This is a genomic window from Paraglaciecola sp. T6c (genome assembly GCF_000014225.1).
Classification (GTDB): Bacteria; Pseudomonadota; Gammaproteobacteria; order Enterobacterales; family Alteromonadaceae; genus Paraglaciecola; species Paraglaciecola atlantica_A.
Genome location: NC_008228.1, coordinates 4,671,035 through 4,786,377, shown reverse-complemented (window position 1 = coordinate 4,786,377; position 115,343 = coordinate 4,671,035). Strand labels below are relative to the sequence as shown.

The following is a 115,343-nucleotide window of genomic DNA, read 5'->3' as shown; positions in this document are numbered from 1 at the left end:
GAGCGCGTCATAACCGCTTTCATTCCGGGTTCGGCATCGATCAGTTTGGCTAAGCGCTGGGCGACATTCAGGGTGATATTTTTTTCAAATGTGCCGCCGCGGCCAATAGACCCAGGGTCTTCACCGCCATGGCCAGCATCTAACACGATCACAATGTCGCGTGATTGTTGAGAATTATTGTGTTTGACAACAGTAGGGGCAGTTTGAGGGGCGTTTTTATCATCTAAATCTATTACTAAACGATTTCGATAGGGCTCGGTCGGTGGCAAGGCAAATAGCGTGCTTTCGAGCTTTTTCTTTAACTCAATGACAACCCGTATGCTGCCTTTTTCTTTGGCTGAGCTATAGCGAACTTTTTTGACTAAAGGGCTCTTATTCGCGAGTTTAGCAAAGTCGAAATTTTTCTCAGTGTCCGCCAAATCAATGACTAAGCGCTCAGGGTTACCTAAGGTGAAATAGCTATATTCAGGTGTGTCTTCAAGATCAAATACGATCCGAGTGCTGCCGGGGGAGGGCCAAATTCGGACACTATCAATGGCATTTTTGGCGAAACTGGCAGGAACGACCAAGAGCAGCATAATGCTGAAAATTCCCGCTGTTATTTTTTGCCAAAGATACTTCATTTTTGGGCCAATTCGCTCAGTAGTGTTTGTCCATATTCGTTATTTGCTTGCACAGTTAACGAGCGACTATTTTCAATAAATTCAATACTAATGTGTAAATCTGCCGCTGCCAAGAGGCCTTCGCCTTTATCTGCCCATTCGATTAAGCATATGCAGTCGTCGTCAAAATAATCACGGATCCCGATAAACTCTAGCTCTTCAGGATCAGATAGACGATATAAGTCAAAGTGAAATATGCGCCAGTCATTTATTTCGTATGGCTCCACCAGTGTATAGGTGGGGCTTTTAACTCGCCCTTTGTAGCCTAAAGCGTGAATAAAACCGCGGCAAAAAGAGGTCTTCCCTGCACCGAGATCTCCTTCCAGATAAATGACCGTAGCGCGGCTGCAGAGATTGGCAAGCTGCCCAGCTAATTCAGTTGTGGCCTGCTCATCCGCTAAATAAAAAGAATGCTTCATGTGGGATTAACTAATACTCGTAAAGGTTCAAAAAGATCGCTGGCAAGCATACCACGTTGACCATATTGGTGGGCAACGTTATCCGCAGCGTTTGCGTGCAAACATACCCCATATAAAGCCGCTTGCGTGGCCGTCATCTTTTGGGCAAGAAGCCCAGCAATTATCCCCGTGAGTGTATCGCCCATCCCGGCGGTTGCCATACCAGGATTGCCGTCAGTGCAAATCCAGCTTTGTTCACCATTGCTAATGATGCTGCCAGCTCCTTTAAGTACCGCTATGGTATTATATTTGTTCGCCAGTGCCTGGGCTGCTTTTATACGGTCTTGCTCGATTTCGGCAACGCTGCTACCCAGCAAACGCGCTGCTTCTCCTGGGTGAGGAGTGATCACACTGCGCTCTTTTGACAACGCGCTTTGGTGTGAAGCACTACCGTCTGCCAGCAAATTGAGTCCATCGGCGTCAATAACGCAGGGCTTTTGCGTCGAATGTAAATGGTTCATTACCTCATTAAATAAGGACACAGCCCATTCGTCAGTGCCTAAACCTGGTCCCATAGCGATGCAGGAACACCAATTAAGTTGTGATGAAAGTTGGTCGCTGGCTAACATTAACTCTGGGCGACCCATGGAGATAGGCAATCGGCTGTCACCATGGCAATAAGCTCGCACTAGCGCTGCGCCTGTGCGAAGTGCGGCTTCACTCGTCAAACGTAACGAGCCTGGCATGCCTGTATTGGCACCCAGTGTCAGTAAACGGCCAAAGTGGCCTTTGTGGGCATTGGTTTCACGTTTATTCAGTGTGGGTAAGTGGGCATAATTGACCAAGTAAGCATGAGGCGTGGCAATCGCATTGAAAGCGTCTGCTATATCTAAATCATCATAGATGAGCTTGCCGCAATATGATTTGCCTTGTCCTGTCAGCAAGCCCGCTTTTAGGGCAACTACCGTGACGGTACAATCGGCTTGTACGCAGGCACCAAGTGGAACGCCCGTATCAGAATTTAGCCCTGAAGGTACATCAATGCTTAATATTGGCAGGTTCGACGCGTTAACAGCATTGATGAGATCAAGAGCGTCATCTCTAACTTGGCCATTTAATCCTGTGCCGAGAATGCCATCGACGACAACGTCATAAATTGAAAAATCTGCATCTCGCCATGGAATAATCTCTCCGCCTTCTGATAACCAAGTCTGCTGCGCAGTATAGGCATCACCGTGCAGTGGTTTATCCGGAACAAGGGCGGCTACTGTCACTTGCCAGCCAAAAAATTTAGCCAAGGTGGCAACCACATAGCCGTCACCCGCATTGTTGCCGGCACCTACTACTACTAGTAAATTATGCACATAGGGAAAGATGACTTTGAGATGGCGGAATACACCTTGCCCCGCACGCTGCATTAACGCGTACATCTGATAGCCGCTGGCTGCCGCGGCGGCTTTTTCCTGTTGACGTACCTGCTGCGCGAGAAAAACTTTCTGTGATAAACTGCTCGGCGCCCAATTTTCCGTCAAGGTTGTTAATGTCTTTTGCACAATATGATCTCCATCAATTAGCCCAAAATATCAAGGCTTGGGGCGAAGCGCTAGGCTTTCAACAAGTTGGTATTGCTGATATTGATTTATCTACTCATGAAGACAAGCTGCAATCGTGGTTGGACAGTGGCTATCATGGGCAAATGAACTTTATGGCTGAGCATGGCATGAAGCGCGCGAGGCCAGCTGAGTTGTTGCCCGGTACCCTGCGCGTTATTAGCGTGCGTATGGATTACTTACCCCCAGATGCCAAATTTGCTCACACGTTAAAAAATAAAGAGTCAGCTTATATAAGCCGTTACGCATTGGGCCGTGACTACCACAAATTATTGCGTAATAGATTGAAAAAACTGGGCGAAAAAATTCGCACAGAATGTACAACCGCTAATTTTAGGCCGTTCGTAGACTCCGCCCCTGTGCTAGAACATGCGCTGGCGGAAAAAGCCGGTATCGGCTGGACGGGTAAGCACTCGCTTACGTTGAATCAACAAGGCGGGTCATGGTTTTTCTTAGGGGAGTTGTTTATCGATATTCCGCTACCGGTTGATGCGCCAGTTGAAGAACAATGCGGCAGCTGCAATGCGTGTATTACCATTTGCCCTACCCAGGCGATCGTCGCACCTTATGTAGTAGATGCTAAACGCTGTATTTCCTACTTAACCATAGAATTAAAAGGGGCTATCCCAGAAGCGTTTCGCCGTGCCTTGGGCAATCGCATTTATGGTTGCGATGATTGCCAACTGATTTGCCCGTGGAATCGCTACGCGAAAATTACCAATGAAACTGATTTTCACCCCAGAGACGTTTTACAAGGTAGAACATTAGCCGAGTTGGCGATGTGGGACGAGAGCACGTTTTTAAAAAATACCGAAGGGTCTGCTATTCGTCGCATAGGGCATGAACGTTGGCAACGCAATATCTCGATTGCCTTAGGCAATGCACCTTATTCAACGCATACCTATGAGGCAATCACAGCGTTAGCTGCTCACGGTACAGATTTGGTGAAAGAGCATGCTCGCTGGGCGCTAAATGAGCAGGACCTAAAAAAAGCACAAAGCATCTCAGTCGTGGCCGTTGACGATATTACGCCTCGAGACGATTCGTTATTGGCCCCGCAAGAAAAACGCTTAAATCAGCGGTTAATTCGCAGCATCGAGAAAGGCTTGGCACGAGACGCTTAACACGTTCGCAGACACGATGATCTCGCATATGAAATGCCATATCTATTCCGAATAACCGTTCGTTAGTCACCCATCATCAGATGAAATACTGCACAATCCTAGGAACACTTTCGTGATCCATGGGCAGAGTGAACTCATACCCTTCACTGTCGGTGGGAAATCCATACAAACCAAAGCGATTTCCTCTGGCCACACTGACAATGGCCACGAAGTTAGCGTGGTCTTGTAAGTCGTCTTCAAGTGGATCCAGAATAGGCAAGGTGTAGCGGCCAAATTCCATGATGGCAATTTGCCTGTGATGACGTTGTACGAAGCAGGTGAAAGTCGGGTTGGGCACACAAGCATACAAGGCAAATTTAGGAATTTGCAGACCGACGCCATGCCAATGAAACTCCAACACGTGTAAGCGGTCAGTCAAAGATGAAACGGAGTTTGGTAGCGGTACAGCACGCATAGTAACCTCCTGAAGATAAGCAAACGGACTCTTTTTCGTTCGCTTATCTTCACATTAGGTAATTTTCACTCAACTATCTAGCGTTTTTTGTCGCATTTATGCGCAAGCTCTAACTAAAAATTTAAGTAATAGTCTTTGCAAAGTGCTTTGTATTGGTCTGAATATTGGTGACTTTGTGTATAAATAGTCAAGGTGTCACGGGTCGGTGGCTCAGGGCTAGTAAGGGCACGGCTAATGGTGTCGCGTATACAGGAAGGGTCATTAAAGCGAAAGGCAAGTAGTTCTCGAAGGGCATTTGTATCGGGTTTAGAAAACACCGTTAACTGCTTTATTAAACTTAACCCTAACGGGTCTGCCAATTCAATAAATGCTTGGCTAACATCGCTGGGTAAAACACAGTAAAACACACCTGAGGGGGCAAGCAATCGCACCACATTATTGAGTAGCGTGTGATGTGTTAGCTCACTGGTTTGCCTCGCGGCCACGCGTTTCTGGGCCTGTTTTTCATGCGTTAGAATCGGGCTGTTAAAATACGGTGGATTACTGATGATAAGGGCAAATTTGGGGTTATCACAGTTTTGTGTGAATGATTGCACACTGGCTTGCTGCGCATCGAGTCTATGCGACCAAGGGCTGTTGGCCATATTACGTGTGGCCTGACCAATAGCATCCTTATCGATATCAATTCCGCTAATATGGGTTTGTTCACTGCTTTTTTGGGCCAGCATAATAGCTAACAAGCCGCTACCCGTTCCTATGTCTAGGAATCTTTGTGTCTCTGAGGCATTTATTAAATCACCCCCGGTCACCCAACTGCCGAGCATGATGCTGTCGGTGCCGACTTTCATGGCGCAATCTTGATGCTCAATAAAGAACTGTTTAAATTGAAACCCTTGGCGCTTCATTGAACGTCCTTTTTAGCGCTGTTTTCAAAACGTGTTTTAGCGCTCATTCAGCCCTCCCTTTAGGGAAGAAGTCTTGCAGGGTTATCATATGCGCGGCCACTTGCCTTGCGCTCACAGGCTTATATTTCGCCCAACGACCAAACAACAATGGAGAAATAAGTTTGGCAAATACAATTCCTATGCGCTCGGCGAAGCGTGTTTCTGAGCGTTCCCCAAGTAATAGTGATGGGCGCACTGCACTGGGTTGCTGTAAACCTGACAGGTTCAATATGGCGTTTTCTAATTCACCCTTCACGCGTAAATAAAAGCTCTTACTTTTGGCGTTAGCACCCACCGAAGATATCCACACAAAGCTTTGTGCTTTTTGTGCCCGGGCAAGCTGCGCTGCAATGTGCACGTACTCAAAATCGACTTTACGAAAGGCCACTTTGCTTTTCGCTTGCTTAATAGTGGTTCCTAAGCACACGTAAATATGGTCAGCGTTAAAATACCCTTGGTAGTCTTGCAGTTCATCGAAGTTGATAACGATGGGCTCTAATATGCCTTTTGGGTCGGGATAGTCACTGTGTTTCAGCGGCTTTCGTACCAGACACGTTACTTTGCCATAACGCGAGTCTACGAGTAGTTGTGTCACTAAAGCTTTACCTACTAAACCTGTTGCGCCTAAAACGAGTGCCGTATTTCTGTTCTTCATGTTTTACCTATGCGGATCAAGTCATTACAATACGCAGCTTATGGTTAAAGGATACTGATAATAATGAAAAATCTCATTTGGATCTTGTTATGTTCACTGGTGGTACCGGCAATGGCAACTGAAAATCTAACGATAGAACGCATTTTTGACTCTCCCGCCTTAGAAGGCAGCTCACCGAATAGCGTTAAAGTCTCCCCAGACGGCAAGCGCGTGACCTTTTTACAGGGGAAAACCACAGATTACGAGCGTTATGACCTGTGGGAATACAACATTGCAACGGGGAAAACCCAAATGTTGTTCAACTCAGACGACTTACATAGCGGCCCTGAAAGCTTATCTGATGAGGAAAAAGCTCGCCGTGAGCGCATGCGTCTTAGTGGCTCAGGCATAGTGAATTACTTTTGGTCAGACGATGGCAAGGCTTTGTTGTTTCCGTTAGCGGGAGATGCTTACTATTTCCGTTTAGGGGATGACAAAGCGCAAAAGATTTTGGACACAGACGCATTTGAAACTGATATTCGTTTTTCACCCAAAGCGAACTTTATCTCTTATGTACGTGAGCAAAATCTGTTCATCAAAGATATCAAGACTCAAGTAGAAACCCAGCTAACGTTTGATGGCAAAGGTCCAATCAAAAATGCCATGGCGGAGTTTGTCGCTCAAGAAGAAATGGGCCGCATGACCGGCTACTGGTGGTCACCAGATGAAAGCAAAATCGCTTTTACTCAAGTGGATGAGTCGCCGGTTGACGAAATTACTCGTAGCGAAATTTACTCGGACTCTATCAAAATGATCAATCAGCGTTACCCAAGTGCGGGTACGCCGAATGTTACGGTAAAGCTTGCGGTAAAAGACCTTGCTAGCGGCGACACCCAATGGGTTGACTTAGGTAAAGAGCAAGACATTTACCTTGCTCGGGTAAATTGGATGAAAGACAGCCAAACGTTAACCTACCAATGGCAAAGCCGTAACCAACAAACACTTGAGCTACGCGCGTTTGACAGCAAAACAGCCAAGCAAAGCGTATTGCTGACTGAGTCGAGTAACACTTGGGTTAATTTAAATGACGACCTGCACTTTTTAAATGACCAAAAGCATTTTATTTGGGCATCAGAGAAAAGCGGATATAAACACCTTTACCTATATAAAACTGACGGCACCTTGGTACGTCAGTTGACGAAAGGCGACTGGGTGGTGGATGAAATTGAAGCCATTAATGAAAAGCAAGGCCTAGTGTATTTTACTGGCCGCGCTGACACGCCTCTTGAGCAACACATTTACGCAGTCGCTATTGCTGGTGGCGATATCAAAAAAATAAGCCAACGCAGTGGTACCCACGCGCCTAGCTTCAGCGACGACGCTTCTGTTTATGTGGATAAATTCTCGACAGCTAATACGCCGTGGCAGGTCAGCTTGCATCAGGCCGATGGTACGCACTTAGCTTGGTTAAGTGAAAATGCGATTAAAGCAGGTCACCCATTAGCGGCATTGCAAAGGGATTGGGTTGAGCCAACGCTCGATAGCTTTGTTACTGAAGATGGCGCAGAGCTTTATTATCGTTTGTACACACCGAAAAAAATTCAAGGTAAACACCCTGTTATTGTTTACGTATACGGTGGCCCTCATGCACAAGTGGTGACAAATAGCTGGGGTGGCAATCGTGGCTTGCTAATGCAGTATTGGGCAAATAAAGGCTATGTGGTGTTTTCAGTGGACAATCGCGGCTCGAACTACCGCGGTAAAGGCTTTGAAGATCCCCTCTATAAGAAAATGGGCAGCACAGAAGTGGATGACCAAATAGCGGGGGTAAAATTCTTGCGTAAATTGCCTTATGTCGACCCAGAACGTATTGGTATTTATGGGCACAGTTACGGCGGTTATATGTCACTGATGAGCATGTTTAAAGCCGGTGAATACTTTAAAGCCGGTGTTGCTGGTGCGCCCGTCACAGACTGGGGGTTATACGATACCCATTACACCGAGCGTTACATGGGTAACCCAAAAGAAGATGAAGATGCTTACATCGCTTCTTCTGTTTTCCCTTATGCAAAGAATCTGACCGGTGATTTGATGATTTACCATGGCATGGCAGACGATAACGTATTGTTTACTAACAGCACCAAGCTATATAAACATTTACAAGATTTGGCTATCCCGTTTGAAAGCATGGATTACCCAGGCAAGAAACACAGTATACGTGGCAAGCAAACAGGTATTCATTTGTTTCACACTATTACTAACTTCTTTAATCGTCATTTCGATATGAAGTAATAGCATTAATATTCAAGTGTAAATGAATATTGAAACGAAAAAGGCGACTGTTCAGTCGCCTTTTTCGTACTTGCTCAAATGAGGCGTCCGTTAAGCAAACATGTGTGTCGCCAGGGTTTGCTGAATGCCAACCACTGTGTCTTTCTTAAGTTCTTTTTCAATCGGCTGGTCTAGCCCCGACACCCAAATTTTCAGCTCGGCGTCTAAATCAAAATGCCCGGCGGTTTCAATTTTAAATTGGGTGATGGCTCGATAAGGAATGGAATGATAATCCACCTTGCGGCCGGTCAAGCCTTGTTTGTCAATCAGCAACAAGCGCTTATTGGTGAATACGTACATATCGCGTACCACTTTAAACACTTGCTGAACCTCTTCTGTGGCACCGATAATCGGTGCTAGTTCTTCGCTCACATCACTGACATCGATTTCAGATGCGTTGCCCATGATGGCGTCAAGTAATCCCATGTTGTTCTCCTTTTTAGATTTTGCTTAGTAAAACCGATTTTGTGCAAAAAGAGAACTAATAACGGGTGTTTGCTCATGCTAAAGTGTTTATCGGCTTTATTTATCAAGGAGTTGTTATTACATGCCTAGTGTGAACTTTGCTGATATCAGTGCGGCTAGATTACGTATCTCGCGTTATGTGCGTACGAGTGAACTGATGACATCTGCATTACTCAATCGTTGGCTGGGGCACGAGATTTTGTTCAAAACTGAATGCTTACAGCGCACTGGTGCTTTTAAGTTGCGCGGCGCATTGAATACCCTGCTGCATGCGAAAGAGAAAGGTGTTCCCATTAAACGAGTGGTAGCTAGCAGTTCGGGCAATCACGCCCAAGCGGTGGCTTATGCTGCATCTTTGTTTGATATTCCTGCGACTATTTTTAGCGCACAAAACATCTCAAAAATTAAAGCCGCTGCCACTCGCGCTTATGGGGCTGAGTTGCGCTTATTCCCCTTACGAGATGAAGCGGACAATGCCGTGGCGCAAGCCGCAAATGAGCCCGGCACGTTGTGGATCCCGCCTTTTAACCACCCAGATGTCATTGCGGGGCAGGGTACAGTAACGGCTGAAATTCTAGAGCAAACCGCTGACGTGAATGGCATATTCATGCCTTGTGGCGGAGGTGGTTTAGCCTCAGGTAGCATGCTAGCCGCACGCGCGTTAAGCCCACAAACTAAAGTCATCGCGAGTGAGCCACTGGCGGGTAACGATGCAGCGCAATCTTTGCGCTTGGGCAGTATTCAGCGCTTAATAACACCGGCTAAAACACTCGCGGATGGCGCCGCAACGCCAGTGGTAGGCGAACATACCTATCCACTAATACAACAGCTAGACGGTTTTTACGAGGTGGATGAAACGCAAATCGCCTACTGGACGCAGTGGCTACAGCATTTATTAAAGTTGCATGTTGAGCCCACAAGCGCCATGAGTATGCATGGTGTGGTCAACTATTTGGCCAAGCAAAGCGCACCGCAAAAAGTGGTGGTGATTTTGTCTGGGGGAAATATCGATGCACAAAAAATGCAGCAGATTTGGCAACAAGACCATTTAATCAATCAACCAAGTTTACCCAGTGTGCCGCTGGCCTCAGTAATGTAGCTCCTCTTGGTTCCGTCTACGTTCTTTTTGAACTTGCTCATTAAAAAAGCCCTAATGACCTAGTCAGTGGGGCTTTATTTTATGCACTATGCTAATTAGCTGTTATCTAGTGAGTACTAGGGTCTTTAGTCGCGCCAGCGCTTAGTTATATCTTCGTAGGCGTCGATACGACGATCGCGGAAGTATGGCCAAATGCGCTTCACTTGTTCCGTACGGGCTAAATCTAATTCAACCATCAAGTTTTGTTCGCTGTCAGCATCTGCTTGGGCGAGGATCTCTCCTTGCGGGCCTGCAATAAAACTTTGCCCCCAAAACTGAATGCCATTGTCACCTTCTACTGGCGATGCTTCAAAGCCTGTGCGGTTTGCCACTACCACAGGCACTGAATTCGCCACTGCGTGAGAGCGCTGAATGGTTTGCCAGGCACCGAATTGTCTTTGTTGCTCGTCTACTGTGTCAGCTGGATCCCAACCAATTGCAGTGGGATAGAACAACATATCTGCGCCGCGCATGGCCATCAAACGAGCTGCTTCTGGATACCATTGATCCCAACATACTAGTACGCCCAATTTACCCACACTGGTTTGGATTGGCTCAAAGCCCATGTCGCCAGGGGTGAAGTAAAACTTTTCGTAAAAACCTGGGTCATCAGGAATGTGCATCTTGCGATATTTGCCGACCATGCCTAATTGGCGATCGAACACCACTGCGGTGTTGTGGTACAAGCCTGAGCCACGTTTTTCAAACAAAGACGTAATTAACACAATATCTAACTTGGCGGCTAGCTCGGAAAAGTAGTCCGTTGCGGGACCTGGAATGGGTTCCGCTAAATCAAAAAAGTCTGTATTTTCCTGCTGACAGAAATACAAGGTGCTGTGCAATTCTTGTAGCATAACTAATTCGCAACCTTGTTCGGCGAGTTTTGTGACTTGTTCAGCGCTACGCTGCCAGCTGAGTTGCTTGTCATTATTGGCAACCGCTTGTTGAACGACTCCTACCTTTAGGGTTTTGGCGGTTTGTGGGGTGCGGCTCATAACTGACTGACTCCTGTTGCTAGTTTCTTGCTAATGTCGAACGTTAATGTACTCACCGGAACTTGCATACTAATACAATGCAAGCTGCCGAATTGCTGAACCAAAGGTAAGCAATTTATTGGCACGATTGTATGTTCAGGATAAGCCTTTGCCATTATATCCATGGCAAGTTGATCTTGTGGCTGCTGATATACAGGACATAAGATCTGTTTATTATTTATCAAGTAGTTGGCATAAGAAGCAGGCAAGCGTTCGCCTTGCTGGTTAAACACTTGGGGCAAGGGAAGTTCGAAGATTTGATGTTTGGGCATAGCAGCTTTGCACTCGTCGACCAGGGCTGCTAAGCCGGCATAGTGAGTGTCATCGGGTACATTAAATGCTGACTGCACGACTAGGCCATCGTGAGGGGTAAACCGAACTAGGGTGTCAATGTGGCCGTCTGTGTCATCACCTTCTAAATGCCCTTGTTGGAATATATGCACACTCTTAGCGCCTAAAGCGACTTTGAATGCCCCGCGATATTGAGACATCGTCATGTCACCATTACGCTCAGGGTTCGATAAACAAAACTCAGTAGAGAGCAACACACCTGCATCGTCTATTTCTAGCGCACCGCCTTCAGCGACAATATCGAAACTCTGCAACGGTAAACGGCATAAGCCTGCTAATACTTGCTGGTTTATCTGATTGTCTTTGTTAGCGTCGAATTTATTGCCCCAGCCGTTAAAGTTAAACTCGATAGGCTGCATGCCACCTGAACTATGGCAGGTTAAAAAGCCATAATCTCGTACCCAAGTGTCGTTATAATCGGCGTGTACTAATAGCACGCGATCAATGGGCTGTTTAAAATCTTGGCTCAAGGTTTTAAAGGCAGGGATTTCTTGGTCGCGAATAAGCAGTATGACACCAGTACCAGCTTGGTTAAGGTTAGCCATAATCGTCAAATAGACTTGGCGAACGTCTACAAGCCAAGGTTGCCAGTCTGTTTCTTGGTCAGGCCACGCAAGAATAATGGCTTCTTGAGGCGCCCATTCAGGGAGTAATCGCATAAAATTTACCGTCACACATTAAAGTTGCTCAATATTCGCGGAGTATAATGATAACCATCAGGCGGGTCTTGTGAATTTTGCCTGTTTAGCGCTAAATTTGTTATCAATGTAATGCGCTTGTCTCAATCCACATAAAAATTACCCGATAAAATTCTGTAATAAAACCTACATATTTTGTAATTTAACAACGTTTTAACGTACCATTAAGGCTGAAAATCTAAAAAATGGTTAAATTTTGCGCTTTTTCTGTTTTTTAGCTGACGTGACTTTCAGTTTTAAACAGATGTTTTTGGAATAAATAGGAATATTCATTTCAATTATGAGTATATATAAATAAAAAATATTGTTTAAATTCAATCATTTACAAATGTTATTTTTGTGTAACCCCCTGTTTTACATGCTTTTTACTACTTTCGTACAATAAAACCACAGACATGATCATCAAATTCATGGATATTTCAGTGGCAGGCAGAACCTGCTGAACACTTAAATAGCTAACCAATATTTGGAGCACACAATGAAAAAAGTACTTATATCTCTCGTCGCGTTGACAGCCTTTAATGCAAGCGCTGGTATGGAATCTAGTAGTAAAGTGCGTTTCGCAGGTGACAGCGAATACTCAAGCTTCTGTAAAGCAGTAGTAAATGATGATCTTGGTATGCTCAAGCGCAGCCTACGTAGCAAAGTGGGTCAAGTAGCGGCAAGCTCTAACGATGTTCTTCGCAAGCTTGTATCGGCTGAAGGCATGAAGTGTAACGGTGTTGATTTGATTCAATTCTCAGAACAGCGTGAAGCATCACAAGTTAGTGCTTACCTAAAGACCAAAAACAATGCGTAAGAGGTCGCTCGATACCTCATTCAGCATAGGCAAATAGCCTGCCCAGCAGGCTATTTTAGCTTCTTTTTCTCCTAAAGAGCTACACGCTGTACTATATTTCTTCTAAGGTTCTACCCTTCTTGCATTAAACTTCCCTGAATGTGTCTTAGTCTGTCTAATTGACTGTTTTGTCACCCTAGATGGTGTTCTGTACTGCTTGTTTTGTGATGCCCTTTTGACGGCTTTCGCTGGCTTAGAAACGTAACGGTTTTTACTGTTGTTTCTGTCGACACTTTGACGCTGAATGCGCTGACTTTTTATCGCACGCTGAGGCTTTGTTCTTACCTGCTCTACCTTTTGCCTACCTTGTTCACTTTTGTAAGACTGCCCGTTTGCTTGAGATAAACGTTTTGAAACCGTCTTGCCGTTACTTTGTTTGCTTTGCTCAAAATGCGTGTTCTGTTTGCGATGAGCATTCTGCTCTCGCTTATACTGCCCATGATTGCGGGCGCTTGGTTGGCGCTTCAAGCGCGAGACGACCTTATCCCTATGTATACGACTTTTCTGCATTTCAACGTTACGGCTGGTAACGGCGCGCTTATGGGTACCGTTATACCCACGATGGTATTTTACTGTGCGTCTGTGGTGATTATTATGTTGCCATCTTGGGTAGTTGCGCACTTTACTATAGGTATATCTGTGATTCGAACGGCGGTAACGATAGTCGTTATTGATCACCACGTAATTATTACGCCAGTGAAAACCACCGAAGAAGAACCCAGCGCTGATATGAAATCGCGGACTCCAATGAAATCCTGAGTGATAGGTGTAATGACGAGGCGAGCGCCAAAAAATGGGCTGGTGGACGGTCCACCACCAATCACCATATACCACGCGAGTGTCATAGTAAGGCACGTAAACGGTTTCACGTTCAACACTGTGGATCACTATTTTATCTTGCTCACGTTCAACATTTTGGTATTGGTTGTCTTGTAAATTCCCTTTGGCATACGCCCGGCTTCGCAGTGTTTGCACGCTTTCTAACACTTGCGCTTCATTCGCTAAAAATGCATCACCTAAATCTTGCAGCCAGTTAAGGTCTTTGCTCATACGTTCAAGCAATTCAGTAAAGGGAGTCAAGGCAATGACGCTAGGATCCCAATCCTGTTGTTCGGCAAGATCCAGTGCTTGTTGTTCTGACAGGTTAGCGTGCTCTTCACGCCAGCGAGCGGCTTGCACTACTTCGAGGGGATACGTTGCTCCAATCAAGATATGGGATAACAAAGAATCTGGGTACAAGGCGATAGGAGCCAACATTTGGTCTAATTTTGCTTGATGTAGCTCGACAGTTGGTTCAGCTTGGGTTTCTGCATGGGCCAATTGCAGCGCAACGCTAATCAACAGGCTTATGGCAGCTACATAAATGATGATGTACTTAGTGTTTCTGCCCATAGGACACCTCAGTTGTTTTATCTTTACACGATAGGTAAAGGGTATACGGTGACTGTAGTGTGGGCGATTAAGGCTTAATCTAAACTGAATCGAGGCTTAAGTGAGTGAATTATATCTTGCCGGGAAAGCGGGAAAGTTAAGGCCGCGTAAACGGCCTAACAATAATGATTACTTGAGTAGGTGCGGGTCAAACACATGACCCAATTTTTCCGTTTTAGTGCGAATATAATGGCGGTTGTCATCTGTAATGCCGTGGTCAATTGGCGTGCGGCTGACCACTTCAATGCCCATCGCTTCTAGCGCTTTACGCTTTTTAGGATTATTGGTCATCAAATTCACCCGTTGCACATTGAGGGTATCAAGCATTAACTTGCACATATCGTATTCTCGCAAGTCAGCGTCAAAGCCTAAATGCTCGTTTGCTTCAACCGTATCTAAGCCTTGGTCTTGCAAATTATACGCTCGAATTTTGTTTAACAAGCCAATGCCACGCCCTTCTTGACGTAAATAAAGCAGCACTCCTTTGCCTTGCTCTACAATATTTTGTAGCGCCTTTTCTAACTGTGCGCCGCAGTCACAACGGGTACTGAATAATGCGTCTCCGGTTAAGCATTCAGAATGAATTCTCATGGGTACCACATCACCAGATTGCCATTGTCCGAAAGTTAAGGCGACATGTTCTTGTTCGGTAGCGGTTTCAACGAACCCGTGTATGGTGAACTGGCCCCAGCGCGTGGGAAGGGAGGCTGAGCTCACGAATTCGTACTTCTGATGTTGTTTCATAATTTTGCTTGCTGACTTGTAAAAGTTATTTAATGGGCTGTCACACTGGATGAAAATATGGGTGCGGAATATTTAAATACAAGTGCCTCTACAGCCCCGATTCTGAATTAAAGACACTGTTCTGGTCTGTCATCGTGCTTAGCGAAATGGGTTTGTTCACGCCAAATCCTTGAACAAAATCAACGCCAATTTTACCTAATTCCACCATGATCTCTTTTGATTCTACATATTCCGCTACGGTTTGTATTTTCATCGCGCTGGCGATGTCTTTGATGGAATTGACCATTGCCATATCCACGGGAGCAATAAGAATATTTTTGACGAATTCGCCGTCAATTTTGACTTGGTCCACAGGGAGATTTTTTAGGTAATTGTATGATGAAAAGCCGCTGCCAAAGTCATCTAGAGCGAATGTACAGCCAAGCGCTTTGAATGTATCAATAAACTCAATGGTTTCGTCGAGTTTTAAGATAGCCATGCTTTCCGTTATCTCGAAACAAATCTTATTGTGAGGTACTTGGTATTTCTCAAACGCGCTCAAAATAAACAGTTTAAGATCCTGTTCACCCAGGGAATGGCCACTTAAGTTGATATTACAACGCATTAGATCTGCTTTGTGCTGGGGGTTTTGTGCTAACCAAGCAAAATAGGTGTCGATAACCCAACGGTCAATTTTGGCACTGAGGTTATAGCGCTCAGCTGCGGGTAAGAACTCACTGGGCAGTATGCGCTGGTCGTGTTCATCCACTAAGCGCAACAATATTTCGTAGTGGTGCCCCTTAGCAATAGAGGTCATTGGCATATACGGTTGGCAATGAAGTTCAAAACCGTTGTGGCTCAGTGCGTGTTGTATACGGGGTAGCCAACTCAATTGAGATTCGTATTTGGCAATTTGCTTGTCTGTTGAGGAGTAAGTGTGAAGTCGGTTCCGGCCGTGCTTTTTCGCCATATAACAGGCCGAATCGGCCATACTGAGCAGCTGCTCTGAGCTTGATATTGTGTCATTCCATGGTACTTGGCCAATGCTGACCCCAAGGGTCAAGGGGCGTTCTTCCCATGTAAACTCATGTACTTGTACGGCATTCAATAGTTTATTGGCGAGCATAAAACTGTTCTGGGCATTATTGCCAACCAGTAAAATACCAAATTCATCTCCGCCTAAGCGACCTATCATGCCATCATCGCTGACAATCTTTTTCATTAACTGCGAAAGCTGCCTAAGTACCGCATCGCCGGCTTTATGGCCATGTGTATCGTTGATCGCTTTAAATTGATCAATGTTTACGTGCAATAAGGTCAATTCTTCTTGCTGCTGTTTAGCGAAGAGTATCGCTTCATGTAGGCTTTTCTCGAATGCTTGGCGCTGATAAAAGCCGGTTAACGTATCGTGGCTGGCCATGTACTCAATGCTTTGGTGGTCAGACTTTCGCGCGCTAATGTCTACTACTGAGCCACAAATTAGTTTTTCATCAGTGTCGCCATTTTTGCTTAATTGAGCAGACACAGATAGCCAAAGATCCTGATTTTGCCGTGTTCTACCGCGTAATTCTTTACTTAACGTGGATTGGTTTTTATGGAGTTCACCTAGCAGCAGCTCTCGTTCATTTGGCTCTGCATACAAGGCGGACATTGTGGGCAAGTGGGCTTTCATTTGCGCTACGTCTTCATAGCCAAATATCTTCGCCATGGCTAGATTAGCGCGTAACAATTGACCATCGAGGCTGGAGATAAAGCGCCCTTCTGGGGCTTCTTCAAACATATCGACGAACTGTTGTAAGGCGCGAATCGAAGTTTGTTGCTCGTTGTAATGCCTAAATGCGATGACTTTTTCGTGGGCGGCGATGGCAACGGCAATCAATACAATACCGATAACGATTAACGTGCTAAGCGTGAGTGACAGTTGTTCGGGAAAAGCCACCCAGTTCAGATAAAGTCCAATGTGTGCCACCGTCGTCAGGCTAATAAGCGTTAAACCCAAAGCAAACACGCGATTACTGATGGTGTGTCCTTTGTAACGATAAAATATCGCTAACACGGCGATAACCACAATGGATGATATAGAAGCGCCAGACACCAATAAAATCTGTTGGTAGCTATTAAGTACAAACGCCGATGCAGCACTTAACCAACCCATGGCATATAGGAAATAGCGGTAGTAGGTAGGCAGTGGGCGAAATATAGTGAAGGTTATTTTCGCTAATGAAAACAGCAACAGGGCACACAGAATAGTGCTTAGGTTGTCTATGTATTGATTGAAACCAGTGACATGACTCACCACACCTTGGCTATTTAAAAACAGCAGTAAATAAGCCGTACTGGCTACCGAAAACCAAAAGCGCACCGGGCTGCGCAATAACGTATAGGTGATCAAAAAGTACAGCACCATCATGGTCAATGCGCCGCTGAACAAGGAGAAAATCGTGCTGTTTCGTTGTTCTTTTTGAATCAGTGCTGTCTCTGATTTTACATCAAAAGCGAACACCAGCGGGCCTTCATCGCGGATCTTAATATAGATGTTTCGCGGCTGAGCATAAGGAATATCTACCGGAACCACGAATAACCTATGCTCAAAAGGGCGGTTATCATGAGGTCGTGTTGTACCTAGGCGATATGAGTTAATGATCCTGTCTCTCTCATCTAACACGTAGATATCCAACGCGTCGATACGTGGATTATCAATACTGATAAAAAAAGGTCGATGATTACTATCAGTGCTCAGGGTAACTCTGCCCCATAGGCTTTGATTATCATTTAGAGGTTGCGGAGAGAAGGTATCACGCCACGTTTTCAGTTCCTGCACGTCAGACAGCTGCACTTTATTATCGGCTACAAGCCAATGGCTAGAGGTGATTAAATTAACGGAAGGCGTTGAGTCATTAATATTAACGCTGGTTTGCGTGGTTTGCGCCTTAAGCACCAGCCCAAGTTGCATGATAAGCAGCAACATAAGGCACAGCGAGGAAGTAAAGTAAGATGAGCGGCGCATTTTCACAGTTTAAGAAACCAGAGCAAAGTTGGCTGCAGGCACGGTGTGCAACCTCGAGTTGTAATATGAAGCGTAGCCTAACATCGGATATTCCCTTTCAACAAAGAGTTTATTCTTATACATAAGGATTAACTGCTGCATGATATTTCCATGTGTTTACCCCAGTTAGGGGGTGGTTTAGCAAATTCGGCATATTCTGGTTTGCTTTCAAATGGGTGTTGCAGCACATGTAATAACTTTCTAAAACGTGAAAAATCTCCGTTTTGTGCTGCATCAATTGCCAGTTGTGCTTGGTAGTTCCGCAGTACATATTCGGGGTTAATATTGCGCATGTTTGCTTGGCGTTCTTGCCTCTTTACACCTTGAGTAATCAGTGCGTTTTGATAATGTTCTAACCAAGTTTTAGCCGTGTCGCGTTGTATGAAGTGATCAACAAGTGGCTGATTTTCACCGTGTTCATCAACTTCGCACAATAATCGAAAGCTAATGTGGTAATCACGCTTGTCTTGATAAATTAGGTCGAGCCAACGATTCACTAGTTCGGCGGTGTTTTGGGTATTTTCGTACAGCCCAAGCTTTTGGCGCATAAGTTGTGAAAATTCAGCCATTAAGCTTGCTTCATATTGACTTAGCGCCCCCTTGATTTGTTCGACACTCAAGTAGGGGGTGAATGCGTGCGCAAGGGCATTTAGGTTCCACAAACCCACGCTAGGCTGTTGCTCAAATGCATATCGCCCTCGATGATCAGAATGGTTACAGACAAATTTAGGATTAAAATCATCTAAAAAAGCATAAGGGCCAAAATCGAAGGTAATCCCGTGAATCGACATATTGTCAGTATTCATAACGCCATGGTTAAAACCGTATGCTTGCCATTTTGCAATTAGGGTAGCGGTATCCGTGACTATTTTTTCTAGCATGGCTAAATGGGGAGATTCACTGTGCAAACATGCAGAAAAATGATGTTCAAAGCAGTAGTCAAATAACCGCTTGAGTTTGTCCAGTTCACCATTGTGATAAAAGTATTCAAAATGGCCGAAACGAATATGACTCTGGCTGACTCGGATCATCATAGCGGCTTTTTCTTGTTTTTCTCGGTACACGGGTTCGTCACTGGTAATTAAGCAAAGTGCCCTTGAGGTAGGAATACCCATATGGTGCAATGCTTCACTTGCGAGGTATTCGCGCAGGGTTGAGCGCAATACAGCTCGCCCGTCCGCGAAGCGTGAATAGGGCGTAGGACCAGCGCCTTTAAGATGCAAATCCCATGATTTTCCGAATTTGTCTTTCGCTTCTCCAAGCAATACACCACGTCCATCACCTAAGTCTGGATTCCATCCACCAAACTGATGACCACCGTACTTTTGTGCAAAAGAATGTGTCGTAAATGAACTTGTATTGCCAAAAAGCATCGACATTATGCTAGATTGCGTAAACCATGATGCTGGTAGTTGCAGTGCGTCGCGTAAGGTGTGGTTAACCTCAACAAGTTGAGGGTTTGCCACACGCAAAGGCTTAGTTAAGGCGCCTAAATCACCTAAATGCGTTGCATATGAATGATCTAAATTCATTGTCTGCCTCTATTTTATTACTCGTAGAATGGTTTACGTAAACCGACGTTATCTTAAGGACCAATTATGAATCTAATCTCAAAAGCATGTGTTGTGGCGAGTATTTCAACAATCGCCATGTTATCAACTAACGTTTTCGCTGGCGACATTGCGGCGGGTAAATCTAAATCAGCGACCTGCATGGCATGTCATGGCGCGAATGGAATTTCGCAAATTCCCATGTATCCAAACTTGGCTGGCCAGAAAGAACAATACTTGGCAATCCAGTTAAAGGCGTTTCGCGCAGGTGAGCGTAAAAATATGGTGATGGCACCTATGGTTGCAGGTTTGAGTGATGCTGACATAGAAAATTTAGCCGCATATTACGCGAGTTTAGATCCGTCAGGGAAATAACCGCTACCCTGCACATCAATGCGTAAATAGCTTAAAGGCTGAAGATAACTTCAGCCTTTTTGCATTAATAGAGATATATTAATATTTTTGATGAGCCAGTTTGCGACTTTGCGCGTAAGTTACTTTCAATCAAATATATTAAAATAAGGTACCTCATGCTCACACTTCATCATCTTAATAACTCTCGCTCTCAACGCATTTTATGGATGTTGGAAGAGTTGGGTGTGGAATATGATATTCAGCGTTATCAAAGAGATAGCCAAACGAATTTGGCGCCTGAGTCATTAAAGAAGGTGCACCAGTTAGGTAAGTCACCCGTTATCACAGATGATGAAGTGACTGTGGCGGAGTCTGGGGCGATTATCGACTATTTAGCGCGTAAATACCTTGATAAGGCCTTAATGCCCGAGCCAGGTACAGAAGCGTACCGCCAATATACCTATTGGCTACATTTCGCCGAAGGAACCCTGATGCCTCCCATGGTTGCCAAGTTGGTATTTGATAAAGTCAGACAAAACGCTAAACCATTTTTTGTCAAAATCATCGCCAATAAAATTGCCGATAAAGTCATGGACGGGTACTACGGGTTGAATTTGGTCGCTAACCTTAAGTTTGTTGAACAATATTTAGCGGATAATGAGTGGTTCGCTGGTGATGCGTTATCTGGGGCAGATATACAGATGAGTTTTCCGCTAGAAGCGTTGGCCTCACGCAATGTGCCGGGAGAATACCCAAATATTGCTGCCTTCGTAAAACGTATTCATGCGCGGCCGGCTTATCAACAAGGTTTGTCCCGCGGGGGCCAGTACGACTACGCTTAAATGCTGACTTTCTTTAACAAGTCGGCTTGAGCGGGCTATTTAGGGTGTTTTGATGGCGAGGTCTAAGTGATTAGACCTAGTTGAGTAGCCCAACAGACTAGGGCTATTCTTCTGAATCGATATCGATGCCCATTTCTTGCATGATGCGCAATGCATCGCTGGGGATACGATTGTCATTATCTTTTTGTAAGTCATTGTCATTCGGCAATGGCTGCCCAGTGAAGGCATGTAAAAATGCTTCACACAACAACTCTGAGTTCGTTGCATGACGCAGGTTATTCACCTGGCGACGTGTACGTTCATCTGTTAACACCTTGAGCACTTTTAAAGGAATAGAGACGGTGACTTTTTTCACTTGCTCGCTCTTTTTCCCATGCTCGGCGTAGGGATGAATGTATTTCCCATTCCATTTTGTCGTTTTAGCCATCGTTTACTCGCTTTTTTCTTTCTTATAAGGGGAAATTCTAACCATAAACGAATAAAGGTCAACGATAGACTGCTAAACATCTTGACGGCTTTACGTACAAAGTTTAGTTTAGACGTCTAAACGTCCAGATAATCACGGAGCTTTTCATGGTCTCTTATGCACAAGGTATCGATGCCCTCAACCAGTCACTGTCAGAAGTGAAAGGGATCAATGTATCATTTGAATTTTTTCCACCTAAAACTGAAACGATGGAAAAGACACTATGGAAATCGGTGGAGCGCTTAGCGCCGCTAAAGCCCAAATATATGTCTGTGACTTACGGTGCAAATAGCGGTGAGCGTGATCGTACCCACGAAATCGTAAAACGTATTCAGAGCGAAACAGGGATTGCCGCTGCGCCGCACTTAACATGCGTAGATGCTAGCCGTGACGAATTAAAGCAAATCGCCAAAGATTATTGGGCCAGTGGTATTCGGAAAATTGTAGCTTTGCGTGGTGATTTACCCGAAGGCTATACCGAGCATGTATCTTACGCGTCTGATTTAGTGGCATTACTGCGTGATGTGGCTGATTTTGACATCGCCGTTGCAGCATACCCAGAGAAACACCCTGAAGCGCCGAACAGTCAATTTGACTTGTTAAACCTAAAACGCAAAGCCGATGCAGGCGCGAACCAAGCAATTAGCCAGTTCTTTTTCGATGCTGAAGTGTTTTTACGTTTCAGGGACAGGGCAGCAGCAGCGGGTATTGAGATGGATATCGTACCGGGTATTTTGCCTGTGACGAACTATCAAACCCTGCAGCGTTTTGCAGGCTTTACCAACGTACACGTACCGAACTGGCTGCACAAAATGTATGACGGCCTAGATAAGGACGACCAAACTACTCGTAACTTAATGGGCGCTAGCATTGCCATGGACATGGTCAAAGTCTTAGCAAAAGAAGGCATTCGTGATTTTCATTTCTATACTCTGAATCGCTGTGAATTGAGTTATGCTATTTGCCATATGTTGGGCGTTAGAGCAGACTAAGAGGATTGAATTCTCAGCCTGGAGTAAAGGAAAAGTATGGAGTCCAAGGTTATTTGGTCGGATGTATTAAGGAGCTGGTTACCTAAAGCGAATATTTTTGTTCGTATGTTTGTAAACCATTGCCAACGAGATGGGATCACGGTGTCAGCAGGGCATTTAGCCTATGTATCCTTATTATCTCTAGTGCCATTTATCATGGTGTTCTTCACCATATTGTCGGCCTTTCCTGCTTTTTCTGAGGTGCGAGGTGATATCGAAGCCCTGATCTTCGGTAATTTTATTCCGACTTCTGGGGACCAAATTCAAGGCTACGTCGCCGAGTTCGTGGGTAACGCATCAAAAATGGGTGCGATCGGGATTTTATCCTTGGTGGTGGTGGCCTTATTGCTCATCTCGAATATAGACAAAACCTTGAACCGCATCTGGCAGGCAAAAAGCGAGCGCCCGATCATTTTTACGTTTGCGATTTATTGGATGATCCTCACGCTAGGCCCCTTGTTAATTGGCCTAAGCGTCATCATGAGTTCTTATTTGGTTGCTTTTGCTAATTCGGCTGAAGCCTACACCATGGGCGCAACAACCGCCATGCTCAAAATTGTGCCTTTTATCGCGTCCGTCTGCGCTTTCTTTATTCTGTATATGATTGTCCCTAATAAGCGGATTAATCCTCGCCATGCCCTCGTTGGTGCGTTCATGGGGGCGCTACTGTTTGAGTTATCGAAGAAAGGATTCTCGTTTTACATAACGCATTTCCCGTCTTATCAAATGATTTACGGCGCTATGGCCGTTATTCCTATTTTATTCGTTTGGGTGTACTTGTCGTGGATAGTGGTGTTGCTTGGGGCGGAACTAACCCATGTGATTGAAGTGTTTTTTCACGAAGAATCTAAAGAGAATTTTACGCAGGTCGATGAGGATGACCCCCAATCGCCTGCGTAGGGTTTAATGCTAGTTAATCTCGCATACTGGAGATAAACGCATTTGATTCTTTGATGGCGTTATTCATTTCAGCAATAAGCTGATTGATGTCATTTTTAACGCCGTTAAACTCACTTTGTAGGGCGCCGATCGCAGTCGCATTCAAGTTATGTTTTAGATACAGCACGTTGTCTTGTAGTGCAGATAAAACAGGATCCATTTTTGCTTCTGCTTTGCGCATGCTTTTAACCAAGCTGGCATAGCGGCGCTGGGTATCTTTAAGCTTGCTCGCACTTTCACGGCGTAAACCGTCATTAGTATACTTATCTAATTCAGTTTCCCACTCGTCAAATAACGCATCAGCTACGCTTTCTACTTTATTAATGCGCTTAGTCACTTCTGCTGCCGCTTGGTTACTTTCTTCGTACTGGTCTTTTAACTCTTCGTATACGTCTTGCAGTTCACCACCGTCGTAATTCATTAAATGGGTAAATTGTTCTAGTGCATCGCTAAATTGTTGTTGGGCGTCTTCCTGCGATTCTTTTGCATCTTCGACGCGATCAACCATGATATCGCGCTTTTCAACGCCGACTTTTTCCCATGCTGCATAATAGGCGCTTTGGCAACCTGTTAGCAGGGTGAATAAAAAGACTGCTGGTATTATTTTCTTCATCAAAACCTCTTTAGTGTTAATTAACCACGGTATTTAGCGGCATCAATAATCGACCATACTTGGAAGATGAAGCCGAACACTGCCATAAAAAACAGAATACCTGTGGCTGCTAGGGCATAGTTAGTCCATACCAGAACAAAAAATATGATTGCTGCTAGTATCCGTCCTTGAACTAATTGCCCCAATCCTGGAAAAAACAAGTTACATATTGCTGCAATTACATTTCCACCTGAACCTTGTCCTGCCATTTGTTGCCCCTAAGTTATTAATTCATTATTGTTGATACACTTTAACAAACTACTGTAATCGGTTGGAAGAAATAATGTCAAAGTGGCTGCCTATATGAGTGAACTCTATCCTGCAATTAAACCGTTTTTCAGCGAAATGCTAGCGGTTAGCGACGATCATTCGTTATATCTGGAACAAAGTGGTAACCCAAAAGGAATACCTGTGCTGTTTCTACACGGGGGGCCAGGGGCAGGACTGTTTGCTAATTATCGTCGCTTCTTTGATCCCGATAAGTACTGGATTATTGGCTTTGACCAAAGGGGAAGCGGGCAATCCACTCCATTCGGTAGCATAAAGAACAATACTACCCAAGATTTACTAAGTGATATTACCCAGATCAGAAAGCACCTGGGTGTCCAGCAGTGGATCTTATTTGGTGGTTCTTGGGGTGCAACGTTGGCATTACTTGCTGCCATTGAGCATCCTGAAACGGTGAAAGGGCTGATCTTAAGAGGCAGTTTCCTGGCGCGAGAAGAAGATTTCGATTGGTACCTGGATAAAAAAGGCGGAGCTGCGCAGCTGTTCCCAGACTACTATCAAGATTTCATCCTCCCTGTGGCAGATAAGTCCCTTACGACGTCGTTAGTTGACGCGTACTATGAACTGTTTACTGGCAGCGATGAAGTGCACAAAATGGCAGCCATTAAAGCATGGTGTTTGTGGGAAGCCAGAATCAGTAAGTTGCACTGTAAATTACATGAAGATGAGTTGGTCCCGGATGTACACAGGGGCATTAGTTTGGCTATTTTAGAGTGCCATTACATAAAGCATCTTTGTTTCATTGAGTCAAATTACATATTAAAAAATATACACAAAATCAGTCATATATCGGCAACACTCATTCATGGTCGCTATGACTGTGTGTGCAAAATACAAGGTGCCTATTTACTTAACGAAGCTTGGCCTGCAAGTCAGCTTACCATAGTGCCCGAGTCTGGTCACAGCGCCAATGAACCCAAAATTACTGCCGCTCTCTGTTTGGCTTCGACCGCGATGGCTGATTTTATTAAGGAGCAGGAATGATTGGTTTGATTCAACGAGTCAGCGAAGCCAGTGTCTGTGTTGGTAATGAGGTCATTGGAGAGATTAATCAAGGGATTTTGCTGTTGCTTGGAGTGGAAAAAAATGACAACGAGGAAAAGGCCAAAAAGCTGTTTCAGCGCGTGCTGAATTACCGCATTTTTAGCGATCAAGACAGTAAAATGAACCTGAATCTTCAGCAAGTCGGCGGCGGATTACTTGTGGTCTCTCAGTTCACTTTGGTGGCGCAGACAAACAAAGGAAATCGGCCTGGGTTTTCTCAAGGTGCATCGCCAGAATTGGGCAAAACTTTGTATAATTACTTTGTTGAACTAGGGAGAAGCAGTGAAATACTCTGCGAGTCAGGTAAATTCGGTGCAGATATGCAAGTTAGATTAATAAATGATGGCCCCGTGACGTTCTCCTTAAACGTCTGATTTGCTACCAAGCAGTGAATAATATCTAATGGTGGACTGGCTGATATAATTTGGCCTCAGGTTATCGATATCTCCATAAGGATAAATGCATAATAATGTATAAGATTGAAACCCCAGAAACAGATGCGGAGTTTGCAGCATATTTTGAATTTCGCTGGTTAATGCTGCGAAAGCCTTGGAATTATCCTCAAGGCTCTGAAAAAGACGAATACGAGCAAGTCAGTGAACATCGCATGATCCGTAATAATAAAGGTGAAGTGATCGCCATTGGCCGGATACATATGAACAGCGCTGAGGAAGCTCAGGTCCGCCATATAGCTGTCGCCAATGATGCACAGGGGCGTGGCTTAGCCAAAATGATCATGTCTTCACTTGAAGCGGTAGCGCGGCAAGAAGGCGCAGTTCGCATCGTCACTAATAGCCGAGAGCTTTCTACTCCGTTTTTCGAGAGTTGTGGCTTTGAAGTAGAAAAAGAAGCCTCGACTGAGCTAGGGAAGTTAAAACGCCAACAAATGGTCAAGCGTCTGTTGGCCCACAACACGATTTTGTTGCACCCAAAATGGTGTAAAGAGTTACAAGATACATGGCACGATACTATCCCCATTAGCGAGCAGATGGGGATCAAGCTGTACCAGTATTCTGGTAAAACATTAGAGAATCGAGCTTCGCTAAATAAAAATATCAATTTGCACGGGACTATGTTCGCCGGCAGTATTTTTTCCTTAGCCACTTTGACAGGTTGGGGCATGATTTTTTTGCAATTAAAGGAGAAGAATCTTGCAGGGGAGATAGTGTTAGGAGATGGTAATATTCACTATCACAAACCCATCACTATGCAGCCAAGAGCCTTATGTCACATCGAAAGTCTGAGCGGCAAGTTCGAGCCATTAGCGAAAGATAAGAAATGCCAAATTAAATTACAAGTCGATATTCTCGATGGGGACACTGCCGTTGCCGAGTTTAAGGGAGTTTATTGGATTTTACCCCCTGAGACTGAAGAACGAGACGCCGAAAGCGCGTAATTTGCAATAAATTAGCAGTGATTATTTTTTAGGCAATAAAAAAGCGCGTTTATAACGCGCTTTTTTTGTGTCTGAATTACTGAGTTATGCCATAGCGCTCTGTAATTTTTTCATAGCGTTCTTTTCGATTTGACGAACACGCTCGGCAGATACTTGGTATTTATCTGCTAAATCTTGTAGCGTTGTTTTGTCGTCACTTAACCAGCGCGTCTGAATGATATGCTGGCTACGCTCATCGAGGGTTTTAATCGCTGAATATAGCTTCTGTGAAGCCGTTGCGTCCCAATCTGCGTTAACAACGTCAGTTTCAACATCTGCGCTTTTGTCTTCTAAAAACTGTACCGGCGCGAAGCTTCCGCTTTCATCATCATCTGCAGATAAATCAAAAGCTTGGTCATGGCTGCTCATACGAGCTTCCATTTGTAATACTTCTTTTTCGCTTACTCCCAGGTCACTTGCCACCTTCTGCACTTCTGCATGAGTAAACCAACCTAAACGCTTTTTATTTTTACGTAGATTAAAGAAAAGCTTACGTTGTGCCTTTGTGGTGGCAACTTTCACTATGCGCCAGTTACGCAACACAAATTCGTGAATTTCAGCTTTAATCCAATGTACAGCGAACGACACCAATCTGACCCCTACAGTAGGGTCAAAGCGTCTAACCGCTTTCATTAAACCGATGTTGCCTTCTTGAATCAAATCGGCTTGAGGAAGTCCGTAACCAGAATAAGATTTTGCAATATGCACAACGAAACGTAGGTGTGACATGATTAGCTTTCTTGCCGCTAATAAGTCGTCTTCCTGTTGTAAACGTTCTGCTAGACCACGTTCTTCTTCGGCTGTGAGCATATTAATGCTGCTAACAGCTTGCACGTAAGTTTCGATGCTACCGGTCTGTGGAACGGTTAATGTTAGTGCACGCATATCTGTTGTCATAATCACCTCGTGTAACATTGTGTCCTTGGAACCATGCAATGACTTTGCCAACCAAGAACCGCATTGAGTTTTACATTTGTTGTAATAGACCACTCAAACGCGAAAAAATTTCATGTAGCGGCTGATCTATCAGTAAGATATTATACAAATATAAGCTCTAGTTGATCGAGATCAATTGAAAAGTTATTAAAGCGCTACTTTTGGGGGTTGCTCGAATATCATGAACAACGAATGATGCCACCATAATAACAGTTACCATTGTACGCAAGCACTATCTTTGCAATATTAATATTCTATTACATATGCTGGAAGTTCTTCACGTATCACGAGCAAAATTGATCTTATTTGTTTTATGGATGTAAAAACAACGATTTGTCTTATTTACAAGGTTTAATTTTGTCTGTTAGTCTGACTTTGTTCAACAAAAAAGACGAAAGTACATCTACGTACTAAAAATTTATTTGCAGCGCTTCCCGTGCGTTGCGTCTTTAAGCTTAATGACCTTACTCAAACGATTTCATAGGGATGTAAATGTTCGCCTTTATTGCTCGCCAGCCTATCTTAGATCGCCAACGTGATGTGTTTGCCTACGAGTTACTCTTTCGTGACGGTAAGAACAATTGCTATCCAGATACGGCAAGAGACGAACGTACCGAAAAGCTGATTGCTAAGCATTATCTTACCCTCGGATTAGACGAGATCTCTTGCAATAAAAAATCATTTATTAACTTTCAAAAAGAAACCTTAATCAATGGTTTACCCTCTGTTCTAGATCCCTCCAACGTCGTAGTTGAATTATCCGATGCTGTATTGCCACACGGCACCTTGCTAGAAGTCTGCCAGCAAGTGAAGAGCTCAGGTTTTACTATCGCTTTGGACGATCATAACTTGGATCCCAAATGGAATGATTTTCTGCCATTTGTTGACATCGTTAAAGTGAATGTGATGCAAAGCGATTACGATGGTGTGGCGAAGAGTATGCCCAGGTTATTAGATGCCAATGTAAAGTTGGTGGCTGAACAGATTGATAGCCAGCAAGATTTCGAAATATATCGAGATATGGGGTTTGATTACTTCCAAGGTTACTTTTTTGCTAAGCCTGAGGCGATTAAGCAACAAAATTTACCCACCTCTAAGTTAACGTTAGTGGAACTTATGGGTGTCAGCTCTAGCGAAACCTTTGACATCGAGCGTGTGAATTCTGTTATTGAGCATGATGTTGGCTTGTCTTATATGTTGTTGCGCTTTGTCAACAACCCTATGGTGAATAAGCGCTACAGGATCACGTCATTGCGCCACGCAATAACTTATATGGGTGAAGTCGAGCTTAAGAAGTTCGTGGCCCTGTTAGCGTTGGCCAATCTAAATGATGATAAGCCGATTGAGTTGCTGCACTTGTCGCTTGTAAGGGCGAAATTTTGCGACTTAGTTGCCCGAGAAGCCAAAAAAGGGGATAACCCACCAGTGGGCTTTTTGGTTGGCTTGTTCTCTTTGCTTGATGCAATACTAGACCAAGATATGGGCACACTGCTGAATCAGTTACCCATTGATGATGAAGTGAAATTTGCTCTAAGCGGTGGCCAGAACGACTTGTCTATTTATTTAGTTCTGGCGAGGGCGTTTGAAAGTGCGAATTGGTTGAAAGTGATACGTATCGCTGGGTTATTGAAAATTGACCAGAAACGTCTGCACAGTATGTTTAATGAAGCCATTATGTGGGGGAACGGTCTACGTCAGTCTGTTTCACCACACTTTCCAGAATCAAGAGCGTAAACGCTGGCCGATAGAAGGTATTCGTACTAAACGCAGTGGGTGAGACCTCTCTAGTACGCCTAAGACAGCTTCACTTTGGCTCGATAGCACTCACATGTCGTTTTACTGAAATCATCGAGCCAACTAGCCCTAGCAGCACAGAAGTTGACAGCATAATAAGCAAGGTGCTGAAGTCGACACCGGTAATATTGAATTGCTTTTGATAGAGGGCGCTCACTGCCTCAACGCTGGCGCTCATCCACCACAATAAGCCAACTACCGTAAACCACGCTAATAGGCCGCCTAATAAACCATACCAGAAGCCAGTGTACATAAAGGGGCGTTGTATAAAGGCATCGGTTGCACCCACTAATTTCATCACTAGTATTTCATCTTTTTTGCTTAGGATGTTGAGCCTGATGGTATTACCAATAATCAAAATAACTGCCAAAAATAGCAGTAGCGCAATGATCGTCACTAACTCTTTGGCTACTGTTAAGAGTGCATCTAAGCGCTGTAACCACTCCAGATCCAGTTTTCCTATGTCGACTTCGCGCTCTTTGCGCAGCTTATCAAGCAACAGACGCGCCGCTACAGGGCCAGCATGTTTCTCGCTAGGCGCCACAAGCACAACTGGTGGTAATGGGTTTTTATCTAAATACGCGATAGCATCGCCGAATCCTGACAACGCTTTAAACTCATTTAGCGCGTCATCCGCAGGGATGTAAGTCACCTTACTCACTTCAGGCCAAGAATTTATACGGGTCAGAAGTTGGTCTATGTGTTGTTTTGATGTTTCAGCTTTTAGAAATAAGGATATTTCAGAGGCTTGATCCCATCCCGAACTCACTTGTTCAATATTTTTCACTAGGATATATAAGGTGCTAGGCAGTGTGATGCTCAACCCCAACACGCCTATGGTCATCAGTGAAGCCGCGCCAGAGCGCCACAATTCCCCCAAACTGCCTAATGCTTGGCGAACATGACTGAGAAAAAACATTTGAATGCGTTGAATGATAGAAACCTGACTTAGCTGGGCGCCCTGGGCTCGCCCTTTAAATAATAAACTCATTCTTCAAACTCACTTATGCATGTGTCGCTAGGCATTACAGAACCAGACTGTTGTTGTTTCTGCGTTTTTGTTAAAAATCTTGGGATAGACCGTCGGTGATCATTTGCCCATTTTTGAGGGTCAGAGTTCGATATTTCATGCGCGCGATCAAGCCCAAGTCGTGGGTTGCGATAAACACGGATACGCCCGCCTGGTTGAAGTCTTCGAACAATCGAATAATTTCCATGGACAACTTCGGATCTAAATTACCCGTGGGCTCATCAGCCAACAATAGTGGCGGCTTATTCACAACTGCGCGAGCAATGCCTACGCGTTGTTGCTCACCGCCTGATAGCATAATGGGAAGATTTTTTGCTTTGTCTCTAAGGCCAACCATTTCAAGCGCCGCATGCACTCGTTTGGTGGTTTCTTTGTGTGAATAACCCTCAATAATGAGTGGCAGTGCGACATTGTCGAATACGCTTTTGTCCATCAATAGCTGATGGCTTTGAAAAATCATGCCTATGTCACGACGAATATAGGCGATTTGGCGACGACTAATACTATTTAAGTCATGCCCATTAATTAATACCTGACCCACAGTGGGGCGTTCCATCAAACTGATTAATTTCAGCAAGGTACTTTTACCGGCACCTGAATGACCCGTTAAAAACGCCATTTCTCCGGGCTCTACATGAAAATCTACCTTGCGCAGCGCTTGTTGCCCGCCAGGGTAGGTTTTACTTACTTGCTGAAATTTGATCATTGAATCACTCTTCGCTTAATCAGGCTGTTAGCGGCATCGTTTGTTTTTGCAAACTCTGCTTAAGTCTCGTTTTAGGTCGTGCTTTCAGCGCTATTTTCAACGCCGTTTTCAGCGAAGAGTGCCTCAACAAATTCATCACTGGCAAATGGGCGTAAATCGTCGATGCCTTCACCTACACCGATATAACGAATAGGGATTTTAAATTGATCCGCTAAAGCAAAAATCACCCCACCTTTTGCGGTGCCATCTAGCTTGGTTAATGTGATTCCAGTTAGTCCAACCGCTTGGTTGAATAACTTGGTTTGGCTGACGGCATTCTGGCCTGTGGCCGCATCGAGTGTCAGCATAACTTCATGAGGCGCATTTGGGTTAATTTTGCGCATCACCCGTACCACTTTTTTCAGCTCTTCCATTAAGTGATCTTTATTTTGCAATCGCCCCGCGGTATCGGCGATTAGCACATCCACATTACGCGCTTTGGCAGACTCTAATGCATCGTAAATAACAGATGCGCTGTCTGAACCGGTTTTCTGCGCTATCACAGGAATGTTATTACGCTCACCCCATACTTGCAGTTGTTCAACTGCTGCGGCTCTGAATGTATCACCGGCAGCCAACATGACTTTTTTGCCTTGAGATTGGAACTGTTTCGCCATTTTACCGATGGTGGTTGTTTTACCTACGCCGTTTACTCCCACCATTAAGATAACAAACGGGCCATCTTCGCTTTTCGGTTCAAGAGGCTGGCTGACTTCTTGTAATATGTTGCTCATTTGCTGTTTCAGCAATTGATACAACGCCTCACCGTCTTTTAGCTGATTGCGTTTAGCGCTGTCTGTTAGCCTAGAGATAATTTTGCTGGTGGTATCGATTCCTACATCGGCGACCAACAATTGAGTTTCTAATTCTTCGAATAAATCATCATCGATGGCTTTACCGCGAAACAGGCTAATAAAGCCGCTGCCGAGGTTCTCTTTCGTGCGTGAGAGGCTTTGTCTTAACTTGGCAAACAGCCCCATTTTGACTGGTTTTTCAGGTTCTTCTTCAGGCTTCGCCTTTGACTCTGGCACCAGCTCAGGCTGGGATTCTAGCTCATGTTCAACAACAGGTTGAAGATCTGCCTCAGACATTTCTGTCGTGGCCTCAAATACTTCGGACGGTTCAGTTGATGCAGCAACTGACACAGGCTCCACGTTGCTGGTGATAGCGTCTTCACTGGCGTCAATAACCGAGGCTGGGGTTTCAACTTGAATAATGTTTTGGTCGTGCTCAGTATCAGCACGCTCTTCCAAGGTATGTTCAACTTCCACTGCAGGTTGCCCGTGAGAAGGGCTTTCTACTTCGGTGGCAGCATGATCATCAATTTTTTGCAGTTTTGCTTGCTCATTCGCTTGCTCAAGAAGGCGCTCATCGCTGTTATCGTCGATTTGTGATTGTGCCTCTTGGGCTTCTTCTGGTGTGCTCTTTGGGGGATTTTGTGGCTCTGACTTAGGCTTGTCTTTTTTGAGCCAACCGAAAAACTTGGACATATTAGATAGAAATCCTTGGAAAATCGTTGAATTAATTGAGTACACTTACGTATCTTTGCAGCAATGATAACATTCCTACTATAAATGAAGCGAGACGTAAAAAAGACTCAAGCCACCAATGGTGCAATTCGTATTATCAGCGGACAATGGCGCGGGCGAAAATTGCCTGTTATGGACGTTCAAGGGCTGCGCCCCACAACAGACAGAAACAAAGAAACATTGTTCAACTGGTTAATGGCGCATACCCAAGATAGTCATTGCTTAGATGCATTTGCAGGCAGCGGTGGCCTAGGTTTCGAAGCGCTTTCTCGGTATGCCAAGCGTGTGACGTTTATTGAGTTAGACAAAAAAGTCGCTAGAAGTTTGCAGCAAAATCTCGACACGCTCAAAGCATCTAGGGAGAGTGCACAGGTGCTCTGCGGCGATTCCCTAGGTTACCTGAGTCAGCTAAACGACAAATTTGATTTGATTTTTTTAGACCCACCTTTTAACAAAAATCTAATTCCTAAAGCGATCGATGGTATCGAGCAGAACAGTTTGTTGGCCAATGAGGGCTTGGTTTATATCGAATGCGAAACGCAAAATGCTCAGTACAAAGTGCCGCCTAGTTGGCGCTTATTGAAAGAAAATCAGACTAGCCAAGTTACTGCGAAACTGTATCAAGGCTAGTACTTTAGATAATTTTTTTGGGACATTTACAACCTTAAAGAACCTACTATGGGGTAATATCAATGCCGATATTACTCATGCCTTCACCAATAGCGATGTCTTTAAGGGCTTTACAGGTATCGCCATTTTTTGGGCTGTTGGCCAAAAATGTAAGTAATTCTTGTTGGATTTCAATTTCCCATTGCATCAGAGGGTGTTGCTTTATCTCTTCGACACTTATTTCTGCTTCAGAAGTTGCTTCAACAAAAGCTTCTACCGTGCCTTGAGCAAGTTTGCTGACCACAACGGCGCCTTGCAGGTCTTCTTCCATTAATAGCAGAATAAGCGCTGACATTGACATAGCGGTATCAATGGCAGGATATACCCCAATACTGTCGTAATCGTTTGGGTCAGGCACGCTTGCTTCAACTTTTTCAAGTTGTGCGGCAAAATTGATTTTGGTTTTGGGGTGAGCGAGCCATTCCCAAATCACGTTCAAACTGTTGCGGTATGGACTTGGGTCGGCAAATTCAGTGGCTTCGCAAAAAAGCTGGTAGTTGGGTAGCATGCGTTCTAGTAATGCTGCTGAGAAAGCAACAGATTGCCACGTTTCTAAATCTCTAACTTGTTGGAAAATAGTTAGTTTATTGTCTTTCATTTTTACCTCTTTGATTCGCCGATTACACCAGCGAATAGAATTTTCCGATGCCATCTAGCAGCATTTGAATTGAAATCATAATTAAGATCATGCCCATCAAACGCTCAATAGCGATAAGTCCGCGCTCGCCCAATACGCGATGGAATACACTCGAAAACATCAATATCACCGCACTGACGGACCAAGCAGCTAAAAGTGCTAAAGACCAATCCAGCATGCGGCTGTGATCTTGATTGGCCAACAAAATTAAGGCTGCGAGAATGGACGGTCCAGCGACCATAGGAATGGCTAAAGGGACAATAAAAGGCTCTTCACCTGCCGGCAGTCCTGTTACCCCACCTGGTTGAGGGAATATCATTTTCAAGGCAATCAAAAATAAAATAATACCACCAGCGATGCTCACCGTTTCTTGTTTGACGCTTAGAAAATCTAATACAGCCTGACCGCTGAATAAAAATCCCAACATGATCAACAGCGAAAAAATCAATTCGCGGATCAAAACGATACGGCGTCGCTTGGGCTCAATCGTTTTTAGCACAGACATGAACACAGGAAGGTTACCTAGTGGGTCCATAATCAAAAATAATGTAATGGCCGCAGACCAAGTATCCATAATGCTACTCTATTGGTAGGTAATTTCACAAAGGGGTGATAGCGCAAGTGTATAACAACTATGCTGCTCAGCCCATCTGATTGAAAGATTTATCTATTTTTATTATTTTAAGTTGCCAAAGATCAACAGCTCAAGGGTAAATTCTTTGCTATGGTTGACTAACAGAACTTTGCTAACGAAAAGTACCCATGCCAGTATTTGGCGTTTTAATTGAAAGAAGGATCAAAAAATGAGTGTGATGACAGTGGATGAAGTAGCGAATTTTTTGGGCGTCGAAGTGATACGTGTTGAGCGGCTAGAGCGTGAAAGTTTGTTGATTGCCGTTGATAAAGACGAACAGGGAAAACCGCTGTTTAATTCTGCCGACGTAGAGAAATACAAAGTGTTGGCTGAGCGCTTAGGTGGGCTGTGAACGTCTTGATATCTAAAGTGCTATTTCAGTAACCTTAGGTACGACCAGCGTACCTAAGTCTGTTTTGCATCTGCTGATAAAGTCTAAAAATAAGGGCGATTATTCAGACAATAGTGCTTTGGCTATGGTTCTAATACCCAAGCCAGACGCGCCAGCGGGTGTGTAAGCATCAGCGCTGTCATTAAATGCGGCGGCTAAATCCATATGTAACCAACCTTGTCCCTTATTACCCACAAACCGAGACAAAAATCCCGCCGCGTTTGATGCGCCGCCCGCGCCCCCCCCTTTTTGAGCACGGCTATTGGCAGTATCTGCATAATTTGATGGACACTTTTCTTGATGCCATAGCTCAAGAGGCAAAGGCCAAGCGGGTTCATTTTCCTCACTGGCGTAACCTAGCACGCGTTGCATCAAGTTTTTATCCAAGGCAAATAGCGCATTGTAATCACGACCTAACGCAGCACTTGCAGCACCAGTTAAGGTTGCAGCATCAATAATCAAGGGGGCCTGAGTTTCACTGGCCGCCATCAGACCGTCAGCTAGCACTAATCGACCTTCTGCATCGGTATTGACGATTTCTACTGTGGTACCATTTTTATAGGTGATGATGTCGCCTAATTTATAAGCGTGACCGCTTATAAGGTTCTCAGCACAGCACAAATATAGTTTCACTCGTTTGTTTAGACCTTGCATAATCGCTAAGCCTAAGCCGCCTGTTACCATAGCCGCCCCGCCCATATCACATTTCATGTGCAGCATACCTTCACTGCTTTTAATGCTATAACCGCCGCTGTCAAAGGTGATGCCTTTGCCAACCAACGCAGCACTAACAGGCGCAAGAGGATCGTCAGTAGGGTTGAAATCTACTTCAAGCATGACCGGCGGACGCTGGCTACCTCGGCCAACATTGTACAAACCATACCATTGTTGCTCGACAAGTTCTTCGCCCACCCATTGTTTTGCAGTGACGTGACTTGGACTTAGGCTGGTTAGCCACTCAACACTGGTGCTCGCTAGCTTTTCAGGGGAGAGGTCTTCAGGGGTGGCATTTGTTTGATTACGGGTAAAAACCAAGGCTTGGTAGCGCTGCGTTAGCGTGTCGCTATTCTCGTCATCAACCCATTGAATATGGTGTTGTTTTTTGGTGTTCGTGAAACTGTAAGCAAACGCCCATTGCTGTTCGATATGCCACTTACCGCATAAAGTCACGAAATCTAAATTTAAACCGTCTAAAATGCGCGCTGCCCGGCGAATGGTTCGGTTTTGAGGATCATCTGATAATAAATGGATTGTAGCGCTTTCATTGTCGAACGAGAGTACAGCGTTTTTACCCCAGTGGGCAGGTGCTGGCGCGTTAGACAGTTGGATAGAAAGTCGAGACATAAAACACTCCTAAGAAAAGTAAGCCGATATCATAACAACTTTGTAACGATAAACAGTATGGTGATGAATGCAATTTTATAACAGTTTGATTGAAGGGATATTGGTTAAACGTTACAAACGATTTTTAACCGACGTTACGTTGTTAAACGGTGAAGAGGTCGTTGCGCACTGTCCTAACACCGGAGCAATGATCGGATGTGCTGAACCCGGGATGCAGGTTTGGCTCTCCCCAAGTAATAACCCTAAGCGCAAACTGGGCTATACTTGGGAGTTAGGAGTAACGCATCAAGGCCATTGGATTGGCATCAATACCAATAACGCAAACAAAATAGTTGCAGAGGCATTGGCAACACACGCTATTCAAGAGTTGCAGGGATATGAAACCGTTCGTCCTGAAGTGCGTTTTGGGCATGAAAACAGCAGAATTGATTTTCTTCTAAGTAGTAGCGATAAGAAAGATTGCTATGTTGAAGTCAAATCGGTGACCTTATTGGAAGAGGGGCAGGGGTACTTTCCGGACGCGAAAACGGTACGCGGTCAAAAGCATTTGCGTGAGCTTGCCGCTATGGTCGAACAGGGGTATCGCGCTGTTTTACTCTTTTGTGTGCAGCACAGTGGCATTCAAAGCGTTAAAATTGCAGAACATATTGATCCAAAATATGCGCAAATGTTTAAGCATGCTGTTGACGTTGGGGTAGAAGTGTTAGCTTACTCGTGTGCGATTAACGAACAAAATATTACGCTAAATCAACGACTACCCATGATTGTATGAAAATATAAGTTGCTTTTTTCGCCGACATCGCCATATTGCCCGTCGGAATTTGGTTTTTAGCATGAATAGCAGGTCAGTGCGTGGAATTGCCAGCGGTATTTCTTTCTGTTATACATACCCGCTTGCACAAAACCGTCCTGTGCTCGTAGTTAAGGAGAATTGGCTGATGCCAACAGGAAATACGAATAAAACACTCGGATTATTAGCCCTAGCTGGTCTTACTCCCTATCAGGAGAAAGCAGGCGAGGAATACATGAATGAAAAACAAATGGAGCATTTCCGTTTGTTGCTAAAAGCATGGCGCGACCAATTACGCCAAGAAGTAGATCGTACCGTGCATCATATGCAAGACGAAGCGGCTAACTTCCCTGACCCAGTCGATCGGGCAGCACAGGAAGAAGAGTTCAGTATTGAACTTAGAACCCGTGACCGTGAGCGCAAATTGATCAAAAAAATCGAGAAAACCCTTAAGCGTATCGAAGAAGACGATTTTGGCTTCTGTGATACCTGTGGTATCGAAATTGGTGTTAGGCGTTTAGAAGCCCGTCCTACCGCTGATATGTGTATCGATTGTAAGACCCTAGCTGAAATTAAAGAAAAGCAGCTACAAGGTTAATACTGATAAATAAAGAAAAGCTGCTCAATGCAGCTTTTTTTATGTTTACACGTTACTTAGGTTAATGAATTTACCTTTCGTTGCACAGCGCCTTAATCAAGATACCTCTTATGTAGGTCGGTTTGCGCCATCCCCCTCTGGACCATTGCATTTAGGTTCCCTCGTGGCTGCTTTAGGCAGTTATATACGTGCGCGGCAAATGGACGGGAAATGGTTGTTACGCATAGAAGATATTGATCCCCCACGAGCGCTCGCTGGTGCAGATGATCTTATAAAAGAGTCACTCGTTCGTCACGGGTTGTTATGGGACGACGAAGTGACTTATCAACATGACAGTCACGAACGATATGAGCAAGCACTGAATTGGCTGCAGGCAAATGGTCATAGTTATTGTTGCCAATGTAATAGAAAGCAACGACTTGCCAACCCTAAAGGGCAATCTTGCCCCTGCGCGCAGTTAGCCTTGGCAAAAGATGAATGTGCCACTGTCCTGAGGAATACCTTGGGGGGGCAGCATATTCAAGATTTAGCATTAGGGGCGGTTTCGTTTGCAAAAGGTGCCTGTGATGATTTTATCTTGCGCCGTAAAGATGGGTTATATGCCTATCAACTAGCTGTGGTCGTGGATGATATATACGCTGGTGTGACCGAAGTAGTGCGAGGTGCAGATATTCTGCCCTCTACCGCATATCAGCTAGCTTTATATCAACTGTTTGACCAACCACCCCCCGTATACCTGCATTTACCACTTGTGATGGGAGATAACGGTCAAAAACTGAGTAAGCAAAACCATGCCCCAGGGTTAAATGATGCTGTTGCCAATAGCAATTTATGCAGGGCTCTTGAGGTCTTAGGTTTGCCGGTTCCTAGGGCGCTGAATAATGCCACGGTGAACGATATTTTAGAATTCGCACTGAACAACTGGCACATAGCACTTATCGCAAACGATGCGAGTGCGTTTGACAATAGAATTGACGCGTAAGACAGGTTATGATCCCACGCGTTAAAAAACCTGTTTTGGGTAATCCTTTATATTGGAGCTGAACTTATTATTTCTCGCGTAATCAACAAGGTTAAAGAGGCGTTTAAAAGTACGCCGAGCACAGCTAAAACCACTCTTGTTGCCAACATTATTCCCCGTGCTGAACATCCGGTATCCCGCAGTGACATTAGCGATAACGCGCTAAAGGTGCTGTACCGTCTGCATAATAACGGTTATCAAGCTTTTTTAGTTGGCGGCTGTGTGCGCGATATTCTATTGGGTAAAAAACCCAAAGATTTTGACGTCACTACAGACGCGACCCCTGAACAGGTCAAAGAATTGTTCAGAAACTGCCGCCTAATTGGCCGTCGGTTTCGTTTAGCGCACGTGGTGTTTGGTCGAGAAGTTATCGAAGTTGCCACTTTTCGTGGTCATCACCCTGTTGAAGACGAAAATGCCAAAGAGCAGAATTTGAGCAAGCAAAGCGATCATGGACAGTTACTTCGTGACAACGTGTTTGGCAGCATAGAAGAAGACGCAGAGCGTCGTGACTTCACCGTTAATGCGATGTATTACAACATCGCTGATTACAGTATTCATGATTTTGCCAACGGCATGGAAGCGGTTAAAAAGCGTCAAATCACTATGATTGGCGACCCTGCTACTCGTTACCGTGAAGATCCGGTGCGTATGTTACGTGCGGTGCGTTTTGCTGTGAAATTGGGTATGAAAATAAGCCCTGAAACCGCCAAGCCGATGTACGAACTCGCTCCATTAATGGCGAATATTCCTCCAGCGCGTTTGTTTGAAGAAGTACTAAAGCTACTGTTATCGGGCCAAGGACTAGAAACCTACAAGTTACTCAATGAATTCGGTTTATTTGAACAGTTGTTTCCTCAGCTCACCCCTTTGCTAAAATCGCAAAATAGTCGTGAACTTGCGTTTATTGAGCAAGTGCTGATGAATACGGATAACCGTATTAACTCGGATATGAAAGTGACCCCAGCGTTCATTTTTGCAGCCTTGTTATGGTACCCATTAGAAGAGCGTTGTCAGCAACATATGGTGGAAGGTGGCCTAAACCACTTTGACGCGTTTAATTTAGCCTTGAGTGATGTTCTGCACCGTCAAATTCAACGCATTATGATCCCCAAACGTTTTACCATCACAGTGCGCGAGATTTGGCAGTTGCAACAACGTCTTCCTAAGCGATACGGACGCAGAGCGTTTCAAATGCTTGAACACCCTAAATTTAGGGCTGCCTATGATTTCTTGCTTATTCGTGGGCAGATCGAAGGCGGTGAGCTACTCACGTTAGCTCAGTGGTGGACAGATTTTCAAAACGTTAACCCTGAGCAGCGCCAAGGGATGTTAAAAACGCTACGCGAGAAAGAAGGCGGCGGTGCACCTAAGCGCAGAAGCCGCTACAGAGGCAAGAAGAAAGCCGCCCAATGAGCCAAGTTTATGTTGGGCTAGGGAGCAATTTGGCCCAGCCTCAACAACAAATAAGCCAAGCATTACGGGCAATTGAGTTATTGCCTGCTTCACATATATCGGCCACCTCGAGCTTGTATATCAGTCGCCCTATGGGACCACAAGACCAACCTAGCTATGTTAATGCGGTGGTTGAAGTGCAAACAAAAATGCAAGCTGTCGAATTTCTCCATTGCTTACAAAAAATTGAGCTTGAGCATGGTCGGGTGCGTAAAGCAGAGCGTTGGGGGCCGCGTACTTTAGATTTAGATATTCTTATTTTTGGTACTCAAATTATTGATTCAGTTGAACTTACTGTGCCACATTACGGTATGAAAGAGCGAGAGTTCGTTTTGTATCCTTTGCATGAAATTGCCCCCGAATTACAACTACCAAACGGCACTAAATTGACCGAATTGCTCATTAACTGCCCCCTCAATGGGTTGGAAAAATTACCCTATAAATGAGTGTGATAGAAATCCGCTAAAAAATCCGTATAGTGCCTGATTTACTCAAGCTCTATTTAGTGTTCATCGTACTGGAGTGATTCAAAATGAAAAAAGTCACAACTTCCACGTTGTTGAAAATGAAGCAACAAAGCGAAAAAATTAGTGCGCTTACCGCATATGATGCGAGCTTCTCAAAATTGTTTGATGAGCAAGGGATAGACGTACTGCTGATTGGTGACTCGTTGGGCATGGTTTTGCAAGGCTGTGACGATACATTAGGCGTCAGCATTGATGATGTGGCCTATCACACTCGGGCTGTGCGTAAAGGCGTTGAGCGCGCATTTGTTATCGCAGATATGCCGTTTATGTCTTATTCCACCCCAGAGCAAACCTACTTGAACGCGGCAAAGCTAATGGCTGCTGGTGCAAGTATGGTCAAACTTGAAGGCGGTCGCTGGTTACTTGAGAGCATTCAAGGTTTAAATGAGCGTGGTGTCCCTGTTTGCGGTCATTTAGGCTTAACACCTCAGTCAGTACACGTTTTCGGGGGCTTTAAGGTACAAGGCCGCGATGATCTGCAAGCAGAGCAAATGCTCGAACAGGCCAAAGAAATGGCAGCGGCGGGTATACAGTTGTTGGTACTTGAGTGCGTACCGACAGAACTGGCAGGTGCGATATCTCAGGCAGTTGATATTCCGGTTATAGGAATTGGCGCGGGTCCAGAAACCGACGGACAAATTTTAGTGATGCACGACATGTTTGGTATCAGCGCCAATTACATGCCAAAATTTTCAAAAAACTACCTTCAAGAGACTGGCGATATGCGCACAGCGGTGAGTCAGTATATAGAAGAAGTGAAAGACGGTTCTTTCCCGTCTGAAGCCCATAGTTTCAGTAAGTGAGTCAAGTATGCGAGTGATCAGTAATATTGCTAGCTTGCGCGATGTGCGCCGCAGCTGGCAGGCAGATTCCAAAGTGATAGCTTTTGTTCCCACCATGGGCAACTTACATCAAGGTCACCTTAATTTGGTTAAAGAAGCTAAATTAAAGGCTGATATTGTGGTGGTATCGATCTTTGTTAACCCATTGCAATTCGGACCAGATGAAGATTTAGAAGCGTACCCGCGCACATTAGAGAACGATCGTAATGTGCTTAGCGAGATGGGGGTAGATGTACTCTTTACTCCGCAAGTGAAGGATATTTACTCTCGTGGCTTGGAGCAGCAAACGTTCGTAGAAGTGCCGGGTATTTCCTATATGATTTGCGGTGCGAGTCGTCCTGGGCATTTCCGCGGTGTGGCAACGATAGTGTGTAAGCTGTTCAACATGGTTCAGCCGAATATGGCGTTCTTTGGTGAAAAAGACTTTCAGCAACTACAAGTCATTAAAGCCATGGTCACCGACCTGTCGATGAACTTAACCGTGCATGGTGTAAAGACTACTCGTGAAACTGATGGTTTGGCCATGAGCTCGCGTAACCAGTATTTAAATGTTGAGCAGCGTGCGCTTGCCCCCACTTTGTATACGCGCTTACAAGAGATGCAGCAAAAGATTGAATCGGGTCGTCGTGATTTTTCACGTATTACCAGTGAGTGCTGTGAGCAGCTTGCCGAAGCGGGCTTTAGTATCGATTACATTGAAATTCGTTCAGCCGATACGCTTTTACAGCCTGGGCATGAAGAAACTAACGTCGTTATCTTGGCAGCCGCTTTTTTAGGCCGTACCCGCTTAATCGACAATTTGCAGGTTTCGTTGGCCTAACAGCCATTACTGTCACCTTCATTAGCAAAAAGGCCGTTAGTGTGAACTAACGGCCTTTTTAGTGGGGTCCGACAAAGCCAACTAGATTACCTTTTCGGTTAACTCAGCCCAGTTTTGGCTTTTGCTGGCAATCGCGATTTGCTCATCCAGGATGTTTTGTAAATCATTTTCAGTGGTTAACGGATTTGCTAATACCACGCGAAACACTGTCATGGTTTGATCGCCGTAAGTTTGAGTTTGTAAGCGGGTACGCGACACAAAAGACTTACCCGCCTCACGTTGCTGCTTTTGTACATATACGGTGAGTTTATCGAGTTTTTCATTAAATTTTACGTTTAACGAAAAGTCGGCTTTGACCTGTTGCTGCACCTCTTGGGGATTCACTCGATAAGTAAGTAACGACAAAGTAGGGTGCGTAATCAACTCGAAATCTGGGTGAGACTGGATCATTCGAGCGAAAACTTTCGCTTTCTCGATACTTTGATCAATCAACAATTCGTAACCTTGGCGACCAAATATATGCAAAGACGCATATACCATCATGGCCATACCGTTACGCGAGCCTTCTAATGTCGTGGCTCCCAAGTCTTTTGAGCCAGCTCGTAGTATGTAGTTTGCATGGTGACGTACTGCATTGCTGTCGTTAGGATCTTTAAACAACACCATACCCGCGCCCATAGGCACATACATTTGCTTGTGCGCATCTATGGTAACTGAATCTGCGCGTTCAATTCCCTTTAGGATCTTTCTATGGGTGCTTGAGAATAACGTAGCACCGCCCCAGGCCGCGTCCACATGAAAGTGGCAACCTAACTCTTGGGCAACGTCAGCCAGTTCATCTAATGGATCTACATGGCCTGTTTCTGTGGTGCCAGCAACGCCAACTATGCTAAGAATTTTATTGCCTTGTTCTGCGTATTCTTTACCGAAGGCAAGTGCCTTTTCAGGCGACAAACGCTGTGTAGGGCAGTCTAGCGTGATGAGTTGTTCACGGCCTAACCCGAGTATATCTACAGATTTTGACAGAGAGTAATGACCGCGGCGAGATGACAAAATTGCCATTTTCTTATAGCCATAATGAGCTAAACCTGCCGCTAAGCCTTCACGGGCCACCCCTTTAAATACGCCATCGGCGGCTAAAGCTTTGTTGCGTGCAACCCACAAGGCGGTTACGTTCGCTATCGTGCCGCCAGAGCAAAATGCCCCAAGCGCGTGATTAGCGTTATGTAGATAGGTGTTATAAAAGTCACTTTTCTGGGCATACACCAGTTCATGCATCATGCCCAATACTTGACGCTCCAAAGGCGTAAAGGCTTTAGAGGTTTCAATTTTGACCAAATTTTGATTTAAGCCAACTAATAATTTAGCTAACGATAAATGAAAATAAGGTAAGGCAGAGGTCATGTGCCCGATAAACGTTGGCGAATAGGTGTTAACAGAATTAGCGACTAACTTCTCGAGTAAATTAGCGGCGTGCTCCGAGACAAACTCTGGGTGTTCAGGCACATTAAATTCAGCGAAACTTTGTTCAATTTGCTCAAGTGACGTGACCTTGGTCACCACGTGTTGAGACAAAAAATCAGCCAAGTTATCTGACAGATGCTGCTCAATTTGAGCCAATTTAGAATCTTTACCTTCGGGCATGGTAAACACTCTAAACAAATGCTCTAAACTGACTTCAGCTACGGCCACTCTTGACACCTCATATGAAAACTTTCAGGTCGCGAACTTTACATTAATTTTTCACCTAGACCAACATAAACACCGCGTTTATAAGAAGGGAAAGTCGCTTTTTAAGGACTCTTTTTACGTAACAGAGTATGTGGCAAACAGAAATAAGTAAAAATGTGTATAAAAGTTGCTCAATCCACCCTAGCCTTAGGGCGCTAACTTGCTATAGTATAAAGAAAAAATGCTGTCTATTATGAAAGTATCTCAAGTCACAGAAAGCTTTAACCTCGACAATGTCGTGCCCTTCTTCCAACCGATTATGGATTTATCCACTAATCAGGTTTGGCGCTACGAATGCTTAGCCCGTTTAATTACCTTAGGGGAGCACCCGTTTATTCCTACCGAGTTCCTGTACTTGGTTGACCGTCAGGAGAGTCGCTCTCAATTGACCGAAACGATTTTTAATCGCAGTGCGCAATATTTTCGTGAGCGTGACATCCCGTGGAATATCAATATTAGCCTAGCCGATATGCAAGACGAAGGCATTCACCGGTTTTTAAGCAATCAAGCTCAGAGCTACCCCAATCCTCAGCGGGTGGCATTAGAAGTGACAGCGCAAAACGTGTTGGCAGACACAGATACCTTTGAAACATTTTCCTTTTTATGCAAAAAGCTGGGCTTGAGCTTGTTTGTTGATAACCTAGAGCCAGATGTAGGTCAGGTAGAGCATTTACTCGCTTTACCTATCAGTGGGGTGAAAATTTCAGGCCCAGTGTTGGCAGACCTAGCCAAAAATGAAAAAGCACAAACCGTGATCAAGGCACTGTGCGAACAGGGGCGACGTAAAAATATTGACTTAGTCGCTCAACACCTTGAAAGTGAAGAACAATTAAACCTGCTTAAACATCTTAATGTGCGTTACGCCCAAGGCTTTTATTTCAGCCAACCGAAGGCGCAAGCACACTAAAGAGCGTTAGATAAATTGCAATGACAACTGTGCATCAAACCGCGATTACAACTGGCTAATCACTTGCCAACTGTGTTGGCCGCTAGCCCAATATTTGCGTTCAAATGGGGTGATAGCTTGCGCATGGTGATATTGCTTCATGTCTGCGCTAAACCCTGCTAGTTCAAGGGCCAAAGCAAATTCCTGAATGTAAATTTGCCAGTTGCTACGCACTTCAAGTTGCCCGCCCAATTTAACGATTTCTGCAAATGCTGGGCTGCCGTGCCAACGTCTTTGCACATGCGCTGCTTTAGGATAAGGATTAGGGTAGAGCAAAAAGTGTTTACTCAAACGCCATTCGGCTTTCACCGCCAAACGCCAGAAGTCATTTAGATCCGCTCTGAGTATCAAGGCATTGTCCTGTTTTAGACTGTAATACTCATGTTTGCCCACGCGCAGCGCTGACTTGTCGACCCCTATGACTTTGGCCTCTGGGTGCTGATTGGCAATGTGTGCGGTGCTTTCGCCTACACCACAGCATGCATCTAAAATCAGCGGCCCTTGCCAATCACCTAGCCAGTCTTGCGCTTGGGAAAATGCTTGTAAGGTATGTTCCGTCAATGGGCGCTGGCTGGCGTGTTGCAAGTGACGAGCAACCAAATCTGGGAGCTTTTCATGCACCCCAGTTTGATTGCTATCGATATGCCGAGAATTGCCTTCGGGCGCAGAATAGTTATGACTCACGTTTGTTATTTCACCTAGCTTCTAATGCCAACGCCGCGATTAATCAGTGAATACGCAAAACCTAGCAACACCACATTAAATACCACTAACAAACCCAATGAGTACATGTAATCCACGTCAGACACCCCTAAAAACCCATAGCGGAAGCCATTCACCATGTACACGATAGGGTTGATTTTACTGACCCATTGCCAGAATTCAGGCAACAATGTTAACGAATAAAACACCCCGCCTAAGTAGGTCAATGGCGTCAACACGAAGGTAGGTACCACGCTGATATCATCGAACGACTTAGCAAATATGGCGTTAATTAAGCCTGCGGTAGCAAACAAAATCGACGTTAATAGCAAGGTAATGATAATAATGGGAATACTGTGCAGGCTTATATCGACAAACAACATGGATACACATGTCACGATAATACCAATGAGTATCGCCCGTGCGACCCCGCCGCCCACAAAACCCGCTATGATCACCCAGTTTGGAATGGGTGCCACTAACAATTCTTCAATGTTGTGCTGAAACTTAGCACTGTAAAAAGAGGAGGATACATTTGAATATGAATTGGTGATCACTGCCATCATAATCAGCCCAGGTACAATAAACTCCATGTAGCTAAAGCCGCCCATTTGGCCGATGCGACTGCCAATTAAGTTACCGAATATCACAAAGTACAAGGACATCGTAATCGCTGGTGGCACAAGCGTTTGTATCCAAATACGCAAGAAGCGAGTGCACTCTTTTATCCATAGTGTTTGCAGCGCAATCATGGTGCGATTACCCATTCGCTAACTCCTTCTTATTTTGTTCATTATTCGCTAGCTCCGCACGGCCCGATTCAACCAAGCGTACAAACAATTCTTCCAAGCGATTCGACTTATTGCGCATGCTCAATACTTGTATTTGCTGGCTTGATAGCTGCTCAAAAACGTTGTTTAAACTTTCTTCTTTGGCCACATCCACTTCTAACGTGTGGGCATCTAATAAACGATATTCAAAGCCCGATAGTGCAATATTCTGATGCTCTCCTGCTAAATCAAAAATGAATGTTTCAATATTTAAGGTGGCAAGCAATGATTTCATACTGGTGTTTTGTACAATCACGCCCTTATCGATAATCGCGATGTTGCGGCACAACATTTCGGCTTCTTCAAGGTAGTGAGTGGTGAGTATGATGGTGATCCCTTGCTCGTTAATCTCTTTTAGGAAAGTCCACATTGAGCGGCGTATTTCGATGTCCACCCCTGCGGTAGGCTCATCTAAAATTAACATTCTAGGTTCGTGCATCAGAGCCCGTGCAATCATCAAGCGGCGCTTCATGCCACCAGATAAATTACGTGCGGGTTGATTACGTTTTTCCCATAAATCCAATTGTTTTAGGTATTTTTCGGCACGCTCTTTGGCAACGTTACGGGGTACACCATAGTAGCCGGCTTGGTTCACCACGATTTGGGTTAAGGTCTCAAATTGATTGAAGTTAAACTCTTGAGGCACCAAGCCTATGCATGATTTCGCTTCAACGGGTTGAGCGTCTAACGAGTATTCGAAAATATCTGCACTGCCACCAGTCTTGTTCACTAATGAACTGATGATACCAATGGTAGTTGATTTGCCGGCGCCGTTTGGGCCAAGTAGGGCGAAGAAGTCCCCCTGCTTTACTTCTAAATTAATCCCATTAAGGGCTCGGGTTCCACCTTTGTATACTTTGGTTAGCCCTTTGATATTCAATGCATTCATGCTTTGTTCCGCGTGGTTTACAGGATGTTGGATACTCTGTTTTTACGATGACTGCCAACTTAAAGAGACACAATGAAAAAAGCACAACGTTGTTGGCTGGATGTACTCACACCGAAAAGGATGCATTATACCATGGCGATGACTGAATAGAACATGATGGGCACTGAATAAAATGTAAGGTTTTTAGTTTGTTAGTCCCAAAAGAAGTTCGGTGTATATAAGCAGCAATGCGCACATCGAAATTAATATACCAACAATAACAAGAGAGGAAAATCCATGGCCCATATGCAGCCTTTACCCAAAGAAACCACACCTGAATTAGCAGAAGACTTCGCAATCTTTGAACAAATTTTAGGTTTTGTACCCAATAGTTTGCTAACGATGCAGCGCCGACCAGACATCGTACGCGGTTTTGGGGTGTTAACCAAAGCGGTGATGGCAAAAGACGGCACGGTTGATTTAGGTTTCAAACGTCTATTGGCACACTTTTCAAGCCGAGCTGCAGGTTGCCAATATTGTGAAGCGCACTCCTTAATAGCCGCTAAAATTCACGGTATTTCTGATGAAAAGGTCGCCGCAGTGTGGGAATACCAAACCAGCCCACTTTATTCAGATGCAGAGCGCGTGGCCCTTGATTATGCCCTTGCCGCAGGTTCAGTGCCGAACGCGGTGGATGAGCCACTTATGGCACGCATGCGAGCCTACTGGGAAGAAGATGAAATCGTCGAAATTCTAGGCGCTATTTGTTTATATGGTTTTCTAAACCGCTGGAATGATTCCATGGCCACAGATTTAGAAGCTACGCCCAAAGCGCTAGGTGAAGACGTGCTCGCCCAAGGCGGCTGGACAGGCGGCAAACACGTGTAGAAGTGCTAAATAATCGCGCTTAATTGAGGGCTAAAACTCATGCTTGCCGTATATCCAGTCGAGCCCTTGTATGGACGTGGTTGGAAATGCGGTAGCGTGTGTGGCCCCATCAATAATCTTAAAATTGAGTTTTACATTCTCTGATGCGCCAGCCGTTATTTTTTCAGCGAGCAATTGAGCGCCCTTCACCATGTCTTTACGCTCACCGAATTCTGGCGACTCTAGGTTACCGACACTAAGATACACCTTGGTTTTATGTTCCGGGCTTTGCATCGCCAGCGACAGTAAGTAGTCATTATTGAACCATACGGAAGGGCTGCCTAGCACATACGCTGAGAATGTTTCTGGGGTCGTAGATAACACATAGGCGCCAAATAGTCCGCCAAGGGAGTTGCCTACATATGTTCTGTTTTCAGCATGGGCGCGGTAATTTGACTCGATATATGGGAACACTATGTCTTGAATAAAGGTCAAGTGGGCTTTTGCGCCGCCTGTTTCTAGTTTCCAATCGCTGGCTTTCGCAGGGGTAAAATCTCTGATTCTGCTTGATGCGCCTTTCGACCCTTTAGCGTATGAAATGCCTACAATGATTGCTTCTTCCATTGTGCCACTGTTCATGGGGAATCGAGTAGCGCCAGAGACCAGTGGAAAACTGTAGGGTGCGTCAGTGAGATAGATCACTGGATAATGCTTACGTTCATTGGTGCGGTAAGAGCGAGGAAGCTTGATGAAAAGCGGATAAACTCTTTTTGATATAGGCTCTTCCAGTTCAACTACCTCACTTCTGGGGACGCTATAAGCCGCTTTTTCGGGTGCTTTGTTTAACCATTTTTTAAGTGGTTCAACCCACGCGTTATGTGGCCGGTAGAAAGCGCCATGTTCTAGCCCTGTAGAAATTGAAACTTCTTCAAATGACGTCACCTTATGACCACTGCGCTGTATGACGTTTTTACAGGAGCCAACGGTATCTGAAGTCTCATAAATTGAGAGGATATTACCCTGTAAAGTCACATCATTATGAGTGGCAAGGCTGCTGGTGCAAGCAGCTAAAATCACATAATTAATATCACTATTAGCTAGGTAGCTTGAGGTGATAGCGGTGATAAAACCGCCGCGAGAAAACCCCACTAGCGTTATATTACTGGGGGATACGCCCTCTTTCATTAAGTACTGAACTTGATGTTGGAGTTTCTTGGCATGCTCAAAAGGGTCAGTATTTTTCGCCCTGTGCTCAGCTATAATGAAGGCGTCTAGCGTTGAAAAGGTCTTAAGTATTGCAGGGAAATCATAAGGGCCCCAAGACGGATGTTCTGGCGTTGTGTCAACGCCTTCGACAATCAAACCGTGAGAATAAAAAACATAACGCGCATTTGAATCGATAGATGCGGGGACTTCGCTGTAAATACCGCTCGCCACAGCATTGGCGCAATGAAGAATAAAAATAAATAAGATAGCGAGCTTCATGCTTTTCCTTGCTTAACCCCATAATGGTAGTGAGTAAATTGTGTTGGTAAGTGATATACAGCGGCGCAAATTACCCTAAACCCACTTCAAATTCCATATTACGGTTTAGAGAAGAGGCCATATGGTGGTACTCAAGCTTCTCTATTTTGGCTGCTATTGCCTGACAAGTCTTGTATCGTTTGCAACATTTCAAGCACGCTCGCTCTTAGTTTTGCGTCTTTGCTATGGATTGTGCCTAGGGACTGATCAAACGCCGCTGACTGCTTGGCTAGGGCGATGGTGTCGTATTTCTCATCGGGGGCAAAATTTCGACTAGGGGGAGCCATTAAGGTTAAGCTCTCTCGGGATGTTATTAATCCATTTTCGAGCAGCTCTGTACCCATGCTGACCAGTTCATTATAAGACATATTGTTTGGATTATACTTGGCGGCGATCTCCTGTAATTTACTCTCGGCATTTAACCCTGCGTCACTGAGCGTTACCTTATCTGTTGTTTGATTTTTATTGGCCGCATTCAAATCTGTAGCGACCGAAGTCGCGGTATCGCTCATTTGGTAAATACGACTGACTTGATTAGGGCTATTTATATACATAACATCCTCTGCTGAAAATAAAGTGCAACCGGGCGCTTCGACCACGAGTCTGGCCGAGGGTTAAATTTGACTACGCAATCAATCTCAGATTGCAATAAATAAGCCAAAAAAATCAGACCAATATACAAGCCAAGGGCTACTTTTGCCTTCAGTGATAGGGCGTTCTTAGGAAGGCTTTTGCCGCCTAAAACAACCGAACGGCAATCGCTGGTTATCGCACGCGTTCAGCACTGACCACATAGCGTATCGTCGGGTTGGGTGTCATTGCGTTAAACGGGTAGCAGGTGATTAATGTGAGTTGATCTGCGCCTTGTGACTCGATGATGTGAGTTTGGCTTTGATGCACAATGAAGGTCGATGTGACACGGTACTGCCCTTGCGCTTCGAGAGTTTGCACGTCTATGGAATCTCCCTTGTTCAGGTATTGCAGGGCGGCGAAGTGAGTATCTCTGTGACCCGTGATGACACTATTGCCGCCTTCAAATGGGAGTGGAGTCGCACTCATATGCCCAGGCCCAAATGCCATTGTACGCCCTGATGCCCCTGCTAAAACGTATAAGGGCTCTCCCGATAACGAGCCTAATGACTTACTCGGTAACGTTAGTTTGGCCACAGGGTAGGTATCAGCCCATGGCCAAGGTTTGGTTTTTATGGCTTGCGCTTCGAGTGTTTGATTAGCGCTATGGGAAGGGATGTTAACTTCGGCTGCATGCATGCTGCGTTGCCAAGCGCTGGCGATAAGCACTTGCGCAAATTGTGCCTTCGCCCACATGTACGCACCGTTTGAAACCAATAGCCCGCCGCCAACTAAGCATGTGAGCCAGATCGCGCCTAACAGAGCACTTTTTAGACTATCTCGGCTAAACCACACAGCCCACTTTGCCTCGTTATCGCGCACGTTGGTGCCTAGTTCAGCGCCTGAAATCATGACAAACGTTTTTGGCGCGCGAACAGTGCAATTCCCAAAAGTAGCAGCCCTAAGGTGATATGCAGCGGTGCATTGGTGGCCGTTTGCGGCAATTGGCCAACCCTTTGTAACCCAGTCATGTGTGACCTCGCCATAGCAAACCCAACAGGCGCGTTGTGGTTAATGGGTGTGTTTTTGCTGTTCTCGTGCTCTGGTTTAACGTCCTGGGGGGTAGGCGGCTTTTCATCCACGGCAATAAGGCTAGTGAACTGGCTTACAATATGATGCTCAAGGGCAATATTTGTAATGCCGTCTTGCCATTTTTTACGCATCATTGGGCGCATTTCGCTGTCGCGTTCTCGGCGCAAGGTATGACTGAGTTGTGTGATTTTCTCTCTCGCCCAAGCAACGCCTAAGCCGGCGCGTTTGGTTGTGGGGCTCAGGGGCATGCGGATTGACCAAGGTTTGCTTGATACTGCTCGTGCTGACTGCCAACCCGTCACCTTGAGTGCATTGTCGGGTTGTTGCAGTTGCATGCCATTTTCAAGGTGTGTCACCGGCACTCGGTAATGAATAACCAAAGGTTGGGCGGCATATAAGTCAGGAATAACACTGGGGTAAAACTCGGTCTCTCGGGCAAATTCAATATGTATATCTTGCATCACAGGGCGAGTCAGTTTGTTAAACAATGCCGTCATCTTGTGTTGTACCTGTTGAATGTCGCCAATGTAGGTAAAGGTGCCCCGGCCAGCTTGTGCGGCCTGGGTCATAAAATAACTGTTGGGCGCCGAACCAATGCCGATAGTAAACAAACGGTTGTCCGCCAACTTACTTTCAATCAGGCTCATTAAGGCATCTTCATTGCTCACACTGCCATCGGTGATAAAGACCACTTGGCGAAGCTTGTGGGAGCCAAGTAAATCGCTATCATCCCTATGGAGTGAGGGTTTGTTTAACGCTAATGTTAGCGCGGGGGCCATTTCAGTGCCGCCATCTGCGTGTAAGCTGGCCACCCAATTTCGTGCGCGCTGAATATGTTTGGCTGTAGCGGGCATGGCACGTTTCCATAACGCTTGGGGGGCGTCATTAAATTGAATAATATTGACGTTATCTTCTGGGCGCAGCTGCGTTAAGGCAAAGTCTACAGCACGCTTAGCTTGCACAATCGATTCCCCCGCCATAGAGCCTGAGGTGTCGAGTAAGAACACCACTTCTCTTGAGGGCATCTGTTGGGCGACGGCTCCGCCAGTGGAATGATATGCATCTTGCACAGGTGGAGTAAGCATCACTAGCCCATAACGATACTTGCCTTGGGTTTCGCTAAAGTGTGCTGCACTGGGAGCATCGCTTAAGGCGGGTTGCCACGTTAGAGCGAAGTCTTGGTTGGCGATATGCTCTTGAGCCAATTCAATGTGATAGCCACTGTTTTTCTCTCCTTGTTGGCTGATGTTGATAGGGTGATGTTCGCTAGTAATGTCGTCAGCGGTCAGTGCAAAGCCACTGTCTAGCTCAACGCTTAAGCGAATCGGGTTGGCGGGCTCATCAGCTGTTTTTATTTGCTGGCTTATTGCTGTCACGCTTTGCCCCCATCCCTGAGTATTGACCGTGGTGACTGTACTCTTGTCAGTCGCATTATTGGGTGAATATCGCGGTGTTATTGTCATGGGAAAGCGCAAACTGAATGTTTGTTCGTCAAACCCAACCACCTGTTGATATTCAATCGTGATGCTGACGGATTCATTTGGGCCAATGTTGGCAATAGTATTAGTGAAAAGGTTGGGGCGATGTTGTTCAATTAAGCTGGCTTTTCTACCTTGAGTTTTAGCTTGCTCGAAATGCGCCTTGGCTTGTGCATTGGGCATGATTTTGCCTTTGATTCTCCGCTCACCTATGTGCATATCGAGATGATCGACGGCGGCATTTTCAGGTAAAGGAAAGGCGTAAATCCCATTTACCCAATCTTGACTAGGGTTATGAAAACGCTGAGTAACCTTGGTTCTGGCTATCATGCCTGTGATATCGATTTTTACATCGGTACTTAACAGAGGACTAAGCTGATAACGGCGTTTTTGATGAAGTTGACTGGGATCATCATTGTTGTTTTCACTAGGGGGAACGCCCATTTTGCTTCCATTTACGTTCGCGCGCGAGCGTGCTTCTGAAGCGTCACGTAAGTAAAATAGACTGCCTTGGGCGACGTCATTAATAGAGTCGACATACACGATGGGAGCACTGTCGTCCCGGGTTTGTGGGCGACTAATACGGCCATTAAAACTGGCCCTATGTTGTTCGTTTTGCATTTTGCTTTCCTCAACGTCGGGCTGAATAAGGTATTGAGAAGCGGCGCTGTGCAACACGCCTATGGTGCTAACAATCAACAGCAGCCCGCTGAATTTAAGTAATAGGGACATTCCTGTTCTCCGGTTTAGGTCTATTTACGTGGCGAAGCAGCCATAAGCGATGAATGAGACGCGGGCTGGATAGATAACGTGACCTTACGGGCGAAAAACCAACTCTCTGGCTCGCTTTTATCACTCGACACGGCGGACTCGCCAAAAGACTCAGTGTGCAATTGCGCGCCAGGCACGTGCTGCTTTGTTAAGTAACGTTTAACGCTGATAGCCCTTTGCTGAGAAAGCGCTTGGTTATAATGAGAACTGCCGCGCTCGTCGGCGTAGCCCGCTAAGGTTATTTGTAGATCAGGGGACTGACGCACAAGCGCAGCAATTAAATCTAACTGCCTGTGATAATGGGATTCAACAGCATGAGAGCCGGTGCGAAATTGAATATTCGTTTCAATTGGCGTTATAGAGTGCGACTCAGTTGTTTGTTCTGTGCTTTGCTGCTCTGTGCCGTGATGCGCTGTAACGTTATGGCTCTCTAAGCTCGCGGTGAGTGCGGTGTGATTGTCGGGATTTTCTTGCTGATACATACGCTGCTGAGCGAGGCGTAAGGCAACCAATTGCTGCTCTTTTTGCCTCAGTCCAGACTGAGCTTGGGCTAATGCATTGTCGTTGTTCATATCATTTGAAATAAACAGGCCCATTATACCGCCAATCACGCCGCCTACTGGCCCACCGACTGCAGTGCCTAATAATGCGCCTGAGGCAAAGCCAACGAGATCATTCTGGGTGTTTGACTGGGCAGATTTCTCCTTCGTGGTTTGGGCATGTGGCGTTGTTTGCGCGTAAGTCAGTGGGGCAACAGCGTGGTTGATGAGCAGTGCGAGGGTAAGTGCAATTGCGCTATATTTCATGATAGTTCCTTTACTTTTTTTGAAGGTTGGCGTTTTTGATTGCACTATTACACAGCGAATTTGCGGCGATTTAATGCGTGAAAAATGGCAATCTTTGGGGCAATTGTGGCGAAAAAATGGAAATTTACTGATGTCAGCAAAATGTCTGATTTTTAGGATATAGTGACGTCACCAAATAAAGCGGCGACCTATTAAAGTGCAGTCGCCGAGTAAAGTGCGTCACTGAATAATATGAGTGTGGTTATGTCTCAACGTATTGCGCTAGTGGAAGACGATCTCGCTATTCGAGAAAACTATGCCGCAGCCCTCAAAAAACAAGGATACGAGGTTATCTGTTATGCCAATCGCCGGCAGGCTGAGCAAGGTTTTGCTCAGCGCCTGCCTGACTTGGCGATCATTGATATTGGATTACAGGACGAGATCGATGGCGGCTTTATGGTTTGCCAGCAATTACGCAGTTTATCCAAAACCTTGCCGATCATTTTCTTCACTGCCAGAGATAACGACTACGACACCATTTGCGGTTTACGCATGGGGGCAGACGACTACCTAACAAAAGACATTAGTTTGCCTCATTTGTTGGCGCGCATCGCTGCCTTGTTTCGCCGTGTGGCGCTGTTGAATCAACCCCAATTGTCAGAGGACGTAATACAGACAGGTGAATTAAGTATCGACAGCAAGCGCATGACCGTCAGTTGGCAAACACAAGGCATTGAGCTAACAGTGACTGAATTTTGGATGCTACACGCCATTGCCAAGTATGCAGGGCATGTTAAAAGCCGCCAACAGTTGATGGATGAGTCAAAAATGGTGGTAGATGACAGTACTATTACGTCGCACATCAAACGTATTCGCAAGAAATTCCAGCAAGTCGACAGTCAGTTTGATCGTATTGAAACGGTTTATGGCATGGGTTATCGCTGGAAAAATGGCATGAGCCATTAACCTTGATGAGTCGCTCTACCAGTCTAGCTAAAAGTCGCAAAGTGAATCATGTTTACAACAAGGGACGGTTTCGATTTCGCTTTGGTATACGCTTAAAATTACTCGCTTTGTCGATATTTCTGTTTGCCATTCCTTGGCTTGGGTATCAATACGTGTGGGAGCTAGAAAGCTATCTACGTATTGGGCAAGAGCAAACCATGGTTGGCACTGCGCGTGCAGTTGCGACCGCCTTGCATGAGCGGCCCGCTTTATTTGATACCCAAAGCGCTTACCTGACCGATGTAAAACCTGGGACCGACTTATACGCCCATAAAATTCACGACCCAATCCGCTTAGATGGCAAGCTAGATGATTGGTTGGATTATCAGCATTTAAGCCTTGAGTATGGGCGAGCGCATCTACTTGATTACCTTAATGACAGCGACGATTACCAGCCCAGCAGCTTGCATTTTCGGCATATGGTGGGGCAATTTGGTGAGTACCTATACGCCATGTTCGAAGTCACCGATGAGAGGGTATTGCTAAGGGCTAAAAACAGTCTGCGGGTCGACCGGAATGACTATCTGCAAATAGCCATGACTGGCCCTGACGGTAGCTTTAAACGCTATGTTGTGGCTCCGCAAGAGGCAGGCTGGGTTAACGCGTATTTGCTATCTGAATCTGTGGACTCTATGCGCCCTGTTTCACTTGAAACGCAAATTCAAGGCCGATGGTTAAACACTGCTAAGGGCTACAACGTAGAACTGCGATTCCCTTTGGCCATGATGAGTAGCAAAATCGCCTTTGCCATTACGGATGTTGACGACCCACAAACTCGGGAAATACGCTATCGCATAGGTACCGCCAACCCGAACAAGAGCGATACCCTTGGCACGGTTTTGGTGCCATCACCGGAGATAGAGAACATTCTCAAAGGGTTAAAATACTCAAACGCAAGGGTATGGGTCATTGATAAACACAAACGGGTACTGGCTCGCTCTGGCAATATTCATAAATCGGTTGGTTTAAGCAGCAGCGCTTATTCATCAAACAAGGATCAGCAAGCTAGCTGGTGGCAAAGCATAGAGCAGAAATGGTTATTACCCCTGTACTATCAAATTCTGACCAAGCCCCCAGCGGATTTTATTGATGACTTACAAGATGCGTATGCGTTGCAAGGACAAGATATTAATCAAGCGCTAATGGGGACACCGGCCTCTTTATGGCGCCTAAGCCCAGATAATAAAGCGGTTATTCTGTCGGCGGCGCACCCCATTTTTATAGATGAGAATGTGATGGGGGCTGTGGTCGTTGAGCAAACCACCAACGGTATTCGCACGCTAAGAAACCTCGCCCTCGAAAAACTATTTCATGTGATATTAGCCGTGATGGGGTTAGGGACCTTGGCGCTTTTTTTATTCGCCTCTAGGATGTCGTTTCGCATCCGTAAGCTTAGAAATCAAACAGAGGCGGCGATTGACCAGCACGGTAAAATCATTGGCACAATTCCCAGTGCCACCGCGGGAGATGAAATTGGTGATTTAGCGAACACGTTTAATATCGTGCTGAGTAAACTTGGGCAGTACAACACTTATTTGCAAAATATGTCAGCCCGTTTATCCCATGAGTTGCGCACCCCTGTGGCAATAGTGAAATCGTCCTTAGAAAATCTGCAATTAAGTCAGCAGACAGATGAAGATGCCCAGTACATTGAACGAGCGCAACTTGGGATTAAACGCCTCAGCACGATTTTAAATAATATGAGTGAAGCGACCAGATTGGAGCAGGCAGTACAAAGCAACGAGCGAGAGGACTTTGATATGAACGCCTTGCTCAGCGGCTATGTCGAAGGTTATCGAATGACCTACGCTAGTCATAAGTTTGCTTACGTAAACGAGGCAGGGGATGTGCTGCTGCTCGGCTCAGGTGATTTATTTGGCCAAATGCTGGATAAGATCATTGCCAACGCCCTTGAGTTTAGTCCTGAGCATACCCTTATTTTTATCCGACTTAGCCTGAAAGAAAGTAAGTATTTACTTACCATTGAAAATGATGGCCCACCGTTACCGAATGATATGGAGGATAAGCTATTTGATTCCATGGTATCGGTACGCCCTGAGCATGCTACTTCACAGCCACACCTTGGGTTGGGGCTATTTATTGCTAAGGCAATTGCACAATTTCACGGTGGTGATATTCAGATAGAAAACCGTTATTCAGAAGCGGATGAGCATCTTGGTGTGCGCGTATCGTTAGTTTTTTCAAAACAGCGGTTCTAGCTGCTCGCGCAATCGCTCGCAAATTAGGAATAAATTGCCTGTGCTTTTTTACTGCTTAACAGGATACAGTTCAGGGTGTAAAAATGGTGCCATTGCCAACACCATTGCATGAGTGTAATTGCCTTCTCGGGTGGCATTTCCATTGGTCAGCAACCCTATTGCCCCACCTTTTTGTTTCACGTTTTGGGTGTTAAATAGCTCATCCATCAATGGGCCTAGCTCTTCGCCACTGGCTAAGGCTTGATAGACAGATTCAGGAATAGGCATAATTGCGCCCCGGCCAATCGACTCGCGCTGGTGGTTAGCGATAACGACATAAGCAAACGTAGCTGGGCCGTATTCGAATTTATCGACGCCGCCTTCCATCGCCACATAAAAATCTGCTTTTGTATTCGCTTGACAATAACTCACCCGATTAATAGCACCTATGCGTGTTTCTTCACTGGTCATGGGCTGCTCAGCCACGCCAGAGGGGGCATGCATGCCTTCGCACGTTATTTCATGATCAGGGTAAAGCATACTGATAGCATTTTTTGCGGCGTTTACTTTCACTGGATTTTTAGAGCCGACGACTACGTGCAGCGTTGTAGGTCTTTGAGATTGATGCAAGGTAGCTTCCTTAAAACAAACGAGGATAAACGTCATGATAAACGTACATATCGTACAAAGAGAAGAAGGGTAGCACAGTAAAATGGTTGAAGATTCTACACTGGGGATGAAATATTCTCTGATATGCGCGTTTGAAAGTGGGTCGAATACTCTATGCAGCCCTAGTGAAACTGAGTTTATATCTTTTTATTTGACTTAACTATTTACAACAAAAAGTTCGATTTTACTGGCATGACCAGTATGCTAGTAGCCGCGCAATACAAAGCTAAAAGAGCAGTTAGAGTTATGAAGTTACATCATTTACAGGGTTATATTCAGTCAATATATTTAGTCGAATACCCAGACCGACTTATGTTGCTGGACGGCTGTACCCGTGCCGACGTCGACACCCTACGAGATTTTATTACTCAAGAATTGAACCGTCCTTTTAGTGATTTAAAAGCGGTATTGGTTACTCATATGCATCCGGATCACGCTGGTGCAGCGCACGCGTTAAGAAAACTGGTTGGTTGCACAATCATCTCTAGTGACGTTGAGCACTCTTGGTACAAAGGCATAACAGGTTGGCTTATGTTCGTCACCGATTTAATGCTTGCACGTTGGGTTGCCAACCGAATGGGGCGTGAACGCAGAAGTATGTGGTACGCCAAAACGCTTAAACCAGACATCAAACTTATTGATAAGCAGACGATACCGGGCTTTGATGAATGGTGTGTGTACGAAACACCAGGGCATACAGACCGTGATTTATCAGTTATGCATATGCCAAGTCAGCGCATGTACGTGGCTGATTTGGTGGTTAAAGTGAAGAGTCGTTTTATTCCGCCTTTTCCAGTGTTTTTCCCCGAAGTGTACGGCAACTCAATTGATCGGCTCATGGCAATGCGCCCAAAATCTATTTTGCTCGCTCACGGCGGTGAAGTGCAATTGAACGATGCTGATTACCAGCATTTACAGGCCAGTCTACCCAGAGGGCCGCAAACACCTTGGCGAGTGATTAAAGCAAAAGGCAAGAGGGCGTTAGGTTTGAAAAAATCAGCACGAACGTAAAGGTTATTCTAGTCATGAGTATTGGCTTTAGGTATCTAACATTTGTTCACCAAAGTTAGACCGGATCAAGTAAAATTAGTGGTATATTTTTAGTATTAGATGAATTTTACTCATAGGTTTTACCCTTATGCTAGAGCGCCATCATTTAGCCATTATCCACGCTGTTGACAAACATGGCACATTAACCGAAGCCGCCAATGCCCTGCATTTGACGCAATCTGCTTTGAGTCACGGTATTAAAAAGCTAGAAGGCCACTTAGGTGCGCCTGTGTGGCAAAAAGACGGTCGTCGCTTGCGCTTAACCCAAGCAGGGCAGGGGTTGCTCAATTTGGCCAACCGAGTGTTACCGCAATTTGAACACAGTGAACAAGTGATCCAGCAGATAGCTCAAGGTCAACGCGGCGCACTGCGCATCGGTATGGAATGCCACCCTTGTTATCAATGGTTATTGAAAGTCGTCTCCCCATTTTTGCAGCAATATCCTGACGTGGACGTTGATGTACGCCAAGCGTTTCAATTCGGTGGGTTGGGGGCGTTGCTGGGTTACGATATTGATATGCTGGTCACCCCAGACCCATTATTTCAAAAAGGTTTAGAGTACTTACCGGTATTTGAATACGAGCACGTATTAGTTGTGCCTGAATCGCACCCTGTTGCGGGGCAGTCGTGGGTGCAGCCACAGGATCTTAGTGATGACGTGCTAATTACCTATCCAGTAGAGGCAAGTCGTTTGGATATATTTAGCCAATTTCTGACCCCAGCAGGCGCGAGCGTTAAGAGACATAGAACCATTGAAACAACAGAAATTATGTTGCAAATGGTCAGTGCAGGGCGAGGGGTTTCGGCACTACCCAAATGGCTGGTGGAACAGCATCAAAAAGATTTACCCATTGTGCCTGTTAGATTGGGGAAAAAAGGAATTTTTAAAAATATTCACTTAGGGTTTAGGGCCGGTGAAACTCGTCCTGAATACCAGAACACCTTTATTGACATTGCTAAAAAAACCGACCATTTAATCTAGTACGGATCCACGTTAATAAGTGCTCACTTATTAGCGTGGATTAGAATAATACTCGATTCAATAAATTAACTATGCTTTTTGAGTAAGACGCAAAATACACTGAACAATTTGGTCTCGGTCGTAAGGCTTACCTAGATGTTCGTTCATTCCAGCATGTATGTACTGTTGTTTATCTTGCTCGAATATATTGGCCGTAAGAGCAACAATCGGTAAATCGGCCATGCCTAATTCCCCGCGGATCACTTTTAACGCAGCAAGGCCGTTCATGACGGGCATGTTGATATCCATCAATACAATATCCACTTTTTCTGCGCGTTTGAGCTCATCTATGCAGTGTTGACCATCGTTCGAAAGAAGCACTTCAGCCCCTTCCTGTTGCAGAAGTTCACTAATGATCTCTTGGTTAATCATATTGTCTTCGGCGACTAGCACGGTTAATCCATCTAATGGGCTCTCGTCTTCATCGCTCGCTATCATTTCCGTCTTTTCAATGATGTGAAACAGCTCTTCATTACGACAGGGTTTACTCAAAATACGCTCAACTGCAAATTGCTGTGTCATGCGCGAAATACTTTTTGCATCGTAGGCGGTTAAGACCAGTATTCGGCTGGTGATCTGTACTTTTGATTGTTGTAGTCGAGATAGAAATGCTAAGCCGCCTATTTGTGGCATCACCCAATCAAGTAAAATAATGTCAGGTTGCTCATTCTCTATTAAGGCCTCAAGCGCATCACTGGCAAATTGAAAGGTCGCTACTTCGGCGCCCATCGTAGTGAGTGCATGTTCTAACATGGTTAAAGAAATAGGGTTGTCATCGATGACGACGATGCGTTGCGGCGTCGATAGCTGCATGACTTCTTCTGGTGAGGTAATGATCAGGTTATTGAGCTTCAACTTAACGCTGGCAGTAAAACAGCTGCCGATGCCAAGCTGACTCGATACAACAATTTCACCGCCCATCAACTGGCACAATCGTTGGCTTATGGTTAAGCCTAGTCTGCCACCAGCATTGTGATTCTGCTTTAACGGTTGACCCTGGCTAAAGAGTTGGTTGATATCTTCTTGACTAATGCCAGCCCCTGTATCAGTAACCATGATGTTTAACGTATAGTCACTCTCATGTGTGAGTGAGTCTTGGTCTGTTTGTTGGTTGTCTGTGCTGATGACTAAATGAATATGGCCACTGCTAGTTTGCTCAATAGCATTAGCGCATAGATTCAGCATAATTTCGCTTAATCGTCTGCGATCTCCAATGAGATCGCAGTGCACGGTGTGGGGCAACGTAATATTAAACACTAACCCTTTATCTTGTGCCTCTTTAGACAACATGGCGTACAAACTATCTACAATTTCATGCAATGAGAACGGCTGTTCAGCAAGTTGTAGTTCGCCAGATTCCAACAACGCGAAATCAGATAAATCCCCCAATACTGAATTAAGATGTTCAGCCGAAGCAGTAATTTTACGTAGGTAGTCTTGTTGCTTTAGGCTTAACTCAGTTTGCATGCACAAATCGGTCATACCTAAAATACCATTTACAGGAGTGCGGATTTGATGGCTCAATGTGTTCATGAATTGCGTTCGACCGCTGACTGCCCAGGCTGCCGTTTTTTCACTGGCTGCTAACGCTATTTCAGTGTCTTTTAGGGAATGAGTAACGCGTTTTACTTCCCGTGATTGTCGCAGGAGATGTAGGTAAAGTCCCCTGTGTTGTTGTAATGCATAGCGCAATAAAAAACCGGCCATAAAGCTACCGACGATAGATAAAGTCAAATACACGTAATAAATAAAATCAATCGGTTTAACATGTTGTGTTGGCGGATATACCCAGAGCTGCCACTGATTGCCAAGTATATTAAGCGGTACATTTAAGTCTGGAATGTCAGTACGTTTTGCATCAATACTAGGCGTACTGTCGAACATTTTGTTATCAGGGAACACATAGTAGTTTTGCTCGTGATCGGCCAAAATATAGGCGAAGTTTTCACGACCCGCTTCTTTAGGCAGCGCACCTGTCAGGGATGCCACTTGGTGAACGGTGATCAAAAAAGTTGCTGCTGTTTGAGCTGTCTCTTCTTCAGCGATAGGATTTACCACAACAATAATTGGTGCTTTAACCGCTGAATTATGTGCGTTGATGATAGGCGAAATTTGGGTTGTCCCCAGTTTACCTGCGGCCTTAAGGTAAGGTTGAATATAGGGAGCTAATTCGTCAACGAGCTGACTGAGTCCGGTATCGGGAGAATAGTGAAAGCGCGGCAGGGCAGCATTATTGCTAAACAGGTAAATTTCCGCGACATCATTGGCTTTGGGATAAACCAAATGAATAAATTGACTTAGTTGGGCTGTTTTTAAGGGGCTATTGAGATGTACCGCATCAGCCAATTTATTACTGCGTTCAACGGTTTGTTGCAGGGCCACATCATATCGGGCGACAAATTGCTGTAAGTGCTGTTGAGCATGGTTCAGCTCTTGGGTACGGTAAGACGATACCCCTTGATTGAACAGCAATAGTCCGATGGCACTACCCACCACGAAGGTTAACCAAAAAACGACATTAGCCATTTTACCACTAGCAAGATACTTCATTCCATGTCATCCGTTTAAGTGCTTCTTGAGGCAGGTATGGGCAATTCATTTGCCACTAAATACCACACTCTGCACCGTACTCCTCGGATGACTAAATTTCAATATTTGCAGCTCAAATATTTGTAATTAGTGCCCTATTGACACTTTTTAGAAAGGAGATAAGAGAAAATGGCAGATATTTCATTTTGAAATATCTGCCACAAATGTGACACCAAGCCAGGACCAGTGAAACTCAGTATCAAACAGGCAGGATTAATTTAATCTAAATGAGAATCATTTTCAAGTGTGTTTTAAGGTTTTATTTAAAAAGATGTGAGGATGTAAAAACGTTGAACGAAACGAGTCAATTCTTACCCGTTTGGCTAAAAAGCACTCGCTTATTTAGACTAATGGCTAGCCCGTGGGCCAGTGTTTTTCACTATAATAGCTCATATTTTAAATTTATTTACTGAGACACGTGGACCATTGAGTAATTAAGGGGCGTTATCAGCGTAGTTTTATTGAGGGAACGACGAACATGTATGTAATGCAATTCTGTCGAGTTTTACGTCTTGTTCTATGGAGTTGGTTTTTTGGTTCAGCTTGTTATGGTCAAGAACAAGAAATGAACGTGTTAGTTATTCATTCTTACGATGAGCAGCATGAATGGACCAAAGCCTTAACCGAAGGTCTCGAAACGGGTGTTTTAAATGCTCCTGGAGTACGGATATTACACGAACACCTTGATGCAAAGCGCTTTCCGACACTGTTTTTTAAGGACGTGTTTTTAGATTACCTAGCAAATAAATATCAGACTACCCAATTTAGCGCAATCGTCACTACAGACGACGACGCGCTGCAGTTTATACTCGCAACACACGATTTACATTTTCACGATGTGCCGGTTGTTTTTGTTGGCGTGAATAAACATCTAGAAAAAAACACCTATACATCATGGTTAACTGGGGTGTACGAATATCGTGATATTGAAGGGTTACTGCGATTAATCCGTCTTCAAAGTAAAAGCGATGAGTTAATTGTTCTTACCGATAGTACTCGTTCAGGTACAGCGAACTTAAGTAAAGTAAAAAGGTATTCCGAGTTTACGAAGTTACATGTTTTAACGGATGTACACGCCGAAAGTGTCAAAGAGGCCTTCGAGCCGTTTGCTACCGACACGCCTATCTTGGTTGTTGGTCAGTTGTTTTATCCACACTTGCAAGCGTATGCAGGTTGGATTGAAAGCGCTGATTTACTCACGGAAAACAGCGCTAACCCCTATTATTCCATCGCATCTATTACGATTGATCATGGAATATTAGGGGTTCGTTATTTAGATGGATTTGTTCACGCTCAGCAGGCAGCAAAAATGGTTGCTCGTATTTTATCTGGTACCCCGGTGTCTGATATCCCCAAAATTGTAAAAGCGGAGAACCTTTGGATATTCGATGCTCAACTACTAGAGCGTTATCAATTTGCGCGCTCTGAATTACCACAAGGCAGTATTTTGCGTAATGAGCAACTGTCTTTTTATGAGCAATACAAGTTAATTGTGTGGGGCGTGGTGAGTGCGTTTTTTGTCGCCCTAGTGATCATTTTACTACTCGTGGCTGTTATCAGGCGAAACGCTCTGGTGAAGAGGGAAACAGAGTTAAATGCCTCTAGATACAGAGATCTTGCCGACGCGGGCGCAAGCATATTCTGGGAGTGTGATTCTGACCTTAATTATACTCACCTCAGTGGCGATGTTGCCTCTTTGTTTGATTACAAACCTGAAGAATTAATTGGGCTCCCTCATTTAGAAATCCTTAAAAACATTGATATTACTGATTTCCCCACCGTGCGTTATAAACAGAGGATCAGTCGAAAAGAGTCATTGAGTAACTTCATTCTTAAAGCGAAAAAGCATACAGGTGAGCAACTTGTTTTGCTCATTAATGCCAAGCCCATAATGGAATTTGAAAACAAGTTCCTAGGTTATCGGGGTATTTTAAAAGACATCACCAAGGAACATGATTTATCACAAATGGTGAGCTATCAAGCTAATTACGACGCACTTACTGGCTTAGTGAATCGCCGTCATTTCGTAAGTTTGCTTAAGCGATATTTCGCAGAAAAAAACAACAATGTAGCGCCTTCTTATTTATGTTGTATTGATGTTGATAACTTTAAATTAGTGAATGATAGTTTAGGACACCAAATTGGCGATGGCGTATTAACAGAGGTTGCCGAGGTGTTGAGTCACCTAGTTAATTCTAACGACACGTTAGGGCGTTTGGGGGGAGACGAATTTGCACTGCTATTAGTGGATAGGTCGTTGGAAGAATCTACAAGTTTGTGCAAAAACCTGATTCAAAGTGTGTCTGAGCACGCCTTTTATTGGGGGGGGCGGCAAATTAATATCGGAATTAGTATCGGTATGGTCACTTTAGAGCGGGACTTAAGTGATGTCGAGCTATTGAGCAAGGCGGGGTTATCTCGCGATAAAGCAAAAGAATTAGGCCGTGGTCGTTTGTTTTTTGCCGAGGCAGGGTGCACTGATATGCTAAGAGATCAAGCGCATATAGGGTATATAGCAAATATATCTCATGATCTTAAGCTGGGCCGCTTTAGCTTGGTGAAACAGCCCATTGTTGGCCTGAAAAATACAAATCAACACATATTGCACTATGAAATTCTTATTCGATATCATAATGAAAATGGGCAGTTTGTATCTCCCGGAGTATTCATTCCGGTTGCTGAAAAGCACGGCGTTATCAGCTTAATCGATAGCTGGGTCGTTAAAACGACTTTGGCGAATTATGCGACCTATTTCCCTGAAGGTAACGTGACGGTGTCGATCAATTTATCGGGCGTGAGTGTGAGTAACGATGACTTTAGCCGTCAGGTTATCAACTTAATCAAGACATCGAGAATAGCGCCACAAAATATTTGTTTTGAGATTACAGAGACTGCCGTTATTTCGCGGATCGGCCAAGCTTTGGACTTTATCCATGAGCTTAAAGCCATAGGGGTTAAATTTGCCTTAGATGATTTTGGAAGTGGCACTTCATCTTTCGGTTATTTGAAGCAGATACCGGTCGACTATTTGAAAATTGACGGAAGCTTAGTGAAGGATATCCATAATCAACCAACAGATCGCGCTATTGTGGAATCAGTGCATAACATTGCTAAAATGATGGGAATGAAAACCGTTGCAGAATTTGTTGAGAATGATGAGATATGTCGGGTTCTGCAGGATATAGGTATTGATTATGGCCAAGGCTACGGTTTAGGAAAGCCGCAAAGCTGTTAGGTTCTCTGTTTGCGGCCTTGGAAAACCGAGTTAGGCGTTATGAAGCGACTAAAATCGTTACTAAACCGATAAGGCCACCAAAAACACCACCCCATACAACCAACCAACCTAAATGTTTCTTGATCATGGCTTGAATAATATTTTTGACCATTTTAGGGGTAAGTTCATCTAAGCGCTGCTCAACAATCGATTCAATTTTCTGTTGCACGTCATGCATCACATTTGGCTGTTCAAACTGATTGCTTAACGTTTCCAGAAAGCGCTCATCTTGGCTTATTTCAATCAGGGAGGTTTTCATTTTCTCCACAAAGGGTTGTTTCAGCGGAGTAAGGGCTTCTGCGCCACCGAACATACCTAGCATACTGCCAAATGAAGACGCATTAATAACTTCGACCAATGAGTCAAACGTAGGCTCTAAATCGACCTTTTCTAACACTGGGGCTAAATCAATCTTAAGTTGCTGATTATCACTGTTTAGGAAGCGCGCAATGTTTTGCTCAGTGAAAAACTGCGTCATCATCAGTTCTCGTATTCCTGCTTTAAACTCTTCAAAACGTGACGGAATAACACCTGAGCCGTATAAAAGCGGCACTTTTTCAAACAACATGTGTATCGCCAGCCAATTGGTGATTGCACCAGACAAAGCAAAGATACCGACAGTAGTAATAATCAGATTTTCTAACACCAAACCCAGAATAAGTAACAACAGGGCAACTACATTGGTTAGGATACTTTTGTTCAAAATCGCTCCTTAATGAATGGGTGTAAACAACGTGCGGACAAGCGCTGTTGTCACAAATTGGCGCTATGCTAGCAGGGTAGCGGGTAGGGTGACAACAGGATTTGCTAACGAATGAACTTCGTTGGTTGGCAAAGATAAGTTACAACAAACGTAGTTAGGAAATGAGCGGACGGCGTTTGCCCTCACAGCAACTTTCAACTGGGGAAAGTGACCTCGTCGTGCTGAAAACCGCCGCCATTTCTCGGTATGTGGTCGTCAAATATAACCGTTTAATTTTCGAGAATGCCCCGCTGTATGATTTCATCAAAAGGCACGCTAGCGGGAAGCGTACCGAATGCTAGTCCCTGCTGTTTGTCCAATCGCGCTGAGCAAAATGCCTCAGCCATGTCTTTGTCATTCGCAGTTAAAAGCAAGGCACCTTGCAGTGCAAGTGCCATTTGTTCCACCACCAAACGACTGCGTATTTCAAGGGTGTCTTGATCATCGAAGGCTGCTTTAAGGGTTTTGAGATGGCAATCATAAGCGTTATTTTTGCCCGCGGCCCTTTGCAACTCTGCAAACAGCGCATTAATGGCCTCAGGCTCTTTGCGTAGCGCCCGAAGCACATCGAGACATTGTACATTGGCGCTGCCCTCCCATATCGAGTTCAACGGCGCTTGGCGATATAAACGCGGCAGAATGTTTTCTTCCACATAGCCAATACCGCCTAAACATTCTTGCGCTTCATTTACAAAGGCGGGAGTACGTTTGCAGATCCAATATTTTCCAATGGCAGTGGCAATGCGTGAAAGGTGCGCCTCGTGCTGATTGGTGTTAGCCAAATCAACGGCGCGAGCAACGCGCATGGTTAAGGCTAAACTGGCGGCGACTTCTAAGGTCAAATCCGCCAGTACGTTTTTCATCAATGGTTGGTCTATAAGTTTTGCGCCAAAGGCCTCTCGGTGCTGAGTATGATGCAGCGCTTGCACTAATGCTTGGCGCATTAAAGACGTTGAGCCAATCATGCAGTCGAGGCGAGTAAGGGATACCATATCAATAATAACGGGCACGCCTCGGCCTTCTTCCCCTACTAGATAGGCAGTGGCACCTTGAAACTCGACCTCTGAGGAAGCATTACTCCAATCCCCTAATTTGTCCTTTAAACGCTGAATTCTGACGTGATTTAGCGAGCCGTCTTCTAAAATGCGAGGTAGCAGAAAGCAACTTAAGCCTTTTGTACTCTGCGCTAAAATTAGGTGGGCATCGCACATGGGCGCCGAAAAGAAAAACTTATGCCCAGTGATTCGGTAGCTTCCGTCAGCTTGAATGTCTGCGCGAGTGGTATTACGCCGTACATCAGAGCCGCCTTGTTTTTCTGTCATACCCATGCCCAAGGTGATACCACGCTTTTGACTTGCTGGTATTGAGCGAGGGTCATATTCGCCACTGATGACTTTATCTGTCCAGTAGCGTGGCAAATCCGGCGCATTTTTAAGGGCAGCCACACCTGCATGTGTCATGGTCAGTGGGCAAGTAGTCCCCGCATCCGCTTGGCTGTGCATAAATAGCAAAGCAGCCCTAATCACATGTGAACCTGATGTAGATTCGTTTTTCCATGAATAAGCATGTACTTGGGCAGCCATCGCCTCGCCCATTAATTCGTGATAAGCCGGGTGAAACTCAACGTTGTCAATTCTGCGCCCATAGCCATCGAATGGCTGAAATTGTGGTTTGTTTTTATTGGCTAACTCGCCAGCATTCATGAGCTGGTCACCGGCAATATTGCCAAAATCCGATAATGTACTTGTAGGTAAGTCACTGTGGTTCTGCTGCACCGCATGCATCAACATTCGATCAGCAGACCAAAGATTATAAGGTGAAAGTACCTGAGGCTGGTTTTCAACCGTGTGAGTCGCATAGAGATCAAAATCTGACATAGCGCTTTCCAGTGTATGAGAATAATACAAAATTACATATATTGTTTTAATGTGTCAATAATTGTAATGTTTGTTTGATCTCGTTTATGGTGGGCTAAATACATATGTTTTTCCGAATGTTAATGGGCATTTATGACTGTATCTTAGAATCACTCACAAGCGATTCATTTCGAAGAGTAAAATTGTTTTCGAGCCGATTGCGTATTAACCTGTGCGCTCACTCGTCGGCGTTTAGTCATCCGTTTTGATCGGCTTTTACATAGAAGTGAAAGCTTAAATTATTAACTAAACCTTGAATTTACTTGTATCCAGAATAATCAGAGTGCTGTGCATTTATGTTGCCTCAATCGAAACCCACAAAGCCAATAAAAACCAGGCCTAGATCACTTTTACTGAATTTAATTGGCTCTAGGGGCAACGTAAAAATGAATGCCGCTAATGCAGTTCGGGTGGGAGCGTTGTTTGGTATTTCTGAAAACAATATTCGCGTCACTCTCACTAGGTTAGTGTCTAATCATTTACTAAAAATCGTCGAGCGAGGCGATTATCAGCTTGGTTTGAAAGGTCAGCAGTTAGCCGCACACGTCAACGCGTGGCGAGAAGCAGAATCCAGCTTATGTGATTGGCAAGGTGATTGGGTTGTAGCCACAACCAACGGTTTAGGAAAAACCAATCGCAGTGCTTTGCGAATACGCCAGCGAGCATTGCACATGATGGGCATGCAGCAGCTTATAAACGATCTGTATGTACGGCCAAGTAATTTTGCGCAAGGGCCTGATTCTGTGCGTTCGAGGCTACTGGATCTCGGATTAGAGCCCACTGCTCCTGTATTTCGCGCCAGCGACTTTGTATCAGACTTGCAACAAAAAGCGAAAACCCTGTGGGATGCGAACGCCCTTGAAGCCGGCTATCGTCAAGGCTTACAGGAGCTAGAGGATTCTTTGAATCGTCTGACCACACTAGCATTAGATGAGGCAGCTAAAGAGTCTTATTTAGTGGGTGACAACGCACTGCAGCAACTTGTATTTGATCCGCTGCTTCCTGCACCGCTCATTGATGTGACACTTCGTCGGCGATTTAGAAACAAAGTGCGTGAGTATGATGAAGTGGGTGAACGTATTTGGTTTCGGTTTTTGGGCCAGTAAACATTATTTACAGTAGCAAAGCTCATGAGACTGTACAGGCACAAACAAATTGTTCTAAATCAAATGGGAAGAGATATTTTTAACTAAGCTCTATGGGTGCGTTCATCTCATAAGAGTATTTATGGGCTGTCAGTCTATTGTCCGGTCACGCTATTTACCGGTTACACCATTATCCGGTCACGCCACAATCCGGTCACGACGCTTCGCGAACATGATATTAAGCTTTGGCTCATAGTAAAAGGAAATCACATGACGACATTAATCAAGTTTATCCCTACCTTTATCCTTGCGTTGCCGATTTGCCTCAGTGCGTTCACTGTTAACGCAAGCACCGTTAACGCTGAGGCATCGGATCGAGAGAGTGAGGTAAAAGAAGCGCGTTTACTGATTAAAGAATTCAGTGAAACGCTCAAAAGCACGCTGTCTGCCGCCATTGAACAGGGCGGATTAATTAATGCGCTGGATGCGTGTCATATTGAAGCCCCTGCTATCTCATCTCGGCTTGCAGCGCAGTCAGGCTGGAAGGTTCAACGTACCTCGTTAAAACCCCGCAATGTACTCAATAGTCCTGACAACTGGGAGTTAGCCAATCTACAACGCTTTGAGCAACGTAAAGAAGCTGGCGAGCCGGTAGCCAATATCGATACCTTTTCAACGATACAGGAAAAAGGGAAAACGGTTTTTCGCTATATGAAAGCCATTCCAACCAGTGGGCTGTGTTTAAATTGTCATGGCAACAGCGTAGCGCCCAGTGTGAAAGAGAAAATTGATGCGTTGTACCCTTATGATGAAGCACTGGGTTTCACTGTGGGGGATATTCGTGGCGCATTCACGTTGAAAAAGGTGGAGTGAGATCATCATGACTACCTTTTTCGGCGCAATATCGATAGCTTTGATTTTTGAACGTTAGTTAATCATTACATGTGAATACTCATATGTGTTTAAGCTAATTTAAGGTGAAACTGAAAACGCCTAAATCTCACGATATTGTGAAGGTGAGTTTTTAATCTTCACACAGTTTAAAGCTCATTAGCGCTATGCATGACTTATCCATGAACGTAATGAGGCTACGTTAGATAATCGGGTGAAAATGATTAAGTAGGTGATTTAAATTATGCGGCCCTCAGCTTTATTTGGCCCAGGGAAAAGATAAATAAATTGGGAATAAGTATTCACCAAATTATGCAGATTGAAATTACATAAGTAAGAAAGTAGCCAGTTATATAACTGGCTTGTATTCAGCAGCTCAGCGTAAATATGTTACTGATAATAAAGACGCTCGCTGATTAGGACGATAGTCTCCCTCAACAATCAGACTCTTAAAAATAATTTGCTACTAAAATAGAGCCATGAAAACGCTTATCTGAGGCTTATTTTTGTACTTCTGCAGCGACTTTATCACCGTAGCGAATAGATATTTTTTTCATGTTTTGTGTGTAATGTGTTCCAGACCATCCTTTAGGGATAAACAAGAACTCCCCCGGTCCAGCTTCCGTTACGTTGCCATCAGTATCAATGATTTTCATTCCGCCTTCGATAAAATACATGGTTTCGTCTATTGGGTAATCATCAAACTTTATGACAGCGGTTTTGGCAGATTTTACTGTCCAACTAAATGCACCGAAAGCGAGCTTGCCATCTGCTGTTCTAAATACTTGCTGCATCTGAGCTTGATTTCCATAGAACTCTTTTGTTGGAAGTCCTTCGAAGATATTCCCCGATAATTGATCTTCTGTCAGCACTTGTGCTCTAGGACTATCTGCAAGGCTGTGATGACTGAAAATGGCTAGTGTCGTAAACATAAGTAAAATGGTTTTTTTCATTAAATTATCCTTAAATTTTAATTTTTAATTCCGAAGAATTGTGTGGAAAAGATACTTTTGATTAATTTAGGCTAGAAAAGTAAGCGGCTAGGTTATTGATATCTTCATTTGAAAGTGGTTTAGCCATGCCTGACATCACCGGGTCGCTACGTTTACCGGTTTTAAAATCATGTAGTTGCTTGACGAGGTAGTCTTTATTTTGCCCAGCTAGGTGAGGCCATAAAGAGTTGGTGCTAACACCGCGTGCTCCGTGACATGCAGCGCAGGCTGCTGATTTAGCTTTGCCTTTTGTAATATCTGGACTTTTTTGTGCTGCGCTACTAACACCTATTAATGCGTATAGTAAGGCTAAATTTAGTACAGAAAACTTAACTATTTTATTCATGAATCAGTCCTTAAAGTGTCAAATTTATTGAGTTATTTTAATATGCTAAGTACGTATGGAAGCGTTTATTAGGGTCGTACTTATTACGTAACATCGATATGTACTCCCACTTCTCTGAAGTGAAACTATTTTTAACTCGTTCAGGGAACTCATGATTAACTTCATTTATATAATGGCTATTAGCATAGGGCTGCATTAGTGCATTGAAACGAGCAAACCATTTTGTTGCTACAGGATCATCTGCTGCGTTTTTCCAATGCATAATTGCCGAAATTTTGTGTTTGCCTAAAGCTGAGTAGCTGGCATCTTTGAGTCGCTCATGATTAAAACTGTTGTAGGACAAATCTAAAATCAAAAAACCAGGGGTAGGTCGATCTTTAAACAGTTTTGCAATAGCGACGAATGCGTGGGCATTGTCGGTCGTGAAATTGTCTTGGTTTGAGCGGTCAGCGGGATTGGTGCTAAATTTCATCTTTTCAATCTGAACATGTACGTTTTCAGATTTATCAAACGCATCCCCTGCAAATGTACTTTTAGCATAAGGGGCAAGTAATGCCTTAGCGGTTGCTGTAGGATCTTGTGCATTGTCAATGAAGGCTGTTACGCCTAATTTGACTATCATTTCTCCCGCAATACTAGGGTGATTGTGCACAGATATCCCCACTGAGACGCGCTCGTCTTGAGTGTGCTGTTTTGAGAATCTATCTAATGATTTAATTACTTTGGGTAATTGATCAATCGGATATGAGTAAGTGTTTTTAAGTATGGCTTTAATGCTTGGAAATACCTGAAGCTTAAAGCGCGTGACTATGCCAAAAAAACCCGGACCAATTCCTCTAATCGCCCAATAAATATCCTCATTTTGCTCTTTACTCGCGGTGATCTTCTTACCATCGGCTAAAATGACATCTGCACTTATTATGGAATAGCATGCAGGGCCTTTAGCCCAGTATCTGGTATTTGCACCTATCCCTCCGCCAAGAAGGTAACCCCCCAATGACACTGTTTGGCAGCTAGCAGTGGGGAAGTCTAATCCATGCTTTCTCAGTTCTTCATTTAAGTGGATCATTTTAACGCTAGGCTGTACGTAAGCGAATTTATGTTGGGCATCTACTGTTAGTTCATTTAAAGCGGATATGTCTAATAACATTCCCCCATTACGTAATACAGAGGAAGAAGCATTATGACCACTTGTACGGCATACAACTTGTAAATCGTTCTTTTGAGCAAACTTCAGTGCTTGAGTAATTTCCTGCTCGGATTTAGCTTGGATAATGACGTCAGGATATCGATCTGGAGCGTTTGACTTCCATAACATGGAGCGCCGCCAATCATCATAATCTGGGTCGTCACGGTATATTATTCTACTTTCAGAGTTAGCTAAGCTACGTGAATATGCTAATGGCGAAACGGCAAGGGAAGTCACGCCTAACGCTACTAGCTTTTTCAACAAATCACGACGGGATGGATTAACGTATATTGATTCAAATATGGGCATATTCTTCATTCATGTTATTAAAATCTATTCTCATAATTACTCTGGAAATCAGCCCGAGTAATGAACTTGAAGTAGCTACTTGGTAATTGCCTCAAAGCGTAAATATGGTGCTTACAACACTATTTAACTGAGCAATGAAAAAATAAATATATGTAAAGTTGACTCTCGTGTCAACTTTTTAGAAAGGTAACTCCAAATACTTACCTGGGTAAATTTTTTCAAGGCAAAACCAATTACAGATATTACGTTTGTTCTAAATTATTCAGGCAATGCTCGATTTAATTGCATTACACACTCAGTAGAACGGCAAGGTGTAAGGGATAATAAACATCTCGCGAGTCTTTCATTAGTGATAAATAGGCATCTGTCTTGCGAAAGATTTGCTCTGGAGGAAGGGCACAAGCAAGCCGTTTAATACCCATTCCATTAAATAATTAGTCGCCCAAAGGGAATGCTTCAGCGAATTTAGCATTGCGTTTTTGTTATTTGAAAGTGAACAACCATTACTTTACAACGACGCTGTGTTCTAAACCCGCTGGACGTATTCTGAGTGGTCAATTGTTAAATGGATTTGGTAAAAATTTTTTGCTGTTCTAGCAGCATTGAGCGTTGGCTGAAAGTATCACTTTAGGTTTTCTAATTCGCGACAGGTATTCGGGGGGCACGCTGAACTTTGTTGAATACAACCAAAGAACTGAAACCGATTTATTTAATTGTTATCTCTTCGATACGGCTTCGAAATCGAGGGGGGTTGCCATCATATCTCATCTCCGTTTTAGTCGATTTGAAAACATGACAACCCATTACTGATGTTTTTTAGGAAGAAGAAGGTAATCTTGCCATACCTAATAGATATCTCTATCGTTTGCGATGATGACTTCGCCAGTAAAAGATGAGCGCACCTCATTTGCGATGTTCTCGGCATCATCTCCCATGAATAATATATGATAAAGAACTAACTTTTTGACGTTGGATTCTTGAGCTATTTTGCCAAGTTCAATACCTGAAGTATGGTTGTTGCTATGATAATTTTGCCAAAATTTGGATAAGCTCTTCTTTCCCTCATCTGAGTAAACTTCATGGATTAAAATATCTGCATTTTTACTGTATTTTATGCTGTTACCATCCGGAGCTTTATCACCTGAAACAACAATGACCCTGTCGGGTGTTGTAAACCTATACCCAAAGGCATCGGGCCACGAGCCATGTTTGACTGGAAAGGCTTCAACGGTGACGTTTTCGTCTTTATACACGACACCCTCTTTAACTGCGTGCGCATTGACTCGCCATCCTTGATTATTTGCAGGCTGCAAACCATAAAGGCGATATTTGATATCCTGGTCATAGGCTTTCAAAAGGTTTTTAGACATGTCTACAACTCCCTCAGGACCATAGATCTCTAAGGGAGACTTTCTTCCCATAGCCCAAGGGGTCAATACCAAATCTGCAAGCCCAGCGGTGTGATCTGAGTGCATGTGGGTTAAAAATGCACGATTCAGTTTAGTTATCTTTAGCCCGTCTATAGGTCCACCATATACTGGCGACATAGATGCGGCCCGACGAACAACCCCTGGGCCAAAATCCACGAGGTAAGGCGTATCATTGACCACAATTGCTACGCTAGGCCCTGAGCGTTGAGGGGATGGGTGTGGCGTCCCAGTACCTAACATAACAACTTTAGTTATATCTGATTTTTCTAATGTTGCTGCGACAATTTGTTGTGAACCTAATAAACCCAACAATAAGAATGAAATGGTCACGGCTATTTTTTTCATCTTTATCTCCCATTAAAAGTTATAAAATTTATCTGAAGTGCTAATTCAAGAAGTTTTTTTCAGGTTCGATGCATACAAGTTTTGACGTGTAATGACCCATACCGGATAAATTGGTGCAAATTTGTTATCGAAAATCATGCGTAAGTAATGTGCAGCGAAGGCGATTTATTTACGACGGAACAGCATGAATATAATTGTATATTTGCTTAAAACGTAAAGCTGCTTAAGTCAGTGCTCTAAAAGCCTTTTCTAGGCTGTTATAAGCTAGCGATATGAACAAAGGTGGTTAACGATAACGAGCGAATTTGAATTTACTTTTTTCTGTCACTAGTGTCAACTTTTTGGTCCGATTAACTTTCAACCTGCAGCAGATGGGCATACAAGATAAGGGAGAAAGATACTTCGATGGTGTAATTTGGGTTTATTTAACTGCGCAGGAAATTTTTAATCTTACGTTACCACTAGGCTTGGCAATATTAGATTACTTATATCCATGCTGATAAGTTCTATATCTGACTCTTGAAATTTAGTGCGATTTTCAAAGTAAAGAGCCTGCTCTTTGTTAACCGAATACCAAGACGTCATCGACCAGATAGCAAACAATAGCCGTATAGGATTCGTGTCACGTATTAACCCTTTTTCGATCCAATGTTCGATGGCCGAAACGAGTGAGTCGATCTGCTCTTTGGCTTCCTTATTGTGACTAAAAAATGCGTTGGATTTATTCGTGATGTTATCTAATACCGCAATTTTAGAGAATTCAGGGCAATGAAATGCCAATCTCACTTGTTGATGTATATATTTTTGTAGTGTGTTGAAAGGGTCTGCGTCGAAGTTTATTACTGTGGTGGCATCAGCCCACTTTTCGGATATATATTGCAATGTTGATTGGTAAACTTCTTCTTTATCATTGAAATAGTAATGAACTTTAGGGCGCGTCATTCCTGCAGATTTTGCGATAGACTTCATGCTTGTCCCGTCGTATCCCTTGTTACTGAACTCATTGGCTGCAGCTTTAATGATTTGCTCTATATTATCTCTGCGGATTTGCCCCTTTTTGTAAGTGTTATCGGTTGCCGATTTCATAATTACCTTTGTTCTTCATTAGACGTTGAATTATATACGCTTTGGTATAAATCTCATCAGTATCATTGACGTTCATAGCACTATTCGTAATTCACAGGATTAACTTATAAGTCAATACTCAAGTTTACATGAAAACGTCATCGTTTCGCATAATAGCCATTTAGCGTAGACACAGACCGCTGGCTTGTAAGCGCTTTGCGCATATGGAGGAATATATACGAATCGTCATGACAACTCTAATATCGTACGAAAAAAGTAAATACGGGTGGTCAAGCTCTCGTGATCAGGTCTGATCTCAGAAAGTCATTACGACTTAGTTTTGAGGGAGCTGCGGAGTATTTCGCAACTTAGTTTTCAAGTTATTACCGCCATGGTCTCAAAAGTAGCGACGTCAGGCAGTAATAATCTGTCGCGTTCTGTAACTACTATCCTTGAATTTAAATCACAAGTATTTTTGAACGTAAAAAGTCTGAGCAGAAAATATCTTGACACTAGTGTTAGCTTTTTATATAACAAACCTGACTTTTGTGACAGGTTTTCATTGATTCTCATAGTAGCTGTAATCAATTGATAGTATATCTACATCATTTTTTTGAAACTTTTTTTGGGGATACCCCTAGCAAATAGTTTCAATAATTTAATACAAATCTTTTCAATGCAGTACACCATTAATAGAAGAAGAACGTGTATTCAAGTCACAAAATACCGTTGGAAGCTACTCTGATTTAGTCAACGTGTTCGAATAATATTTAAACCACTTTAAGCAACGATTAACCAAATTTATATAATAATTCAATAAGGGAAAGTCATGACACACACTCGAACATCATTCTTAGCGCAGTCAATAAACATGGTACTTTTCGCTAGTGCATTGGGGGCGTCAACACATCTCGTCGCCGCTGAAGAGGAGCAAGAAAGAAAAGGTATTGAAGTCATTAATATCACTGCCCAGAAGCGAGTCGAAAACTTACAGGAAGTTCCAATGTCAATGACCGCTTTCTCAGCAGAAGCGATCGAAAAAAATCAGTTAACCGATATAGGTGATATTGCTGCGGTAACGCCGAATTTTAGCTTTTCTACTACGGGAAGTGGCCGCCCAGAATTTACCATTCGCGGAATTGGTACATCAGGTGTCGTGCGAGCTGGTTTGGATAACGCGGTCAATACCTTTGTTGATGATGTATACATTTCGCGTTCAAGTTCTTCTATTTTTGAATTATTTGATTTGGAGTCAATCTCTGTTTTACGAGGCCCGCAAGGCACGCTTTTTGGTAAAAATGTAGTTGGTGGAGCTATCAGCATTAACACCAAGAAGCCGACAGAAGACTTAGAAATGAAAATAAAGGGGGGAGTTGGTAGCGAGGGCCTAAGAACAGTACAAGCCTATATAAATGGCGGATTAACAGATGAGTTAGCCGGTAAATTAACGGTTTCAACTAATCAACGCGATGGTCTTGGATATGATACTGCATCAGGACAAGAATTAGCTGACCGTGATTCTAAAAGTGTTCGGGGACAACTCTATTTTGATAATGGTGATTTCACGACATTATTTACCGCTGATTATTCTAGGGATAAAAACAACGGCCAAATTATCAGCGAGAGAGGGTTAGGTAGCCTAGCAGCGACCGATAATGACAGGTTTACTTCGTCCCATGGTATTCCTCAAAGCGTAGATTCGAAGATATATGGCTTTTCACTAAAAGCGGAAACTGAAATAGACAGCGGCCTAATCACGTCTGTTAGTGCTATTCGAAAAAACTCGCTGGCAACAGTTGAGTCATTTACTGCAGAGCAATTAAATGTCGACAATGGTAATCGCACTGGCACGCAAAAAATACCTGGCCTTGCGGACATATTTGATAACAGCGAAAGTTCCACTCAAATCACACAAGAGTTTCGCTTTACCTCTAACACCGATACTGATTTAGCTTGGGTGTCAGGAGTCTTTTTCATTAAAGAGGAAATTAATCGTATTGAGTGTGAAGAAGTTTATGTCAACGGCACACAACCCGTTTTCATAGGAGGCGGGGCTGCTGGCAAATCTCGTCCTTGTTGGGATAACACAAATGATACCACTGGTTTAGCTTTTTTCTGGGATGGTAGTTACGATCTAACAGATAGTGTAAAGATTCGAGTGGGTGCACGATATACGCAAGAAGAGAAAGAAAATTATATTGAGGCGACATACAACGAAACATTACTTGATCAATATGTCCCTGGTGCGGAGAACTTGCCTGACGCACAGTTAACCTTTCCTTTATCTGAGGCTTATACTGCTAAAGCCAATAAATCATTTAGTGGTTTCACGCCACGCTTCGTCATTGAATGGACCCCATCTGATGATTTATTGACATACTTTAACGTTTCTAAAGGATTCAAATCTGGCGGATTTGACGGAAAAGTAAACAGTAATAACCTAACTGCAGAAGGTATTGGTAAAGCAGAAAGGCCTTTTGATGAAGAGACCGCTATTAACTATGAACTCGGTCTTAAATCTCAATGGTTTGATGACAGGTTGAGAGTCAATACCGCATTGTTTCAAAGTAATTTTGACGATATGCAGCGCTTGATCATTGTTCCTGCAGGTGGTCTAGCAGTCGTGAATGCTGCCAGTGCGACCTCAAAGGGGCTTGAACTAGATGGGGTGGCGTTACTGACAGATGATTGGGAGTTGAATTTTGGATATGGGTTTTTAAGAGCAACTTTTGATGAATTCGTTATCAATGCTAATGACGATCGTAGCGGGCAAGTATTACCCAATGCTCCTAAACATAAGTTTAATTTAGGTTCTACCTATACTCATACCCTTGAAAATGATGGGACTGTTACTTTCTATGCGTCTTACGGTTTTACGGCTAGCCAGCATTTTAATCGCGCCCCCATCGCTAACTTAGAAACTCAAGGTGCGTACAACGTTTACAACGCCAATATTTCGTATACCACACCAGATGAAAATTGGAAATTTACTCTGTGGGGCAAGAACATTACTGATACGGAGTACAGTAATAAGTTGGGGCAATTTATTGAGAGTACTAAAGAAAACCCAGCAGACCCTGCAACATATGGTATTTCAGTGACATACAATTACTTTTAGGCATTATAATTTAGAAAATATCTTTATGGCATTGTATGTGCTAGTTGCAATGCCATAAACTGTAATTGATAAGCAACGTAAGGTCATGATTTTGTTTAAGTATATTTTTATCTCAGTGTTATTTTTCTTGGCAACTCAGGTGCAAGCTGCACAAGAAAAGAGCAAGCCAAATATCATCGTAATTATGACCGATGACCAAGGGCAATGGACCTTGGGAGCTTATGAAAAACATATGAAAACGCCGAACATTGATTATTTGGCCGATCAAGGCGTCTTGTTTAACAATGCAATGACATCCGCGCCAGTTTGTTCCGCGGCAAGAGCGAGTTTCCATACGGGAAAAATGCCCTCTCAACACGGAGTATATGATTTTTTATCTGAAGGAAACGGTTTTGATGACAAATGGTTGCAGGGAGAGACTTTCTTAGGTGAACGTATGCAACAAAGTGGTTATCGAACCGGGCTTTTTGGAAAATGGCATGTAAAGGAGCCGAGCCTCGAACCAGCAGGTGGTTTTGATAGATGGATAAGCCATGATGCGTTCAAGGCGGGTTGGAGAAATCAGTATCAGCATCGCGGTAAAGTTGCTTTTTCTAAAGATGGTGAAGCCTTCGAGCATACGGGAGTCCAAGCTAGATTTTTAACCGAAAAAGCGATTGAGTTTATTGACGAAAGTACAGACAAACCGTTTTTTATAAATATTAATTATGTGGAGCCACACTTCCCTTTTGAAGGACTACCAGAACGTTTAGTTAGTCAGTATCGTCCTGTGGCACGAAAACTACTGCGGGATGGGGGGAACTCGTCTTTAGCATTGGCAAGTAAAGATACCGCGGTGCCTAAAGATCATGAAGAAAAACTATCTCAGTATTTGGCGGCCATTAGCCTGATTGATGACCAAGTAGGACAAATCATGGATGCGTTAGAAGGCCGTGGGCTGCTTGACAATACGATCATCGCTTTTGTGTCGGATCATGGAATGCTGATGGGGCAATATGGTTTGTATGGAAAAACCAATGCATCGTTTCCGTATAATTTTTATGAAGAAACAGTCCGAATACCATTCATTATTTATGGACCAAAATCTCTTGTTCAAGGCAGACAATCCAGAGATGAATTCGTAGATTTACTTGATTTACACAATACCATTTTAGATTTCGCTGGCGACAAAACATTTACTGAACAGGACGGGCCTGGACGCACTATTCGACCTCTTTTGAATGCGGAACGTGTTCAAGATTGGAAACGTTACCAAATTGCAGAACGTGGCAATGGTCGAATGATTACCGATGGAAAATGGAAGTTAGTGCGGTATTACAAAAAGGATGGGCAGCCAATAGATTATTGGTACGACTTGACTCATCCAATGAAAGAGCGTTACCTCGCTGAGCCCCCACGCTCAGCAGTAAAAACGAAAATGGTTGCAGCTTTAGATGAGTTTTTCGCGATATACGAAACTCCAGAACACTCAGGTAAAGATATTTGGCACCAACCTCGGCCAAACTTCAATAGTGAAAAATTACTGAATAAACCTTTGTGGCAATAACCGATAAGAAGAATTTTAAGGATAGAAACTAAAGTAACTTAGGGCCCTCAGATAATGCTAACGGATTGTGCCAGCAGAGTTGAGCCAGCAGAGTCGTGCCAGTGTAGTTCTTGAACGTCTTGATCGTAAACGGAATGCCAGCCAGTTATTAAACTGGCTATGCTTTGAGATACATTATTGCAAAGCGGGAAATCCACTAATTACCGTACTGTGTTACTCATATTATTTCTAGCCATAAATAACATACTTCGCCAGTGTCGATATCAACACAGTGTGTTTCGATTAGGCTCATCTCAACCTCGTGTTGTCCAAGCTGGATATGCTCAGCTGCTGTTCACCGGCCAGCTCTTAGGCTTCGTATGCTAGGGCGTATTGAACTGCAGAACTGTCAGGTTCTCGGTAAAGCATTTCTTGCTGGTGTTACTACATTTAATATCGTGCTTTGATTCTGAGTGTTTAAGCGGTGGATCAATCAGATGCCGCTTTTCCTTAAGTTTGAGGAATAGTCGTGTCACGTACCTTCGAATCTAAGACTGCCAGAGTGGTTGGGGGGAATACGTGTTTTAGACATGTTTCCGCATTCGCTAATCCTTTGTTTTCGTTGAGTTAATGAAGACGATCTTACTGCTTTGGAGTTGTAGCTCAGACCTGAGTAAACCATTCCCTTCATTATTCGCGTAGCGGTGACCGCGACGTTGTTGAATTTACAAAGCATGAATACTCAATGTTGCAAGATATCCTTAGTCCCTTGTTTTTTAAGCTTCAGTTTGGCCTTGTTCGAAAATAGATACTGCCTGCTTTTCTAAATAATTTGGTAATGTAGTGGGGGAGGGCTTATATCGAGTTGTCAGATACTCTAGATAACCGCATGATGATTTTATCTTGCGATTATCTAGGACTTTTTCGTGACTATATTATTAATATACGTCCAGATCGTTTGCTAAAACGACTTCGCCATTAAACGACGAACGCACTTCATCTACTATCTCACTGCCTTTTTCTCGCATAAAAAGAATGTGATAAAGAACTAACTTTTTAACATTTGCTTCTTGAGCAATTTTACCCAATTCTACGCCCGAAGTATGATTATTACTGTGGTAATTTTGCCAAAACAAGGGAAGTTTGCTTTTGCCTTCATCTGAATAAACTTCATGGATCAGAATATCTGCGTTTTTACTGTACTTTACGCTATTGCCATCAGGTGCTTTATCACCCGATATAACAATGATTCTGTCAGGTGTAGTGAATCTATAACCAAAAGCATCGGGCCAAGAACCATGTTTTACTGGAAATGCTTCCACGGTTACATTTTCATCTTTGTAGATTACGCCTTCTTTAACCGCATGAGCATTGATACGCCATCCATTGTTGTTCGCAGGTTGCAAACCATATAGTCGGTACTTTATGTCTTCGTCGTAAGCTTTTAATAAATATTTAGACATATCGACAATCCCCTCTGGGCCGTATACCTCCAAGGGCGTATCTCGACCTTGTACCCATGGAGTGAGCATTAAATCAGGCAGCCCTGCGGTATGATCTGAATGCATGTGAGTTAAAAATGCCCTATTAAGTTTGGTAACCGCTAACCCTTTTAAGGGGCCTCCAAATTTAGGAGACATAGACGCGGCTCTGCGAACCACTCCGGGCCCAAAATCTACTAAATATGGTGTGTCGTTTACTATTATCGCTACACTCGGGCCTGATCGCTCTGGAGATGGGTGGGGCGTACCCGTTCCCAACATGACCACTTTGGTTATTTCTGATTCTGCCAGCTCGGCGGCATTTGCGGACTGCAAACTCAAAGAGCTTAATAGCAAAAGTAGTACTACAGTCATTTTCGATTTCATGTTAATCATCTCTGAGTCACTCACTTAAAAGGTTAAACCGAAAGACAAGCCAAAAGTTCGTGTGCTCGCACGCGTTACAACACATCTCACGTTATATCCTAGGGAGCCCGGAGAAATACCATCTGCATATATTTTGTTTCCGTCTGACGTGCCTAGGCTTGCACAGAAGTGCTCATCAGTTAGATTATTGCCGTAAAGAGACACTGCATATTGCAAGTCATCGCCAAAACTGTATTTCACATTCATGTTCACCAACGTAAATGCTTCTTGGGTGATCAAGTCCTTGAGTTCACTGCTGCCGCGGGTAATTGAGCCTTTGGTCTCATCGTCCGTGTAATTCACATTTCCCATCAGCGTGAGTAGTGTTCCGTTCTGAAATTCGATTTCTTGTTTAGCGACCATCGAAAGTGAATATTTCGGGGTGTTCCCCAACTCGGTTCCTTCAATAAATAGCTCGTCTTCGCCAGCGTCAGTTATTTCAGAATCAATTAGTGCTAAACCAAAATCTAGAAAAAGGCCGTAGTCGTTTGCGTATTTTACGTTGGCATCTAAACCTTTAATTTCAGATTGAGGAGCGTTTGCTAACGTAGGTATACCGCCGGCCGTCACAAACTGTTGTTTGTTAAAGTAGGTGTAGTAAAAAACAGCGGCATCGAGTTGAATGCTATTTTTTAGGAACGAACTCTTGTAACCAACCTCCCATGCTTTAAGTGATTCAGGTTCAAGGCGAGCATCTTCTAAGCCGGTCAATATATTGGCTGGCGGCACTAATGCATATGCTGTGCGAATATCAGCCGCGCCGCCTTTGAATCCCTTTGATAAACTGGCGTAGAGTAATGCGTCTTCAGTGGCTTTCCAATCGAGCTTAACCGTGTATCCAATGTCTTCGTTTGATAGATTCTGACGAACTTGACGCCGTATATCATAACCATCTACATCAAGGTTAGGGTTTTCAACATTGTTTTGTAAGCGGACCAACTCATCGATATCGTTTGAAAATAAAGGTATTTTATTGTCAAAAGTTTGAGCGTTAGGTGATGAAGGTAAATAGTCTGCGACTATTTTTTCGTCTGACCAGCGAAGGCCTGAGGTGATGGTTATATCGTCGGTTAAGTCGTACTCGGCTTGGGTATAGATCCCCAAGTTTTCTTTGCTATGAGCCAGCTGTACATTTGGTATTATATTACCACCTCCGATCCCAGGAGAGCGAATTCCAGTAAATGACTCTGCATCCTGATCAAGATAGTAAATACCTGCTATCCATCTGAACGCATCTAAACCGTCAGAGACGAAGCGAAGCTCATGTTGATAAGTATCGCGGTCATCCTCTTGCGTTAAATGGGCACCTAAAGTTGCACTGCCATCGACATCTGTGGCCACTTTAAAATCTAAGTTATCAAATGAACTTATCAAACTGAGGGTGCCGATATCAAAATCGTAGTCAAAGGCGAGATAGTACCCTTTCGTTTTGATATCTTCTAATCCGAAGTTAGTGGATATGGTATCCCAACTGCCAGTTGATGGATCCGTCGGTTGTTCCCCTGTGGCACCACCGTCGCGCCCTACACAGTCGGTATTGCGCTCAAAGTCTAAATTGCCACGGTTGAATTCGGCGCACACGTCACCAGAGCCATCTGGTGCTCTGCTACCTAACAATTCAGATGCAGTAGAGTTGTTCTCACTCTGCATCGTGTTTACGTTAAATAGTAGGCTTGCGTCATCAACTGGTGCCCAAAGCACGCCAAGGCGGACAGCTTTCATGTCATCGTCACCATAATCGCGACCATCGCTTAGTGATGTAAATGGGCCATCATTTTTGTTCGTCATCACGGCCAGCCGCGCAGCTACCGAATCGCTAATATCAAAACCAATTGCTGACTCAGTATTAATCAATGAGTCACTGCCGATCTTTACTTTAACGCTCCCATTTGTACCACCATCAATTTCAGGCTTGTTAGTAATATAGTTTATGGCCCCACCGGTCGTATTGAGACCAAACAAGGTGTTTTGTGGGCCTTTTAGAACTTCTACGCGCTGCATATCAAATAACGCCGCACGTGCTTGGAACCCACTTGTTAAGGTAATGCCATCATAATATTGGCCGACGGCAGGAGAGGCCGTAAGATGAAAATCACCGGTGCCGATACCGCGTAAAAAATAATTTCTATTTGAACCACCCTGTGCTGATGAGGTTAACCCTGGCGTCACAGCCACTAAATCACTGGCATCGGTAATGCCTAACGCTTCCATCGTTGCGCCAGTAAAAGCAGTTATGGCAACCGGCACATCTTGCAATGGTTCACTGCGCTTTTGTGCAGTAACAACAATTTTCTCTACTTCTGCCAAACCTGTAATAGGTAAGGCCAGCATAATTGCTGCGGATAATGTGGTTTTAATAAATTTTTTATGGTGCTTCATGTTGCCGCCTTCTATCTAATTTTATTTGTGATTGGCTTTGGGCAAAAATTTAAAAAACACTTCATATTGCCCAAATGTTACATTGCTACACTGTGTTAACAACAAGTGTGCCAGAGGTTTTTTCAGCCAATAATAAAATCCTAAATCATTGTTTGTTATGAGTATTTTCTTCGACTTGCACTTTATTTCAGACAAGGGAGTAGTCTTTCTTATAACTTTTTATTAACAAAATTGAGGTGGAAAATAGCTTCAAAACTTCACTTGTAACAATTTTGTGAAGTTCAAGGTGCGTGAAGACGTTCGAGATGTATTGGCTTGAGGCGGAAGGCGCTATTGACTCAGTCTTCCGTATAAGGAATTGGAAGTCGGTAAGCGTTAGGTTTGTTGACTACGTTCTTTATTTGTAAAGGGGCATTGCTTATCAACTGACATGAACATCTCTACTTATTACGTTATAGAGCGGTTGGTTACGAATGTGATTTGATATCAGAGAGGTTGAGCCACTGGCCTTTAATAGGGTAACAATCATTATTTGACATTATTAAGAAGATTGAAAAAGCACAGGTCAGATACGTTGTCCTGTGCTTTAGGTGGTGGGGGATTATTAGAAGCCTTGGCGAGCTCCTGTGACTGCGGGCCCAGAATAATGTACATGGACGATTTTCCATCCATCTTGTTCCCTTTTATATACCTGTGTTTCCCTCCCCTCAGTCGTAATTTTGTGCCCATCTTTGGCGAACACAGCATTAAAATCCCAGTAAAATTCTGCCCAAGCAGTATTTTCATCAAGCATGTTGATAGAGATATTTTTTAAGGTTAATTCACGCGTCGAAAAATTTGCCATTGCGCCAAGATAAAAGTTATTTTTTATTTGTTTCCAGCCTTTTTGATGACCCCGAGGCTGTATGAAAGACAGCCCCTCTTTCTGGCTCCAAATTGACTGGGCTAAATCCATGTCCAACGTATCTACTGACTTTGCATACTTGTTCAACAAGCTTTTTATTTCAGCATCGTTTGCAAGGGTCGCACTAGAAATTAATAGTAACGGGACAGCGATAAGCGCTTTTAGGTTCTTTTTCATAATTGCTCCATTTTTGTAGTGCCACGTTAACTTGTGGCGGCTAAGGTTAATTTAAATCAAATTTTAAAATTGAACGTTGATGCTCTCGTAGTACAAGTGTGACAAGTTACTCAGCACTAATTCGAAGCACAGGCTTAACGACTTCACCTGTTTCAGTTGCTTTGATCGCTTCATTAATGTCATTAAACTCAAAGTAACCAATGAGTTTCTCAAATGGGAAGACCCCTTCAACATGGTAATTAATGAGCTCTTCTATAAAGCCATTCAAGTCGCTATCGCCCCCTAAAATACCTTTTACTGTGCGCCCCAGAGACATGAATTCCAGTTCGTTAAATTCAAGAGTTTCTTCGGGGCCAGATGCGCCAACAATCCCCAGGATCCCTTTAAATGAAAGTAAACTAAAAGCATCTTGAATAATGGACTTGAAGCCAGTGGTATCAAAGCCATAAGCTATGCCATCAGGGCACAGCGCTTTAATCTTCTCTATGGCATTTTCTTTGCCATTAAAGGCATGTGTGGCGCCAAGCTCCTTGGCGAGAGCGAGTCTCTCTTCATTGATATCAACTGCTACGATCGGATTGGCGCCTGCAATCTTGGCCGCCATGATAGCTGCCATACCCACGGTACCTATTCCAAAAATAGCAATGGGCATATTGGCTCTGACATTCAAGCTGCGCAGCACTGCGCCTGCACCTGTCATCAGGCCACATCCTATTGGTGCTAAACGCTCTAACGGAATGTTGTTAGCAGATTCAGGCACTTTAATCACATTTCTTTGGTTTGCAATGGCGTGGGTGGCAAAGCTAGATTGCCCAAAGAAACTAGCATGAATAGGTTGATCATCCTTAAACATGGTATGAGTACCGTCTACTCGAGCGCCCGCCCAGTTATACGGGAAAAATTGATAGCAATATGTGGGAGATTTTACTGAGCAACTTGGACACTCGCCGCAACTATTAAAGCTCATCACTATACGGTCTCCTGGCTTAGCGACGGTGACCTCGCTGCCTATTTCCTCAACAATACCGGCACCTTCATGGCCTAATACTCCAGGCAGTGGAACAGGCAGGTGACCATCACGTACAGCAAGATCTGTATGGCAGATCCCACTTGCCACCATTCTGATTTTCAATTCATTGGGTTGCAATGCATCAAGTACAACATCTTCGATAACGAAAGGATGTTCATTCCCACTGCAAATGGCAGCGCGAGCTTTTGTAGACATACTTATTCTCCTGATTCAGCATTTTATACTGTTGATGGTCATATTTACTTCAGACGCATATTCTGCGGCTACAAAATTTCTTTGGCATAGGCTCGTGATTAATGTCTACGAGGGTCTTTACTATGTTCTTTAAAGCGCCCTTGTCACCAATATTCACTTATGCATTAAGCTTTACTCGATATTACTTTTGTTGACCATTAGTTAACAAAAGAGAGTGGATAGCGCATATTCACCCATTTCATAAAGAGTGAATAATCGTCTGTAGTCGTATCGTTGCTTTACTCAGTACTTAGCAGCGCCTATGCCAAGTTTAAATTATGGCGAGGTTACTCTTGTTTCTTAATTTAAGTGTCTGATTATAAAGAGTTATATTAAGTGTTTTGTTTTCAGCTATAAACTCCGAGAAATCAGCATTAGTATGCTGTTAACAAATTTGTAATGATAATCTCGATAAAATATTCCATTGCAGGTTTTTGGTTAACAAATTTGTCGATTTGAGGATTTTAGTGTGGACACAACAGATAAAAGTGCCCTAGGCAATAGTGAAGATGAAGCTATTTTGCAGCCGTTCAATCTTATAAATGAAAAGGATAAAGTACTTCCTGAGTTTCAGGATTTAAGTGACAGGCTGCGTTTTATTCCCGAGGAAGGCCGAGTGGTGTTGGGCGATAATCGCTTGTTAATCGCCAATTTGGCTTTTTTCTCAGTCATGCGTCAAGAGCACCTGAATAGTTTTGGTGTTGAAAAATCACGAGGAATTTTGACGAGAATGGGTTACTCAGCAGGTTATCAAGACGCTGAAGAAGTCGCGACTCACTTTCGCTCTCAAGGAAATGCCTACGAAGTTTTGACCGCTGGCCCCACCTTGCATGCTCTCATGGGGTGGGCGTTAGTCGAGCCAATAGAATTAGAAATAGATGTAGCAAATGGGCACTACTATGCAGAATTCATGTGGAAAGGCTCTGCTGAGGTCGCGCTGCACCTTAAAAATAATGATATAAGTTTAGATCCCGTATGTTGGATGCAAATTGGTTATGCCTCAGGATATGCTAGCCGTTTTATGGGTAAGCGGATTCTTTACAAAGAAGTTATGTGCAGCGGCATGGGAGATAGTAAGTGTAAAATTATTGGCCGCCCAGTTGAAAAGTGGGATGTGCCTACTCCCGATATTTATTATATGTATCCAGAGGACCTAAAAAGTACTGTCGATCTTCGACCCACGCATCATATTCCGCTCGCTGATACTCCTAAAGCAGATAACGTAACATCGTATGCTGGGCTAATTGGGGCTTCTCCCGCATTTATTAATACGCTGAATCTGTTAAAGCGCGTTACAAAAACAAACGCTACCGTATTGTTTCTAGGAGAAACCGGTGTTGGCAAGGAGCGCTTTGCTCGCGCATTGCACGCGACCAGTAAGCGAGCAGACGGCCCGTTCATTGCGGTCAATTGCGCTGCTATACCGGTGGAACTCATTGAGGCTGAGTTATTTGGTGTTGTGAAGGGCGCTTTTAGTGGTGCAACAAATTCTAGGTTAGGACGTTTCGAGCGAGCGGACGGTGGGACCATTTTTCTCGACGAAGTAGGGACACTGGATCTCGCTTCTCAAGCCAAATTACTCAGAGTGCTTCAGGAGCGTGAGTTTGAACGAGTCGGTGACGAGCATGTGAGAAAGGTCGATATCCGCGTGATTGCGGCAACTAATGCAGACTTGAAAATAGATGTTAGTGAAGGTCGTTTTCGAGACGACCTTTGGTACCGCTTAAATGTATTTCCGATTGAAATCCCTCCTCTTAGAGACCGAAGGGAAGATGTTCCTTTGCTTTTAGAATACTTCTTAAACACCTTCAATACGTTGCATGAGCGCTCGGTCAAAGGTTATACGGAGCGCGCACTTGATGCATTAATCTATTACCAATACCCAGGCAATATTCGGGAGTTAGAGAACATGGTTGAGCGCGCAATTATTTTGGCTGAAAATGATTCCGCACTCGATATCCCAATGCTATTCACTGCAGAGAAACGTTCAAACATATCCTTACCTTTAAGCATGACCAAACACGGACACTTGCGGGCGTCAAAGTTAGAAGAACAAAATGATGGCCAAATTGAACAGCTTTATGAATCTGTTTTGTCGCAAGGAAAAACTATGTCTGAAGTAGAATCAGCTATTGTTTTGATGGCAGTAGAGCAAGCCGAAGGTAATCTCGCTGAAGCAGCAAGAAAATTAGGGATGACTAGGCGCCAAATTGAATATAAATACAGCAAACTAAAATTGTAGTTATGCTCACCATGATCTTCCCCTAACTCTGCAAACACTCTTTACTGGTTTCACTATGTGTCTCGTTTGGGTTTGAATCCCCCTTATAGTGATATGGCCTAATCTGGCTGTAATAGTCAACAATATAATCTGTTATGTGCTGATTAACCTCTGTAAAATTCCGGTAGCCCGTCTTTGCAGTTGTGAAGGATATTATTCGTACTATTGAAACTCAATGTTCGTTGACCGAGTCCGCCACTTGCCTGAGCTTGTCGAGGAATAGCTGCGCTGCAGGCGAGGGCTCTGTTCGTCTGCGCATAGTGATCCCTATTGGACGATAAGTTTCCCCAATATCCACTGGTAGCACGTCAAGTAATTCATGATTTCTATCATAGTAAATTTGATGTTTCGACAGCAGGGTCACGCGGTCACTGCCCATTAACAAGCCCCTAACCATGGATAACGAGCTTGTATGGATTGAATGAGTAGGAATAGGGAGCCCGTGCGCTTTCATTAATTCAAGAAAAAGCCTACCTGAAGGTGTGTGTAATTCGGGCAATACCCAGCCATAATCAGACAAATCCCCTAAAGACAAATTTTCGCGACCCATCAATGGATGATTTGAGCGAGCAATAACTGACAATTTATCTTCGAGCAGAATTTCGGTGTTCAAGTCGCTGTCTTTTTCGGATGGACGAATTGCCCCAATGATGAAGTCGATGTCCCCATTTCGTAAGGAAACTTCCAGTAAATTATATGGACCTTCGCGAGTGGAAACGTCCAAGTTATGATGCTCATCTAATAATAAATTAATTGCCTGAGGAGTGAGATATGTGCGGGTGTAGGGCAAAGTACCTATTTTAACTGAGCCACTGGTAACGCCATCTAAATTAGCCAAATCTTCCAATGCATAACGTATCTCGGAAAATGCGAGTTTTAGGTGCTGCGCTAACACGTTGCAATACGGTGTGGGAACGACACCTTGAGGTTCACTTTCGAATAAGAAGATACCCAGCCACACTTCAAGCTGCCTTACAGAGCTGTATATTGCCGCTTTAGTGACGTTCAACTGGTCAGCGGCACTGTGAACGTTTTTACAGTGATATAAAGAAATGAATGCGGCCAAGCGTTTATAACTTACATCCATGGAAAATATGGGGTTGTTCTCAGAGTTCATGTGCAATTTGGAGTAGCTTGCAAAGCTCTGACTTGCTTTCTGGAATTCATCTATGGCACGTTGCGTGCGCGTTGCAAATGCTTCTCCGTAGGCGTTAGCAATCATACCGGTAGCCACGCGGTCGAATAAGCTGACATTCAATGACTTCTCCAAATCGGTAATCGATTTGGTGATAGCGGTTTGAGAACGATTCAGTTCATTTGCTGCTTTTGTCACACTTTTTAATTTATACACACTCATAAAGAAACGCAGCTGACGCAAGCTGAGCTCTGGTATGCCATTGGGATCAAGGTTTATCATTTAGGCTTTCACTTCAAAATTTTTAACAACATATTTAATTGTCCTTGTAAACACAACGGCAATCTTAGATTGATAATTGCACATAGTATAAATAACTTTTTTGTTTCACTTATCAAATGCTTTTATCGTTAAGTGAAACGAATTGTTACTTTTCGGCTTAACATCAGCAGGCGTGGCGGCGATATGCGGATTGTTAACGACTTCGTTAGATAGCGTCCGCTTTATTTCTTTCCATTTCAACGAACACAAAATACTCACCAGAAGCCTCACTCTGTCTCTTAACAAATAAGATTCAATTTTTTCACATGCGTTATCAACCAATTCACATTGGTTGTCGATGGGGGGGCCCAATACACTTTGCTTAACTGATAAAAGCGCTTTAAGTTTTAAAACGTCAATTACGCTACCTGCTTAAAGCCACTCATAGGAGTTTAACTACATGCAGTCATATCCACTATTTATTGACGGTGAATACCAACAAGCAACGTCAGGTAAAGAAGATACCAGTTATAACCCAGCGACGAGTGAGCCGTATGCTGTAGTGCAATTGGCAAGTGTACAAGATGCTACTGACGCCATAGCTTCTGCGCATCAAGCATTTCAGACTTGGAAAGATGTGCTTCCTTCTGTTCGAGAAAAAATTCTACTAGACATTGCTGACGCTTTTGAGCGCCGGGCGGATGAGTTTAAGGATTTGCTCATTGATGAAGCTGGCTCAAGCATGCTTAAAGCCGGCTATGAAACACATCACGCCCCCAGCTTCCTGCGTGGAATGGCGGGTGAATGTCGCCGCGTAAAAGGTGAGACATATCAATCTGATTATCCTGGACTGAAGTCGTATTCTATTCGGCGTCCGCTAGGTGTTGTGCTTTCCATTGCACCCTTTAATTTCCCATTACTGTTGGCGATCCGAAAAATTGGTTGGGCGTTAGCTGCCGGAAATACAGTTGTACTTAAGCCTTCTGAAGTGACTCCCGTTATTGCCCTAAAGCTAGCGGAAGTTATGACTGAAGGGGGCCTGCCCAAAGGGGTTTTGAATGTCATCCCTGCTAATGGTGCAGAGTTAGGTGATGTGTTGATTGCTGATGAACGAGTACGCAAGGTAACGTTTACAGGTTCAACCCGCGTAGGTAAGTCTATCGCGCTGGCTTGTGCTAAGTACCATAAGCCGATTACGTTAGAAATGGGCGGAAAAAACCCGTTTATTGTATTAGCTGATGCAGATGTGGATTACGCCGTAGATGCGGCGACATTCAGCAACTTTATGCATCAAGGTCAAGTGTGTATGACAGGCTCAAGAGTCATTGTTGAGGATGCGGTATATGACGAGTTTGTTAGAAAATTCACCGCCAAAGTCAGCGCATTAGGGTATGGCAATCCGCGTGATCCGGGCGTTATCGTTGGGCCGTTAATTCGCCCAACACAGACAGAGTTTATTAAGAAACAGGTGGAAAAAGCTGTCGAGCAAGGCGCGAAGATTAACGTCGGTGGCCATTACGAGGGTAACGTATTTCAGCCTACGGTTATTAGCGATGTGACATCGGATATGTCCATTTTCCATACTGAATGTTTTGGACCCGTGGCAAGTGTTATTAAAGCGTCTGATTATTTACATGCCTTGGCTCTAGCAAACGACAGTGAATACGGCCTAACTAGCGCTGTTATTACCAACGATCTGCAAATGAGTATTTTCTTCTCCGAGAATCTTGAGAGCGGCATGGTTCATATTAATGGGCCGAGTATCCGCGATGAAGCCGTCGTCCCTTTTGGCGGTGTTAAAAACAGTGGAATGGGACGAGAAGGCGGCACTTTCGCCATGGACGAATTCACAGAATTAAAGTGGATCACCGTGCAAATGGGTCAGCAGAAATTCCCTTTTTAAGGTCGTTTTAACCTAGTCATAATATCGGAGAGTCTCGTGATAGAAGCTCAGTCAATACAAGAAAAACAATCGAGCCCAATACTGATTGGTGTTTGCGCCACATTGTTAGTGCTAGCGATTTCTGCACTTATCATTGCTGGATTCACTCAGGTTTTTGGCTTGCCGTTCTTTTTGGAGTGGGTCGGAACATTTTTGCTTTGTGCCACCCCATTTCAAGTCATGATGGCCGTTGTTTGGCATCACAGAGTGCCGAGTAAGATAGCCGAAATGTCTCAACCTCTTAAAGGTGTAATACTGACTTCGATGGTATTACTCGCTGGAAGCATTATCACTCCGATATTATATTTTACCGTTGGGCAAGGCGTGATGAGCCCAATTTTAATACACTTTGCTATTCAATCAGTGGGTGTCAGTTTATTAGTCATATTGATATTTGGTGGTTGGCCAATTAACAAATTAACTGATAACCCGTTATGGCAAGGCATTGCAATACTGATTTATTGCTATCTGCTGAACTACGTACTTTTTAAACTATTCTACGACTACAGCTTTTTCTCTGGTTTACCTTTTTACTCCCCTGAACTCGAGCCTGGAGGGATGTTCAATGGTATTAGTGCGCTGTCATTTGCGGTGACCGTTGTGGCAATGGTGATGGTAGCGACCATGTTTGAGTTATGGCCAATAACGAAAATGGGTAAAGACATTAACCAACCATTGATGGGGTTATTAAGTACAGGGTTGATAGTATGTGTATCCGGGGTTGTGTATTACATTTTTGTTGGTTTACTGAAAATGGAACCAATGGACTTTATGGTTAAAGGCCCCGTCTGTATTATTTTCGGTACTTTCTTGGTGGAAAATATGATGCAGTTCCAGCTTTTTAGTCAATGCGTGCAACCGCTTAAAGGGCTGTTAAAAGTTGTATTATGCTTAATTGGCGCCTTCGTTATGTATCACCTTTATTCCTATGCGTTGCCTTTTTTTGCGGGAACGGATCTCGTCCCTGGTCCAGAAATGGGCTACGCTCGCGAAGCTTGGATAGGCACCGCCACTCTGGGCGTGACTTTTCCTGTTATCAATATCATTGCCGGTGCATTTGAGCTTTGGCCCGTAAAACGAAATTAACCAATTTCAATTTAGATTGAATTCGGTGCTACCAAGCTTGTTCGGCACCGAGTTCTGCTATTTATCACTTTTAAACCTCTGCAAATATCCCTTCAATTGCACTGAAATTCGCGAAGAATCCTTACAAACGCCTTATTTCTTATTTCTTATTTCTTATTTGTACCGACTCCAGTGAATATTTAACCACTTCGCGAAAATTCAAAAGGGCTTAATCAAGGCGCTTGAATGATAGCCTTTTATGAAGAAACAACCTGGGCACTTTCAGGTTCGAGCAACACCGAGTAAGCCCTTTAAATTCGCCCGAAGGAAACCCCTAGCGGTTTTTATGCTACGTCCTCGGTATATGAAAGGGAACCATCATTCTTGTGCATCCACGCCTTGTTCACCATCCGCTGGATGAATTATAAGAGCGCAATTATTAACTGGAATGGGTGGAGTGTAACCAGTGCATTGGCACTACTACTTAACATTCTGAGTGGTGTTTTTCCGCCGGGTTATAGAATAACGCGCCCTACAAGCGATACTATTTTTGAACAGTCCCTGTTGAACATGGTTTTTCTAAGGGACCCTAGTATGCAAATATTATATTTTAACAGAAGATAAATATTGATACGAAAAGTGGTCTTTTGGCTGACCAAGAGGGCTGAGATAAAGAGTAATGCACACGTGCAATTTGATGTGGCTTTGAGCGGTGATGGGCGCGGTGTCAAACGAGCGTTATTTACTTCGTTTAAAAACTAGCCTGTCGGTTTTAGCATTAACAGGCTAGTAGGGTAATTATTGAAAACCGGCTTTACACGTCGGAATATGGCATGCCAACGTACTGAGTTGCGATCACCTGTTGACCTTCTTGATGTGACAGGTAGAAGTCCAGCTCAGATGCCATAAAGCGCTCAAATGTTTTATTGTCCATGTTATTAGCATCACCGCCACAATCAGTAAATTCATGAAGCATATTGCTCATCCACCACGAGAAACGTTCGGCGTGCCAGACTCGGCGCAAGGCTATTTCTGAATATTGTTGGGAAGCATTAGTTGCACCTTCGTTGTACTCTTTTGTTAGCAAACGGTACAAGGTCGATACATCTGACGCTGCTAAATTTAGTCCTTTTGCACCCGTTGGGGGCACAATATGTGCTGCATCACCAACCAAAAATAGCTTACCTAGCTGCATCGGCTCACACACAAAGCTGCGTAACGGGGCAATACTCTTTTCGAGGCTTGGCCCGGTAATAAGGTTACTCGCTGCTTCTTGAGGCAAGCGTTTTCTCAACTCATCCCAAAACCTTTCATCACTCCACTGCTCAACTTTGTCAGTTAAGGGTACTTGTAGGTAATAGCGAGAGCGTGACGATGAACGCATACTGGCCAGGGCGAATCCACGTTCCGTTTTGCAATAGATTAGCTCATCGCTGACAGGCGGAGTGTCGCTAAGTAAGCCTAACCAGCCAAAGGGATATACCCGTTCAAATTCGTTACGCTTTTCCTCTGGGATACTTTTGCGGGAGACGCCATGAAAACCATCGCAACCAGCAATATAATCGCATTCTAGTGTGTAATTAACACCATCTTGGCTAAAGGTAACTGTTGGATGAGCACTTTCGATATCGTGTAAGGAAACATCGCTGGCGCTGTAGTATGTGGTTAATGCTTTCGTTTCTCGGGCTTGCATGAGGTCACGAGTGACCTCGGTTTGTCCATAACACATGACGGTTTTACCATCCGTGAGCTTGTTTAAATCAATTCGATAAGGTGTGCCATAGTAACTAATTTCAAATCCATCGTGCACATGCCCTTCACCATCCATTCGCTCATTGACGTTTGCTTCTCTCAGCAAATCCACTAAGCCTTGTTCCAAAATCCCGGCGCGTATACGGCCTAGCACGTACTCACCCGATACGCGTTCAACGATGATGTTGTCGATACCCTGTTTCGCCAAAAGTTGGCCTAATAATAATCCTGATGGTCCTGCGCCGATAATGGCGACTTTTGTTTTAACGGTCTGCATTATGTTCACTCTTTGACTAACTCAGTGACTTAATCATCGAATAGTTAAACAAATTTTATAATTCAACTCTGTTGCATATTATTGTACTTTTGCGTCATGTTAATTTAATGTCATTACACGTTAAATTATGATTAATAGATATGTCGGCAAGTATTCCTTTTTACGATTTATATGGTGAATCCTTTATTCGCAAAGATGTTGGTTTGGCTCATGTAGAGGACATTGCTTTTCGAAGCCGAGGGTTAGGATGGGAAATTGAGCCTCACAGACATGACAAGCTCACCCAAATAATTTGTACTTTTGATGACTCATGGGTTGTCCAACTTGATGATAAACGATATGAGCTAAGCGGAAACTGGTTAGTTTTAATCCCCGCTGGTGTGGTGCATGGCTTCGTATTTGAACCGAATATTCAGGGCTATGTCGTATCGCTAAACCAGGATGTTCTAGAGGGGACTTGCGATGCCGACCCTCAATCGACGTTACCAGAACTTTTGTGGGTGCCTTCGGTGATTGAGTTTCGTGACAGGCAGCAAATTGAGCGCTTCATGACTTATATTAAATTGCTCAAAGATGAACTGGTTAGCGCAGAAGCTGAGCAGGGATTAGCAATTAATCGACTGGTACAAATGATATTACTCACCGTTAAACGACAACAACATTTGCAAGCGGTGAGTGCAGGCTCAAGCGGACGGGAGTCAAAGGTTTTGCTCGCGTTTCGGCACTTAATCGAACAAAACTATACAAAGCATCTATCAGTACAAGATTACGCCAAACAACTGCATGTCTCTGTGTCGACCCTTAATCGATTATGTCAAGGGCAACTAAATGAATCACCTAAATCAATTATTCATCAAAGGTTAATTAGCGAAGCGAAACGACGGCTGATATATACGCGTCAGAGTGTCGAGGAAATAGCATATACTTTGGGTTACAAAGAGCCTGGCTATTTCAGTCGATTTTTTAAATTAGGTGTGGGTATGAGTGCTGGAATGTACCGTAAAACCAGTGTGATCTCATAGATGGCTTATCTCATCAAACCGTAGCGGTTTGCTCATAGTGAGATTCAATGATTTCTAAGAACCGACGTTGAATATGAGTCGCTTGCCAATTTTTCCGCATACTCAAGCCTATTTCGCGGTTTGTGTCTGCCAATGGCATAGGGCATACCGCCAATAAACCATTTTTAACTTCGACGTCGACTTGTCTTGCTGGCAATAAGGCGGCTCTTTCACTGTTGAGCAGTAATCCACGTATAGCGACCATGGCGCTACACTCTATTACTTGCTCGGGCGGCACTAAGCCTCGGCTGTTAAACAATTCATCAAATACTAGGCGAGCGGGTACACCTTTTCCTGGTACCACCCATTTCAGGCTTTGCAATTCTGTGTTTGACAAGGTCGCACGCTTTGCAAATTTGTGGCCCGCTTTAACCACCATACTCAAGGGATCATCAAATAGTTTGTGTTGCTTTATATCATTATGGGGGAGGGGATATCGTAACGCACCGACGATCACGTGTAACTGGCCATGCAATAGGTAATTGACTTGTTCTTCATAAGGCCCATCAATGATACTGACCTGCGCTAGCGGAAATTCATCTAGCAATTGCAGAACGCAACGAGGCACAATTTCAGTGCGGGCCAAAGGGAGGCTGCCAATGCGAATTGAACCATTCATGCGACCGTTAACCTCGCCAATTTCTTCAAGACCTTGAGATAGTTCAGCGAAAAATAAGCTCGCATAACGTGTTAGCTGACGAGCTCGCCATGTGGGCTCTACTCCGGTGGGAGAGCGCTGGAATAAGCACTGCTCACATAGGGTTTCTAAATCTTTAATAGAGCGGTGCAGGGTCGGCTGAGTTAATCCCATCTGTATAGCCGCAGCAGTATAGCTTTGTAATTCAGTGATGGTAATGAGGGCTTTTAGCTGCCGGCTACTGACTGAGCGCACAAAGGAGTGCATTTTCGGCTTATCAGCGTTAAACAACATAGCTCCTGCATACTGTAAATGCTTGAAAGCGCGATCTGCTCGGTTTAAGAAGCGAGCACCGTTTTCGGTACAATACATACCTGAGTTAGTACGACTGAAAAGTGTTAGTCCAAGAGTTGCTTCAAGTTTATTAATACCCTGAGTCAGCGCAGATTGGGTTAAATGAATCTGTTTTGCTGCTGCACTAATGGTGCCTGAGTTCTGTATTTCTAACGCGCAAAGCAAATGCCTAAGATTAAATTTCATATCTATTTAACTAGCTTGTTTTTTATTCATTATAGAAAAAACTAATGGTGAGTGTCATCTTTTTAAACAGTTTTTTAACGAACTGTACGCCATACTCATTTCGCAATTTTATTTTAATAGGTGAAGCCATGGCAATCTGTGTAACTGATACTCCTCGTCCTGATAAAGCTCTCGTGGCTAAATACCAAGGGTTTGAAGTCGCCACCGTGCATGAAGCACAAGGTCGTAAAGGTTTACTTGCTGACTATATGCGTCCGATTTACAAACCCGCTAAAGTAGCAGGCCCAGCAGTGACTTGCGAAGTGGCGCCAGGAGACAATTGGATGATCCATGTTGCGGTTGAACAATGTCAACCGGGTGACGTGTTAGTGGTCAAGCCGACAAGTCCAAGTGTGGATGGTTTTTTTGGTGATTTACTGGCTACTTCTCTTAAAGCGCGCGGTGTACTCGGGCTGATCATTGAAGGAGGAGTACGTGATACCGCTACCTTAACGGCAATGAATTTTCCGGTGTGGTCAAAATCGATATTCTCACAAGGTTGTGTAAAAGAAACCATTGCCAACGTTAACGTACCCGTCATGTGTGCAGGTGCTTATATTCGTCCAGGTGACATGATAGTGGCAGACGAAGACGGTGTTGTGGTCGTAGCGCTTGAAGAAGCTGATAATGTGCAAACCAAAGTAGAGCAACGCATGGAAAATGAAGAATCTAAGCGTGTCCGTTTTGAAAACGGCGAGCTAGGGCTTGATATTTACAATATGCGTGAGCGACTTGCAGCTAAAGGCTTGGTTTACGTTAAGTACAACGAGCAATAAGCATGTCTGAAACACATCTTCAAAAAGCAATTCCGTGTTACATCATGCGTGGCGGCACCTCTAAGGGATTATATTTTCTGGCAGAGGACTTGCCAGCTGATCCCATTGAGCGTGATGACGTGTTGCTAAGGTTAATGGGGTCCCCCGATGAACGCCAAATCGACGGTTTAGGCGGCGCACATCCGTTGACGAGTAAAGTGGCTATTGTGAGTCAATCAAGCCGTGATGACGCTGACGTTGATTACTTGTTTTTACAAGTGTCTGTGGATAAAGCACAAGTCAGTGACACGCAAAACTGTGGAAATTTACTCGCAGGTGTTGGCCCTTTCGCCATTGAAAAAAAACTGATTGCAGCCTCTGAACCCTACACCGATGTGCGCATTCATATGCTCAATACTGGGGCTAATGCGGTGACGCGAGTTGACACTGCGCACGGTATCGTTAATTACTCAGGCGAAGCTGCGATCGACGGCGTACCGGGTACTGCAGCACCAGTCTTAATTGATTTTTTAGAAATTGCAGGCTCAAGCTGCGGAACACTTTTCCCTACTGGGAACGCCCAGGATGTCATTTTAGATTTCCCCGTCACATGTATTGACAATGGGATGCCTGTGGTACTGCTAAACGCAGAGTCATTTGATTTGAGCGGGGCCGAAACCCCCACTGAATTAGAAGCGAATCAATCACTTAAAGACAGGATTGAGGCCATTAGGCTTGAAGCTGGTAAATTAATGAATCTGGGCGATGTAAGCAAGAAAACCGTACCCAAAATGTCTCTGATATCCCCAGCCTTGAAAGGCGGGGTTTTGAATACCCGGACCTTTATCCCACATCGAGTACATGAAGCGATAGGTGTTTTAGGTTCGGTAAGTGTTGCTACTGCCTGTGTTTTAGAGGGCACCGTGGCCAGTGATTTGATTCAACAAGCATTTGACGACGGCACGATTAGCATTGAAATTGAGCATCCCACTGGGCAGTTTACTGTTGAAATGGAAGTGGTGGGCAGTGTCAGTATTACCGAGTTTACCGTGCAACGGGCAGCGCTTTTACGCACAGCTCGATTGTTGATGCGCGGCGAAGCTATGCTACCAAGCCAATAATCTGGCTGATTAAAACATGTTGTTTTTAGCTCAGACACTTTAGACCCGCAGAATTGAGGAGAGAAATATGATCATCGATTGCCATGGCCACTATACTACCGCGCCAGAGCCTTTACAGTTGTTTCGCCAAGCGCAGATCAAGGCTTATCAGGAAGGTGCAGCCCTACCGGAAGTCCCACATATTAGCGATGATGAAATTCGCGAGAGCATTGAAAAAAATCAAATAAAATTACTAGATGAACGTGGTCTTGATATGACGATTTTTTCTCCACGTGCCTCAGCAATGGCTCATCATGTGGGCGATGAAGCCGTATCGAAACAATGGACTAGTGCCTGCAACGATTTGATTGCTAGGGTTGTCGAGTTATACCCAGAGCGTTTCATTGGCGTGTGCCAGTTACCCCAATCGGTCGGTGTGCCGATTAAAAACTCAATTGAAGAGTTAGAGCGCTGCGTAAAAGAAAAAGGTTTTGTTGGTTGTAACCTGAATCCAGACCCTTCGGGGGGGCACTGGAATTCGGCACCATTAACCGACGCTAGTTGGTATTCCTTTTACGAAAAAATGGTTGAGCTAGATGTGCCGGCCATGATCCACGTGTCAGGCTCGTGCAACCCTAATTTTCATGCTACGGGTGCCCACTACATGAACGCTGATACCACGGCTTTCATGCAGTTTTTAGAAGGAAATTTGTTTAAAGACTTTCCTAATTTACGTTTCATTATTCCACATGGCGGCGGGGCAGTACCTTATCACTGGGGGCGCTATCGTGGTTTGGCGGATATGATGAAACAACCACCACTGCGTGAGCATGTAATGAAAAATGTGTATTTTGATACCTGTGTTTATCATCAGCCCGGTATCGATTTGCTGTTTAACGTTATCGATATTGAAAACATACTTTTTGGATCTGAAATGATTGGTGCGGTCCGTGGAATAGACCCAGAAACGGGCCACTATTTCGACGATACAAAGCGCTATGTGGACAGTCTAAATTTGACGGATACAGAGCGTAGTAAAATATATTCGGGCAATGCGCGTCGGGTTTATCCAGGTCTAGATAGAAAATTAAAAGGCATGGGGTTATGAGCGCATTTAACAAAGATGCTGATTGGCTAGATTGGCATCCGTCCCCCTCCAAACCAAAATTTGTTGTGCCTAATGGCGCGGTGGATGCCCATTGCCATGTATTTGGTCCTGGTGCTGAATTTCCGTTTGCTCCTCAGCGCAAATACACCCCTTGCGATGCGTCCAAAAAACAACTATGGGCATTACGAGACTACTTGGGTTTTAGTCGTAACGTAGTCGTCCAAGCGACGTGCCATGGGGCAGACAATAGAGCTCTCGTCGATGCACTGCTGGCTTCCAATGGTCTAGCTAGAGGTGTGGCCACTGTTTCGGAAGACGTGACAGATACTGAGCTTGACGCACTTCACCAAGCCGGCGTAAGAGGCGTGCGATTTAACTTTGTTAAGCGTTTAGTTGATGCTTTACCTTTTGATTCCTTAAAGCGCATTGCTGCGAGAATTAAGGAGCTAAATTGGCACATTGTTATTTATTTTGAAGGTCAGGAACTGCCAGAGCTTTATGACTTCTTTACGAGTTTACCAACTACTGTGGTAGTCGATCATATGGGACGACCTGACGTTACTAAGCCTCTGGATGGTCCTGAATTTTCGCTGTTTCTAAAATTGATGCGTGAAAACGAAAATTTTTGGTCAAAGGTTAGTTGTCCAGAGCGTATATCAGTTGCCGGACCATCAAAGCATTATATGGATGTTATCCCATTCGCCCGCACCGTAGTGGAGCAGTTTTCACAGCGCGTATTGTGGGGGACTGATTGGCCGCATCCAAATATGAAAACGCACATGCCTGATGATGGTCAATTAGTCGACATTATTCCGCTTATTGCCCCGACAACTGAATTGCAACAGAAGTTGCTTATCAGTAACCCAATGCGCCTTTACTGGCCTGAACAGAGCATTAAATCTTAAGGAATAAAAATGTCTTTAGATAAGCCTTATCAAAAAATCCCTGGTACTACCGTATTTGATGCGGAAATGGGGCGGCGTGGTTATCACCTAAATCAATTTTGTATGTCGTTAATGAAAGCTGAAAATCGGGCTTTATTCAAAGCAGACGAGCGTGCTTATTTAGATAAATGGGATATGACAGAAGAACAAAAGCAAGGTGTCCTTTCTCGTGATTACAATCGCATGATGGCAAGCGGCGGGAATATCTATTTCCTGGCTAAAATATTCTCCAGCGATGGGCTTAGTTTTCAGTTTGCAGCGGCTACCATGACAGGCATGAGTCAACCTGATTATGCACAAATGATGCTTGATGGTGGGCGCGCCCCCGAAGGCAACATGTTCGAAGGAGATAAATAATGGCAAAGATTACAGCTGGTGTGGCTACTTCACACGTTCCCGCTATAGGTGCTGCCATCGATAATGGCAAAACAACTGAACCTTATTGGCAGCCTTTGTTTGCCGGATACGATTTTGCTAAAGAATGGATTAAGCAAGAGAAACCCGATGTAGTGATTTTGGTTTATAACGACCATGCCTCTGCGTTTGACATGAATATTATTCCAACTTTTGCGTTAGGCTGCGCACCGTCGTTTTCCCCTGCCGATGAAGGATGGGGGCCACGGCCTGTGCCTGATGTTGTTGGTTACCCTGAACTTGCAGCACATATTGCCCAATCTGTGATTCAGCAAGATTTCGACTTAACCATAGTGAATAAGATGGATGTGGATCATGGCTTAACGGTGCCACTATCATTGATGTTTGGTCAGCCCGAGGCTTGGCCATGTAAGGTGATACCGCTGGCCGTTAACGTGGTGTTGTATCCAGCACCATCGGGTAAACGATGTTATGCCTTAGGTAAAGCCATTCGTAATGCGGTTGAAAGTTTCGATGAAGATGTAAATGTACAAATCTGGGGCACGGGTGGCATGAGCCATCAGTTGCAAGGCCCTCGAGCAGGCTTGATTAATCAAGAATTTGATAATGCCTTCTTGGATCGTATTGTTGACGATAGCGACAACTTATCCGAGATGCCGCATTTTGATTATTTGAATCAAGCGGGTTCTGAAGGTGTTGAGTTGGTCATGTGGCTAGTGATGCGCGGAGCATTGAATGACAAGGTAAAACTTAAAAAGCGTTTTTACCATGTACCTGCGTCAAACACCGCTGTCGGCCATCTCGTTTTAGAAAATGATTAGGAGTGAATAATGAAAGTAATAATTGTAGGCCCTGGCGCTTTTGGAATTAAACACTTAGATGGCATTAAGAATATTAACGATGTTGAAGTGGTCGCCTTAGTCGGACGTTCCGCTGAAAAAACACAAAAAGTGGCGGATGAATATGGCATCCCACACATTTTCACAGATTTAGCCGAAGCCCTGAAAATCGATGCTGACGCCGTTATTTTATGTACACCGACTCAGCAACATGCTGAGCAATCAATTCAATGTATGCAAGCTGGCAAACATGTGCAGGTTGAAATCCCTTTAGCGGACTCGTGGGCGGATTCTCAAGCGGTAGTTAAAGTACAGGAAGAGACAGGCAAGGTCTGTATGGTCGGTCATACGCGACGCTTTAACCCCTCTCACCAATGGGTTAATCAGCGCATCACGGCTGGCGAACTGAATATTCAACAGATGGACGTGCAAACTTATTTCTTCCGTCGTAAAAATATTAATGCGAAGGGGGAAGCTCGTTCATGGACTGACCATTTATTGTGGCACCATGCTGCCCACACAGTTGATTTATTCGCCTATCAAGCGGGCAGTAAAATAGTTAAAGCCAACGCAGTGCAGGGGCCGATTCACCCTGAACTGGGGATTGCATTGGATATGTCAATTCAGTTACAAGCGGAAAACGGCGCTATTTGCACCTTGTCATTGTCATTTAATAACGATGGTCCTCTTGGTACTTTCTTCCGCTACATCTGTGACAATGGCACTTATATCGCACGTTATGATGACTTATTTGACGGCAAAGAGAACAAAATAGATGTGTCGAATGTCGCTGTGTCAATGAATGGTATAGAGCTACAGGACAGGGAATTCTTTACTGCTATTAAAGAAAATCGAGAACCCAACTCGAGCATTGGTCAAGTATTGGCTTGTTATAAAGTTCTGCACGACCTTGAACAGCAACTTGTATAACAAGGTAATTTAATATCAGGGGATAAAAGTGAAGCAACGTATTATTGCGCAACAACAGGTATCAGACGTTGGTTTAGGATGCATGAATTTAAGCCATGCCTATGGGCACCCATTAAGCGAGTCGGAAGCGGCCCGGGTTGTCGCTGAAGCCCTAGAATGTGGCATAACTCATTTCGATACCGCGGCGTTATACGGCTTTGGCAAAAACGAAATTTTGTTAGGAAAATTGCTTAAGCCACATCGAAAGAACCTCTTTCTAGCGAGCAAATGTGGCATGACTGGTGTTAGCGGTAAGCGCGTTATCGATGGTCGCCCTGAGACATTGCGTCAAACCCTAGAGACGTCACTGACTAGCCTACAAACTGATGTTATAGACTTGTACTATTTGCATCGCTGGGACAAAAGCGTTCCTATTGAAGACAGTGTTGGCGAGCTATCTCGAATGGTTGACGAGGGCAAAATAAGAGCGGTTGGGCTCAGCGAGGTATCATCGAAAACCTTGCGTAAAGCCCACGCTGTTCACCCCATTGCTGCGCTTCAAACCGAATATTCGTTGTGGAGCAGAAACGCAGAAATTTCTGTACTCGATACCTGCGTCGAACTTGGCACGGCATTCGTGGCATTTTCACCATTGGCTCGTGGGTTTCTTAGTGGAAAGGTAACTGACATAAACGCATTGGTGGACGGTGATATACGCAAAAACATGCCTCGATTTCAGGCTTATCATATGCAACAGAATCTACCCTTGTTGACTGAACTTCGTTCGATGAGTACAGAGCTGAACTGCAGCATGGCACAATTGAGCCTTGCCTGGTTACTGCATCAAAGCGATCACATACTTCCCATACCAGGTACCACGCAGATTTCACATTTACGGGACAACATCGCAGCGTCTGATATATCACTTTCACATTTTCAGATAGAAAAATTAGCTCAACTATTCGATCATCAAAATATCAGTGGCCCTCGGTATCCTGCTAACACTCAGCTTGAAATAGACACAGAAGAGTTCTAAGTAACACCGAGACCAATGAATGAGCACGCCCCAATTGCGCGTCTTTTGCGCTTTTCTAGCGATTGTTAGTTTCACAAGCATAGCTCAGCAGCCCATAGGCGTTCAGTTAGGTGGGCATTTAATGGTCGATTATGACCACTTTGATGCAAATTTTGTCGATGTGGCAAACGCAGCTAATAGTCATTTAGAATTGCGACGTGTTCGTTTGGCACTTGCTTCTCAATTATCGAAAAGCTTAAGTGCGAACTACTCTGTTGAACTTACACAAGACCTCGATGTTAAAGCCGCCTTTATCAAATACACAGGTTGGGACATCGCCAATATCACCATAGGAAGGCAGAAGGAGGGTTTTGGATTTGAAAGGCTAATGGGGGCCAGAAACTTTATTATGATTGAGCGGGCTATGGCGACCACAGTGATTTCGCCCGGTCTTTCGTATGGTGTTAACTTTGCTGGTAGTCGCGGAGAATTAAGTTGGCAATTAGGTTATTTCCAGAAAAACGATGCTGACAACGGTGAGTCGGTCACGGGGAGACTGGCATGGACACCTTGGCACACAGACAATGGCTTGATACATGTAGGGATCGCATCCAGCCAACGCCGTATGCACGGCGATACATATAGCATAAATAGAAAAGTGGAGGTCGGTAGTGCTGATCCAATCATCAAAAATCGCAAGATTGTAGCGGATTCTGTATCACAGACCGGCTTCGAGTTTATGTGGCAAAACAATGGCTTTCTCAACATTACCGAATGGCAAACATCAAGAGTAAGTGCAGTTGATGGCAGCGAATATCTGTATCAGGGAGGGTATAGTCTTATGGCTTATAGCTTATCTGGGAAAAACAGAAAATTTGAAGAAGGCATTCTTGGAGGGATCGATAGCAGCCATTGGGAAGTGACAATGCGATATAGTCAGATGGCGCTGGTGAAAGAAAATGACCAAGTTAATACAATATCCATTGGACTCAATTACGTTGTAAAAAATGACCTCAAGTTCATGGTCAACTTTATTAAGGCACGCATTTCAGAGGATGGTGCGCAGCGTAAATCTGGAGAGGCAATTTCACTGCGAGTACAGTACCACTTTTGACTTTTTTAGCGCGCAGTTCACACTGTTCGTATCTGTCAAATGAGTCTGGGAAAGGTTCATTTACCAAGCTGCCCATCTGTGTTTAGTACCACTAAATCAGCTAAATTCGTAAAAATGAAGATTTTTGAAAATTGATGTAATGAAATATTCAGCAATGACATCGTCACTGACGATAGTGATTTCATACTGACAACTTCTACCTAAACAGTCTTTTTAAAAAGGACAAAATCAAAGTATTTTGTCGGACTGCGTTGAAACCAGCTCATTCGAGCCGGTTTCAAACTTTAATTCCAAGTTTCAAACTTTAATTAGATCGCAAAAAATAATTACTTTAAATCAATGACTTACTCGACCGTGACACTTTTCGCGAGGTTCCGAGGTTGGTCTACATCTGTGCCTTTGATGATGGCGACATAATAAGACAGCAACTGTAATGGCAGGGTGTAGATAATTGGGGCGATGGCCGCTTCACAGTGTGGAACGTTGATCACGCGCATGGTTTTATCGCTCTTGAAGTGGGCTTCTTTATCGGCGAATACATACATGATGCCGCCGCGGGCACGCACTTCTTCTACGTTTGATTTTAGCTTTTCTAACAGCTCATTATTGGGAGCGACTACGATGACCGGCATTTCATCATCGATTAAAGCAAGTGGACCATGCTTTAATTCGCCAGATGCGTAGGCTTCTGCGTGAATGTAGGAAATTTCTTTGAGCTTAAGCGCGCCTTCCATAGCGATCGGGTATTGATCGCCACGACCTAGGAATAAGCTGTGCTGTTTGTCGGCGAACTCTTCGGCTAAATCCTTGATGCCTTGGGTGAGGCTTAGGGTTTCTTCCAGTTTGCTTGGCAAACTATGTAAACCATCAACAATGGCTTTGTGATCGGCCTCTGTCATGCCGTTATGTTTGCCTAATGCTAACGTTAACATTAAGAAACCGGTTAACTGGGTGGTAAACGCTTTGGTCGACGCCACGCCGATTTCTGCCCCTGCAAGGGTCATAAAGGCGAGGTCTGATTCGCGTACAAGCGAGGAGCCTGGCACGTTACATATGGTTAAGCTTGAGGTGTAGCCCAAGCTTTTTGCTAGGCGTAAAGCGGCTAGGGTATCAGCCGTTTCACCTGACTGAGAAATGGTGACTAGCAAGCTGTTGGGGTGAACGAATGATTTGCGGTAGCGAAACTCAGAAGCGATTTCAACGTTACATGACACATTGGCGTATTCTTCTAACCAATATTTGGCGGTCATGCCTGAGTGGTAGCTGGTACCACAGGCAACAATTTGTACGTGCTTGATGTTGGCAAGCACCTCGTCTGCATCTTGACCAAAAATATTCGGGCTGATGTCGTGTTCACCCAAACGGCCCTGCAAACAGTTGCGCACGACTGAAGGCTGCTCATGAATTTCTTTGAGCATGTAATGGCGATAGCCTGCTTTATCGCCAGCATCGTGCTCTACATCTGATTCAACAATATCACGCTCGACGACTTGACCGCTTTGATCGTACACGGTGACGCTGGTGCGGGTCACTTGGGCTACATCGCCTTCTTCAAGGTACATAAAGCGACGAGTTACAGGCAGCAATGCCATTTGGTCTGAGGCTATAAAGTTTTCACCGATACCAAAACCAATCACGAGTGGGCTACCTGAACGGGCAACAATCATGCGCTCTGGATCGTGTTTATCAACAATAACCGTGCCATATGCCCCATCAAATTTACTCACAGCCATTTGCACCGCTTGCAGTAAATCTACCCCCTGATCTAGTTCATAATGTACCTGATGCGCAATGGATTCGGTGTCAGTGTCAGACGTGAAACCATAGCCTTTGGCTGATAGTTCAGCACGCAGATGTTGGTAATTTTCGATGATACCGTTGTGCACGACCGCAATGCGCTCACTTGAAAAATGCGGGTGAGCATTGGCTTCGGTCACTCCGCCATGAGTAGCCCAGCGCGTGTGGGCAATACCTACACTGCCTTTGGCTGGATTGTTATGTAAGGCGTCGGCCAGCTCTTTTACTTTACCAATGCGACGAGTGCGGGTTAAGTTACCCTCGTTGTCGAGTAAGGCAACACCAGCAGAATCGTATCCGCGATATTCAAGGCGTTTTAGCCCTTCAAGTAAAATTTCTACTACGTTACGTTCGGCTATTGCGCCAACAATCCCACACATACGTTATGCTCCAAATGACTTAGTTGTTGCGCAAATAACCTTCACGCCCTGTTGTTCAATATGTTGTTTATCGCTTTGAGCAATTAAATCATCGGTAACCAGTACCGATATCGCCTGCCAAGGCAATTCAACATTAGGTATTTTTCGTTGTAGTTTTTCTGATTCAGCCATGACCACGACCTCGCTAGAGACTTCAGCCATGACTTGGGTTAGTTGGGTCAATTCGTTGAACGTGGTTGAGCCCTTTTGTAAATCGAGACCTGCTGCGCCAATAAAGGCCTGGTCGAAATTGTATGCACGCAGCACTTGTTCAGCCATTTTGCCTTGAAATGCATGTGATTGAGGATCCCACGTGCCACCTGTCATCAACACCTTTGGCTCGTTTTCGGTTTCCAGCAGTGAATTGGCTACATGCAGTGAGTTTGTCATGACGACCAAACCTAGCTTACTTGCCAACTCAGGAATTAGGGCCGCTGTGGTGCTGCCACTATCAATGATGATGCGGTTATGATCTTTAATTAAGGTGGCGGCGGCTTTCGCAATCGCTATTTTACGTGCAGACAATTTTTCACTGGATAATTCAGAGGAGTCTTGCGGCAGCGGCACTGCTCCGCCAAATTTGCGCAATAAAAGACCGTTGTTTTCAAGCTCAGTGAGATCTTTACGGATAGTGACCTCTGAGGTAGAGAAAAGCTTCGCCAGTTCATCCACCATCACTTCGCGATGTGAGTGAAGACGGTCGACAATCGCTCGACGTCGTTGTTGTGTGTTTCGTTTTTGCATATTTCGAAATATATATGTTTCGAAATGAAAGATAAAGCCTTTCTTTTGCATCTTATACTAAGGTGTTAGATACAAAAAAACCTCCAAAGGAGTTGGAGGTTTCACTTATTCTACCTTCAACATTTATTCTGGCTTTGTAGGACGTTGCCAACCACTGACGTTTCGCTGTTTTGCTCGAGCAATCGCTAATTCTTGATCGGCGACCGTTTTCGTTACCACCGAGCCCGCACCAACGGTAGCCATATTACCAATCTGAACAGGGGCAACTAAGGCACTGTTAGAACCAATAAATGCGCCGTCGCCAATAATGGTTTTAGACTTGTTTACACCATCGTAGTTACAGGTGATGGTACCTGCACCGATGTTGGCGCCTATTCCAACGGTAGTATCACCTAAGTAAGTTAAATGATTGGCTTTTGAGCCTTTGCCTAGTGTGGTTTTTTTCATCTCGACAAAGTTGCCAACGCGTGCATTTTCGTGCATCACCGCACCTGGGCGTAAGCGTGCATATGGGCCAACCGAGCAGTTTTCACCAACTATGGCTTGATCGAGCATGCTGTTGGCTTCGATAGTCGCGCCATCTGCAATTTCACAGTCTTTAAGTATGCAGTTGGGGCCTATAGTGACATTGGAGCCAATTTTGACGGTGCCTTCGATAACCACATTCACGTCTATGCTGATGTCTTGGCCCACTATAATGTCGCCCCTCAGGTCAAAGCGGTGGGGGTCAAGCAAACTAACACCTTGCATCATCAGCTCTTGAGCTTGTTCAAATTGAAATGCGCGCTCGATAGCGGCCAATTGCTTGCGGTTATTGATGCCTTCGACCTCAATTTCACTGTTTGGCTGAGCCGCTTTAATGACTTTTCCTTCATTGGCTGCCATTTCAATGACATCGGTAAGGTAGAATTCACCTTGGGCATTGTTGCTATTTAAATTCGCAAGCCAGCGCTTTAAATCTTTGCCATTAAGTACCATCATACCTGTGTTTATTTCACAGATTTGACGCTGGGCGTCGCTGGCATCTTTATGCTCAACAATCGCGGTAACATTGTCGCCTTGGCGAATAATACGCCCCATGCCTGTTGGGTCAGCAACGTTGACAGTCAGTAATGCGACATCGGCATTGTTTTTTACTTGCAACAAATTATGCAGGGTATTGGCTTTGATAAGGGGAGCATCGCCAACAAGAATAAGCACATCTTCATCATCAGAAATATGTGGCACCGCTTGCTGCACAGCGTGGCCAGTGCCCAACTGTTCTGCTTGTAAGCACCAATTGAGCGCATTGTGGCCCAAAGCTTGTTGTAGTTGCTCTGCCTGATGGCCGTATACTAAATTGATAGAAGCGGCACCCAATTGATGTACGGTGTCAATGATGCGCTGCACCATAGGTTTTGCGCCAATAGGGTGTAAAACCTTCGGCATGGAAGACTTCATGCGAGTTCCCTTACCTGCTGCGAGTATTACCACTGAAAATGCCATTTAGTATCCTGAGTCATTTAAATTCCAAGGTATTTTACTGATGCAAGCAAAAACTACCAGCGCTTGATCTCTGTTAGGCTTCAAGACGTATCTTTTTTATTGGTTAACGAACCAAACTAAGATTTTGCAACCAAAGTACAATGGGTTTACTTTTGATGCTTGCGTATAGTGTTCTCATTGGGGTAACTTTACCTACCTTTTTGCTTTGACCGATAGGTTGTATGGTAATAGATGTGTTTTACTGCATAAATGTGTTGCCAATTTTTAATTTAGTTGGTTAAACACATGTGTTTAGTTTAACGTGAACAAATAATCAGTAATGCTACAGTTAATGAATAACAGGGCAGGCTGATAAGCAGTTTTTTGGTTTATTTTATACAGGGTAGTTTGTGAATATCTTTCGAACATTACATCGCAGTATTTTGCTGCTCTTCGTCGTTGTGGTTGTATCCATCGTTACCTTGGTGCACTTTAGCGTGTCTAAAATCGTCGCGGAGCAAAGCCGTGCTCAGCAGCAGTCTCATTCTCCAGCCGTAGAGCTCATTGTGCAGCAACTAATGAAGCCGCTGCATATTTCTGAAACCCTTGTTAAAGCAAAAGAATTGCAAGATCTCATGGGCGCACAGAGCGTTGATGAAGACGCGGTGTTTGCTAGCCTTAAACGCTTGCACCGTGAATTTGGCATGAATTTCTTTATCGCCAGTGAAAAGAGTCGTCGCCAATACTATTCCGATGGCACAACCACGGAATTGGTTGAAGGGGACGTGAGTTGGTATTTTAAATATAAAGAGTCAGCTCAGAATGAAATAGCCGATATTGGTAAGTGGGAAGACACTCACTTTTATATCGATTTAAAAGTCTTTGATGAAGATCAGAATTTTCTTGGGTTTTTCGGTGTAGGTAAAAGCCTAAGAAGCTTTTTGGATATTTTCGCGCGTTACAAAGAAACCTATGGTTATGATTTTATCTTTGCGGACCAAGACAGAAACATCACCTTGTCGTCTGATCCCAAATTAGTCGCGGCTAATTCAAAGTTTACCAATTTAACGGAATTGCCTTGGTTTAAAGATTTGTCGGAAGAGGAGCAAGCGGGCTCGCTTAATAATTTATTGGTTAAAATAAACGGCTATGATTTCTTAATCGCTGAATTAAATATTCAACCTTTTGATTGGACGCTGTATTTAATGACGCCTCTTGAGTCGCGTCAAACAGAGATAAGCCGAGGCTTTATTTTCAGTATAGTGACCTTGTTGGTGCTTATTTTTGGCCTATTTTTGATCATATATAACCTGTTGTATTACTTCAAAAAAGACATGCAAAAGACCCGTCAAATAGACGTGTTAACTGAATTGCCCAATCGCGCTAGCATGTCCCTTAAGTTCGATGGCTTGATGTACGAGAAATCTTCTGTCAGCTTGGTGCTTATTAATCTCGATAATTTTAAATCTGTGAATGAAACCCATGGGCGTAAGGCAGGGGATATTGTGTTACGCCAAATCGCGTCAATGTTGCAGTTAGAGCTTAGAGAGCAAGATATTATTGGGCGATGGGGTGGTGAAGAGTTCTTGTTGCTACTGCCCAATACCGGCCCTCATGAGGCGGTAGATGTAGCAGAAACCGTACGTAATCGCCTAGCCAATATGACGATAACAACAGGTAGCATGTCTATTCAAATGACGGCCAGTTTTGGTGTGTCGTTTACGGCTATCCCTCGGGCCATAAATGAAGTGATTGCCGCTGCCGACGATGCGCTTTTTGCCGCTAAGCGGGAAGGACGAAACGTGGTGCGCCTGCAATTGATTGAGGAGCATTAATTCTTCAATCTGCATTGCAAGGTTGAGTGCCTGGTGCATTATATATGGCTATGCAGATATATGTTAGTTTGCATAGCCAATAAGGCATTACACCGCAGGTTTGGCTTTTAACCTACGTTTTGCTATCACGCGGCTTGCCACTCCGGTGACGAGTAACACACCGCATATAACTAATATCACGCCTACCCACATCGAAGGTGTTAAGGTCTCATTTAATAGGACAATCCCCCACAGAATACCGAAGGCTGGAATTAGGTAAGCCACGGTTAGGGCATTGCTTGGGCCGACTTTGGCGATTAATCTGAAGTACATCAAATAAGCTAATGCAGTGCAAAGTGCACCAAGAGCAATGGCATCAACCCAACTGCTTGGCGAAGGAAGCGTGCTAGGCATAAACCAAATATTCAGTGGTAACAGACACAGTGTTGCTGCAAACAAACTGCCTGCGGCTAGCGCCATTGGACCCACGGCGCTGAGGTGTTGCTTAGTAAAGCAGCCAGCATAGCCGTATAGGGCGGTGGCAACTAAAGTCGCTAAAGTGGGCAAAATGGAAATGCCGTCAAATGCGGCGGCCTGCGCAGCACTAAGCACTGCAACCCCAAGAAAACCAATCAACAACCCCAGTACTGCAACGCTAGGTATGCGCTGCTTTAACCACAACCAGCCAATCATTGCCCCAAACATAGGGGCTGTAGCGTTCATCACAGAAGCATATCCAGCTCCTATGTGTAATAAACTGTAGCTAAATAAACAAAATGGTATGGCAGTATTGGTTAACCCAACTATTAAAATACCGCGCCAATGCTCGGTTATTTGTCTGATTGCGACGCGATTGCACACAAATGGCAGCAAAATGAGGCTGGCAATACTTGCTCGCATGGTGATTAAGCTTATTGGACCAAATTCAGGCGTGGCGGTGCGAGTGAAAATAAATGCGGCCCCCCAAATGCTTGCAAGCAAGACTAGCTCGATAAAATCGCGTAATTGCATTTAACCTCCCTGTACTATTCAGCTAATTTTTGCTGGTGATGCGTTGAATTGTGGGTTTTCTAGACTCAGTAAAGTGGCTTTGCGTGTTAAGCCGCCGGCGTATCCCGTCAGTGTGCCGTTGGCCCCAATCACTCTATGGCAAGGCACGATAATCGAGATAGGATTCTTGCCATTAGCGCTGCCCACCGCCCGCACGGCGTTAGGGTTGTTTAATTGCTTTGCTATATCGCCATAGCTACATGTAACACCATAAGGTATGGCGCGTAACTGTTGCCAAACATTCTTCTGAAAATTAGTACCTATGGGGGCTAGGGGCAAATCAAACGCTTCACGGTCGCGGTCAAAATATTCTTTCAGTTGCTGTCTCGCTTGCTTCAATAACGCATTGCTGGTGGCAGCTGTATCTGGATGCTCTACAAAGGTAATAGCGATGATAGCGTCATTACTCGCACTTATTTTTAGTAGGCCACATGGCGTGGGTAAATAGGTACACAGCGGGGTAAACGATGTACGGCTTTCCATTACGCGAGACTCCATAAAGTAAATGTTAAATAACTACGCCAAGGGCTGACTTTGTCAGCATCTATGTCATGTAAAAGTAGCTGTTTTTTGATGACTAAATCTGAGTTAAGCCAAATATCCGCTTGGGATAACCCTCGCAAATTAGCATAAGCAACTGTCCATGGACCAATGCCTTTAATTGATAACCAATCATCGGGTGGAGTATCAGGGTGCTGAGCATAAAAAGCAGCAAAACGGCGCAGGGTCTCACGACGACTGTTGGGCATGCCTAAAAAACTGAGGTCACTGTTTGCAACTGCATCAGGCGCCGGAAAATAACGATTAAGTTCAGGCACTGGCGCCTGATCATCAAGAACAGGCTCTCCGATCGTTGCCACGAGCTTAGTGACAAGATTAATAGCCGCGGTCACTGATATTTGCTGACCAAGAATAGCTCTACACCCAGCTTCAAAGGTATTCCATATACCGGGAATGCGGATACCAGGGGTAATGGTTTGTTTGGATAAGCCACTTAATTCGATTCTGTTGTCAATCGTCGCGCTATCCGCATCAACATCCAATATGCGCCGAACGTTACTCAAACAGTGCTTGAGTTGCCGCAAATCATCAATTGCTAAGGTAACGA

100 protein-coding genes (2 of these 100 running past the window's edge) are annotated in these 115,343 nt (G+C 44.2%); 46 read left to right on the top strand and 54 right to left on the bottom strand.

Features of this window, described 5'->3' with window-relative positions; translation table 11 throughout:
* The 3 genes in view from PATL_RS20330 to PATL_RS20320 are tightly spaced (each overlapping or abutting the next) and all read right to left on the bottom strand, a layout consistent with a single transcriptional unit that may run on beyond the window.
* Nucleotides 1-623, bottom strand: partial view of an N-acetylmuramoyl-L-alanine amidase gene (locus PATL_RS20330; protein WP_041714122.1) — the 5' portion only. The gene continues 715 nt to the left of window position 1, outside the view; only the first 623 of its 1,338 coding nucleotides appear in the window; it begins with the start codon at nt 621-623; the stop codon falls past the left edge of the window.
* Nucleotides 620-1,081: a tRNA (adenosine(37)-N6)-threonylcarbamoyltransferase complex ATPase subunit type 1 TsaE gene (tsaE, locus tag PATL_RS20325; protein WP_006994039.1), complete on the bottom strand. Its 462-nt coding sequence runs from the start codon at nt 1,079-1,081 to the stop codon at nt 620-622. Before tsaE ends, PATL_RS20330 begins: the two co-directional genes overlap by 4 nt.
* Complete coding sequence (locus tag PATL_RS20320) at nt 1,078-2,613, bottom strand: bifunctional ADP-dependent NAD(P)H-hydrate dehydratase/NAD(P)H-hydrate epimerase (RefSeq protein WP_049765919.1); 1,536 nt, start codon at nt 2,611-2,613, stop codon at nt 1,078-1,080. Before PATL_RS20320 ends, tsaE begins: the two co-directional genes overlap by 4 nt.
* On the opposite strand from PATL_RS20320, the gene queG reads away from it, so the two are divergent.
* Nucleotides 2,601-3,794 carry a tRNA epoxyqueuosine(34) reductase QueG gene (gene queG / locus PATL_RS20315; protein ID WP_011576675.1) on the top strand — a complete coding sequence of 398 codons (1,194 nt, stop codon included), beginning with the start codon at nt 2,601-2,603 and terminating at the stop codon, nt 3,792-3,794. The genes PATL_RS20320 and queG overlap by 13 nt on opposite strands.
* Before the next feature lie 76 nt (nt 3,795-3,870).
* On the opposite strand, the gene PATL_RS20310 is transcribed toward queG, so the two are convergent.
* The 3 genes from PATL_RS20310 to PATL_RS20300 form a co-directional block, all read right to left on the bottom strand.
* Nucleotides 3,871-4,248, bottom strand: a complete 378-nt coding sequence (locus PATL_RS20310) for a hypothetical protein (protein ID WP_011576674.1) — start codon at nt 4,246-4,248, stop codon at nt 3,871-3,873.
* 113 nt (nt 4,249-4,361) lie between these two features.
* Complete coding sequence (locus PATL_RS20305) at nt 4,362-5,153, bottom strand: tRNA1(Val) (adenine(37)-N6)-methyltransferase (RefSeq protein ID WP_011576673.1); 792 nt, start codon at nt 5,151-5,153, stop codon at nt 4,362-4,364.
* Nucleotides 5,154-5,196: 43 nt separating this feature from the next.
* Nucleotides 5,197-5,847, bottom strand: coding sequence for an NAD(P)H-binding protein (locus PATL_RS20300; RefSeq protein WP_011576672.1), 651 nt, complete (start codon nt 5,845-5,847; stop codon nt 5,197-5,199).
* 63 nt (nt 5,848-5,910) lie between these two features.
* On the opposite strand from PATL_RS20300, the gene PATL_RS20295 reads away from it, so the two are divergent.
* Entirely contained in the window at nt 5,911-8,118 is a 2,208-nt protein-coding gene (locus PATL_RS20295; RefSeq protein ID WP_011576671.1) for a S9 family peptidase, read from the top strand.
* Nucleotides 8,119-8,208: 90 nt separating this feature from the next.
* Here the strand turns inward: PATL_RS20295 and PATL_RS20290 are convergent, their stop codons facing one another.
* Nucleotides 8,209-8,583 (bottom strand): PH domain-containing protein, encoded by a 375-nt coding sequence (locus PATL_RS20290; protein WP_011576670.1) that lies wholly within the window; start codon nt 8,581-8,583, stop codon nt 8,209-8,211.
* 121 nt (nt 8,584-8,704) lie between these two features.
* On the opposite strand from PATL_RS20290, the gene PATL_RS20285 reads away from it, so the two are divergent.
* Complete coding sequence (locus PATL_RS20285) at nt 8,705-9,721, top strand: serine/threonine dehydratase (protein WP_011576669.1); 1,017 nt, start codon at nt 8,705-8,707, stop codon at nt 9,719-9,721.
* A 125-nt stretch (nt 9,722-9,846) separates the two neighbouring features.
* Here PATL_RS20285 and PATL_RS20280 read toward each other — a convergent pair whose 3' ends face one another.
* Nucleotides 9,847-10,755 carry a carbon-nitrogen hydrolase gene (locus tag PATL_RS20280; RefSeq protein WP_011576668.1) on the bottom strand — a complete coding sequence of 303 codons (909 nt, stop codon included), beginning with the start codon at nt 10,753-10,755 and terminating at the stop codon, nt 9,847-9,849.
* Complete coding sequence (locus PATL_RS20275; protein ID WP_011576667.1) at nt 10,752-11,804, bottom strand: agmatine deiminase family protein; 1,053 nt, start codon at nt 11,802-11,804, stop codon at nt 10,752-10,754. Before PATL_RS20275 ends, PATL_RS20280 begins: the two co-directional genes overlap by 4 nt.
* 517 nt (nt 11,805-12,321) lie before the next feature.
* On the opposite strand from PATL_RS20275, the gene PATL_RS20270 reads away from it, so the two are divergent.
* The gene (locus PATL_RS20270; RefSeq protein WP_006992928.1) at nt 12,322-12,642 is read left to right on the top strand and encodes a DUF3718 domain-containing protein; all 321 of its coding nucleotides are present in this window, start codon (nt 12,322-12,324) and stop codon (nt 12,640-12,642) included.
* A 102-nt stretch (nt 12,643-12,744) separates the two neighbouring features.
* Here PATL_RS20270 and PATL_RS20265 read toward each other — a convergent pair whose 3' ends face one another.
* From PATL_RS20265 to PATL_RS20250, 4 genes are all read right to left on the bottom strand, one after another.
* The gene (locus PATL_RS20265; RefSeq protein WP_011576665.1) at nt 12,745-14,073 is read right to left on the bottom strand and encodes a DUF3300 domain-containing protein; all 1,329 of its coding nucleotides are present in this window, start codon (nt 14,071-14,073) and stop codon (nt 12,745-12,747) included.
* 168 nt (nt 14,074-14,241) lie between these two features.
* Nucleotides 14,242-14,856: a GTP cyclohydrolase II gene (ribA, locus tag PATL_RS20260; RefSeq protein WP_011576664.1), complete on the bottom strand. Its 615-nt coding sequence runs from the start codon at nt 14,854-14,856 to the stop codon at nt 14,242-14,244.
* Between the two features lie 88 nt (nt 14,857-14,944).
* Nucleotides 14,945-17,803, bottom strand: a complete 2,859-nt coding sequence (locus PATL_RS20255; RefSeq protein WP_041714121.1) for an EAL domain-containing protein — start codon at nt 17,801-17,803, stop codon at nt 14,945-14,947.
* Nucleotides 17,804-17,970: 167 nt separating this feature from the next.
* A complete protein-coding gene (locus tag PATL_RS20250; RefSeq protein ID WP_011576662.1) occupies nt 17,971-19,413 on the bottom strand; it encodes a protein adenylyltransferase SelO in 1,443 nt (480 codons plus the stop codon).
* Between the two features lie 66 nt (nt 19,414-19,479).
* On the opposite strand from PATL_RS20250, the gene PATL_RS20245 reads away from it, so the two are divergent.
* Nucleotides 19,480-19,806: a c-type cytochrome gene (locus PATL_RS20245; RefSeq protein ID WP_011576661.1), complete on the top strand. Its 327-nt coding sequence runs from the start codon at nt 19,480-19,482 to the stop codon at nt 19,804-19,806.
* 155 nt (nt 19,807-19,961) lie between these two features.
* A complete protein-coding gene (locus PATL_RS20240) occupies nt 19,962-20,627 on the top strand; it encodes a glutathione S-transferase family protein (protein ID WP_011576660.1) in 666 nt (221 codons plus the stop codon).
* A 103-nt stretch (nt 20,628-20,730) separates the two neighbouring features.
* On the opposite strand, the gene metJ is transcribed toward PATL_RS20240, so the two are convergent.
* The gene (gene metJ, locus PATL_RS20235) at nt 20,731-21,054 is read right to left on the bottom strand and encodes a met regulon transcriptional regulator MetJ (RefSeq protein WP_006992936.1); all 324 of its coding nucleotides are present in this window, start codon (nt 21,052-21,054) and stop codon (nt 20,731-20,733) included.
* Between the two features lie 146 nt (nt 21,055-21,200).
* Between metJ and metF the strand changes: the two genes are divergently transcribed.
* Together metF and PATL_RS20225 are read left to right on the top strand one after the other, a co-directional pair.
* Nucleotides 21,201-22,085, top strand: coding sequence for a methylenetetrahydrofolate reductase (gene metF / locus PATL_RS20230; protein WP_011576659.1), 885 nt, complete (start codon nt 21,201-21,203; stop codon nt 22,083-22,085).
* Between the two features lie 36 nt (nt 22,086-22,121).
* Nucleotides 22,122-23,024, top strand: a complete 903-nt coding sequence (locus PATL_RS20225) for a virulence factor BrkB family protein (RefSeq protein WP_011576658.1) — start codon at nt 22,122-22,124, stop codon at nt 23,022-23,024.
* A gap of 13 nt (nt 23,025-23,037) precedes the next feature.
* Here the strand turns inward: PATL_RS20225 and PATL_RS20220 are convergent, their stop codons facing one another.
* Nucleotides 23,038-23,676, bottom strand: a complete 639-nt coding sequence (locus PATL_RS20220) for a DUF2959 domain-containing protein (RefSeq protein ID WP_011576657.1) — start codon at nt 23,674-23,676, stop codon at nt 23,038-23,040.
* A gap of 20 nt (nt 23,677-23,696) precedes the next feature.
* Nucleotides 23,697-23,924 (bottom strand): hypothetical protein, encoded by a 228-nt coding sequence (locus PATL_RS20215; RefSeq protein ID WP_006992940.1) that lies wholly within the window; start codon nt 23,922-23,924, stop codon nt 23,697-23,699.
* A 94-nt stretch (nt 23,925-24,018) separates the two neighbouring features.
* Between PATL_RS20215 and pip the strand changes: the two genes are divergently transcribed.
* From pip to PATL_RS20200, 3 genes are all read left to right on the top strand, one after another.
* Nucleotides 24,019-24,987, top strand: a complete 969-nt coding sequence (pip, locus tag PATL_RS20210) for a prolyl aminopeptidase (RefSeq protein WP_011576656.1) — start codon at nt 24,019-24,021, stop codon at nt 24,985-24,987.
* Entirely contained in the window at nt 24,984-25,421 is a 438-nt protein-coding gene (gene dtd, locus PATL_RS20205; RefSeq protein ID WP_011576655.1) for a D-aminoacyl-tRNA deacylase, read from the top strand. The genes pip and dtd overlap by 4 nt, the downstream gene beginning before the upstream one ends.
* Before the next feature lie 95 nt (nt 25,422-25,516).
* A complete protein-coding gene (locus tag PATL_RS20200) occupies nt 25,517-26,443 on the top strand; it encodes a bifunctional GNAT family N-acetyltransferase/thioesterase (protein ID WP_011576654.1) in 927 nt (308 codons plus the stop codon).
* Nucleotides 26,444-26,527: 84 nt separating this feature from the next.
* Here PATL_RS20200 and rpoH read toward each other — a convergent pair whose 3' ends face one another.
* A complete protein-coding gene (rpoH, locus tag PATL_RS20195; RefSeq protein ID WP_041714636.1) occupies nt 26,528-27,379 on the bottom strand; it encodes an RNA polymerase sigma factor RpoH in 852 nt (283 codons plus the stop codon).
* 531 nt (nt 27,380-27,910) lie between these two features.
* Between rpoH and PATL_RS20190 the strand changes: the two genes are divergently transcribed.
* Nucleotides 27,911-29,152 carry an EAL and HDOD domain-containing protein gene (locus tag PATL_RS20190; RefSeq protein ID WP_011576652.1) on the top strand — a complete coding sequence of 414 codons (1,242 nt, stop codon included), beginning with the start codon at nt 27,911-27,913 and terminating at the stop codon, nt 29,150-29,152.
* 70 nt (nt 29,153-29,222) lie between these two features.
* Here PATL_RS20190 and ftsX read toward each other — a convergent pair whose 3' ends face one another.
* From ftsX to ftsY, 3 genes are all read right to left on the bottom strand, one after another.
* Nucleotides 29,223-30,203, bottom strand: coding sequence for a permease-like cell division protein FtsX (ftsX, locus tag PATL_RS20185; RefSeq protein WP_011576651.1), 981 nt, complete (start codon nt 30,201-30,203; stop codon nt 29,223-29,225).
* Nucleotides 30,204-30,273: 70 nt separating this feature from the next.
* Nucleotides 30,274-30,948: a cell division ATP-binding protein FtsE gene (ftsE, locus tag PATL_RS20180; protein WP_011576650.1), complete on the bottom strand. Its 675-nt coding sequence runs from the start codon at nt 30,946-30,948 to the stop codon at nt 30,274-30,276.
* A 71-nt stretch (nt 30,949-31,019) separates the two neighbouring features.
* A complete protein-coding gene (gene ftsY / locus PATL_RS20175; RefSeq protein WP_011576649.1) occupies nt 31,020-32,477 on the bottom strand; it encodes a signal recognition particle-docking protein FtsY in 1,458 nt (485 codons plus the stop codon).
* An 84-nt stretch (nt 32,478-32,561) separates the two neighbouring features.
* Between ftsY and rsmD the strand changes: the two genes are divergently transcribed.
* Entirely contained in the window at nt 32,562-33,146 is a 585-nt protein-coding gene (gene rsmD / locus PATL_RS20170) for a 16S rRNA (guanine(966)-N(2))-methyltransferase RsmD (protein ID WP_011576648.1), read from the top strand.
* A gap of 46 nt (nt 33,147-33,192) precedes the next feature.
* On the opposite strand, the gene PATL_RS20165 is transcribed toward rsmD, so the two are convergent.
* A complete protein-coding gene (locus PATL_RS20165; protein WP_011576647.1) occupies nt 33,193-33,783 on the bottom strand; it encodes a YjaG family protein in 591 nt (196 codons plus the stop codon).
* Between the two features lie 22 nt (nt 33,784-33,805).
* Nucleotides 33,806-34,396 carry a YhgN family NAAT transporter gene (locus PATL_RS20160; protein ID WP_006992952.1) on the bottom strand — a complete coding sequence of 197 codons (591 nt, stop codon included), beginning with the start codon at nt 34,394-34,396 and terminating at the stop codon, nt 33,806-33,808.
* A gap of 229 nt (nt 34,397-34,625) precedes the next feature.
* Here PATL_RS20160 and PATL_RS20155 point away from each other — a divergent pair, with 229 nt between their 5' ends.
* Nucleotides 34,626-34,808: a hypothetical protein gene (locus tag PATL_RS20155; protein WP_011576646.1), complete on the top strand. Its 183-nt coding sequence runs from the start codon at nt 34,626-34,628 to the stop codon at nt 34,806-34,808.
* A 99-nt stretch (nt 34,809-34,907) separates the two neighbouring features.
* Here PATL_RS20155 and pepB read toward each other — a convergent pair whose 3' ends face one another.
* On the bottom strand, nt 34,908-36,191 hold the full coding sequence (gene pepB / locus PATL_RS20150) for an aminopeptidase PepB (protein WP_011576645.1): 1,284 nt from the start codon (nt 36,189-36,191) through the stop codon (nt 34,908-34,910).
* Nucleotides 36,192-36,258: 67 nt separating this feature from the next.
* On the opposite strand from pepB, the gene sfsA reads away from it, so the two are divergent.
* From sfsA to panC, 7 genes are all read left to right on the top strand, one after another.
* The gene (gene sfsA / locus PATL_RS20145; RefSeq protein ID WP_011576644.1) at nt 36,259-36,963 is read left to right on the top strand and encodes a DNA/RNA nuclease SfsA; all 705 of its coding nucleotides are present in this window, start codon (nt 36,259-36,261) and stop codon (nt 36,961-36,963) included.
* 166 nt (nt 36,964-37,129) lie between these two features.
* Entirely contained in the window at nt 37,130-37,579 is a 450-nt protein-coding gene (gene dksA / locus PATL_RS20140; RefSeq protein ID WP_011576643.1) for an RNA polymerase-binding protein DksA, read from the top strand.
* Nucleotides 37,580-37,643: 64 nt separating this feature from the next.
* A complete protein-coding gene (gene gluQRS / locus PATL_RS20135; protein ID WP_011576642.1) occupies nt 37,644-38,561 on the top strand; it encodes a tRNA glutamyl-Q(34) synthetase GluQRS in 918 nt (305 codons plus the stop codon).
* A 150-nt stretch (nt 38,562-38,711) separates the two neighbouring features.
* Nucleotides 38,712-40,016 carry a polynucleotide adenylyltransferase PcnB gene (gene pcnB / locus PATL_RS20130; protein WP_041714120.1) on the top strand — a complete coding sequence of 435 codons (1,305 nt, stop codon included), beginning with the start codon at nt 38,712-38,714 and terminating at the stop codon, nt 40,014-40,016.
* Nucleotides 40,013-40,501: a 2-amino-4-hydroxy-6-hydroxymethyldihydropteridine diphosphokinase gene (folK, locus tag PATL_RS20125; protein ID WP_011576640.1), complete on the top strand. Its 489-nt coding sequence runs from the start codon at nt 40,013-40,015 to the stop codon at nt 40,499-40,501. The genes pcnB and folK overlap by 4 nt, the downstream gene beginning before the upstream one ends.
* Nucleotides 40,502-40,587: 86 nt before the next feature.
* Nucleotides 40,588-41,385 (top strand): 3-methyl-2-oxobutanoate hydroxymethyltransferase, encoded by a 798-nt coding sequence (gene panB, locus PATL_RS20120; RefSeq protein WP_011576639.1) that lies wholly within the window; start codon nt 40,588-40,590, stop codon nt 41,383-41,385.
* Between the two features lie 7 nt (nt 41,386-41,392).
* Nucleotides 41,393-42,244 carry a pantoate--beta-alanine ligase gene (gene panC / locus PATL_RS20115; protein ID WP_011576638.1) on the top strand — a complete coding sequence of 284 codons (852 nt, stop codon included), beginning with the start codon at nt 41,393-41,395 and terminating at the stop codon, nt 42,242-42,244.
* An 81-nt stretch (nt 42,245-42,325) separates the two neighbouring features.
* Here the strand turns inward: panC and panP are convergent, their stop codons facing one another.
* Complete coding sequence (gene panP, locus PATL_RS20110) at nt 42,326-43,936, bottom strand: pyridoxal-dependent aspartate 1-decarboxylase PanP (protein WP_011576637.1); 1,611 nt, start codon at nt 43,934-43,936, stop codon at nt 42,326-42,328.
* A gap of 232 nt (nt 43,937-44,168) precedes the next feature.
* On the opposite strand from panP, the gene PATL_RS20105 reads away from it, so the two are divergent.
* Nucleotides 44,169-44,882 (top strand): EAL domain-containing protein, encoded by a 714-nt coding sequence (locus PATL_RS20105; RefSeq protein ID WP_232283264.1) that lies wholly within the window; start codon nt 44,169-44,171, stop codon nt 44,880-44,882.
* 45 nt (nt 44,883-44,927) lie between these two features.
* Here PATL_RS20105 and PATL_RS20100 read toward each other — a convergent pair whose 3' ends face one another.
* Genes PATL_RS20100 through PATL_RS20090 form a run of 3 tightly spaced genes read right to left on the bottom strand, consistent with a single transcriptional unit; the run spans nt 44,928 to nt 47,342 of the window.
* Nucleotides 44,928-45,605 (bottom strand): tRNA (guanine(46)-N(7))-methyltransferase TrmB, encoded by a 678-nt coding sequence (locus tag PATL_RS20100; protein WP_011576635.1) that lies wholly within the window; start codon nt 45,603-45,605, stop codon nt 44,928-44,930.
* A gap of 14 nt (nt 45,606-45,619) precedes the next feature.
* Nucleotides 45,620-46,390, bottom strand: coding sequence for an ABC transporter permease (locus PATL_RS20095; protein WP_006992965.1), 771 nt, complete (start codon nt 46,388-46,390; stop codon nt 45,620-45,622).
* Nucleotides 46,383-47,342 carry an ABC transporter ATP-binding protein gene (locus PATL_RS20090; RefSeq protein ID WP_011576634.1) on the bottom strand — a complete coding sequence of 320 codons (960 nt, stop codon included), beginning with the start codon at nt 47,340-47,342 and terminating at the stop codon, nt 46,383-46,385. The genes PATL_RS20095 and PATL_RS20090 overlap by 8 nt, the downstream gene beginning before the upstream one ends.
* A 276-nt stretch (nt 47,343-47,618) precedes the next feature.
* On the opposite strand from PATL_RS20090, the gene PATL_RS20085 reads away from it, so the two are divergent.
* Nucleotides 47,619-48,209 carry a carboxymuconolactone decarboxylase family protein gene (locus tag PATL_RS20085; protein WP_011576633.1) on the top strand — a complete coding sequence of 197 codons (591 nt, stop codon included), beginning with the start codon at nt 47,619-47,621 and terminating at the stop codon, nt 48,207-48,209.
* Nucleotides 48,210-48,239: 30 nt separating this feature from the next.
* Here the strand turns inward: PATL_RS20085 and PATL_RS23110 are convergent, their stop codons facing one another.
* The 5 genes from PATL_RS23110 to pdsO form a co-directional block, all read right to left on the bottom strand.
* Complete coding sequence (locus PATL_RS23110) at nt 48,240-49,673, bottom strand: alpha/beta hydrolase (protein ID WP_011576632.1); 1,434 nt, start codon at nt 49,671-49,673, stop codon at nt 48,240-48,242.
* Between the two features lie 131 nt (nt 49,674-49,804).
* Complete coding sequence (locus tag PATL_RS20075) at nt 49,805-50,266, bottom strand: hypothetical protein (RefSeq protein ID WP_011576631.1); 462 nt, start codon at nt 50,264-50,266, stop codon at nt 49,805-49,807.
* A 211-nt stretch (nt 50,267-50,477) separates the two neighbouring features.
* Nucleotides 50,478-51,194, bottom strand: coding sequence for a class GN sortase (locus PATL_RS20070; RefSeq protein WP_011576630.1), 717 nt, complete (start codon nt 51,192-51,194; stop codon nt 50,478-50,480).
* Nucleotides 51,191-53,584 carry a marine proteobacterial sortase target protein gene (locus PATL_RS20065; RefSeq protein ID WP_041714119.1) on the bottom strand — a complete coding sequence of 798 codons (2,394 nt, stop codon included), beginning with the start codon at nt 53,582-53,584 and terminating at the stop codon, nt 51,191-51,193. The genes PATL_RS20070 and PATL_RS20065 overlap by 4 nt, the downstream gene beginning before the upstream one ends.
* 20 nt (nt 53,585-53,604) lie before the next feature.
* The gene (gene pdsO / locus PATL_RS20060) at nt 53,605-54,429 is read right to left on the bottom strand and encodes a sortase-associated OmpA-like protein PdsO (protein ID WP_011576628.1); all 825 of its coding nucleotides are present in this window, start codon (nt 54,427-54,429) and stop codon (nt 53,605-53,607) included.
* Nucleotides 54,430-54,672: 243 nt separating this feature from the next.
* On the opposite strand from pdsO, the gene pdsR reads away from it, so the two are divergent.
* Nucleotides 54,673-55,374, top strand: a complete 702-nt coding sequence (gene pdsR, locus PATL_RS20055) for a proteobacterial dedicated sortase system response regulator (protein ID WP_041714635.1) — start codon at nt 54,673-54,675, stop codon at nt 55,372-55,374.
* A gap of 5 nt (nt 55,375-55,379) precedes the next feature.
* Entirely contained in the window at nt 55,380-57,632 is a 2,253-nt protein-coding gene (gene pdsS, locus PATL_RS20050) for a proteobacterial dedicated sortase system histidine kinase (RefSeq protein ID WP_011576626.1), read from the top strand.
* A 48-nt stretch (nt 57,633-57,680) separates the two neighbouring features.
* Here pdsS and yjjX read toward each other — a convergent pair whose 3' ends face one another.
* Nucleotides 57,681-58,241: an inosine/xanthosine triphosphatase gene (yjjX, locus tag PATL_RS20045; RefSeq protein ID WP_041714118.1), complete on the bottom strand. Its 561-nt coding sequence runs from the start codon at nt 58,239-58,241 to the stop codon at nt 57,681-57,683.
* A gap of 285 nt (nt 58,242-58,526) precedes the next feature.
* On the opposite strand from yjjX, the gene PATL_RS20040 reads away from it, so the two are divergent.
* Both PATL_RS20040 and PATL_RS20035 read left to right on the top strand, forming a co-directional pair.
* The gene (locus PATL_RS20040; RefSeq protein WP_041714117.1) at nt 58,527-59,291 is read left to right on the top strand and encodes an MBL fold metallo-hydrolase; all 765 of its coding nucleotides are present in this window, start codon (nt 58,527-58,529) and stop codon (nt 59,289-59,291) included.
* Between the two features lie 127 nt (nt 59,292-59,418).
* Nucleotides 59,419-60,312, top strand: a complete 894-nt coding sequence (locus tag PATL_RS20035) for a LysR family transcriptional regulator (protein ID WP_011576623.1) — start codon at nt 59,419-59,421, stop codon at nt 60,310-60,312.
* 69 nt (nt 60,313-60,381) lie between these two features.
* Here PATL_RS20035 and PATL_RS20030 read toward each other — a convergent pair whose 3' ends face one another.
* Nucleotides 60,382-62,901: a response regulator gene (locus PATL_RS20030; RefSeq protein ID WP_011576622.1), complete on the bottom strand. Its 2,520-nt coding sequence runs from the start codon at nt 62,899-62,901 to the stop codon at nt 60,382-60,384.
* A 604-nt stretch (nt 62,902-63,505) separates the two neighbouring features.
* Here PATL_RS20030 and PATL_RS22270 point away from each other — a divergent pair.
* On the top strand, nt 63,506-66,175 hold the full coding sequence (locus PATL_RS22270; protein ID WP_049765918.1) for an EAL domain-containing protein: 2,670 nt from the start codon (nt 63,506-63,508) through the stop codon (nt 66,173-66,175).
* Between the two features lie 37 nt (nt 66,176-66,212).
* On the opposite strand, the gene PATL_RS20020 is transcribed toward PATL_RS22270, so the two are convergent.
* Together PATL_RS20020 and PATL_RS20015 are read right to left on the bottom strand one after the other, a co-directional pair.
* The gene (locus tag PATL_RS20020) at nt 66,213-66,917 is read right to left on the bottom strand and encodes a DUF445 domain-containing protein (RefSeq protein ID WP_011576620.1); all 705 of its coding nucleotides are present in this window, start codon (nt 66,915-66,917) and stop codon (nt 66,213-66,215) included.
* Nucleotides 66,918-67,186: 269 nt separating this feature from the next.
* A complete protein-coding gene (locus tag PATL_RS20015; protein ID WP_011576619.1) occupies nt 67,187-68,833 on the bottom strand; it encodes an isovaleryl-CoA dehydrogenase in 1,647 nt (548 codons plus the stop codon).
* A gap of 425 nt (nt 68,834-69,258) precedes the next feature.
* Between PATL_RS20015 and PATL_RS20010 the strand changes: the two genes are divergently transcribed.
* Together PATL_RS20010 and PATL_RS20005 are read left to right on the top strand one after the other, a co-directional pair.
* Nucleotides 69,259-69,978 carry a PaaX family transcriptional regulator C-terminal domain-containing protein gene (locus tag PATL_RS20010; RefSeq protein WP_011576618.1) on the top strand — a complete coding sequence of 240 codons (720 nt, stop codon included), beginning with the start codon at nt 69,259-69,261 and terminating at the stop codon, nt 69,976-69,978.
* A 249-nt stretch (nt 69,979-70,227) separates the two neighbouring features.
* Complete coding sequence (locus PATL_RS20005; protein ID WP_011576617.1) at nt 70,228-70,830, top strand: Tll0287-like domain-containing protein; 603 nt, start codon at nt 70,228-70,230, stop codon at nt 70,828-70,830.
* A gap of 518 nt (nt 70,831-71,348) precedes the next feature.
* Here PATL_RS20005 and PATL_RS22265 read toward each other — a convergent pair.
* The 5 genes from PATL_RS22265 to PATL_RS19980 all read right to left on the bottom strand — a co-directional run bounded on the left by PATL_RS22265 (nt 71,349) and on the right by PATL_RS19980 (nt 76,545).
* The gene (locus PATL_RS22265; RefSeq protein WP_011576616.1) at nt 71,349-71,801 is read right to left on the bottom strand and encodes a cupin domain-containing protein; all 453 of its coding nucleotides are present in this window, start codon (nt 71,799-71,801) and stop codon (nt 71,349-71,351) included.
* Nucleotides 71,802-71,862: 61 nt separating this feature from the next.
* Nucleotides 71,863-72,186, bottom strand: a complete 324-nt coding sequence (locus PATL_RS19995) for a c-type cytochrome (protein WP_011576615.1) — start codon at nt 72,184-72,186, stop codon at nt 71,863-71,865.
* A gap of 37 nt (nt 72,187-72,223) precedes the next feature.
* On the bottom strand, nt 72,224-73,684 hold the full coding sequence (locus PATL_RS22260; protein WP_198136253.1) for an FAD-binding oxidoreductase: 1,461 nt from the start codon (nt 73,682-73,684) through the stop codon (nt 72,224-72,226).
* Nucleotides 73,685-74,529: 845 nt separating this feature from the next.
* Nucleotides 74,530-75,459: an MBL fold metallo-hydrolase gene (locus PATL_RS19985; RefSeq protein WP_011576613.1), complete on the bottom strand. Its 930-nt coding sequence runs from the start codon at nt 75,457-75,459 to the stop codon at nt 74,530-74,532.
* A 450-nt stretch (nt 75,460-75,909) separates the two neighbouring features.
* A complete protein-coding gene (locus PATL_RS19980) occupies nt 75,910-76,545 on the bottom strand; it encodes a TetR/AcrR family transcriptional regulator (protein WP_011576612.1) in 636 nt (211 codons plus the stop codon).
* An 808-nt stretch (nt 76,546-77,353) separates the two neighbouring features.
* On the opposite strand from PATL_RS19980, the gene PATL_RS19975 reads away from it, so the two are divergent.
* Both PATL_RS19975 and PATL_RS19970 read left to right on the top strand, forming a co-directional pair.
* Complete coding sequence (locus PATL_RS19975; protein ID WP_011576611.1) at nt 77,354-79,642, top strand: TonB-dependent receptor; 2,289 nt, start codon at nt 77,354-77,356, stop codon at nt 79,640-79,642.
* A gap of 91 nt (nt 79,643-79,733) precedes the next feature.
* Complete coding sequence (locus PATL_RS19970) at nt 79,734-81,188, top strand: sulfatase family protein (protein WP_198136252.1); 1,455 nt, start codon at nt 79,734-79,736, stop codon at nt 81,186-81,188.
* 917 nt (nt 81,189-82,105) lie between these two features.
* Here PATL_RS19970 and PATL_RS19965 read toward each other — a convergent pair.
* From PATL_RS19965 to PATL_RS19950, 4 genes are all read right to left on the bottom strand, one after another.
* Nucleotides 82,106-83,023, bottom strand: coding sequence for an MBL fold metallo-hydrolase (locus tag PATL_RS19965; RefSeq protein WP_232283263.1), 918 nt, complete (start codon nt 83,021-83,023; stop codon nt 82,106-82,108).
* A 36-nt stretch (nt 83,024-83,059) separates the two neighbouring features.
* Nucleotides 83,060-85,453: a TonB-dependent receptor gene (locus PATL_RS19960; protein ID WP_011576608.1), complete on the bottom strand. Its 2,394-nt coding sequence runs from the start codon at nt 85,451-85,453 to the stop codon at nt 83,060-83,062.
* 604 nt (nt 85,454-86,057) lie between these two features.
* Nucleotides 86,058-86,534 (bottom strand): YybH family protein, encoded by a 477-nt coding sequence (locus tag PATL_RS19955; RefSeq protein WP_011576607.1) that lies wholly within the window; start codon nt 86,532-86,534, stop codon nt 86,058-86,060.
* A 106-nt stretch (nt 86,535-86,640) separates the two neighbouring features.
* Complete coding sequence (locus tag PATL_RS19950) at nt 86,641-87,759, bottom strand: NAD(P)-dependent alcohol dehydrogenase (protein WP_011576606.1); 1,119 nt, start codon at nt 87,757-87,759, stop codon at nt 86,641-86,643.
* A 508-nt stretch (nt 87,760-88,267) separates the two neighbouring features.
* Between PATL_RS19950 and PATL_RS19945 the strand changes: the two genes are divergently transcribed.
* Nucleotides 88,268-90,040 carry a sigma-54-dependent Fis family transcriptional regulator gene (locus PATL_RS19945; protein ID WP_011576605.1) on the top strand — a complete coding sequence of 591 codons (1,773 nt, stop codon included), beginning with the start codon at nt 88,268-88,270 and terminating at the stop codon, nt 90,038-90,040.
* 211 nt (nt 90,041-90,251) lie between these two features.
* On the opposite strand, the gene PATL_RS19940 is transcribed toward PATL_RS19945, so the two are convergent.
* Nucleotides 90,252-91,496 (bottom strand): LysR family transcriptional regulator, encoded by a 1,245-nt coding sequence (locus PATL_RS19940; protein WP_011576604.1) that lies wholly within the window; start codon nt 91,494-91,496, stop codon nt 90,252-90,254.
* A gap of 439 nt (nt 91,497-91,935) precedes the next feature.
* Here PATL_RS19940 and PATL_RS19930 point away from each other — a divergent pair, with 439 nt between their 5' ends.
* Both PATL_RS19930 and PATL_RS19925 read left to right on the top strand, forming a co-directional pair.
* A complete protein-coding gene (locus PATL_RS19930; RefSeq protein WP_011576602.1) occupies nt 91,936-93,378 on the top strand; it encodes an aldehyde dehydrogenase family protein in 1,443 nt (480 codons plus the stop codon).
* Nucleotides 93,379-93,414: 36 nt separating this feature from the next.
* Nucleotides 93,415-94,503, top strand: a complete 1,089-nt coding sequence (locus PATL_RS19925; RefSeq protein ID WP_011576601.1) for a hypothetical protein — start codon at nt 93,415-93,417, stop codon at nt 94,501-94,503.
* Nucleotides 94,504-95,296: 793 nt separating this feature from the next.
* On the opposite strand, the gene pobA is transcribed toward PATL_RS19925, so the two are convergent.
* Nucleotides 95,297-96,511, bottom strand: coding sequence for a 4-hydroxybenzoate 3-monooxygenase (gene pobA, locus PATL_RS19920; protein WP_011576600.1), 1,215 nt, complete (start codon nt 96,509-96,511; stop codon nt 95,297-95,299).
* 140 nt (nt 96,512-96,651) lie between these two features.
* Between pobA and PATL_RS19915 the strand changes: the two genes are divergently transcribed.
* Nucleotides 96,652-97,533: a helix-turn-helix domain-containing protein gene (locus PATL_RS19915; protein WP_011576599.1), complete on the top strand. Its 882-nt coding sequence runs from the start codon at nt 96,652-96,654 to the stop codon at nt 97,531-97,533.
* Between the two features lie 13 nt (nt 97,534-97,546).
* Here PATL_RS19915 and PATL_RS19910 read toward each other — a convergent pair whose 3' ends face one another.
* Nucleotides 97,547-98,749, bottom strand: coding sequence for a LysR family transcriptional regulator (locus tag PATL_RS19910; protein WP_011576598.1), 1,203 nt, complete (start codon nt 98,747-98,749; stop codon nt 97,547-97,549).
* A 128-nt stretch (nt 98,750-98,877) separates the two neighbouring features.
* On the opposite strand from PATL_RS19910, the gene PATL_RS19905 reads away from it, so the two are divergent.
* The 9 genes from PATL_RS19905 (at nt 98,878) to PATL_RS19865 (ending at nt 106,947) form a co-directional block, all read left to right on the top strand.
* Nucleotides 98,878-99,564, top strand: coding sequence for a 4-carboxy-4-hydroxy-2-oxoadipate aldolase/oxaloacetate decarboxylase (locus tag PATL_RS19905; protein WP_011576597.1), 687 nt, complete (start codon nt 98,878-98,880; stop codon nt 99,562-99,564).
* A 2-nt stretch (nt 99,565-99,566) separates the two neighbouring features.
* Nucleotides 99,567-100,664: a 4-oxalomesaconate tautomerase gene (locus PATL_RS19900; protein WP_011576596.1), complete on the top strand. Its 1,098-nt coding sequence runs from the start codon at nt 99,567-99,569 to the stop codon at nt 100,662-100,664.
* 67 nt (nt 100,665-100,731) lie between these two features.
* Nucleotides 100,732-101,751, top strand: a complete 1,020-nt coding sequence (locus PATL_RS19895) for an amidohydrolase family protein (protein WP_011576595.1) — start codon at nt 100,732-100,734, stop codon at nt 101,749-101,751.
* Nucleotides 101,748-102,656, top strand: coding sequence for an amidohydrolase family protein (locus PATL_RS19890; RefSeq protein WP_011576594.1), 909 nt, complete (start codon nt 101,748-101,750; stop codon nt 102,654-102,656). The genes PATL_RS19895 and PATL_RS19890 overlap by 4 nt, the downstream gene beginning before the upstream one ends.
* A 9-nt stretch (nt 102,657-102,665) precedes the next feature.
* The gene (gene ligA, locus PATL_RS19885) at nt 102,666-103,052 is read left to right on the top strand and encodes a protocatechuate 4,5-dioxygenase subunit alpha (RefSeq protein ID WP_011576593.1); all 387 of its coding nucleotides are present in this window, start codon (nt 102,666-102,668) and stop codon (nt 103,050-103,052) included.
* Entirely contained in the window at nt 103,052-103,891 is an 840-nt protein-coding gene (locus PATL_RS19880; protein WP_011576592.1) for a class III extradiol dioxygenase subunit beta, read from the top strand. The genes ligA and PATL_RS19880 overlap by 1 nt, the downstream gene beginning before the upstream one ends.
* A gap of 9 nt (nt 103,892-103,900) precedes the next feature.
* The gene (locus PATL_RS19875) at nt 103,901-104,839 is read left to right on the top strand and encodes a Gfo/Idh/MocA family oxidoreductase (RefSeq protein ID WP_011576591.1); all 939 of its coding nucleotides are present in this window, start codon (nt 103,901-103,903) and stop codon (nt 104,837-104,839) included.
* A 28-nt stretch (nt 104,840-104,867) separates the two neighbouring features.
* On the top strand, nt 104,868-105,854 hold the full coding sequence (locus PATL_RS19870; protein ID WP_011576590.1) for an aldo/keto reductase: 987 nt from the start codon (nt 104,868-104,870) through the stop codon (nt 105,852-105,854).
* Between the two features lie 19 nt (nt 105,855-105,873).
* A complete protein-coding gene (locus PATL_RS19865; protein ID WP_011576589.1) occupies nt 105,874-106,947 on the top strand; it encodes an OprO/OprP family phosphate-selective porin in 1,074 nt (357 codons plus the stop codon).
* A gap of 344 nt (nt 106,948-107,291) precedes the next feature.
* Here the strand turns inward: PATL_RS19865 and glmS are convergent, their stop codons facing one another.
* The 3 genes from glmS to glmU form a co-directional block, all read right to left on the bottom strand.
* Nucleotides 107,292-109,124, bottom strand: coding sequence for a glutamine--fructose-6-phosphate transaminase (isomerizing) (gene glmS, locus PATL_RS19860; RefSeq protein ID WP_011576588.1), 1,833 nt, complete (start codon nt 109,122-109,124; stop codon nt 107,292-107,294).
* Nucleotides 109,125-109,127: 3 nt separating this feature from the next.
* Nucleotides 109,128-109,907 (bottom strand): DeoR/GlpR family DNA-binding transcription regulator, encoded by a 780-nt coding sequence (locus PATL_RS19855; RefSeq protein ID WP_041714623.1) that lies wholly within the window; start codon nt 109,905-109,907, stop codon nt 109,128-109,130.
* Nucleotides 109,908-110,030: 123 nt separating this feature from the next.
* Nucleotides 110,031-111,392 carry a bifunctional UDP-N-acetylglucosamine diphosphorylase/glucosamine-1-phosphate N-acetyltransferase GlmU gene (gene glmU / locus PATL_RS19850; RefSeq protein WP_011576586.1) on the bottom strand — a complete coding sequence of 454 codons (1,362 nt, stop codon included), beginning with the start codon at nt 111,390-111,392 and terminating at the stop codon, nt 110,031-110,033.
* Nucleotides 111,393-111,781: 389 nt separating this feature from the next.
* Between glmU and PATL_RS19845 the strand changes: the two genes are divergently transcribed.
* Nucleotides 111,782-113,206 carry a sensor domain-containing diguanylate cyclase gene (locus PATL_RS19845; protein WP_011576585.1) on the top strand — a complete coding sequence of 475 codons (1,425 nt, stop codon included), beginning with the start codon at nt 111,782-111,784 and terminating at the stop codon, nt 113,204-113,206.
* Between the two features lie 87 nt (nt 113,207-113,293).
* Here the strand turns inward: PATL_RS19845 and PATL_RS19840 are convergent, their stop codons facing one another.
* The 3 genes in view from PATL_RS19840 to PATL_RS19830 are tightly spaced (at most 18 nt apart) and all read right to left on the bottom strand, a layout consistent with a single transcriptional unit that may run on beyond the window.
* Complete coding sequence (locus PATL_RS19840) at nt 113,294-114,196, bottom strand: DMT family transporter (RefSeq protein WP_011576584.1); 903 nt, start codon at nt 114,194-114,196, stop codon at nt 113,294-113,296.
* Between the two features lie 18 nt (nt 114,197-114,214).
* Nucleotides 114,215-114,718 carry a methylated-DNA--[protein]-cysteine S-methyltransferase gene (locus PATL_RS19835; protein WP_011576583.1) on the bottom strand — a complete coding sequence of 168 codons (504 nt, stop codon included), beginning with the start codon at nt 114,716-114,718 and terminating at the stop codon, nt 114,215-114,217.
* A protein-coding gene (locus tag PATL_RS19830; protein ID WP_011576582.1) for a DNA-3-methyladenine glycosylase 2 family protein crosses the window boundary here: on the bottom strand, nt 114,718-115,343 show its final stretch. 748 nt of this gene lie beyond the right edge of the window; the window shows 626 of its 1,374 coding nt (coding positions 749-1,374); its start codon lies beyond the right edge, outside the window; its stop codon occupies nt 114,718-114,720. The genes PATL_RS19835 and PATL_RS19830 overlap by 1 nt, the downstream gene beginning before the upstream one ends.

What these genes read in the sequence shown, in the direction of transcription:
- tsaE (WP_006994039.1), bottom strand. Translation starts at nt 1,081, where the DNA reads ATGAAGCATTCTTTTTATTTAGCGGATGAGCAGGCCACAACTGAATTA.
- queG (WP_011576675.1), top strand. Translation starts at nt 2,601, where the DNA reads ATGTCTTTTGCACAATATGATCTCCATCAATTAGCCCAAAATATCAAG.
- PATL_RS20310 (WP_011576674.1), bottom strand. Translation starts at nt 4,248, where the DNA reads ATGCGTGCTGTACCGCTACCAAACTCCGTTTCATCTTTGACTGACCGC.
- PATL_RS20305 (WP_011576673.1), bottom strand. Translation starts at nt 5,153, where the DNA reads ATGAAGCGCCAAGGGTTTCAATTTAAACAGTTCTTTATTGAGCATCAA.
- PATL_RS20300 (WP_011576672.1), bottom strand. Translation starts at nt 5,847, where the DNA reads ATGAAGAACAGAAATACGGCACTCGTTTTAGGCGCAACAGGTTTAGTA.
- PATL_RS20295 (WP_011576671.1), top strand. Translation starts at nt 5,911, where the DNA reads ATGAAAAATCTCATTTGGATCTTGTTATGTTCACTGGTGGTACCGGCA.
- PATL_RS20290 (WP_011576670.1), bottom strand. Translation starts at nt 8,583, where the DNA reads ATGGGATTACTTGACGCCATCATGGGCAACGCATCTGAAATCGATGTC.
- PATL_RS20285 (WP_011576669.1), top strand. Translation starts at nt 8,705, where the DNA reads ATGCCTAGTGTGAACTTTGCTGATATCAGTGCGGCTAGATTACGTATC.
- PATL_RS20280 (WP_011576668.1), bottom strand. Translation starts at nt 10,755, where the DNA reads ATGAGCCGCACCCCACAAACCGCCAAAACCCTAAAGGTAGGAGTCGTT.
- PATL_RS20275 (WP_011576667.1), bottom strand. Translation starts at nt 11,804, where the DNA reads ATGCGATTACTCCCTGAATGGGCGCCTCAAGAAGCCATTATTCTTGCG.
- PATL_RS20270 (WP_006992928.1), top strand. Translation starts at nt 12,322, where the DNA reads ATGAAAAAAGTACTTATATCTCTCGTCGCGTTGACAGCCTTTAATGCA.
- PATL_RS20265 (WP_011576665.1), bottom strand. Translation starts at nt 14,073, where the DNA reads ATGGGCAGAAACACTAAGTACATCATCATTTATGTAGCTGCCATAAGC.
- ribA (WP_011576664.1), bottom strand. Translation starts at nt 14,856, where the DNA reads ATGAAACAACATCAGAAGTACGAATTCGTGAGCTCAGCCTCCCTTCCC.
- PATL_RS20255 (WP_041714121.1), bottom strand. Translation starts at nt 17,803, where the DNA reads ATGTTGCTGCTTATCATGCAACTTGGGCTGGTGCTTAAGGCGCAAACC.
- PATL_RS20250 (WP_011576662.1), bottom strand. Translation starts at nt 19,413, where the DNA reads ATGAATTTAGATCATTCATATGCAACGCATTTAGGTGATTTAGGCGCC.
- PATL_RS20245 (WP_011576661.1), top strand. Translation starts at nt 19,480, where the DNA reads ATGAATCTAATCTCAAAAGCATGTGTTGTGGCGAGTATTTCAACAATC.
- PATL_RS20240 (WP_011576660.1), top strand. Translation starts at nt 19,962, where the DNA reads ATGCTCACACTTCATCATCTTAATAACTCTCGCTCTCAACGCATTTTA.
- metJ (WP_006992936.1), bottom strand. Translation starts at nt 21,054, where the DNA reads ATGGCTAAAACGACAAAATGGAATGGGAAATACATTCATCCCTACGCC.
- metF (WP_011576659.1), top strand. Translation starts at nt 21,201, where the DNA reads ATGGTCTCTTATGCACAAGGTATCGATGCCCTCAACCAGTCACTGTCA.
- PATL_RS20225 (WP_011576658.1), top strand. Translation starts at nt 22,122, where the DNA reads ATGGAGTCCAAGGTTATTTGGTCGGATGTATTAAGGAGCTGGTTACCT.
- PATL_RS20220 (WP_011576657.1), bottom strand. Translation starts at nt 23,676, where the DNA reads ATGAAGAAAATAATACCAGCAGTCTTTTTATTCACCCTGCTAACAGGT.
- PATL_RS20215 (WP_006992940.1), bottom strand. Translation starts at nt 23,924, where the DNA reads ATGGCAGGACAAGGTTCAGGTGGAAATGTAATTGCAGCAATATGTAAC.
- pip (WP_011576656.1), top strand. Translation starts at nt 24,019, where the DNA reads ATGAGTGAACTCTATCCTGCAATTAAACCGTTTTTCAGCGAAATGCTA.
- dtd (WP_011576655.1), top strand. Translation starts at nt 24,984, where the DNA reads ATGATTGGTTTGATTCAACGAGTCAGCGAAGCCAGTGTCTGTGTTGGT.
- PATL_RS20200 (WP_011576654.1), top strand. Translation starts at nt 25,517, where the DNA reads ATGTATAAGATTGAAACCCCAGAAACAGATGCGGAGTTTGCAGCATAT.
- rpoH (WP_041714636.1), bottom strand. Translation starts at nt 27,379, where the DNA reads ATGACAACAGATATGCGTGCACTAACATTAACCGTTCCACAGACCGGT.
- PATL_RS20190 (WP_011576652.1), top strand. Translation starts at nt 27,911, where the DNA reads ATGTTCGCCTTTATTGCTCGCCAGCCTATCTTAGATCGCCAACGTGAT.
- ftsX (WP_011576651.1), bottom strand. Translation starts at nt 30,203, where the DNA reads ATGAGTTTATTATTTAAAGGGCGAGCCCAGGGCGCCCAGCTAAGTCAG.
- ftsE (WP_011576650.1), bottom strand. Translation starts at nt 30,948, where the DNA reads ATGATCAAATTTCAGCAAGTAAGTAAAACCTACCCTGGCGGGCAACAA.
- ftsY (WP_011576649.1), bottom strand. Translation starts at nt 32,477, where the DNA reads ATGTCCAAGTTTTTCGGTTGGCTCAAAAAAGACAAGCCTAAGTCAGAG.
- rsmD (WP_011576648.1), top strand. Translation starts at nt 32,562, where the DNA reads ATGAAGCGAGACGTAAAAAAGACTCAAGCCACCAATGGTGCAATTCGT.
- PATL_RS20165 (WP_011576647.1), bottom strand. Translation starts at nt 33,783, where the DNA reads ATGAAAGACAATAAACTAACTATTTTCCAACAAGTTAGAGATTTAGAA.
- PATL_RS20160 (WP_006992952.1), bottom strand. Translation starts at nt 34,396, where the DNA reads ATGGATACTTGGTCTGCGGCCATTACATTATTTTTGATTATGGACCCA.
- PATL_RS20155 (WP_011576646.1), top strand. Translation starts at nt 34,626, where the DNA reads ATGAGTGTGATGACAGTGGATGAAGTAGCGAATTTTTTGGGCGTCGAA.
- pepB (WP_011576645.1), bottom strand. Translation starts at nt 36,191, where the DNA reads ATGTCTCGACTTTCTATCCAACTGTCTAACGCGCCAGCACCTGCCCAC.
- sfsA (WP_011576644.1), top strand. Translation starts at nt 36,259, where the DNA reads ATGCAATTTTATAACAGTTTGATTGAAGGGATATTGGTTAAACGTTAC.
- dksA (WP_011576643.1), top strand. Translation starts at nt 37,130, where the DNA reads ATGCCAACAGGAAATACGAATAAAACACTCGGATTATTAGCCCTAGCT.
- gluQRS (WP_011576642.1), top strand. Translation starts at nt 37,644, where the DNA reads ATGAATTTACCTTTCGTTGCACAGCGCCTTAATCAAGATACCTCTTAT.
- folK (WP_011576640.1), top strand. Translation starts at nt 40,013, where the DNA reads ATGAGCCAAGTTTATGTTGGGCTAGGGAGCAATTTGGCCCAGCCTCAA.
- panB (WP_011576639.1), top strand. Translation starts at nt 40,588, where the DNA reads ATGAAAAAAGTCACAACTTCCACGTTGTTGAAAATGAAGCAACAAAGC.
- panC (WP_011576638.1), top strand. Translation starts at nt 41,393, where the DNA reads ATGCGAGTGATCAGTAATATTGCTAGCTTGCGCGATGTGCGCCGCAGC.
- PATL_RS20105 (WP_232283264.1), top strand. Translation starts at nt 44,169, where the DNA reads ATGAAAGTATCTCAAGTCACAGAAAGCTTTAACCTCGACAATGTCGTG.
- PATL_RS20095 (WP_006992965.1), bottom strand. Translation starts at nt 46,390, where the DNA reads ATGGGTAATCGCACCATGATTGCGCTGCAAACACTATGGATAAAAGAG.
- PATL_RS20090 (WP_011576634.1), bottom strand. Translation starts at nt 47,342, where the DNA reads ATGAATGCATTGAATATCAAAGGGCTAACCAAAGTATACAAAGGTGGA.
- PATL_RS20085 (WP_011576633.1), top strand. Translation starts at nt 47,619, where the DNA reads ATGGCCCATATGCAGCCTTTACCCAAAGAAACCACACCTGAATTAGCA.
- PATL_RS23110 (WP_011576632.1), bottom strand. Translation starts at nt 49,673, where the DNA reads ATGAAGCTCGCTATCTTATTTATTTTTATTCTTCATTGCGCCAATGCT.
- PATL_RS20075 (WP_011576631.1), bottom strand. Translation starts at nt 50,266, where the DNA reads ATGTATATAAATAGCCCTAATCAAGTCAGTCGTATTTACCAAATGAGC.
- PATL_RS20070 (WP_011576630.1), bottom strand. Translation starts at nt 51,194, where the DNA reads ATGATTTCAGGCGCTGAACTAGGCACCAACGTGCGCGATAACGAGGCA.
- PATL_RS20065 (WP_041714119.1), bottom strand. Translation starts at nt 53,584, where the DNA reads ATGTCCCTATTACTTAAATTCAGCGGGCTGCTGTTGATTGTTAGCACC.
- pdsO (WP_011576628.1), bottom strand. Translation starts at nt 54,429, where the DNA reads ATGAAATATAGCGCAATTGCACTTACCCTCGCACTGCTCATCAACCAC.
- pdsR (WP_041714635.1), top strand. Translation starts at nt 54,673, where the DNA reads ATGTCTCAACGTATTGCGCTAGTGGAAGACGATCTCGCTATTCGAGAA.
- pdsS (WP_011576626.1), top strand. Translation starts at nt 55,380, where the DNA reads ATGAGTCGCTCTACCAGTCTAGCTAAAAGTCGCAAAGTGAATCATGTT.
- PATL_RS20040 (WP_041714117.1), top strand. Translation starts at nt 58,527, where the DNA reads ATGAAGTTACATCATTTACAGGGTTATATTCAGTCAATATATTTAGTC.
- PATL_RS20035 (WP_011576623.1), top strand. Translation starts at nt 59,419, where the DNA reads ATGCTAGAGCGCCATCATTTAGCCATTATCCACGCTGTTGACAAACAT.
- PATL_RS20030 (WP_011576622.1), bottom strand. Translation starts at nt 62,901, where the DNA reads ATGAAGTATCTTGCTAGTGGTAAAATGGCTAATGTCGTTTTTTGGTTA.
- PATL_RS22270 (WP_049765918.1), top strand. Translation starts at nt 63,506, where the DNA reads ATGAACGTGTTAGTTATTCATTCTTACGATGAGCAGCATGAATGGACC.
- PATL_RS20015 (WP_011576619.1), bottom strand. Translation starts at nt 68,833, where the DNA reads ATGTCAGATTTTGATCTCTATGCGACTCACACGGTTGAAAACCAGCCT.
- PATL_RS20010 (WP_011576618.1), top strand. Translation starts at nt 69,259, where the DNA reads ATGAATGCCGCTAATGCAGTTCGGGTGGGAGCGTTGTTTGGTATTTCT.
- PATL_RS20005 (WP_011576617.1), top strand. Translation starts at nt 70,228, where the DNA reads ATGACGACATTAATCAAGTTTATCCCTACCTTTATCCTTGCGTTGCCG.
- PATL_RS22265 (WP_011576616.1), bottom strand. Translation starts at nt 71,801, where the DNA reads ATGAAAAAAACCATTTTACTTATGTTTACGACACTAGCCATTTTCAGT.
- PATL_RS19995 (WP_011576615.1), bottom strand. Translation starts at nt 72,186, where the DNA reads ATGAATAAAATAGTTAAGTTTTCTGTACTAAATTTAGCCTTACTATAC.
- PATL_RS22260 (WP_198136253.1), bottom strand. Translation starts at nt 73,684, where the DNA reads ATGCCCATATTTGAATCAATATACGTTAATCCATCCCGTCGTGATTTG.
- PATL_RS19985 (WP_011576613.1), bottom strand. Translation starts at nt 75,459, where the DNA reads ATGAAAAAAATAGCCGTGACCATTTCATTCTTATTGTTGGGTTTATTA.
- PATL_RS19980 (WP_011576612.1), bottom strand. Translation starts at nt 76,545, where the DNA reads ATGAAATCGGCAACCGATAACACTTACAAAAAGGGGCAAATCCGCAGA.
- PATL_RS19975 (WP_011576611.1), top strand. Translation starts at nt 77,354, where the DNA reads ATGACACACACTCGAACATCATTCTTAGCGCAGTCAATAAACATGGTA.
- PATL_RS19965 (WP_232283263.1), bottom strand. Translation starts at nt 83,023, where the DNA reads ATGACTGTAGTACTACTTTTGCTATTAAGCTCTTTGAGTTTGCAGTCC.
- PATL_RS19960 (WP_011576608.1), bottom strand. Translation starts at nt 85,453, where the DNA reads ATGAAGCACCATAAAAAATTTATTAAAACCACATTATCCGCAGCAATT.
- PATL_RS19955 (WP_011576607.1), bottom strand. Translation starts at nt 86,534, where the DNA reads ATGAAAAAGAACCTAAAAGCGCTTATCGCTGTCCCGTTACTATTAATT.
- PATL_RS19950 (WP_011576606.1), bottom strand. Translation starts at nt 87,759, where the DNA reads ATGTCTACAAAAGCTCGCGCTGCCATTTGCAGTGGGAATGAACATCCT.
- PATL_RS19940 (WP_011576604.1), bottom strand. Translation starts at nt 91,496, where the DNA reads ATGATAAACCTTGATCCCAATGGCATACCAGAGCTCAGCTTGCGTCAG.
- PATL_RS19930 (WP_011576602.1), top strand. Translation starts at nt 91,936, where the DNA reads ATGCAGTCATATCCACTATTTATTGACGGTGAATACCAACAAGCAACG.
- pobA (WP_011576600.1), bottom strand. Translation starts at nt 96,511, where the DNA reads ATGCAGACCGTTAAAACAAAAGTCGCCATTATCGGCGCAGGACCATCA.
- PATL_RS19915 (WP_011576599.1), top strand. Translation starts at nt 96,652, where the DNA reads ATGTCGGCAAGTATTCCTTTTTACGATTTATATGGTGAATCCTTTATT.
- PATL_RS19910 (WP_011576598.1), bottom strand. Translation starts at nt 98,749, where the DNA reads ATGAAATTTAATCTTAGGCATTTGCTTTGCGCGTTAGAAATACAGAAC.
- PATL_RS19905 (WP_011576597.1), top strand. Translation starts at nt 98,878, where the DNA reads ATGGCAATCTGTGTAACTGATACTCCTCGTCCTGATAAAGCTCTCGTG.
- PATL_RS19900 (WP_011576596.1), top strand. Translation starts at nt 99,567, where the DNA reads ATGTCTGAAACACATCTTCAAAAAGCAATTCCGTGTTACATCATGCGT.
- PATL_RS19895 (WP_011576595.1), top strand. Translation starts at nt 100,732, where the DNA reads ATGATCATCGATTGCCATGGCCACTATACTACCGCGCCAGAGCCTTTA.
- PATL_RS19890 (WP_011576594.1), top strand. Translation starts at nt 101,748, where the DNA reads ATGAGCGCATTTAACAAAGATGCTGATTGGCTAGATTGGCATCCGTCC.
- ligA (WP_011576593.1), top strand. Translation starts at nt 102,666, where the DNA reads ATGTCTTTAGATAAGCCTTATCAAAAAATCCCTGGTACTACCGTATTT.
- PATL_RS19880 (WP_011576592.1), top strand. Translation starts at nt 103,052, where the DNA reads ATGGCAAAGATTACAGCTGGTGTGGCTACTTCACACGTTCCCGCTATA.
- PATL_RS19875 (WP_011576591.1), top strand. Translation starts at nt 103,901, where the DNA reads ATGAAAGTAATAATTGTAGGCCCTGGCGCTTTTGGAATTAAACACTTA.
- PATL_RS19865 (WP_011576589.1), top strand. Translation starts at nt 105,874, where the DNA reads ATGAGCACGCCCCAATTGCGCGTCTTTTGCGCTTTTCTAGCGATTGTT.
- glmS (WP_011576588.1), bottom strand. Translation starts at nt 109,124, where the DNA reads ATGTGTGGGATTGTTGGCGCAATAGCCGAACGTAACGTAGTAGAAATT.
- PATL_RS19855 (WP_041714623.1), bottom strand. Translation starts at nt 109,907, where the DNA reads ATGCAAAAACGAAACACACAACAACGACGTCGAGCGATTGTCGACCGT.
- glmU (WP_011576586.1), bottom strand. Translation starts at nt 111,392, where the DNA reads ATGGCATTTTCAGTGGTAATACTCGCAGCAGGTAAGGGAACTCGCATG.
- PATL_RS19840 (WP_011576584.1), bottom strand. Translation starts at nt 114,196, where the DNA reads ATGCAATTACGCGATTTTATCGAGCTAGTCTTGCTTGCAAGCATTTGG.
- PATL_RS19835 (WP_011576583.1), bottom strand. Translation starts at nt 114,718, where the DNA reads ATGGAAAGCCGTACATCGTTTACCCCGCTGTGTACCTATTTACCCACG.